General features: G+C 51.2%; 75 protein-coding genes, 3 tRNA genes and 1 riboswitch. Of the genes, 27 read left to right on the forward strand and 51 right to left on the reverse strand.

All coding sequences use genetic code 11. The features are described from left to right. Positions 1 to 445 precede the first annotated feature (445 nt). Positions 446 to 1,198, forward strand: coding sequence for a metalloprotease LoiP (loiP, locus tag A0G03_RS18355; protein WP_048262508.1), 753 nt, complete (start codon positions 446 to 448; stop codon positions 1,196 to 1,198). Between the two features lie 678 nt (positions 1,199 to 1,876). After that, positions 1,877 to 2,422, forward strand: coding sequence for a helix-turn-helix transcriptional regulator (locus A0G03_RS18360; RefSeq protein ID WP_048262510.1), 546 nt, complete (start codon positions 1,877 to 1,879; stop codon positions 2,420 to 2,422). Positions 2,423 to 2,476: 54 nt separating this feature from the next. Here the strand turns inward: A0G03_RS18360 and speA are convergent, their stop codons facing one another. Then, positions 2,477 to 4,459 carry a biosynthetic arginine decarboxylase gene (gene speA / locus A0G03_RS18365; RefSeq protein ID WP_048262512.1) on the reverse strand — a complete coding sequence of 661 codons (1,983 nt, stop codon included), beginning with the start codon at positions 4,457 to 4,459 and terminating at the stop codon, positions 2,477 to 2,479. Positions 4,460 to 5,176: 717 nt separating this feature from the next. Between speA and metK the strand changes: the two genes are divergently transcribed. From metK to ruvX, 7 genes are all read left to right on the forward strand, one after another. After that, a complete protein-coding gene (gene metK / locus A0G03_RS18370) occupies positions 5,177 to 6,328 on the forward strand; it encodes a methionine adenosyltransferase (protein WP_048262514.1) in 1,152 nt (383 codons plus the stop codon). Between the two features lie 112 nt (positions 6,329 to 6,440). Beyond that, positions 6,441 to 6,953, forward strand: coding sequence for a SprT family zinc-dependent metalloprotease (locus A0G03_RS18375; protein WP_048262517.1), 513 nt, complete (start codon positions 6,441 to 6,443; stop codon positions 6,951 to 6,953). Between the two features lie 96 nt (positions 6,954 to 7,049). After that, on the forward strand, positions 7,050 to 7,748 hold the full coding sequence (endA, locus tag A0G03_RS18380) for a deoxyribonuclease I (protein ID WP_048262519.1): 699 nt from the start codon (positions 7,050 to 7,052) through the stop codon (positions 7,746 to 7,748). A gap of 117 nt (positions 7,749 to 7,865) precedes the next feature. Next, on the forward strand, positions 7,866 to 8,600 hold the full coding sequence (gene rsmE, locus A0G03_RS18385; protein WP_048262521.1) for a 16S rRNA (uracil(1498)-N(3))-methyltransferase: 735 nt from the start codon (positions 7,866 to 7,868) through the stop codon (positions 8,598 to 8,600). An 11-nt stretch (positions 8,601 to 8,611) separates the two neighbouring features. Beyond that, the gene (gshB, locus tag A0G03_RS18390) at positions 8,612 to 9,571 is read left to right on the forward strand and encodes a glutathione synthase (protein WP_048262523.1); all 960 of its coding nucleotides are present in this window, start codon (positions 8,612 to 8,614) and stop codon (positions 9,569 to 9,571) included. Between the two features lie 81 nt (positions 9,572 to 9,652). Further along, positions 9,653 to 10,216 carry a YqgE/AlgH family protein gene (locus tag A0G03_RS18395; RefSeq protein ID WP_048262524.1) on the forward strand — a complete coding sequence of 188 codons (564 nt, stop codon included), beginning with the start codon at positions 9,653 to 9,655 and terminating at the stop codon, positions 10,214 to 10,216. Next, complete coding sequence (ruvX, locus tag A0G03_RS18400; protein ID WP_011095422.1) at positions 10,216 to 10,635, forward strand: Holliday junction resolvase RuvX; 420 nt, start codon at positions 10,216 to 10,218, stop codon at positions 10,633 to 10,635. Before A0G03_RS18395 ends, ruvX begins: the two co-directional genes overlap by 1 nt. Before the next feature lie 121 nt (positions 10,636 to 10,756). On the opposite strand, the gene fbp is transcribed toward ruvX, so the two are convergent. Continuing rightward, complete coding sequence (gene fbp, locus A0G03_RS18405) at positions 10,757 to 11,761, reverse strand: class 1 fructose-bisphosphatase (RefSeq protein ID WP_048262526.1); 1,005 nt, start codon at positions 11,759 to 11,761, stop codon at positions 10,757 to 10,759. 169 nt (positions 11,762 to 11,930) lie between these two features. Between fbp and mpl the strand changes: the two genes are divergently transcribed. After that, positions 11,931 to 13,322: a UDP-N-acetylmuramate:L-alanyl-gamma-D-glutamyl-meso-diaminopimelate ligase gene (mpl, locus tag A0G03_RS18410; RefSeq protein ID WP_048262529.1), complete on the forward strand. Its 1,392-nt coding sequence runs from the start codon at positions 11,931 to 11,933 to the stop codon at positions 13,320 to 13,322. 97 nt (positions 13,323 to 13,419) lie between these two features. Here the strand turns inward: mpl and A0G03_RS18415 are convergent, their stop codons facing one another. From A0G03_RS18415 to nnr, 11 genes are all read right to left on the reverse strand, one after another. After that, positions 13,420 to 14,718, reverse strand: coding sequence for an adenylosuccinate synthase (locus A0G03_RS18415; RefSeq protein ID WP_048262531.1), 1,299 nt, complete (start codon positions 14,716 to 14,718; stop codon positions 13,420 to 13,422). Between the two features lie 99 nt (positions 14,719 to 14,817). Next, complete coding sequence (locus A0G03_RS18420; protein ID WP_048262534.1) at positions 14,818 to 15,018, reverse strand: DUF2065 domain-containing protein; 201 nt, start codon at positions 15,016 to 15,018, stop codon at positions 14,818 to 14,820. Between the two features lie 127 nt (positions 15,019 to 15,145). Beyond that, on the reverse strand, positions 15,146 to 16,141 hold the full coding sequence (hflC, locus tag A0G03_RS18425; RefSeq protein WP_048262536.1) for a protease modulator HflC: 996 nt from the start codon (positions 16,139 to 16,141) through the stop codon (positions 15,146 to 15,148). A gap of 3 nt (positions 16,142 to 16,144) precedes the next feature. Continuing rightward, positions 16,145 to 17,398, reverse strand: coding sequence for an FtsH protease activity modulator HflK (hflK, locus tag A0G03_RS18430; protein WP_048262539.1), 1,254 nt, complete (start codon positions 17,396 to 17,398; stop codon positions 16,145 to 16,147). 92 nt (positions 17,399 to 17,490) lie between these two features. Then, a complete protein-coding gene (gene hflX / locus A0G03_RS18435; protein ID WP_048262543.1) occupies positions 17,491 to 18,771 on the reverse strand; it encodes a ribosome rescue GTPase HflX in 1,281 nt (426 codons plus the stop codon). Between the two features lie 94 nt (positions 18,772 to 18,865). Then, complete coding sequence (gene hfq / locus A0G03_RS18440; protein ID WP_048262546.1) at positions 18,866 to 19,165, reverse strand: RNA chaperone Hfq; 300 nt, start codon at positions 19,163 to 19,165, stop codon at positions 18,866 to 18,868. Positions 19,166 to 19,408: 243 nt separating this feature from the next. Beyond that, positions 19,409 to 20,344, reverse strand: coding sequence for a tRNA (adenosine(37)-N6)-dimethylallyltransferase MiaA (miaA, locus tag A0G03_RS18445; protein WP_048262548.1), 936 nt, complete (start codon positions 20,342 to 20,344; stop codon positions 19,409 to 19,411). Continuing rightward, positions 20,337 to 22,361, reverse strand: coding sequence for a DNA mismatch repair endonuclease MutL (gene mutL, locus A0G03_RS18450; protein WP_048262551.1), 2,025 nt, complete (start codon positions 22,359 to 22,361; stop codon positions 20,337 to 20,339). The genes miaA and mutL overlap by 8 nt, the downstream gene beginning before the upstream one ends. Positions 22,362 to 22,412: 51 nt before the next feature. Then, the gene (gene amiB, locus A0G03_RS18455) at positions 22,413 to 24,083 is read right to left on the reverse strand and encodes an N-acetylmuramoyl-L-alanine amidase AmiB (protein WP_048262553.1); all 1,671 of its coding nucleotides are present in this window, start codon (positions 24,081 to 24,083) and stop codon (positions 22,413 to 22,415) included. Then, positions 24,080 to 24,562 (reverse strand): tRNA (adenosine(37)-N6)-threonylcarbamoyltransferase complex ATPase subunit type 1 TsaE, encoded by a 483-nt coding sequence (gene tsaE, locus A0G03_RS18460; RefSeq protein WP_048262555.1) that lies wholly within the window; start codon positions 24,560 to 24,562, stop codon positions 24,080 to 24,082. Before tsaE ends, amiB begins: the two co-directional genes overlap by 4 nt. Before the next feature lie 19 nt (positions 24,563 to 24,581). Further along, positions 24,582 to 26,135: a bifunctional ADP-dependent NAD(P)H-hydrate dehydratase/NAD(P)H-hydrate epimerase gene (gene nnr / locus A0G03_RS18465; RefSeq protein ID WP_198528826.1), complete on the reverse strand. Its 1,554-nt coding sequence runs from the start codon at positions 26,133 to 26,135 to the stop codon at positions 24,582 to 24,584. 145 nt (positions 26,136 to 26,280) lie between these two features. Here nnr and queG point away from each other — a divergent pair, with 145 nt between their 5' ends. After that, positions 26,281 to 27,420, forward strand: coding sequence for a tRNA epoxyqueuosine(34) reductase QueG (queG, locus tag A0G03_RS18470; RefSeq protein ID WP_048262560.1), 1,140 nt, complete (start codon positions 26,281 to 26,283; stop codon positions 27,418 to 27,420). Positions 27,421 to 27,943: 523 nt separating this feature from the next. On the opposite strand, the gene ahpF is transcribed toward queG, so the two are convergent. From ahpF to A0G03_RS18540, 14 genes are all read right to left on the reverse strand, one after another. Continuing rightward, on the reverse strand, positions 27,944 to 29,506 hold the full coding sequence (gene ahpF, locus A0G03_RS18475; protein ID WP_048262562.1) for an alkyl hydroperoxide reductase subunit F: 1,563 nt from the start codon (positions 29,504 to 29,506) through the stop codon (positions 27,944 to 27,946). A gap of 146 nt (positions 29,507 to 29,652) precedes the next feature. Next, positions 29,653 to 30,216 (reverse strand): alkyl hydroperoxide reductase subunit C, encoded by a 564-nt coding sequence (ahpC, locus tag A0G03_RS18480; RefSeq protein ID WP_048262565.1) that lies wholly within the window; start codon positions 30,214 to 30,216, stop codon positions 29,653 to 29,655. Between the two features lie 110 nt (positions 30,217 to 30,326). Beyond that, positions 30,327 to 31,976, reverse strand: a complete 1,650-nt coding sequence (locus A0G03_RS18485) for a DUF4153 domain-containing protein (RefSeq protein WP_048262568.1) — start codon at positions 31,974 to 31,976, stop codon at positions 30,327 to 30,329. 170 nt (positions 31,977 to 32,146) lie between these two features. Further along, complete coding sequence (locus tag A0G03_RS18490; protein ID WP_048262571.1) at positions 32,147 to 33,412, reverse strand: HlyD family secretion protein; 1,266 nt, start codon at positions 33,410 to 33,412, stop codon at positions 32,147 to 32,149. Continuing rightward, entirely contained in the window at positions 33,405 to 34,871 is a 1,467-nt protein-coding gene (locus A0G03_RS18495; protein WP_048262574.1) for a TolC family protein, read from the reverse strand. Before A0G03_RS18495 ends, A0G03_RS18490 begins: the two co-directional genes overlap by 8 nt. Next, positions 34,864 to 36,108 (reverse strand): ABC transporter permease, encoded by a 1,245-nt coding sequence (locus A0G03_RS18500; protein WP_048262576.1) that lies wholly within the window; start codon positions 36,106 to 36,108, stop codon positions 34,864 to 34,866. The genes A0G03_RS18495 and A0G03_RS18500 overlap by 8 nt, the downstream gene beginning before the upstream one ends. Further along, on the reverse strand, positions 36,101 to 36,802 hold the full coding sequence (locus A0G03_RS18505; RefSeq protein WP_048262577.1) for an ABC transporter ATP-binding protein: 702 nt from the start codon (positions 36,800 to 36,802) through the stop codon (positions 36,101 to 36,103). The genes A0G03_RS18500 and A0G03_RS18505 overlap by 8 nt, the downstream gene beginning before the upstream one ends. 387 nt (positions 36,803 to 37,189) lie before the next feature. Further along, positions 37,190 to 37,265: transfer RNA gene (locus A0G03_RS18510), tRNA-Gly, on the reverse strand. 302 nt (positions 37,266 to 37,567) lie between these two features. Then, the gene (locus A0G03_RS18515; RefSeq protein WP_048262580.1) at positions 37,568 to 39,046 is read right to left on the reverse strand and encodes a hypothetical protein; all 1,479 of its coding nucleotides are present in this window, start codon (positions 39,044 to 39,046) and stop codon (positions 37,568 to 37,570) included. Between the two features lie 450 nt (positions 39,047 to 39,496). Further along, a complete protein-coding gene (locus A0G03_RS18520; protein ID WP_048262582.1) occupies positions 39,497 to 40,294 on the reverse strand; it encodes a hypothetical protein in 798 nt (265 codons plus the stop codon). Between the two features lie 369 nt (positions 40,295 to 40,663). Then, positions 40,664 to 41,590: a D-2-hydroxyacid dehydrogenase gene (locus A0G03_RS18525; RefSeq protein WP_048262584.1), complete on the reverse strand. Its 927-nt coding sequence runs from the start codon at positions 41,588 to 41,590 to the stop codon at positions 40,664 to 40,666. A gap of 61 nt (positions 41,591 to 41,651) precedes the next feature. Further along, a complete protein-coding gene (locus A0G03_RS18530; protein WP_048262586.1) occupies positions 41,652 to 43,364 on the reverse strand; it encodes a DUF6138 family protein in 1,713 nt (570 codons plus the stop codon). Between the two features lie 384 nt (positions 43,365 to 43,748). Further along, entirely contained in the window at positions 43,749 to 44,798 is a 1,050-nt protein-coding gene (locus A0G03_RS18535; protein ID WP_048262588.1) for an NAD(P)-dependent alcohol dehydrogenase, read from the reverse strand. Between the two features lie 202 nt (positions 44,799 to 45,000). Continuing rightward, positions 45,001 to 45,618, reverse strand: coding sequence for a LysE family translocator (locus A0G03_RS18540; protein ID WP_048262590.1), 618 nt, complete (start codon positions 45,616 to 45,618; stop codon positions 45,001 to 45,003). A 252-nt stretch (positions 45,619 to 45,870) separates the two neighbouring features. Between A0G03_RS18540 and A0G03_RS18545 the strand changes: the two genes are divergently transcribed. Together A0G03_RS18545 and A0G03_RS18550 are read left to right on the forward strand one after the other, a co-directional pair. After that, entirely contained in the window at positions 45,871 to 46,755 is an 885-nt protein-coding gene (locus A0G03_RS18545) for a LysR substrate-binding domain-containing protein (RefSeq protein WP_048262592.1), read from the forward strand. Between the two features lie 19 nt (positions 46,756 to 46,774). Continuing rightward, positions 46,775 to 47,941: an MFS transporter gene (locus A0G03_RS18550; protein WP_048262593.1), complete on the forward strand. Its 1,167-nt coding sequence runs from the start codon at positions 46,775 to 46,777 to the stop codon at positions 47,939 to 47,941. Between the two features lie 64 nt (positions 47,942 to 48,005). Here A0G03_RS18550 and A0G03_RS18555 read toward each other — a convergent pair whose 3' ends face one another. The 5 genes from A0G03_RS18555 to A0G03_RS18575 all read right to left on the reverse strand — a co-directional run bounded on the left by A0G03_RS18555 (position 48,006) and on the right by A0G03_RS18575 (position 52,867). Beyond that, the gene (locus A0G03_RS18555; RefSeq protein ID WP_048262595.1) at positions 48,006 to 48,824 is read right to left on the reverse strand and encodes an ABC transporter ATP-binding protein; all 819 of its coding nucleotides are present in this window, start codon (positions 48,822 to 48,824) and stop codon (positions 48,006 to 48,008) included. Further along, on the reverse strand, positions 48,821 to 49,585 hold the full coding sequence (locus A0G03_RS18560; RefSeq protein WP_039305422.1) for an ABC transporter permease: 765 nt from the start codon (positions 49,583 to 49,585) through the stop codon (positions 48,821 to 48,823). Before A0G03_RS18560 ends, A0G03_RS18555 begins: the two co-directional genes overlap by 4 nt. 15 nt (positions 49,586 to 49,600) lie before the next feature. Continuing rightward, positions 49,601 to 50,620 (reverse strand): ABC transporter substrate-binding protein, encoded by a 1,020-nt coding sequence (locus tag A0G03_RS18565; RefSeq protein ID WP_048262596.1) that lies wholly within the window; start codon positions 50,618 to 50,620, stop codon positions 49,601 to 49,603. Positions 50,621 to 50,978: 358 nt separating this feature from the next. Beyond that, complete coding sequence (locus tag A0G03_RS18570; protein WP_048262598.1) at positions 50,979 to 51,674, reverse strand: YjjG family noncanonical pyrimidine nucleotidase; 696 nt, start codon at positions 51,672 to 51,674, stop codon at positions 50,979 to 50,981. Further along, positions 51,671 to 52,867: an MFS transporter gene (locus tag A0G03_RS18575; protein ID WP_262982884.1), complete on the reverse strand. Its 1,197-nt coding sequence runs from the start codon at positions 52,865 to 52,867 to the stop codon at positions 51,671 to 51,673. The genes A0G03_RS18570 and A0G03_RS18575 overlap by 4 nt, the downstream gene beginning before the upstream one ends. Positions 52,868 to 53,069: 202 nt before the next feature. Here A0G03_RS18575 and A0G03_RS18580 point away from each other — a divergent pair, with 202 nt between their 5' ends. Then, positions 53,070 to 53,669: a hypothetical protein gene (locus A0G03_RS18580; protein WP_048262601.1), complete on the forward strand. Its 600-nt coding sequence runs from the start codon at positions 53,070 to 53,072 to the stop codon at positions 53,667 to 53,669. Between the two features lie 44 nt (positions 53,670 to 53,713). On the opposite strand, the gene A0G03_RS18585 is transcribed toward A0G03_RS18580, so the two are convergent. The 5 genes from A0G03_RS18585 to orn all read right to left on the reverse strand — a co-directional run bounded on the left by A0G03_RS18585 (position 53,714) and on the right by orn (position 56,076). Then, positions 53,714 to 53,965 (reverse strand): ArsR/SmtB family transcription factor, encoded by a 252-nt coding sequence (locus A0G03_RS18585; protein WP_101749537.1) that lies wholly within the window; start codon positions 53,963 to 53,965, stop codon positions 53,714 to 53,716. Between the two features lie 65 nt (positions 53,966 to 54,030). Beyond that, entirely contained in the window at positions 54,031 to 54,576 is a 546-nt protein-coding gene (locus A0G03_RS18590; RefSeq protein WP_048262605.1) for a hypothetical protein, read from the reverse strand. Positions 54,577 to 55,111: 535 nt separating this feature from the next. After that, positions 55,112 to 55,187, reverse strand: a tRNA-Gly gene (locus A0G03_RS18600). A gap of 76 nt (positions 55,188 to 55,263) precedes the next feature. Beyond that, positions 55,264 to 55,339, reverse strand: a tRNA-Gly gene (locus A0G03_RS18605). A gap of 194 nt (positions 55,340 to 55,533) precedes the next feature. Next, positions 55,534 to 56,076: an oligoribonuclease gene (gene orn, locus A0G03_RS18610; RefSeq protein ID WP_039308982.1), complete on the reverse strand. Its 543-nt coding sequence runs from the start codon at positions 56,074 to 56,076 to the stop codon at positions 55,534 to 55,536. Between the two features lie 307 nt (positions 56,077 to 56,383). On the opposite strand from orn, the gene rsgA reads away from it, so the two are divergent. From rsgA to mscM, 3 genes are all read left to right on the forward strand, one after another. Continuing rightward, positions 56,384 to 57,433, forward strand: coding sequence for a small ribosomal subunit biogenesis GTPase RsgA (gene rsgA / locus A0G03_RS18615; protein WP_048262607.1), 1,050 nt, complete (start codon positions 56,384 to 56,386; stop codon positions 57,431 to 57,433). Positions 57,434 to 57,576: 143 nt separating this feature from the next. Continuing rightward, complete coding sequence (gene asd / locus A0G03_RS18620; RefSeq protein ID WP_048262608.1) at positions 57,577 to 58,530, forward strand: archaetidylserine decarboxylase; 954 nt, start codon at positions 57,577 to 57,579, stop codon at positions 58,528 to 58,530. A gap of 54 nt (positions 58,531 to 58,584) precedes the next feature. Then, positions 58,585 to 61,908, forward strand: a complete 3,324-nt coding sequence (gene mscM / locus A0G03_RS18625; protein ID WP_048262609.1) for a miniconductance mechanosensitive channel MscM — start codon at positions 58,585 to 58,587, stop codon at positions 61,906 to 61,908. Between the two features lie 51 nt (positions 61,909 to 61,959). Here mscM and epmA read toward each other — a convergent pair whose 3' ends face one another. Beyond that, entirely contained in the window at positions 61,960 to 62,937 is a 978-nt protein-coding gene (gene epmA, locus A0G03_RS18630) for an elongation factor P--(R)-beta-lysine ligase (RefSeq protein ID WP_048262611.1), read from the reverse strand. 472 nt (positions 62,938 to 63,409) lie between these two features. Between epmA and frdA the strand changes: the two genes are divergently transcribed. From frdA to A0G03_RS18655, 5 genes are all read left to right on the forward strand, one after another. Further along, the gene (gene frdA / locus A0G03_RS18635) at positions 63,410 to 65,206 is read left to right on the forward strand and encodes a fumarate reductase (quinol) flavoprotein subunit (protein ID WP_048262613.1); all 1,797 of its coding nucleotides are present in this window, start codon (positions 63,410 to 63,412) and stop codon (positions 65,204 to 65,206) included. After that, positions 65,199 to 65,936, forward strand: coding sequence for a succinate dehydrogenase/fumarate reductase iron-sulfur subunit (locus A0G03_RS18640; RefSeq protein ID WP_048262615.1), 738 nt, complete (start codon positions 65,199 to 65,201; stop codon positions 65,934 to 65,936). Before frdA ends, A0G03_RS18640 begins: the two co-directional genes overlap by 8 nt. 12 nt (positions 65,937 to 65,948) lie before the next feature. Next, a complete protein-coding gene (frdC, locus tag A0G03_RS18645) occupies positions 65,949 to 66,344 on the forward strand; it encodes a fumarate reductase subunit FrdC (protein ID WP_048262617.1) in 396 nt (131 codons plus the stop codon). Positions 66,345 to 66,358: 14 nt separating this feature from the next. Further along, the gene (frdD, locus tag A0G03_RS18650; protein WP_005972985.1) at positions 66,359 to 66,715 is read left to right on the forward strand and encodes a fumarate reductase subunit FrdD; all 357 of its coding nucleotides are present in this window, start codon (positions 66,359 to 66,361) and stop codon (positions 66,713 to 66,715) included. 122 nt (positions 66,716 to 66,837) lie between these two features. Continuing rightward, the gene (locus A0G03_RS18655; protein WP_048262619.1) at positions 66,838 to 67,422 is read left to right on the forward strand and encodes a lipocalin family protein; all 585 of its coding nucleotides are present in this window, start codon (positions 66,838 to 66,840) and stop codon (positions 67,420 to 67,422) included. A gap of 121 nt (positions 67,423 to 67,543) precedes the next feature. Here A0G03_RS18655 and A0G03_RS18660 read toward each other — a convergent pair whose 3' ends face one another. The 3 genes from A0G03_RS18660 to efp form a co-directional block, all read right to left on the reverse strand. Beyond that, complete coding sequence (locus A0G03_RS18660; RefSeq protein WP_422120987.1) at positions 67,544 to 67,807, reverse strand: DMT family protein; 264 nt, start codon at positions 67,805 to 67,807, stop codon at positions 67,544 to 67,546. Positions 67,808 to 68,045: 238 nt separating this feature from the next. Further along, complete coding sequence (locus tag A0G03_RS18665; protein WP_014916783.1) at positions 68,046 to 68,177, reverse strand: entericidin A/B family lipoprotein; 132 nt, start codon at positions 68,175 to 68,177, stop codon at positions 68,046 to 68,048. A 183-nt stretch (positions 68,178 to 68,360) separates the two neighbouring features. Continuing rightward, positions 68,361 to 68,927: an elongation factor P gene (gene efp / locus A0G03_RS18670; RefSeq protein ID WP_048262621.1), complete on the reverse strand. Its 567-nt coding sequence runs from the start codon at positions 68,925 to 68,927 to the stop codon at positions 68,361 to 68,363. A 42-nt stretch (positions 68,928 to 68,969) separates the two neighbouring features. On the opposite strand from efp, the gene epmB reads away from it, so the two are divergent. After that, positions 68,970 to 70,016, forward strand: a complete 1,047-nt coding sequence (gene epmB, locus A0G03_RS18675) for an EF-P beta-lysylation protein EpmB (RefSeq protein ID WP_048262623.1) — start codon at positions 68,970 to 68,972, stop codon at positions 70,014 to 70,016. A 64-nt stretch (positions 70,017 to 70,080) separates the two neighbouring features. Here epmB and A0G03_RS18680 read toward each other — a convergent pair whose 3' ends face one another. Both A0G03_RS18680 and pgi read right to left on the reverse strand, forming a co-directional pair. After that, positions 70,081 to 70,425: a DUF4156 domain-containing protein gene (locus A0G03_RS18680; RefSeq protein ID WP_048262625.1), complete on the reverse strand. Its 345-nt coding sequence runs from the start codon at positions 70,423 to 70,425 to the stop codon at positions 70,081 to 70,083. Positions 70,426 to 70,468: 43 nt separating this feature from the next. Then, entirely contained in the window at positions 70,469 to 72,118 is a 1,650-nt protein-coding gene (pgi, locus tag A0G03_RS18685; protein ID WP_048262627.1) for a glucose-6-phosphate isomerase, read from the reverse strand. Positions 72,119 to 72,300: 182 nt separating this feature from the next. Then, positions 72,301 to 72,493, forward strand: a riboswitch (Lysine riboswitch). 114 nt (positions 72,494 to 72,607) lie between these two features. Here pgi and lysC point away from each other — a divergent pair. Then, positions 72,608 to 73,984: a lysine-sensitive aspartokinase 3 gene (gene lysC / locus A0G03_RS18690; RefSeq protein ID WP_048262628.1), complete on the forward strand. Its 1,377-nt coding sequence runs from the start codon at positions 72,608 to 72,610 to the stop codon at positions 73,982 to 73,984. Between the two features lie 359 nt (positions 73,985 to 74,343). Here the strand turns inward: lysC and A0G03_RS18695 are convergent, their stop codons facing one another. After that, a complete protein-coding gene (locus A0G03_RS18695; protein WP_048262630.1) occupies positions 74,344 to 75,990 on the reverse strand; it encodes a Na/Pi cotransporter family protein in 1,647 nt (548 codons plus the stop codon). 377 nt (positions 75,991 to 76,367) lie between these two features. On the opposite strand from A0G03_RS18695, the gene A0G03_RS18700 reads away from it, so the two are divergent. Next, entirely contained in the window at positions 76,368 to 77,822 is a 1,455-nt protein-coding gene (locus tag A0G03_RS18700; protein ID WP_048262632.1) for a DASS family sodium-coupled anion symporter, read from the forward strand. 41 nt (positions 77,823 to 77,863) lie between these two features. Next, entirely contained in the window at positions 77,864 to 78,640 is a 777-nt protein-coding gene (locus A0G03_RS18705) for a response regulator (protein ID WP_048262634.1), read from the forward strand. Positions 78,641 to 78,705: 65 nt separating this feature from the next. On the opposite strand, the gene foxA is transcribed toward A0G03_RS18705, so the two are convergent. The 3 genes from foxA to metH all read right to left on the reverse strand — a co-directional run bounded on the left by foxA (position 78,706) and on the right by metH (position 86,194). Beyond that, positions 78,706 to 80,811, reverse strand: coding sequence for a ferrioxamine B receptor FoxA (gene foxA, locus A0G03_RS18710; protein WP_048262636.1), 2,106 nt, complete (start codon positions 80,809 to 80,811; stop codon positions 78,706 to 78,708). Between the two features lie 195 nt (positions 80,812 to 81,006). Further along, a complete protein-coding gene (locus A0G03_RS18715) occupies positions 81,007 to 81,963 on the reverse strand; it encodes a helix-turn-helix transcriptional regulator (RefSeq protein ID WP_048262638.1) in 957 nt (318 codons plus the stop codon). 547 nt (positions 81,964 to 82,510) lie between these two features. Continuing rightward, positions 82,511 to 86,194: a methionine synthase gene (gene metH / locus A0G03_RS18720; RefSeq protein ID WP_048262640.1), complete on the reverse strand. Its 3,684-nt coding sequence runs from the start codon at positions 86,192 to 86,194 to the stop codon at positions 82,511 to 82,513. Positions 86,195 to 86,383: 189 nt separating this feature from the next. On the opposite strand from metH, the gene iclR reads away from it, so the two are divergent. After that, the gene (gene iclR, locus A0G03_RS18725) at positions 86,384 to 87,214 is read left to right on the forward strand and encodes a glyoxylate bypass operon transcriptional repressor IclR (protein WP_048262641.1); all 831 of its coding nucleotides are present in this window, start codon (positions 86,384 to 86,386) and stop codon (positions 87,212 to 87,214) included. 295 nt (positions 87,215 to 87,509) lie between these two features. Here the strand turns inward: iclR and aceK are convergent, their stop codons facing one another. From aceK to metA, 4 genes are all read right to left on the reverse strand, one after another. Then, positions 87,510 to 89,285, reverse strand: a complete 1,776-nt coding sequence (gene aceK / locus A0G03_RS18730; protein ID WP_048262643.1) for a bifunctional isocitrate dehydrogenase kinase/phosphatase — start codon at positions 89,283 to 89,285, stop codon at positions 87,510 to 87,512. A 49-nt stretch (positions 89,286 to 89,334) separates the two neighbouring features. Continuing rightward, the gene (gene aceA, locus A0G03_RS18735) at positions 89,335 to 90,642 is read right to left on the reverse strand and encodes an isocitrate lyase (protein WP_048262644.1); all 1,308 of its coding nucleotides are present in this window, start codon (positions 90,640 to 90,642) and stop codon (positions 89,335 to 89,337) included. A gap of 31 nt (positions 90,643 to 90,673) precedes the next feature. Further along, positions 90,674 to 92,272 carry a malate synthase A gene (aceB, locus tag A0G03_RS18740; RefSeq protein WP_048262646.1) on the reverse strand — a complete coding sequence of 533 codons (1,599 nt, stop codon included), beginning with the start codon at positions 92,270 to 92,272 and terminating at the stop codon, positions 90,674 to 90,676. Between the two features lie 286 nt (positions 92,273 to 92,558). Next, entirely contained in the window at positions 92,559 to 93,488 is a 930-nt protein-coding gene (gene metA, locus A0G03_RS18745; RefSeq protein WP_048262648.1) for a homoserine O-acetyltransferase MetA, read from the reverse strand. Positions 93,489 to 93,850: the final 362 nt, after the last annotated feature.

Consider the following 93,850-nt stretch of genomic DNA (forward strand, 5'->3'; position numbering starts at 1 on the left):
ACGGATAGCATTGGCAAGTTCTTTACGAGAGGACATGCTTGACTCCAGATCGGATTGAACGAATGCCTTCCTGTATAATTTATATAAATCAGCAACTTAAACAGGAATGACAAAATAAATATGATTACAAATGTACATGAAAAACGTAGCGAATGCACATGGAACCGTGAGCAAAAAACAGGGATTTATTGGCTAACGAATCAATGGCGGTTCTTTTATCAATTGTGCAGTTGATTGCAGCACCATACGCCATGTTTTCCAGTGGGTTCGCCTTTATCTATCGTGCCTTTTTGGAACGCACGGAAACAAGATTTATCAACCGTTGGTTATCGAAAAGAAGACAAATCAGATTTTCTGATCTATTTCTCAATGCTATTTTCGGGTAGTTTATGGTCGTTTTTCTTTCATATTAAAAAACAAACACTATCGTAGGGAGATGATTTTTATGGCAATTCGTTCTTCTGTACTGGCGCTGTGTGTCGCAACCTTGCTGACTGGCTGCCAGAATTTAAACACCAACACCTTAATGCAATCCGGTGCACAGGCTTTCCAGGCGGCAACACTCAGTGATGCTCAGGTTAAAGCGCTCAGCGATCAATCCTGTGAGCAAATGGATAAAGAGGCAAAAATTGCCCCTGCAGACAGCAAATACACGCAGCGCCTGAATAAAATTGCGGATGCGCTAGGCCACGATATCAACGGCACACCAGCAAACTACAAGGTGTATTTGACAAAAGATGTTAACGCCTGGGCAATGGCGAACGGCTGTATCCGGGTATACAGCGGTTTGATGGACATGATGAACGACAATGAAGTGGAAGGCGTACTCGGCCACGAAATGGGTCACGTAGCGCTGGGACACACGCGTAAAGCCATGCAGGTTGCTTATGCCGCGACGGCCGCGCGTACTGCAATCGGCTCTGCTGGCGGCATGGCGGCCTCCTTGTCACAATCTCAGTTAGCCGATCTGGGCGAAAAATTAGTGAATTCCCAATTCTCTCAAACCCAAGAAACGCAAGCTGATGACTATTCCTTTGATTTTCTGAAGAAACGCGGCATCAATCGCGACGGTCTGGCGAGCAGCTTTGAGAAACTCGCGAAACTGGATGCTGGCCATGAGAGCAGCATGTTTGATTCCCACCCTTCATCTGAAGGCCGCGCCAAACACATTCGTGAACGCATTGCTGCCGAGAAATAATCTCACACGCTGATTACTCGCAAAAAATGCACACTGGGGCAATTGAAAAAATCTCAATTGCCCGCTAGTCATCCGACCACTATCATCCCCGTCATATTCACTGTAAGCTGTTACATAACAGTGACCCTCAATCACTGCTATCGCTACTATGATAGGATTTAAGAATTAATAGATATAAATAGATAGCTATTTTCAATCATATTTACCTTCCGTTCTCTTTTTAAGAAACGATACTCGCCCGATTTCCAGATGCAAGAAAGCAACTGAGAGAATGAATGCGGCGGCATACGGAAAAACAGGCAACCACGATTAACGAAGACATACACGCCTTAATAACAGGGAGGATGGGATAACCCCATGTATTTAAAGATAGAAATAAACCAGTAAATCAAGCATACTATGTTAAACCAATAAGACTTTTTCCAGTTTAATCATATAGATATATGATAAAACCTGTTGTTTCTCCCGCAGGTTTCTCTAGAGGCTCCATCTTTTAGCGATTTAAAAGCATTTCAAGATCGCGATTTCTTAATAACTGGATAACATCAGCAACGATTATTGGTTTGTGGCCACTTTCAGACAATAAACTCATATGTGTTAAAAATCATGGATGTGAGAATTTTCAGTAAATGCAACTTTACCACGGTAGGATTACGGGAAATCCTATCGAGTATTCCTATGCTCTCGATAAAGCCCGTCAACAGGTTTACGCTGCAGCCAGGAAAGAAAAAATGTATTTTCATCATTGACGGCAGTAGCGAGGGCTTTGAGGAATACTATGAGTCGATAAGAACTCACTTTTATAATATGGCGTCATCGTTCGTTATCATCAATAATTCCCCCAATCATCCCCCTGTGTGCATTGACGAAAAAACGATTCTTATTTCAAAGTCAGCAGCCATAGATTCGTTTTATAAATTACTCGATTTCGTTCACCTACACGACCGCCGTTTATTCAGTCCCGTCAGGTTATCAAAATCTGAATATGCCGTATTCCAGTATTGGTGTGCGGGCTACACAGCGGAAGCGATTGCCGATCTCATCGGGTTAAATAAAAAATCAGTACTGAACAGTAAATCAAGATTACTGAATAAATATGGCGTTCAGGATAAAAACTCTTTACTGCTTATTGCTAAAATTATCTTCAAAGACAGCGTCATTGAAGAATTTGATTCCCTTCCAAAACCAGCAGCCGATATCAATATGAGTCATTCGCTTATCTGATCGATAGACGAAAAAAAGGGATGCTAACTTGCATCCCTTTTTACTCAGTCACGCTTATTCTTCATCTTCCAAATAAGTATAACCGTACAGCCCGCTTTCAAACTCTTCCATAAACTGAGCCTGAAGCTCAGCATCCAGATCGGTTTCTTTGACCTGATCGCGGAAGCGCGTCATCAAGACTTTAGGGTCAAGCTGCACATATTCCAGCATGTCGGCAACCGTATTGCCTTCATCAGACTCTTCAATCTCAACGGTGCCATCCTGGAAGACAAATACGTCAACCGTCGACGTATCGCCGAACAGGTTATGCATGTTCCCGAGGATTTCCTGATAGGCGCCGACCATAAAGAAGCCTAGCAGCGGCGGATTTTCTGGATCGTAAGGCGGCATTGGCATCGTCGTCGCGATTCCGTCACCATCGACATAATGGTCGATCGAGCCATCAGAATCACAGGTGATATCCAGCAGGACAGCACGACGCTCAGGCGGTTTATCCAGCCCTTCCAGCGGCATTACCGGGAACAGCTGATCGATACCCCATGCATCCGGCATGGATTGGAACAGCGAGAAGTTGACATACAGCTTGTCAGCCATCCGTTCCTGTAATTCATCGATCACCGGCCGGTGAGCACGATTACTCGGGTCCAGCTGTTCCTGAATCAACTGACAGATGCTCAGATAAAGCTGCTCCGCTTTCGCACGCTGTGTCAGATCCAACATACCGTGTGTGTACTGGGTATGCACATCGTGCAAGTCCATCTGGCTGTCATGCAGCCACTCGCGCAGCGAACGGCGTTTGCCCGGCTGCTTGATTTCCTTCCAGGTTGACCACAGGCTTTCCAACGCACGCGGAGCGCCGTCTTCCGGCTCAGTAGGTTCGCTGAATTCGTTACGTTCCACCCCGATAATATTGGAAACCAACACGGTATGGTGCGCGGTGACCGCACGGCCAGATTCGGTGATCACCGTTGGGTGTGGCAAACCATTTTCGTTACAGGCATCACCGATGCCCCAAATCACGTTGTTCGCGTACTCGTTCAGGCCATAGTTCACCGAACAATCAGATTGAGAGCGCGTTCCTTCATAATCCACGCCCAAACCGCCGCCGACGTCAAAGCACTGAATATTTACACCCAGTTTATGCAGCTCGACATAGAAGCGCGCGGATTCACGTACGCCCGTTGCGATATCACGGATATTCGCCAACTGCGATCCCAGATGGAAATGCAGCAATTGCAGACTATCCAGCTTTCCAGCTTCACGCAGCATCTCAACCAGTTGCAGCACCTGAACCGCCGCCAGACCAAACTTGGACTTTTCACCACCGCTAGATTGCCACTTGCCCGACCCCTGAGAGGCCAAACGCGCACGAACGCCAAGGCGCGGCACCACATTCAAGCGTTCAGCTTCTTCCAGCACCAGTCGGATTTCGGACATCTTCTCGATGACCAGATAAACTTTGTGGCCCAGCTTTTCGCCGATAAGTGCCAGACGGATGTATTCGCGGTCTTTGTAGCCGTTACACACAATCACAGTACGGGTCATGCCAGCATGGCCCAGTACCGCCATCAGCTCAGCTTTTGAACCGGCTTCCAGACCCAGCGGCTCACCGGAATTAGCCAGTGACTCAATGACGCGGCGATGCTGGTTAACCTTGATCGGATAAACCAGAAAGTAGCCGCCTTCATAGCCAAACGACTCGCGAGCCTGTTTAAACGCAGCGTTAATAGAACGCAGGCGATGCTGAAGAATCTGCGGAAAGCAGAACAGCGCAGGCAAGCGCTGATGGTTCTCTTTCTGCATATCTTTGACCAGTCTGGCCAGATCGACGCGCGCTTCTGGGACGTCTGGATCCGGGCACACGCTAATGTGGCCGAGTTCATTGACGTCATAGTAATTATTGCCCCACCAGGCAATATTGTAGGTACGAAGCATTTCGCTGGCATTACGGTCATTCATGGCAACCTCCTGCATAGAGCGCAAATTTTCATGTTTACCCGTCGCTGACGAGCCGTGATGAATCATGTCGTCAGACATAACGAACCTCTTCTTTTTCTAGACTGCTAATCACATCAGTACCTGAATGAACAGCCCACATGAGCATACCTGCAACATGCGGCATCGACAGTAAAAAAACCGGCGTAGTGAAGTATGCCGTCACTTTATTACTCTTATTAGTGTAAAACACGTTGTCAGGCTCCGTGTTACGGGTCGATAAAACTCGTCGTGAAAATCACCGGGCGAACGTGACCAGAAAGGTGTTAAATGCTTCTGGCAGAAAGAATAACAGGCAGATTAACCAGCCCTAGAGTCCTGTGTCGAATTTAAAGACAGGCAACGTCGAGAAACGGAAAAGAAGGGTTGAGTCGCTGACGCGGTAGCGTCAAAAGGGACATATTGCGAGCGCAATATACTCAGTAAACAACGGATCATTAATCCTACCACCTCCACGTGCGCCGCAGGCTGTGCGGTCAGCTATCAATAAGACATTCACCATGTCGCGGCGTACACCATACCGCCACAGATCGCCGTTTATACCGACATGCTGCTGTAAAAGCAAAATGAAAATTACTGCCAGTCATCTCTTGTAAAAGAAAAAACGGCCGATGATAAAAGGACGATGGTCAGCTAATGCGAAAAACTACTGGCACTGAGGCCAGAAGGTGACCTAGAATAGCCATCCAGATGTTAATCCGTCTATATCGATTAACTGATACACTGCTTAACGGCTTTGATTTGAAGGTAAAGAAACTCATGGCTAAACACCTTTTTACGTCCGAGTCAGTCTCTGAAGGACACCCAGATAAAATTGCTGACCAGATTTCTGATGCGGTTCTCGACGCCATTCTGGAGCAAGACCCAAAAGCGCGTGTCGCTTGTGAGACTTATGTAAAGACCGGGATGGTGTTAGTCGGTGGTGAAATTACTACCAGCGCCTGGGTCGACATTGAAGAAATTACCCGTCGTACCGTACGTGATATTGGTTATGTCAATTCTGAAATGGGCTTTGATGCCAACTCTTGTGCCGTACTGAGCGCAATTGGCAAACAGTCTCCTGATATCAATCAAGGCGTTGACCGCCGCGATCCGCTGGAACAAGGCGCAGGCGACCAAGGCCTGATGTTCGGTTACGCGACCAACGAAACCGACGTACTGATGCCAGCGCCTGTGACTTATGCACACCGTCTGGTTCAGCGCCAGTCAGAAGTCCGCAAGAGCGGTTCTCTGCCGTGGCTGCGTCCAGATGCGAAAAGCCAGGTTACGTTCCTGTACGACGATGGCAAGATTGCCGGTATTGATGCCGTGGTACTGTCTACCCAGCATTCAGAAGACGTTAGCCAGAAAGATCTGCATGAAGCGGTGATGGAAGAGATCATCAAACCGGTTCTGCCTGCAGAGTGGCTGTCTGCCAGCACCAAATATTTCATCAACCCAACTGGACGCTTTGTTATCGGTGGCCCAATGGGTGACTGCGGCCTGACCGGTCGTAAAATCATCGTTGATACCTACGGCGGCGCGGCACGTCACGGTGGCGGTGCATTCTCCGGTAAGGATCCGTCTAAAGTAGACCGTTCTGCCGCTTATGCCGCACGCTATGTTGCCAAGAATATCGTTGCTGCTGGCCTGGCCGATCGCTGCGAAATTCAGGTGTCCTACGCTATCGGCGTTGCAGAGCCAACGTCCATCATGATCGAAACCTTTGGCACAGAGAAAGTGTCCACCGAGCAATTGACCCTGCTGGTGCGCGAATTCTTCGATCTGCGTCCTTACGGCTTAATCCAGATGCTGGATCTGCTGCATCCGATTTATCAGGAAACAGCAGCCTATGGTCACTTTGGCCGTGAGCATTTCCCATGGGAAAAAACGGACAAAGCCGCGCAGTTGCGTGAAGCTGCTGGCCTGTAATCCAGCGATGTAATAAGCACCAAACGGCGAATGAAAATTCGCCGTTTTTCATTCTGATTTCTCTCCGCTTCGCCTATTGCGTCTCCCTGCCACTCAATTTATGCTCACAGAAATGAACACTCCCCGAATTCCCATTGCCAGCCATCAGGCTGTAATGCGCTGCCTGCGTGATAAATTGCAGCAGGCCAACCTCACCTTGCAGACGGACTACACCGAACCGACGGTAAATTACCAACAGCGAGGTTCTACGGCAGGCACAGCCTGGTTACAACACTGGGAAATTCGGCTGAACCCCGTCTTGTTGCAGGAAAACCAGCAAACCTTTATCGATGAAGTCGTTCCTCATGAGTTGGCTCATCTGCTGGTCTACGCGCGTTTTGGTCGTGTCGCCCCCCATGGCAAAGAGTGGCGCTGGATGATGGAAAGCGTCCTGCATGTCCCAGCAAAGCGCACGCATCGGTTTGCAGTGCAATCCGTGCAAGGGCAAACCTTCACCTACCTCTGCGATTGCCAACGGCATGAGCTAACGATCCGCCGACACAATCGGATACTGCGTGGCGAAACAGAATATCGCTGCCGTCGTTGCGGGAAAACCTTACGACATGATGTAAAAAGCTCTATTTAAAAGGGAATTTTCAGTTTTAAAAACTGCTTTTGAATTTGCCTGCCGACGAGACATCCGGTAGTCTGCCAACTTTACCGTCTGTGGATTATTTGGAATATGCTACGCAAAATTATCGCTATCGCCGCCGTTGGCGCGGGTCTGTTTTCGACTGCCGCGCTGAGCCAAAACATCAATAATTTTTCGCAGGCAAAAGCCGCCGCAGTCGACATTAATCGGGACGCACCGGGTTCGTTCTACTGTGGCTGCAAAATTACGTGGCAAGGCAAGAAAGGCACGCCCGACCTTGAATCCTGCGGTTATCAGGTCAGGAAAAATGAACAACGTGCCAGCCGTATCGAGTGGGAGCATGTTGTTCCCGCCTGGCAGTTCGGCCACCAGCGCCAATGCTGGCAGGATGGTGGCCGAAAGAACTGTAACAGCGACCCCGTCTACCGTGAAATAGAAACGGACTTGCATAACCTGCAACCCGCTATCGGCGAAGTTAATGGCGATCGCGGCAATGCCATGTATGGACAATGGAACGGTGGCGCATCCCAATATGGTCAATGCGAGATGAAGGTCGACTTCAAAAACAATCTGGCAGAACCGCCTGCTCGCGCCCGCGGCCAGATCGCTCGTACCTACTTCTACATGCGCGACCGCTATCAGTTACGCCTTTCCAGCCAGCAGACTCAGCTGTTTGAAGCCTGGGATAAGCAATATCCCGTCACGCAGTGGGAATGTACGCGCAATCAGCGCATCGCCGCAAAACAGGGAAACCCTAATCCCTACGTTCAACAGGCTTGCCAGCGCTAATTCGTCTACCTACTATAGCGAATCAGTTTCCAGCGCAACCACCGTCAAATTACGGTGGTTTTACCTATTTATGGCGTTCCTGCGTCGATTAATTTCATTCAAAGGTCTTAATTCAGTATGCGAGTACCACGCATTTTTCATCCCGAGACGCTCCCCCTTAACGGTGGTGAAGCCGAACTAAGCGACGATGCCACCAACCATGTTGGTCGTGTATTACGCATGAATACGGGCCAGTCATTGCAGCTGTTTGATGGCAGCAATCATGTCTTTGATGCAGAAATCATCGCGGCTGGAAAAAAGAGTGTGCGCGTTAGCTTCACAGCAGGTAAGTTGGAAGATAAAGAATCGCCCCTACATTTACATCTGGGACAGGTGATGTCGCGCGGCGAAAAGATGGAGTTTACCATTCAGAAATCCATCGAGCTGGGCGTCAATGTTATTACGCCGCTGCTGTCTGAACGCTGTGGCGTAAAACTGGATGCAGAGCGTATGGAGAAGAAAATTAGCCAGTGGCAAAAAATTGCGGTTGCCGCCTGTGAACAGTCTGGTCGCAATTGTGTGCCGCTGGTTCGGCCAGCGATGACGCTGGAAGCCTGGTGTGCGGAGCAAGACAACGCGCTGAAATTAAATCTGCACCCGCGCGCTACACAAAGTATCAATACGCTGCCGCTGCCAGTAGATCGAGTCAGGCTGCTGATCGGCCCGGAAGGCGGACTCACCGCCACCGAAATTACCATGACCTCAGAACACGGATTCACTGATATCCTGTTGGGGCCACGCGTCTTGCGCACAGAAACCACTGCACTCACCGCCATGACCGCCTTACAGGTACGTTTCGGCGATTTGGGGTAAAGGAGAAAAGAATGATCAAACTCGGTATCGTGATGGACCCGATTGACACCATCAATATCAAGAAAGACACCAGCTTTGCCATGCTGCTGGAAGCACAGCGCCGTGGTTGGGAACTGCATTATATGGAGATGAACGATCTCTATATGCATGCTGGCGTCGCACGTGCAACAACGCGCCGCCTGAGCGTCCAGTACGATTACGACGGCTGGTACGATTTCTCCGGCGAGCAGGATATCGCGCTGGAAGAGTTGGATGTCGTGTTAATGCGTAAAGATCCACCGTTCGATACGGAGTTCATCTACGCCACCTATATCCTGGAACGCGCAGAAGAGAAAGGCACGCTGATCGTCAACAAGCCGCAAAGCCTGCGCGATTGCAATGAGAAGCTCTTCACCGCCTGGTTCCCACACCTGACTCCCGATACGCTCGTCACGCGTCGCGCAGACAAACTGCGTCAGTTCCATGAAAAACACGGCGACGTTATTCTCAAACCACTGGACGGCATGGGCGGTGCCTCTATTTTCCGTTTGAAGCAGGATGACGCCAACGTATCGGTTATTATCGAAACCCTGACCGAACACGCCAGCCGCTACTGCATGGCGCAAAACTATCTGCCTGCGATTAAAGATGGCGACAAGCGCGTGCTGGTCGTCGATGGCGAACCCGTCCCTTATTGCCTGGCGCGTATCCCGAAAAGCGGTGAAACACGTGGCAATCTGGCCGCCGGTGGTCGCGGCGAAGCGCGTCCGCTGACCGAAAGCGACTGGAAAATCGCTCGCGACGTCGCCCCGACGTTAAAAGCCAAAGGTCTGATTTTCGTCGGTCTGGACATCATCGGTGACCGTCTGACAGAAATTAACGTCACCAGCCCGACCTGCGTGCGTGAAATCGAAGCAGCCTACCCGGATGTTTCTATCACCGGCATGCTGATGGACGCGATTGAAACACGTCTGGCTGCACGCACCCGCTAATCAGGGACACTTGACACGCCACTCGGCCCGCGCAACACGGGCCGTTTCTCCAACGCTGACGGATATCGATAAAAATACACAATGAATTTACAGCATCACTTCCTCATTGCTATGCCAGCACTACAGGACTCTGTATTTAAACGTTCGGTGGTCTATATCTGCGAACATAATGAAGACGGAGCCATGGGGCTGATCATCAACAAACCGATGGATCAATTTTCCGTGGAAAATGTGCTGAAAAAGCTAAAAATAGATCCAACACCACGCGATCCTGCCATCCGATTAGATAAACCCGTGTTTATCGGTGGCCCATTGGCAGACGACCGTGGCTTTATCCTGCATACGCCCAGTTCCGGCTTTGGTTCGAGCATCAGTATTTCTGAGGACACCATGATCACCACCTCAAAAGACGTACTGGAAACGTTAGGCACGTCCAAGCAGCCGAAAAATACGCTGGTTGCCTTAGGTTATTCCGCCTGGGAGAACGGCCAACTGGAAGAGGAACTGCTGGATAATGCCTGGCTGACGACGCCAGCCGATAAAGAGATTCTGTTCCACACGCCCATTGCCGAACGCTGGCGAGCAGCGGCCAGAAAGTTGGGCATCGATATTCATAATATCTCCACTGAAGCAGGACATGCCTGATGAGCAACAGAACCCTCCTTGCCTTTGATTTTGGGACAAAAAGTATCGGCGTTGCAATCGGTCAGGAAATTACCGGTACGGCACGCGCACTGACATCGTTCAAGGCGCAGGAAGGGATACCCGACTGGCAAAAAGTGGAGAAGCTGTTGTCAGAATGGCAGCCAGATTTGGTCGTTGTCGGCCTGCCACTCAACATGGATGGCACCGAGCAGCCGCTGACGGCACGGGCGCGGAAATTTGCTAACCGACTGCACGGTCGTTTTGGTGTCGCTATTGAACTACATGATGAACGATTGAGTACGGTGGAAGCTCGCGCCGATCTCTTTGAACGCGGTGGTTTTAAAGCGTTGGATAAAGGTAGTGTAGACGCGGCTTCTGCGGTGATTATTCTGGAAAGCTGGTTCGAAGCACAACATTAAAAAACGCGGAGAGCGTTTTCAACGTCTCTTGCGGTAGCCCGCCAATAATGGCGTGCCGGACAGCACGCCATAAAAACAATCCCGCATTGGCAGAGAACCCGACAACACGGAATAGTGCTAATTAAGCATCGGGAAATTCACGGATGAAACGTTCAACGTCATCAACCATGGATTCTGTTCCCACAAAGAACGGTGAGCGCTGATGCAGTTTCTCTGGCGCGATATCCAGAATACGGTTTTTGCCGTCGCTAGCCTTACCACCCGCCTGCTCCGCCAAAAACGCCATCGGGTTGCATTCGTACAGCAAACGCAGTTTGCCTTTCGGATAGCTCGCCGTGCTCGGGTACAGGTAAATCCCGCCTTTCAGCAGGTTACGATGGAAATCCGCTACCAGTGAACCGATATAACGCGACGTATAAGGACGCTGCGTCTCTTCATCTTGCTCCTGACAGTATTTGATGTATTTCTTCACGCCGGCAGGAAACTTGATGTAGTTCCCTTCGTTGATGGAATACATATTCCCTTTTTCTGGGAAGCAAACTTTTTCATGCGAGAGGCAGAATACACCGAGCGATGGATCGTAGGTAAAAGCGTGAACGCCGTGACCCGTGGTGTACACCAGCATGGTAGAAGAACCGTAAACGATGTAACCCGCAGCAACCTGCTGGCTACCCGGCTGCAAGAAGTCAGCTTCCGTGACTGAGGTTCCCAGCGGCGTAATACGGCGATAAATAGAAAAAATCGTACCGACAGAGACGTTCACATCAATATTTGACGAGCCGTCCAGTGGATCCATCAGGACCACATATTTAGCGTTTTCCGCCTTGTCGCCTTCAAAGATGACAATTTCGTCTTCTTCTTCAGAGGCGATACCTGCCACTTCACCACGCGCTTTTAATGCAGCTTTCAGTTTCTCATTGGCATACAGATCGAGCTTCATCTGCACTTCGCCTTGAACATTAGAAATACCGCTGGCACCCAAGATATCAACCAAACCGGCTTTATTGATATCACGGTGAATAATCTTGGCGCCCAGTTTAATAGCAGACAGCAGCGCGGTAAGCTCACCTGTGGCGTGAGAGAAATCGTGCTGTTTTTCGACGATAAATTCGCCTAACGTTTTCATAACACTATTCCAAAATCTACGGATGAAAAGCGGTTTCATTTCTGCACCGCCAACGTTTGCGCATGCAGTGTAGCCCAAAGAGAAAGTGAGTACCTAGTCAAATCCATTTCTTATGGCGGATTCATAGCGTTAGAATGTGACGCAGACTCACAGTGAAGATGGAAAATGTATGCGTATTCATATTTTAGGTATCTGCGGCACCTTTATGGGTGGCCTTGCCCTACTCGCTCGCTCGCTGGGGCATGACGTCACGGGCTCAGATGCGAATGTTTATCCTCCCATGAGTACCTTACTTGAAGAGCAGGGAATCACGCTGATCCAGGGATACGATCCGGCACAGCTTGCTCACGCCCCCGATCTGGTCATCATCGGTAATGCGATGTCACGCGGAAACCCGTGCGTCGAAGCTGTACTGGAACAAGGATTACCCTATGTTTCCGGTCCACAGTGGCTGCATGACTATGTACTGCGCGATCGCTGGGTGATTGCCGTTGCGGGAACGCATGGTAAAACCACTACGGCGGGGATGGTCACCTGGATTCTGGAAGACTGCGGCTACCAACCGGGCTTTGTGATCGGTGGCGTTCCCGGCAACTTCACCGTTTCCGCACGGTTGGGTGACAGCCCGTTCATGGTGCTTGAAGCCGATGAATACGACTGCGCGTTTTTCGACAAACGCTCCAAATTCGTACATTACTGCCCAAGAACGTTGGTACTCAACAACCTTGAGTTCGATCACGCCGACATCTTTGACGATCTGAAAGCCATTCAGAAACAGTTCCACCACCTTGTTCGACTGGTGCCCGGCAGCGGGAAGATCATCCTGCCAACCAACGATCTTAATCTCAAACAGGTGATGGGGATGGGATGCTGGAGTGAACAGGAATTGGTCGGTGAAGAAGGCGTTTGGCGGGCACAGAAAGTGGCCATTGATGCCAGCCAATATCAGGTTTACCTGAACAATGAGCTTGTCGGTGAAGTCCACTGGAAACTGGTGGGTGAACACAACATGCACAACGGATTGATGGCGATTGCTGCCGCACATCACGTCGGCGTGCTACCCGCAGATGCTTGCCGCGCGCTGGGCGGATTTATCAACGCGCGCCGTCGCCTTGAGTTACGCGGTACGGAGCATGGCGTCACAGTTTATGACGATTTTGCACATCACCCTACTGCAATTCTAGCGACACTGTCGGCACTACGCAGCAAGGTAGGAGGTACAGCCCGTATTTTGGCCGTACTGGAGCCCCGTTCGAACACCATGAAATTGGGGATGTGCAAAAACGAACTGGCTCCGTCATTAGGCCGCGCTGATGAAGTATTCCTCTTCCAGCCGACGCATATTCCGTGGCAGGTTGTAGAAGTTGCAGAAGCCTGTGTACAGCCCGCTCACTGGAGCGCGGATATTGATACGCTGGTAGAAAACATCGTCAAGACTGCACAGCCAGGCGACCATATTCTGGTCATGAGCAACGGTGGGTTCAGTAACATCCATAATAAGCTGCTGGATAGCCTGAAGAAGAAAGCGCAGAAGGCGAAAGACGCACAAGAATCACTGTAGGAAGCCGTGCTGTTCTGCAACAGCTAAACGCTAGATAGCAAAAAGGACGGGAATCCCGTCCTTTTTCATATTGCATCACTCGTTAAGCGTGGTGCAATCAAGCATCGAACGGATCGCGCAACACCATGGTTTCGCTGCGATCTGGGCCGGTGGAAATAATATCAATCGGCACACCAGTGACTTCTTCGATACGTTTGATGTAGTTAAGCGCAGCCTGCGGCAGCTTGCTGTGATCTTTCACGCCAAATGTGCTTTCAGACCAACCCGGCACAGTTTCGTAAATCGGCTCAAGACCTTCCCAGCCTTCAGCAGCCAGCGGAGTAGTATCTACTTCGGTGCCATTCGGCAAACGATAGCCTACGCAGATCTTAATCTCTTTCAGACCATCCAGAACATCCAGCTTGGTCAGGCAGAAACCTGACAGCGAGTTGATCTGTACCGCACGACGCACGGCAACCGCATCCAGCCAGCCAGTACGACGACGACGACCCGTAGTCGCACCAAACTCGTTACCTTTCTGAGACAGATGCTCACCCACTTCTTCAAACAGCTCAGTCGGGAATGGACCTGCACCCACACGGGTAGAGTAGGCTTTAACGATACCCAGCACATAATCGACATAACGTGGACCCAAGCCAGAGCCGGTGGCAACGCCGCCCGCAGTGGTATTTGAGGAGGTCACGTACGGATAGGTACCGTGGTCGATATCCAGCAGCGTACCCTGCGCGCCTTCAAACATGACGAAATCGCCACGCAGGTGCGCCTTGTACAGCAAATCAGAAACATCAACGACCATAGCCGTCAGGATGTCGGCGATCGCCAGCACATCGTCCAACACTTTCTGGTAGTCGACAGCATCAACTTTGTAGTAGTTAACCAGTTGGAAGTTATGGTATTCGACGATTTCTTTCAGTTTGACAGCAAAGGTTTCTTTATCAAACAGATCGCCAACACGCAGACCACGGCGAGCAACTTTATCTTCATACGCAGGACCGATACCGCGACCCGTCGTACCAATTGCTTTCGCGCCACGCGCTTTTTCACGCGCGTTATCCAATGCGACGTGATAAGGCAGGATTAACGGACAGGCTTCAGAAAGCAGCAGGCGTTCGCGTACCGGGACGCCACGCGCTTCAAGCTCCGTCATTTCTTTCATGAATGCGTCAGGCGCCAGCACAACACCGTTACCGATGATGCTGACAACATTTTCACGCAGAATGCCAGAAGGAATTAAATGAAGGACGGTTTTTTCACCGTTGATAACCAGCGTATGGCCAGCGTTGTGACCACCCTGATAGCGCACAACATATTTAGCCCGTTCAGTCAGCAGGTCAACGACCTTGCCTTTACCTTCGTCACCCCATTGGGTGCCCAGTACGACGACGTTCTTACCCATTTCAAGAATCACCAGGTTGCTTAAAAAAGGATTCTACCATCTCATTTGGATGCTTTCAGTACTTTTAGCACACGGTTGCGCACATTTTTCCGCTTAATTTTAGCCACCCATCCGGCTACGCAACATGTAGTAGATCACGCACCCTGCAACGACTATTCCGCCACCAAAACGCCGCAAAATATTATCCGGTAACTGTGCCATTCCCAAAATCATCCGCCGCCAAAGGCGAGGAAACAGCAACGGACCCAGCCCTTCAAGTACCAAAACCAGCCCGAGCGCCAGCCAAATCGTTGAATTCATAACAGCCCCTTTTTCCTGCTCCGAGTAAGAACAGGACCAAACCCTTTGAGTTATCTCTGCCAGAAAATGACAAAAAAAAGCCCGGTGCAATAACCCGGGCTTGATGAAAGACGTCAGTTAATGACTATCAGCGGCGTGGTGCCATGCTGCTTTCCGGTGACTTCATGTAGCGGAAGAAGTCGCTATCCGGGCTGAGAACCATTACGTCCTGATTATTACTGAAGCTACTTTCATACGCACGCAGGCTACGGATGAAAGAGTAGAAGTCAGGATCTTCGCTGAATGCGTTCGCAAACAGTTTCGCCGCTTCGGCATCCCCTTCACCGCGGGTGATACGCCCTTGGCGCTCGGCTTCAGCCAGCGTACGGGTAACTTCATAGTCTGCCGTCGCTTTCAACTTTTCAGCTTCTTCCTGACCTTGTGAACGGTGGCGACGTGCTACCGCTTCACGCTCTGCACGCATACGTTGGTAAATTGCGTCAGACACTTCAGTTGGCAGGTTGATTTGCTTAATACGCACATCGATAACCTCAATACCCAGCGCAGCCATGCTGTTAGGGTTGATATGAGGTTCGTTGCTCGTCGTCTCTTTCTCAACACGCGCAGCAGCTGAAGCAATCGCATTATCGGCTTCAGTGGTTTCACCGGTACCGGTGTTCAGCGCTTCACGCACGTCAGACATCAGTTGACCACGTGAGTCGGTAACAATGCCTTTCACATCCAGACGACCAATCTCAGAACGCAGACGGTCACTGAATTTACGTTTCAGCAGTACTTCAGCTTGAGAGATGTCACCACCGCCCGTTGCCAGATAGTAACGGCTGAAATCGCTGATACGCCATTTGAGGTAAGAATCGACAATCAGGTCTTTCTGCTCTTTAGTGATGAAGCGGTCAGCCTGGTTTTCCATGGTTTGGATACGAGCATCCAGCATTTTCACTGAGTCGATAAACGGAACCTTGAACTGCAATCCCGGTACATAAATCAGCGGCTTGTTTTCGTCATCACGCAATACTTTGCCAAAACGCATCACAATGCCGCGCTGGCCTTCCTGCACCACAAATAGTGACGCATAGACCACCATCAGTACCAGGATCAGGATAAATAGTAAGGGCTTACGCATCGATTATTCTCTCCCTACTCGAGTGAAGTCATCACGCTGCGCATTTGCTTTGCGCTGATCCATGATATTTCCATTGTTACTGCTGCGCGTTTGGTTGCTATTCGCCGCACCGCTGCTGTTGCTAGGCAAACGCAGTGGATTAGCGCTGCTGTTGCTTTGCGTATTTTCACCACCTTGCCCACGCAGCATCTGATCCAACGGCAGCACCATCAGGTTACTCCCCTTGTCATTGACCAGAACCTTACGAGTATGGCTCAGCACGCGTTCCATCGTTTCGATATACAAACGCTCGCGGGTGATTTCTGGCGCCGCTTTATATTCCGGTAATACTCTGGCAAAACGGGCAACTTCACCCTGAGCTTCCAGAACGGTACGGGTTTTATAAGCGCGAGACTCTTCCAGAATACGTTGCGCCTGACCGTTAGCACGCGGCTGCACTTCGTTCGCATACGCTTCCGCTTCACGAATATATTGCTGTTCGTTTTCACGTGCGGCAATCGCATCATCAAACGCGGCCTTCACTTCTTCCGGCGGACGTGCGGTCTGGAAGTTGACGTCAAGCAGCGTGATACCCATGTTGTACGGACGAACAGTCTCTTCCAGTACACGCTGGGTATCCGTACGCACAATGGTACGGCCTTCAGTCAAAATTTTGTCCATCGTGTACTTACCAATAACGCCACGCAGCGCACTGTCAGTTGCCTGACGCAGGCTGTCATCCGCATTGGTTACGCTGAACAGATATTGCTCAGGCTGTGTGACACGATACTGTACGTTCATTTCAACGCGCACGACGTTTTCATCCGATGTCAACATCACACCCGAGGTCGCCAGTTCGCGCACCGACTCAACGTTCACCGCGCGAACAGAGTCGATAAAGGTTGGTTTCCAGTTAAGACCAGGCCCCACCAAATGGCTGAACTTACCAAAGCGCGTTACGACACCGCGTTCCGCTTCTTTAATGGTATAGAAACCAGTAGCAGCCCAGATGACAACCGCAGCGACGGCAGCGATACCGACGATCCGACCACCCAGTGCTGGGCCGCCAGAATTTCCGCTGTTGCTTGAGCCAGAACCTTTTCCGCCACCCAGATCGCTGAGTTTTTTGCTCAGTTTACGGAAGATGTCGTCCAGATCCGGCGGCCCCTGATCTCGGCCACCTTTATTATTATTTCCGCCAGAGTTGCCGCCATTATTGCTGCTGCTCCCCCACGGGTCGCGGTCTTGTCCGTTATTACCGGGCTGATTCCACGCCATGTTTTAGCTCCATTCTTTATGATAGGTGTTCTTCAGGTTCAATATCCCAGAGTCCGTCAGACTATTTCGCCGTGCAGACTGTTTTTTGCCTGTCAGACAATATAGTCCATCAGTTCCTGCTCTTTTTTGCAGAGGCGGCGCCAGTCAGCAATCGGCATACGAATAACCAGACCAATTTGCCCATCCTCTTCAATCCATTCTTTTTCTATTGCCTGAAGCTGGTAAAAACGACTACGCAAGCGTCCTGCCTGCGGGGGAAGGTGCAAAGTATATTGTGCGATTTCCCCGGAAAGCCGCTCAGTCAATGCCTGAAATAGCAACGCAATACCGTCACCAGTCTGTGCTGAAAGCCAGACTCGTATCGGTAGATTCTCTTCGTTGCGATCGATACGCGGAACGAAATCATCCAGCATATCAATCTTGTTCATTACCAACAGCGCAGGTATTTCATCCGCCTCGATTTCCGCCAGTACGTCATTAACCGCGTCGATATTCTCGTCAAGACGAGGATCGGCGGCATCAACAACATGCAGTAACAGTGAGGCCTGACGTGTTTCCTGTAATGTAGCCTTAAACGCAGCCACCAAATCGTGGGGTAACTGCCGGATAAAACCTACGGTATCCGCCAACACTGTATCACCGACATCATCCACTTGAATGCGGCGCAATGTTGGATCCAGTGTGGCAAATAACTGATCGGCGACATAGACGCCCGCCGATGTAATCTTGTTAAACAGCGTGGATTTACCCGCGTTGGTATAGCCCACCAGCGAAACGGTGGGAACATCGGCGCGAACTCGTGACCGACGCCCCTGTTCACGCTGTTTTTCTACCCGTTCGAGACGCGACAGTATCTGACTGATACGGTTACGCAATAAACGACGGTCGGTTTCAAGCTGGGTTTCACCTGGGCCGCGTAAACCGATACCGCCCTTCTGGCGTTCAAGGTGCGTCCAACCGCGAACCAGTCGGGTCGCAAGATGGCGCAGTTGTGCCAGTTCCACCTGTAATTTCCCCTCGTGAGTACGCGCACGCTGGGCAAAAATATCTAAAATCAATCCGGTACGGTCGATCACCCGGCACTCGCACAAACGCTCTAGATTACGTTCCTGAGCAGGCGTCAGCGCGTGATCAAACAGCACGACAAACGCGCCAGTTTCTTTTACTGCCTGAGCAATTTCTTCGGCTTTACCTTCCCCGACAAAATACTTGGGGTGAGGCGCCTTGCGGCTACCGGTCACAACCTGCAAGGATTCAATACCGGCAGAAGAAACCAGAGATTCAAACTCCAGCAGATCTTCAGTATCTCTATCTTGCGAGAAAAAAACATGAACTAATATGGCCCGTTCACCTGATTCATAACGGTCAAACAAGCGAGTAACCTCTCAAACGAGCAAAAAACACCACAGCGAAGGAGCCGAGCGATGCGTCCAGCTCTCCCGCGCCGTGGTGAATTGACAATACGCCTTATTCGGCGTCATCAGCATCCTGCGACGACTGCTGAGCAGTCGTGTTACTACCGTGATAGTTGTTGCTGCCGCCTGGATTGTTGCTATGGTGAGAAACTGGGCGAGAAGGAACAACTGTAGAGATGGCGTGCTTATAAACCATCTGGCTGACCGTGTTTTTCAACAAAATCACGAACTGATCGAAAGATTCGATCTGACCTTGCAACTTAATACCGTTCACCAAATAAATCGAAACCGGAACACGTTCACGACGCAAAGCGTTCAAGAACGGATCTTGCAAAGATTGCCCCTTAGCCATTCTATATTTTCCTTATTTGTATGTTGTTTGTAACAAAGAGCCCAACGGCTCTAAAATAACGGTGTAAAAAACTTGCACGCTGAGACTCACCGATTGTACACAATCACTCAACCTATGCACTAACAACCTGAACACTCGTCATACTTCAAGTTGCATGTGCGTTGGCTGCGTTCACTCACCCGAATCACTTACCTGAGTAAGCTCATCGGGACTCATTCCCTTGCCGCCTGCCTGAAACTTGAATTATTTAAAGTGTATTACCTTGTCCAGTGCCTCAGTCGGTTTTTCGCTATCCAGCCAGCACACATCATCCCAACCGCGCAGCCAGGTCATTTGCCGCTTCGCTAACTGGCGCGTCGCACAAATTCCCCGATAAACCATCTCATCGTAATCAATTTCACCGGATAAATATGACCACATCTGGCGATAACCAACGCAACGAATAGAGGGCATATCCGTATGAAGGTCTTGCCGGGCAAACAATGTCCGAGCTTCTGTCTCAAAACCCGCCGCCAACATCTGGTGAAAACGCTGTTCAATCCGCTGATGCAACAATTCACGCGTCGCCGGGGCGATAGCAAACTGATGAACCTGATAGGGCAGCGCGTCGCCAGACGTTTTTGTCAGTTCAGTTAAAGTGTTACCTGAAACGAAAAAAACTTCCAGTGCTCGCGAGAGTCTCTGCGGATCATTTGGATGAATCCGAATTGCTGCAACCGGATCGATCTCACTAAGCTGCCGATGCATCGCTTCCCAGCCGATTTCTTTTGCCTGTTCTTCAATGCGTTGACGCACTGCGGCATCGGCTGACGGCAAAGGAGAAAGCCCCTCTAACAGCGCCTTGAAATACAGCATCGTCCCCCCCACTAGTAGAGGGATGCGACCGGCAGCGGTAATGTCCGCCATTTCACGTAGCGCATCGCGGCGAAAATCGGCCGCAGAATAGGACTCCGTCGGATCGAGAATGTCGATTAACCGATGCGGCGCCAGTGCCAGCTCTTCCGCACTCGGCTTCGCCGTCCCAATATCCATATCTTTATAGATGAGGGCGGAATCTACGCTAATCAACTCTACCGGCAAATATTCTCGTAACGTCATCGCCAATGCCGTTTTTCCTGACGCCGTCGGCCCCATGATAAAAATAGCGGGCGGCAACGACGCGTTTTCTACATCATTCATGCTTTAAAGCCTGGATGGCATCATGGATGTCCATCATATATAAAAGTTCAGACGGCGGCGTTTTCGCTAGTTGCGGACAAAGCCGCTCGACATCCGCCAGTAATTGTATGGCCTGAGAGTGGCTCCAGTTTTCCTGATCACTCTGCAATCGCGTTGCCATCCACGACGCCAATGCGCCAGCATCCACCTGCTGTGTCTCAACCGTCTGATAGTCGGCCAGATAGCCTATCAGTTCAGAGATCAAGTTTTGTAAATTTTGTTGGCGCAATGGTAAAGGTACGGCACGCAATGTGGCACGTTGTGACTCAACCAATACATCAATACCAAAACGCGTCAGCAAAGCGTGGTGGGTAGACAAGACGTTCAATTCAGATTTACTCAGCGTCAGCCGCTGAGGAATCAGTAACGGCTGTGCTCGCAGCCCCTCGTCGGAGGGCGTCAACTGCACGACTTTCAGATAACGTTCGGCAACGGGAAGCGACAGCATCGCTAATCCCTTATGGTACTCCAACAGCGCATAGCACGGAGGATAAACCGTGAGAACCCGTCCAAAGCCGCTCGATTGGCTTTCAAGCGGTGACTCAACTGGCGCGCGCTGTTTGTTATTACTGGTTGCGGTGTTCGATGCGGTTCGAGTCGCGGATACGTCATGCAATACCGTGGATGGCACAACCACGTCCGACGACATAACGCTATTCGACGGTACAACTCTACTCGCTGGTACAGAAGTGCGCTCGCCGGACAGCGGTGTATTTGCTCCGTTATCCGTTGGTTGCAGCAGCGCCTTATACAGATCGCCCTGCTGTTTCTGATACGGATTCTCTGGCTGATAGCCGGAATAAGCAGATTCTCGCGCCTGACCGGAATGGCCTGTGCGGGGTGTTTTCCCGCCATACGATGGAGAATTATCGGTACGCGGCGGCTGGGCAAAATGGTTTTCGCCTGCGGCAGGACGATTTTCCTGCTGCCATTGCACGGGCTTCCCTGTCTCTGGCTCGGTCATGCCAAGCCCCGGTGCAGAGGCCTGCTGTAGAACGGACATCACGGCCTGATAGATGAAATCATGTACCAACCGCGCCTGATGGAACCGCACCTCATGCTTGGCGGGATGAACGTTGACATCCACCTGATGCGGGTCGATCTCCAGATACAAAACATAGGCAGGCTGCTGCTCGTCGCTAAGCTGATCCTGATAAGCCTGCCGGATAGCATGATTAATGAGCCGATCGCGCATCATGCGCTGATTCACATAGCAATACTGCATATCCGGCAGCTGTTTCGCACCAACCGGATCGGCGACCCAGCCATGGATAGTGAGATCGCCATGTTGCCATGACACCGCGAGCGCATGTTGTAAGAAGGTCGCACCACAGATACTGCCTAAACGGCGTTCATACTGATTTTTATCCGGTGCTGCACGATACTGCCGCATCAGCTTACCGTTATGATGCAGCGTGATGGCGACATCGAAACGTGCCAGTGCAATACGGCGCACGACCTCATCAATATGAGTGAATTCGGTTTTTTCCGTGCGCATAAATTTACGACGGGCGGGTGTGTTGTAAAACAGATCCAGCACTTCCAGCGTGGTGCCCACAGGATGGGCGGCTGGCTTGACCGTCACCGCCATATCGCGCCCTTCGGCGTAGGCCTGCCAGGCCTCAGATTGTTCGGCAGTGCGCGATGTCAGCGTTAAACGGGAGACGGAACTGATACTCGCCAGCGCTTCGCCGCGAAACCCCATGCTAACGATCGCTTCCAGATCGTCGAGCGTGGCAATTTTACTGGTCGCATGACGCGCCAGCGCCAGCGTTAATTCATCCTTTCCGATGCCTGAGCCATTGTCACGAATGCGGATCAGCTTCGCACCGCCGCGTTCTATGTCGATATCAATTCGGGTCGCCCCTGCATCCAGACTGTTTTCCACCAGCTCCTTCACGACCGAAGCCGGACGCTCAACCACTTCTCCGGCGGCAATCTGGTTAGCCAACTGCGGTGGCAGCACCTGAATCGGCATGGCGTATCCCTCTTACTATCCTCAATCTATCGACATCGTCAGCATGAAGCATCAGGCGGACGGTATAATCAGCGTTTGCCCCAGTTGTACCGAACCAGAACGCATATTATTCGCCTGTTGGATCTCTTTCATACTGACACCGTAACGCGCAGCAATCGCACTCAGGCTATCACCCTTTACGACCTTATGCTTCACCGGTACAGCCTTTTTGGGCGCAGGCGTTGATGCAGCCTGCTTCATCCCTGTCGCCGGAATATTCAAACGCTGTCCAACCCAGACGATGTCTTTATTCAGCTTATTTACGTCACGCATAGCCGCGAGGCTGACACCATAACGTCGAGCAATGGAAGAAAGTGTTTCGCCACGTGCGACGGTATGACGCGTGCTGCCCGCACTCGCTTTCGCCGTCGTTACATCGCTGCCCGATGTCGCTGTATCATTTGCCGCCGACTGTAGTGGGCGGCTTTCCTGCTTTGGGAGGGATTGCATCGGGTGCGTCTGGAAGTACCCCCTCAGCCCCTGATAAATCGCATTGGCGATTTTTTCCTGATAGTCGTTACTCCCCAACAGCCGCTCTTCCGAGACATTGGTGATAAACCCGGTTTCCACCAGCAGAGAAGGAATATCTGGCGAGCGTAATACGCCTAGGCTTGCGTGCTCAGGGCGTCGTTTATGCAGCCCCCCGACGCGCTGAAGCTCACGCAGTACCTTAGTCGCAACGTCATACCCGACACGCTGGGAGTGGCCAAATTGCAGATCCAAAACCGCCTGACTGAGATAAGGATCCGCGCTGCTGTTCGCTAACAGATCGCCTGCTCCCCCCAACAGTTCAGACTGTTTTTCATGCTGTTCCAGCCAGGTTGCCATCTCGCTATTCGCACGACGGTTGGACAGCACCCAAACAGAGGCACCTTTGGCATTACGGTTCGGTGCAGCATCCGCGTGAATCGACACTAACAGGTTCGCGCCCTGCTTACGCGCCACATCCGAACGCCCCATGACGGAGATAAAGTAGTCGCCATCGCGCGTTAATACGCCTTTAAAGGCCGGATCGTTATTCAGTAAGGTTTGTAACTTACGAGCGATAGAGATAGTGACATTTTTCTCCCGCAGCCCGTTCGTGCCAATCGCCCCAGGATCTTGCCCCCCGTGACCAGCATCAATCGCCACAACAACCCGTTCATTACCCTGTCGGGCTGGTACTCGGGTAGATGAAGAACTGCTATTTACGACAACAGTCGGTTTGTTGGTAAACGGATTCTTTGCCGGTTCTGCTGGCGCACTATTTTGCTGCCGTGCAACAGGAGGCGCTGAGGCTTGTACCGTTTTTGCTTTATCACCGGTGATGGTGAAAACAACAACGTATCCAGCCCCTTCTTTTTGCGTAACCGCTCGCGTCTTGGCTGCCTGAGTCAAATCCAGCACCAGACGCAGGCTTTGTGCGTCCTGAGCGTTGCTGGTGCGCACACGCTTAATCAGATTTTGTCCGCTGAAATCCAACGGTAATCCCTGAATGACACCAGTCTGACGAATATCGATGACCACTCTGGCAGGGTTGCTGAGAGGGAAGAAAGCATAAATAGGCTGACCGCTAAAGCTCAGACGCACCGTGGCCTGGCCTGACGCGTTGTCCACTTTGATATCCGACAGATTAGCCGCCCACGCCGATCCTGCCAGCAACAGCCATACGCCGATGAACAGTTTAACCATACGACTCATCATGATTCTGTTGTTCCTGGCTGAAGAGAAAAACGTTGTAACATCGCGTCTCCCGTCGCGGAGACAGCAAACAGTTCAGCCTGTCGACCCTCATCCTGATAGCGCAAATGCAGCTCGATATCCGCATCGGGCAGCACACCAGCCCCCTGCTGCGGCCATTCAATCAGACAAATGGCATCTTGCGTCAGATAATCGCGGATCCCCATGAACTCCAACTCTTCCGGGTCGGCCAGTCGATAGAGATCAAAGTGATAGACAGCCAGTGGGGATAATGCATAAGGCTCTACCAGCGTATAAGTGGGGCTTTTGACATTGCCCTGATGACCACGCGCCTGTAGGAATCCACGACTAAACGTCGTTTTCCCTGCACCGAGATCGCCATAAAGGTGGATAACACAAGCACCGTCGCAGGCTTTCGCCAGCGCCGTGCCTAATGAAATGGTTGCTGCCTCATCCGGCAGAAGTAAGACTATTTTTTTCATTCTATTGTTCTAAGAATATCTACTGTTCTAAAAATATCGGCTCTGGAAACATCCGCTCAGGATTCACATAGCGGAACAACACAGGCAATAAATCGGTTGCCAGCATACCTCGGGTGCCGCGTCGCGTCGCCAGCCAGTCGGCCGCCGCACCGTGTACGACACACCCTGCACAAGCAGCATCATACAGCGAGAGCTTTTGCGCCAGCAAACCACCAACGATACCTGACAGCACATCCCCCATGCCACCTGTCGCCATGCCAGGGTTTCCCACATCAGCAATCGCGATCTCTGCTTGCTCGCTGGCAATCACCGTTCCCGCACCTTTTAATACGACAACACCGCCATAGCGTTTTACCAGCTTTGTGGCCGCAAGTAAGCGATCACTTTCAATATCAGACACGCGGCAATTCAGTAAACGAGCAGCCTCGCCGAGGTGAGGTGTCAGCACGCGATTCTGCCGCTTATGTGGATTGATTGCCAGCAGGTTGAGTGCATCCGCATCCCATAACATGGGTTTGTTACAATTTTCTGCCAAACGCAGCGCGTTTTTAGCCCATTCATCCTGCCCTAAACCCGGCCCAATCACCACGACATCAGCCCATTCCAGCCCCTGTCGCAGCGTATCTGTCGTTAACTCTTGCACCATCAACTCCGGTCGAACCGTCAGAAACGCCGATTGATACTGTTTGTGAGTAAGTACTCGCACCAAGCCTGCACCGCTGTGTAGCGCCGCATCAGCAGCCATCAATACCGCACCGCCTAAGCCAGCGTTGCCACCTACCACCAGCAGCCTGCCGTTATCGCCTTTATGTTGTCCGGCTGAACGAGGCGTCAGCCATTCGGGAAGTTGCGCCGCAGTCAGTCGCCGTATCGGCGCGGTTTGGCCGTCCAGCCATGCTTCCAATCCTAGCGAGTGATAATGGAGTTTCCCAACCTGCTCACGGGCGCGGCCAGTCAGTAGCCCCGGTTTCAGCGCGATAAACGTCACCGTCTGCGCCGCACAGATCGCGATGCCAGCGCAGGTGCCAGTTTCAGCATGTAAGCCAGAGGGAATATCCAGTGAAATAATCGGAGCGGGATAGGCATTCGCCTGTGTAATTAACGTGGCATAGGGTACGCGTGGCGCAGCGGAAAGGCCGGTTCCCAGTAAGCCATCAATAATGAGATCGATTCCTTCAGGCCACAGCACATCAACATCATCTTGCGCACTCACCTCTTCAACACGGCCGCCTTGATCCAGCCAGCGCTGCCGAGCAAGATTAGCATCAGCAGGCAGCGGCTTATCGCTGGTGCAGGCAACAACATCCACCTCCACACCCGCCGCCAACGCCAAACTGGCGACCACATATCCATCGCCACCGTTATTGCCGTGTCCAGCGAGCACCCGCCAGCGTCGGGCAGACGGGTAGCATTGGCGAGCCACCTGAAATACGGCTTCTCCCGCACGCTGCATGAGTTCCCACAGCGAAAGCCCCGACTCGCTGGCCGCTCTGGCTTCTTCACGCCGCACCCACTCGGCGTAAAACACCGAATAAGGCAAATCATCCTCTCGTTTCCGATCGTGACTCGTCATTATTTGCTCTTAGTTTTCATGACAATGACTTAAAATTAGCAAGCAACTTAAACGACCGCCAGCATTCCGCACATCTCAGCAAACATCGGCTCTGCAGCGCAGATATGGTAACATCAGCACGTCTTGTTTATTTCTGTGGCTCATCATGTCATACCCCTACGATCTCAACGAATTAGCGCAATACATCAAACAATGGGGACAGGCATTGGGATTCCAGCAGGTCGGCATCTGCGACACCGATTTGTCCGCAGAAGAGCCTCGACTTCAGGACTGGTTGGATAAGCAATACCACGGAGAAATGGACTGGATGGCACGTCATGGCATGCTGCGGGCGCGTCCGCACGAACTGCTGCTAGGCACACTCCGCGTCATCAGCGTTCGTATGAATTATCTTCCCGCCAAAGCGGCATTTGCGAGTACTCTAAAGAATCCAGAACTCGGCTACGTTAGCCGTTATGCGCTGGGTCGTGATTACCACAAGCTATTACGTCAGCGTCTGAAAAAACTCGGCGACCAAATTCAGGAATACTGCGGTGAATTGAATTTTCGCCCATTCGTCGATTCTGCTCCCATTATGGAGCGTCCTTTAGCTGCAAAAGCCGGGCTTGGCTGGGTTGGTAAACACTCACTAATTCTTAATCGAGAAGCAGGTTCCTGGTTCTTTCTCGGTGAGCTGCTGATCGATTTACCTCTGCCCGTTGATCGACCTCAAGAAGAGCAGTGTGGTCGCTGTGTCGCCTGTATGACAACCTGCCCAACCGGCGCAATTGTCGCCCCTTACACCGTCGATGCCCGCCGCTGCATTTCCTACCTGACTATCGAATTGGAAGGTCCGATACCCGAAGAATTCCGTCCGCTGATGGGCAACCGCATCTATGGTTGCGATGACTGCCAGCTGATTTGTCCGTGGAATCGGTTTTCACAGCTCACCGACGAGGCTGATTTCAGTCCGCGTGCTGCGCTGCATACGCCGGAGCTGCTGGTATTGTTCGGCTGGAATGAAGAGAAATTTCTGCGGATTACGGAAGGATCGCCGATCCGGCGCATCGGGCATCTCCGCTGGCTACGCAATATTGCTGTCGCACTGGGAAACGCACCCTATCAGGATAGCATCGTGCTGGCACTGCAAACCCGTCTGGGTGAAAGCGAATTGTTGGATGAACATATCCACTGGGCAATTCACCAGCAGTTGGAACGCCGCGCGTCACTGGAAATTGATGTCCAATCCACGCAGAAAAAACGACTTGTTCGTGCAGTAGAGAAAGGATTACCGCGCGATGCGTGAGCCGCTCAAATGGTTGTCATCAGTTTGTCGCACGCGCTGTGAATAAATAAAAAAAACCGTTGCCAATCAACTGTCACAAAAAGTACAAGCGATCGTTATGGCATTTTATAAGTAAAATTTATGAATAGATATCAATAAGATACTCTACAGCGTTTTATCAATAACATAGCGTGATTAATAAATAACCAACAGACAGCCTGTGGATAAGTCTGTTAAGAAGAATATGATGTTTTGTATTAACTGATAAAAAATGATGTGAATTGAGGTAACGCTAGCGCTCGAAATACGGTGCTGTGTAGAGAGTAAAAAACGAGCCACAACACAAAGCGGACGGCATTATGAATTTCTTATTGTCTCTTGGCAAGGGCTGAGCTCTAATTTTTACGATCAAAAGAAAAGTTTTACGATAAAAAGCAAAAAACGCGGCGATGCCTCTTTTATGAGACACCGCCGCGCGGAAAGTAAAGATCGTCGTCAGAGTCACAGGAGAGAGACGAATTTTCCCCTCTCCTATAGACCGATATTACGCACGAGTTCTGATTAGATAATCAAATGCGCTCAAAGACGCTTTTGCTCCTTCACCTGTCGCGATAATGATCTGTTTGTACGGCACCGTCGTACAGTCGCCAGCAGCAAAGACACCTTTCACGCTAGTTTCACACTTGGCATCAATCTCAATTTCACCGATGCGGTTTCTGGCGACGGTACCTTCCAGCCAGTGGGTGTTAGGCAACAGGCCAATTTGCACGAAGATCCCTTCCAGCGGTAAATCGTGTACCGTGTCGGTAATACGATCTTTGTAGCTCAGCCCCGTGACTTTCTGCCCATCGCCTTTCACTTCTGTGGTTTGCGCATTCAGAATGACGTCAACATTCGGCAGGCTGCGTACCTTCTCCTGCAATACCGAATCCGCTTTCAGTTCTGGTGCAAACTCAAGCAGCGTGACATGTTTCACTACGCCAGCCAGATCGATAGCCGCTTCTACACCGGAGTTTCCCCCACCAATCACCGCAACGTGCTTACCTTTAAACAGCGGACCATCACAGTGTGGGCAGTACGTTACGCCACGCGTACGATACTGATCTTCACCGGGTACATTCATGTTTCTCCAGCGCGCGCCTGTCGCAATGATCACGCTACGTGCTTTCAGCGTTGCGCCGGATACAGTAATCACCTGATGCGGTTTACCCGGTTCGCCGCCGGGAATTAAGGCTTCTGCACTCTGTGCGTCGATAACGTCGACATCATAGTCGTCAACATGGCTTTTCAACGCGGTCGCCAGTTTGGCACCTTCCGTTTTTGGGACGGAAATATAGTTTTCAATATCAACGGTATCCAGCACCTGACCGCCAAAGCGTTCACCGACCAACCCAGTGCGGATCCCTTTGCGCGCCGAATAGACCGCTGCTGCCGCACCTGCTGGGCCGCTGCCGATGATTAACACATCATAGACGTCACGCTGGTTCAGCTTTTCAACCTGTTTAGCCCCCGCACCAGTATCAATTTTAGTCACAATCTCAGCGAGGCTCGTCCGCCCCTGACTGAAGTGTTCGCCGTTCAGGAAAATGGTGGGAACGCCCATAACATTACGGCTTTGAATCTCATCCTGAAACACACCGCCGTCAATCGCGGTATGGGTGATATTTGGATTCAGAACCGCCATTAAATTCAGCGCCTGCACCACGTCCGGACAGTTGTGGCAGGACAGCGAGTAATACGTTTCAAAGTGGAACGAGCCGTCAAGATTGCGGATTTGATCGAGTAATTCTTTCGCTTCTTTCGACGGATGACCGCCCACCTGCAATAACGCCAGAATCAGGGAGGTAAATTCGTGTCCCATCGGCGCGCCAGCAAAACGCGGGCCGCTTTGGGAATCTGGATTGGTAATCAGGAACGAAGGCTTACGTACTGAGAGATCGTTCCTTTCAATAAAGCTTACCTGATTAGACAACTCGGCGATCTCGGCCAGCAAGGTTCTGACTTCAGCAGATTTAGCGGAATCATCCAGAGTCGCAATTAACTCAACAGGTTTGGTCAATTTTTCCAGATAGGCTTTCAACTGGACTTTCATCGTATTGTCGAGCATCGGTCGTCCTTAATTAGGCAAGTTGGTACAAAGGCAAAATCGTGTAGCATGCTGGCCCGAAAAGAAGCCGGGCCATAAAAATCGGGTGCATTGCACCCGACAAAAATAGCCATGTTTTCCACAGCTATGTTTTCCGTGGTGTTAGCTTAGATTTTGCCAACCAGATCCAGAGACGGAGCCAGCGTAGCCTCGCCTTCTTTCCACTTGGCTGGGCACACTTCGCCTGGGTGAGAAGCAACGTACTGAGCTGCTTTCACTTTGCGCAGCAGGTCAGAGGCATCGCGGCCAATACCTTCAGCCGTGATTTCTACTGCCTGGATGATGCCCTGTGGGTCAACGATGAACGTACCGCGATCGGCCAGACCTTCTGCTTCACGCATGTTTTCAAAGTTACGCGTCAGTTGACCCGTTGGGTCACCGATCATGGTGTATTTGATTTTGCCAATGGTTTCAGAGGTGCTGTGCCACGCTTTGTGCGTGAAGTGGGTGTCGGTGGAAACAGAGTAAATTTCCACGCCACGCTGTTGGAATTCGTCGTAGTAGTCAGCGACATCACCCAGTTCGGTCGGGCAGACAAACGTAAAGTCAGCCGGATAGAAGAAGAACACGCTCCATTTGCCTTCGATGTTCTTCTCAGTCACTTCGATGAATTGACCGTCTTTGAAAGCCATGTTTTTGAATGGTTTAACTTGGGTATTAATTACTGACATCACTTTATCCTCATGTGTTTTCGCATGTGGCTAAAGTACAGAAATGTGATCGCTATCACCAATCCGTTGTCTTTATCGAATCAATAAGTAATACCTAACTTGACACCGAATCAGGGATACGTGATTTCCATATTCTGGTCGCCGATTCTGACGGTCTTGAAGCGCGGCGTAACAACCTCAACTTCACCGTCCTTAATCAGCTCAATCAGGTGCTGCGTACTTATAGTGCCAAACAGGTTGGCTGCAATCTGCCAATGTCCTTTTTCATCGCGAGCAAGGATCTTGCCACCGCCCCCCCAGCCAGCCCGAGGAAAAATGAGCACTTCGTTATGGCCATCACCTGTCAAATCAATCGCAAAGAGCAGGCAAGCCTCCTCTCGGCATCGGTTACCCAGATTGTTGCCCTGCAACATGCTTTCGACCCCGTCTTCCAACGGCCCCACCCATTCAACCTGAACAGGTCGCACTTTTGCCGCTCGCCCCTGCAACCGATCTCGCAGTGCCTGACGCCCTGCCGCATCCAGTATTTGGTCTTGCTCCACTTCTTTAGTCAGCCAGGTTAACTGCTTCCTGCCTGCCGTTCCCAGCCCATCGCGCAGCGCCCACAGATCGAACTCATCGACCGGCGTTTTTCCACTAAGCAAGCGCTGAACCTGATTTCTCGCGCTAAACGCCTCTGGGTTTAACAACGGCGTATGCAGCAATATCGCCAGAACGCAAATGACGGCAGCGAGCAGCGGATTGCTCATGCGCAAGTGCCCCAACCAAACATCTGAGCGACGAATGACGGCCCATACCATCGCCAGACTGTAAAGCATCACGACTGCCACCACGAAGATCGACTGAAAGCGGAAAGGGGTCAGACCATACTGTTCGATGCGCAGCCAGCTGGAATAGCCCGCCAACGCGACCAAAACAGGCAGACACAGCACGCTGACACTAACCAGCACGCGCAGCATCGTCGGATAAATGCGCCCTTCGTTATCATCCTGGGACGTGCAGTTGATCAAAAAGAGATTCACACCCACCAGACACAGCAGAATGACGGTGGAACGACCGGTATTCCATATTGGCTCAAGGCCGCTAAAAGGCAGCGTTAAGGTGAAAACTACCGTAATCAGCGCACTAAACGGCAACAGGAAACGGCACGCCGATAACAGGATCCCACGCAGCAACCCAATCACCGCTTCCTTGGTCATTCCGATATACATGCCGATAGAAAACACCACCGGCAAGAGCAGCATATAGAATCGATAATGACCGAAGACTTTATTAACCTGCGGGAAACCCAACATGTTAAACAGCATGCCGCACAGTACGAGCAGCAGCACGACTACCAGCACTAATAGCCAGGCCAATAGCACAGTAAAAATAGCGATCCAGGCATGTTTACAGAGTGCTTCATAGGACGGCCATCGCCCTTCCTGAGTTGGCCAACAGCAAATAAACGTACAGCCGATATAACCGAGAAGGATGCCACACAATATCCAGGAATCCAGCAGCCGGAATAACCCATTTTCATAAAGAACCCAACCGCTGATTGCAGTCATCAGCACGGTTAGCACGCTGGCCAATAGCCACGTCTTTTTCAAGAGGAGAGTACGTTCCAGTAATTGCAGACTGATTCCGCCAACCGTCGCCATCGTGATCAACATTGCCTGAAGAACGCCTTCCTTCATTTCCAGCGCGGCAACAAGCAAAAGCCCCTGAAGCAGGCCAATAACCAGATAAAACGTTAACGATGGGGAACGGACAGGCATGGCAAATCCTTTTGTCGATAGCAGCAAATGAACGACCTACTTTAGCATCGAATTTATGTAACTTGAGTGAATAGGTCTCTCTTCAACTCATTCACGTGCCCTTCCGCTCTATCCCCATTTTCAATGTTCATACCAACGTCACCGTTTAGTCATTTGCAATCAACAGATAATTAGAGAATCAGCACTTCACCCGCTTCCAGCCCATAGATTTCCACGCCCTGTGCCACCGATTTCCCCAGCGTCACATTGATTCTCTTTGGCGGGACATCAGCAACCGGACGATAAATTACATAGGTATCGCCCTTCTCACTGGTATGTACAGCCTGTGCAGGTACAGCGATACCTTGCTCATTACGATAGACAATAATAGCCAGCCGTGCGCTCATGCCCAGCCTAATGTTTTGCTTTAAGCCCGCCAACGGTGTATCAAGCGACACCACCACATCATAGTAAGCACCTCTGCCTGATATATCAGTTGCATTGGCCTGCATATCAATCGCGGCAACCTTTCCTGTGAGCGTTTGTCCGGCAAAACCATCCCCGCTCACGTTAACCGCCATTCCTTCTTGCAATTGATGCAGGTCAGTCTCTTCTATCCGAGTCGCCACCTGAAAATGGTCCTGCGCAATGACACCAAACAGCGGCGCACCTTGGCTAACCAGCAAGCCGGGCTGGATGACCACAGGCTTGCCGTTATCAGGTGTCGCCGGACGCACCACAAAACCGCTAAACGGCGCCTTGACGGTCTGTCGTTCAACCTGAGCAGCCAGCGTCTGATAGCGTACCTGTGCGTTGGTCAACTCCATCTCCGCAATCTTGCGATCTTCACCGTTCCCGCGCGCCAGCACCGTTCGCAGATCCTCTTGTGCCGCGGCTAAGTCCTGTTCCTGCGAGCGAATTTGCTGCTTTAAGGTATCAACTTCCATACGCGCGACGATGCCACGTTCAAACAGCGCCTGTGTATCCCGCAGATTGGCTTGCGTATTGCTAAAAGTAGATTGCGCTGAGCTTACCGCACGTCGTGCACGTGATACCTCAGCGCTTTGCTCCCACTGCCTAAGCGATTGCACCTCACGCTGCGTCTTGAGCACTTCAGCCTGCGACTGACGTAGCTGAATCTCAATTTGCCCAGGATCCAGAACCAGTAACGTTTGCCCTTGCTCGACGCGTTGTCCCTCACGCACCAACACTTCACGGATAACGCCTTCAAAAGGAGCCGCCAGCGTTGTCTGCGTCGCGGCCTGGATTCGGCCAACCAACCCTAATTGATTCTCCAGTAACTGCTTCTGGACGGGCAGCCATTGCCCCTGAGGAACGTTTTTCTGCTCACCCAAAAGCCCAGTCAACAGCCAAATGAGTACACTAAACGACGCGATCAGCGACAATATAATAAGGTGACGCCGACGCAAGCGAGACAGAAAGTCATACCTAATCATTGAGTGCAATATCCCAGCTTTGTAATGTGGTGCCCAGCGTCTCATCCAATTCAGCCTGCGCATTGAGATAGCTGATAAGCGCATTAAGACGAGCGTTTTCAGCGTTGCGTAAATCGTTCTCGAAGCTCAGCACTTGAAAGTTACTGGAACGCCCAACAGTGAGCTTTTCTCGTTCAATTTCCAGCTTACGGCGTGATAAATCGCGCGCACGCTGGGAGATCTCAAACTGCCGCCAGCGCGTACCAATATCACGCACTGCATTGGTAACATCACGCTCAAGCTGCTGCCTGACTTCATCCAACTGAATGTGCTGGTTACGCACATTGACTCGCGCTTGTACCTCAGCCTGACGCGTACTCAAATCACCGATAGGGATCTCCACCTGAACGCCGACATAATTTTCCCAAGTTCGCGAGGTGTTGCTCTGTGCTGCGCGGTCGCGCACCTGACTCGCGCCCCCAATCAACGACACATCCCACAGGCGATCATTACGAGCCACCGCCAGCCCGAGTGCCGCCTGTTCGTTAGCGATGACTTGCGCCAGATAGGCAGGTCGCGATGATTCAGCTTGTTGTAACGCCTGTGCAGCGTTGACATCAACGCGCTGTGCTTGCATGGATTCCGTTGCCACAATCAGAGAGTTTAAATCCAACGCCAGTAGTTGCAGCAACGCAAGGCGCGCCATGTCCAACTGGTTTCTGGCTTCTTCATACGCCAGCTCCTGCGTGGCAACTTCAGCCTCTGTCTGCACAATTTCAAATTCAGCCATACGGCCTGCGTCAATCATCGCACGGTTGACGTCGACCAGTTGTCGCGCACGCGCTAATGCATCACGAGCGATTTGCAGCTGTTCTTGCGATCGGAGCAGTTCCCGATAGGCGGCAATAGTCTGCGTAATGGTCTGCGAAACGGTGGATTTTAGCGCAAGGCGATTCAGTTGCTCAGTCAGCTGTGCAATACGAACCGGCGCGGTAGTGACGTCTTTACCAGCACCGCGTAGCAAGGGTTGAATCACAGAGAGGTTGGCACCATCGTTGCGCGACAATCCGGCGCTATCAGCCTGCGTGTGGCGGTAGGTCCAGCCAAGGCTAAAACGGGTGCCATAAGACGTGAGCAATGTCGATGTCGGCGTCAAATTGCCCTGCCGATAACGATCGCTTTGATTACGATTGGAAAGATAGCTGCCCGTCAGCGACAGTTTGGGAGTAAAACGATCTTCCGCAACCCGAAGATCAAATTTCTGCGCGATACGATCCAGATAGGCGCTACGGATCGCTCGATTGTTACGTAAGCCTAGATAAATGGCATCGCTCAGCGTGAGGTCGATAGTTTGTGCATTCAGCGATGTGACAACCGCTGGCTGCCCCTGTCGCGTCGCCTGAGAAGGATTCAAAGACGTTTCTGCATATCCTTCACGAGCAGAAAACAAAATGAGTAAACACAGGATAGATTTACGCATCGCGCAGCGCCTGTACAGGTTCGAGCCTAGCCGCCGTCATCGCAGGATTAAGCCCAAAAAACAGGCCGATCGCCAGTGAGCTGCCAATACCAAGGGGAAGTGACAATGCCGAGAGCGAAAACGCTGACCAATCTGAAAAAAAGACAAACAGCCATGCCGCTACGACACCACACACCGCCCCAATCATGGCTCCACAAGCGGACAGCACAACAGCCTCCAGTAAGAACAGCCCGGCAATATCGCGCGGTCGCGCGCCCAGCGCCATACGAACACCGATTTCACAACGCCGCTCAGACACATTCATGACCATGACGTTCATTACCCCGACTCCACCTACCAGCAGAGAAATCCCTCCCAGCCCGGCCAACAACCATGAAAACATCCGCGACTGCTGCGCCATTCCTTCCAGCAACTGCTGTGGGATTTGCACATCGATATCCAGCTTCGGCATAAGAGGCGCCAAATAATCCTTTAACCGTGAGCCGGTTTGCATCAGCGTGCCACTGCCGCTGCGTGCAATCACACTGACGATCTGTGGCGTTGGCATGATACGGCGCATACCTGAGATAGGCATCAGGATAGAGTCATCAACCGAGACAGGAACCAAAGGATTGTGTCCCTGCGGTTGCAGAGTTCCCACAATCTCAAACAAATATTCCCCCACCTGCACGCGCTCGCCTAAAGTAGCCATGCCCCCTTGCGATGCCCATTGCGCTGCAACATTCGCACCCAGCACGATGTAAGTACTTTGCTCATCGAAATCACTCAGGTAGCGACCTTGCGCTAGCTTCAACCCTAATACTTCAGACAATTCAGCCCTACTGCCCACAACCATGGTACTCAGTGAACGGCCACGCAATCGCGCCTCAGTGGAAGTAACAATTAACGCAGTTGCTGCCTTAATATCAGGCAGATTTCGTCGCAAAGCGGGGATATCCAGGTCAGTGGGAGCCAAACTGGTAATATGACTTCCTACTCGATTCTGAATAGTGGCGACCAGAAGGTCGCTGCCCATGCCCCTGAATACCCCCAAGGCTTCAGCTTCCGCGTTATGCCCAATGTTGAGTAAAGCGACAACAGAACCGCACCCCACGGCGATCCCCAGCAGAGCCAGAACCGCCCGCCGCCCTAGAAGAATGAGGCTGTTCAACGGCTCAAGCAGACGCTGTTGCAGTGAAGGACCATAGTCGGATTGCTGGGTCTGACGCGCTTGTATTCGTAAACGAGGGTCAGACATGCTTCACCTCATGGACTCGACCATCTTGCACCTGAATACGCCGAGCCATACGACAAGCCATACCTTCGTCATGCGTCACCATCACGAGCGTCGTACCCTGTTCACGGTTCAGTGCCAGCAATAGCATGATGATGTCATCAGCCGTTTGGCTATCAAGGTTGCCGGTCGGTTCATCCGCGAGAATAAGTGCAGGTTCGCCAATCAGTGCGCGTGCAATCGCGACCCGCTGACGTTGGCCGCCAGACAAGTCGGCTGGCCGATGGTGGCTTCGCTCAGCAAGGCCGACACGAGCCAGCTGTACTTGAGCGGCTTGGCGAGCGGCCTGCCGAGACACGCCACGATAGGTCAAGGGAAGTGCGACGTTATCCAACGCATCCAGACGCGGCAGCAAATTAAAACTTTGGAAGACGAAACCAATAACCTGGTTGCGCAGAATGGCGCGCTCATCGGCATTTGCCTGAGACATATCTTTCCCGGCAAGCAGTAAACGCCCGGAAACGGGCTGATCGAGTAAACCGATAATATTGAGCAAGGTACTTTTGCCAGAACCCGATGCACCAACGATAGCGCAGCTTTGCCCAGCAGGAATGGACAGTGAAATATCATGAAGCACCGATTGAGAAGAAGCACCGGTACTGTAGGTGTGTGAAATGCTTTGTAAACAGATCAGATCCGTTACTCTTTCATCAGACATCCTTGCCTCTTATTGATCCCCTAGAGCATCACATGAACCGAATTATCCTACTGTTTGTGCTTTAGGAAAAGCCGCCTAAGGCGCTTTCTCCGTCATTGCCCGATTTTCAGACCATAACGGCATCGTCAATCGATACAAGCGCCAAGTAAAGATGACAATGCCTCTAGTGACTTAACGACCATGACAGCAGAAGACTTTAATAGTTTTAATGTGACGATAGCCAAAGTGTTAGCACACAGGTTTCAGAAGGTTAATGGTGATGTTTAACAGAAGTACCATTTAGCGCGGGGAAATATCGACGTTAATGAGGTTAAACGAAATAGCAGACAGTGATAAAGCCGGATGTCAGATTAAGAAAGGGAGAGTAATGAAGACGATGAAGAATTTTGGAGCGGGAAACGAGACTCGAACTCGCGACCCCGACCTTGGCAAGGTCGTGCTCTACCAACTGAGCTATTCCCGCATAGAATCGGATTTATTATCTTTTACTTTCAGCAAAAAACAAACCATGCTGAAACTAAAACTAATTTAACCCTGTTAAATCGCATGTAACCTAATGAATTGTATCACTATTTACCAAGTAACGATTCAACGGTCAGCATTATGTACCAATCAACCTAACGTAGCAAGCCCTTTTCACTGAAAAAGATTGCCGTACACGTGCAGTGTCGATCGGCTCCAGAGCTATGAAGGCGAAGCCATAAGCCCGCCCCCGCAACCAGACCGCCTGAAGTCAGGCGGTCCGATCTTTCATTTGCTTGCGTATCAGGATTTTACGCTCTTCAACAAGTTCTGCTTACAAATGTGTCCGAAGGTGACATGAGTGACATTATCCCCACCAACACCGGACCCTATCTGAGCAGGGATTTCAACACGCCATGCTCCGACATCATAGGTTGTGCTCCACGTATTGATATAACCTTGACTGTGCTCTTGGAACTGCGTCGTATAATCAGCATGGCAGGTATCCAACTTCACAACCCCTGAAGCATCACCGTTTGCATTGGTCGTTATGCTATGAAGATTGCTTTCATCAAACACCAATTCACCATTGCTTTCTCGCTGATCGAGATAAAGATTCGCTTTAATATTGGCAATACCCACTCCCGTTGAATCGGCAGCACGTACACGCCAGGTAACATCGCGATAGGCTTGTGTCGTCATAAATCCAAAAGCTGTTGGTGCCGCATTTGGGATACGCAAAACATTACTTTCTCCCTCAACAGAGATAGAACCTGCAGCAATTCGGGAGCCTAGCGACAAGCGGTAAACCTGAGAGACTGTTGGTAATTTTGATGGATTCGGCAACACTCGCACCAAAATTTTATCATTGGGCTGAGAGGGAACAATGCTATATCCCTGTGCTGTATTACGCGTTGTCCAGTTATTTCCGCCGTCAGTAGAAGACGCCAGTAACCAATTATTATTCGTTCCGCTATCTACGCCATCAAGACGCAGAAAAACCTGTTGGCCACGTATTGCGGTAAATGCGTAGTAATCCGCATCAGAATCGCTATCAGAATTACCGCCAATTAGATTTAAACCATCCGGTAAAGGATAGGCCAGCGAAGGAATATCATTTAACTCATAAGCATCTATATTCGTATTAACGATAGCGCCAAAATTAAAACCAGAACCATCCGCTGTCTTGGCTTCCATAAACCAATAGTAGTGTCCCGGTTGTGTTAAATTCAGCGTAGCCTCATCAGCATTCCCCGCTTGATCAGAATAATTAATTGCCGTCACATTATTCTGGCCATCGTCCCGCATCAAACTGAGAGCAATATCGGTTTCAGGACTCATTCCTACGGCGAAAGCGGTTGTTTTAGAACGCTGGGTGATTTCGAAATGATAGCAGGCGCTCCCCCCACTTTGCAGCCCATCTAGCGTATAAATTGAGTTTACTGCAAGCGTTGGACACAGCGGGGTAAATGAACTGTCATTGGCTATAGCCTGACTGCTGGATAACGACTTTTTTTGTGCATTTTTGTCATCAGCCTGCGCCGTTGATGTATTAGGGGCAATAACGACAACCCCCTCATTTTCGGCTTTGTGGAATTTATAATAACTCCCGGCATCCGCTTGAATATTATTTGGTGCATTAAAGAGAGAAACCGTACCTTTTTTTTGCAGTTTCCCGATATCTTTCACTTCAACAGAAACGCTGGTTTCTGCAAGCGCAGAGCCCATGCAGAACATCAATCCGGCTGCTGCGAGGTATAAATTTAAACGATGATATCTCATCCCAATATTTCCTTATTTTTGAGCATTCTCAAATAAAAAGCAGACTTATTATTTATAAATTAACAGATACTGAATTTTGAGCGAGAGTAGTATTACATCGACACACTACATAATCTCAATGAATTTTTACAAAACATTTAAAATGAAATCACTCCAAATGATCGAATTGCAACAATCATTAATAGCAATTAATTCACTCATTTTAATTTCATAAATAATAATTTAATACTCGCGATTAAAATTGACCTCTCCACAGAGCGGATTATCAGCATGAAAGCTGAGAGACATTATAAAGCGGAGAGACATTATCCAGAAATAATCGCTTGGCACTATCTGGTGCCAACAACGTGAAGAGTTCCACGCTTTGGAGTGAACGGCTCTCATTGCTCGTACTGTAGAGGTCTACGATGAGTCGACCTCTACATTTAGCATCACTGGAGATGCGATAACCTATTTATAGAGTTGACTATCCCACGTGCTATCCATCGCTTTTTTATGGATCCCACCAGCATCTCCATCATGAGTCGCGAAGCTAGATAAGTATCTGGTTAAGAACTCGAGTCCCATATCGATGGTTTGCCCATAGGTATCTCGATTAAGCGTTACGTTGGGTTTTAGTCCAAGGCGACTATTAAATTCCGCAATCTGGGCATCCGCCAGTTGATTGGCTAATGTAACCATTCCCTCAGAATCATTCAGTGCCTTTTCCAAGCGATTCATTTGTTCCCGGTTCAACCCATCAGCTTGCGTCACGAATAACGTTCCATCTTTATTTACACTAAAGCCGAAAAATGCCCCCTGTAAATCAGGATGCTCTTCAGCAAGCTGATCAAGAAAGGATACATACGTTTTATTCATTTGATCTTGTACAGCGATACGATGGAGAATTGCCTCATCGGATTCACGAATACGATGATGTCCAGCAATATACTCCTCGATATTAATATCCGCAGAGGCTAATTGACTGCGTCTGGCCAGTTCTTCTTCACCAGGTTGAACAACACTCGCCCCTTCAGTCGTTCTACGCTGCTCAGGTGTCACACCATCCAACTTCTGTTTTGCGACTTCAGCCTGAAATTTAGAGAGCGCTTCCGGACTTATCTCTACAACCTGACGCTCACTGGTTTCTCCCGTTAATACGGCTTTATTATTCACGACATTCTGTTGTTGAGTCTGGCTATTCATCGCTAGATTACTTTGCCCTGAATGCGCCACTGTGTGCGGTCCAAATGTAGAAATACTATCCATAATACCATTTGCTCCTGTGTGTCATAATTTTATGCTGTGCGACAAGGTTTCCCTGCAAATGTACTCAATGTGACATGAGTAATATTTTTTCTCCTGCACCAACATCTTTCTGAACTGGGCCACCAGCACACCGTAAAATATGCTAACCACCGAATATAGATATATCGCGATAGGTTATTCTCAATATTCACTTATCTGTGAGTCAGCCTAATAAGGGCGTTTCCCCTGAACGCAGCACTTGGAACCCGCTACATTAGGACTGCATTATGCAATCCCAATATAGTCTTAACGGTTATTTTTCAGAATTCTTTAGAATAGAGTCATTGCGAAATAATTATCAATAAAATTAATTCAACACTAATAATATATTTAATACTCGCGACTAAAATCCACCTCTCCACGCAGCGCATCATCAGCATGAAAGCGAGCGTGATTATCCAGGAATAATCTTCCCATCAGCCCCGGGACCATCGGTCCGGCAATGTGTGCCGTCAGCGTCAGGTTCGGTGTTTTCCAGAACGGGTGGCTATACGGCAACGGCTCTTGCCTGAAGACATCCAGCACCGCTCCCGCAATCTGCGCATCACGCAGCGCAGCTTGCAAATCATCATCAACCACGGCGCTACCGCGCCCGACATTGATAAACAGTGCAGAAGGCTTCATGGCCGCAAACAGATCAGCATCATAGATATCGGTAGTTGCCGCGGTATCTGGCAGAAGATTGATGACATAATCAGCTTCGGGTACTGCGGCTGGTAACTCCGCCAGGCTCATGATCCGTTTAAAATCAGGCCGATGCCTTGGCGTACTGACGATACCGTATAGCTCGACGCCAAAAGGCCGTAGAAAACCGGCGACTTCACAGCCGATCTCTCCCGCACCCACAATCAGCACGTTTTTATCCGCCAGCGACCCCGGCAGGCGATGATCCCAGCGCCGTTCTTCCTGACTGATTTGCCGCTCCCCCAGACGCAGTTCATGTCTGAGCATATAGGCAATCACATATTCGGCTATCGGTTGCCCAAACACGCCAACAGCGCGGCTTAAACGATAATCGCGCGGTAACCCATCAGCCAACAGCGGCTTGAACCCTGCCCAAGTAGACTGTAGCCACTTTGGTTTGGCACCCTGAGCCAGTAATGCTGCTGCGGTGTCAGGTTCGCCCAGCCAAATCGGACAACTCGCGGCCTGCTCTGCCGTACCGTTTGACAGCACCAGTTCAAGCTCCGGTGCTCCATGATTTAAGATGGAGCCGATTTCATCAGCACGCGAGTCCAGCAGCAGAATAGCGGTCATAAGCACGTTCCTTTACGGGGTGAGGCACCTGCGCCTCACTCCAATATTGTCGTCATTACATTTAAGATTCGGCCGAAGCCTGAATAAGCGACGTTAATAACGCGCCGCGCTTCGCTTCCAATTTTTTCGCCAGTGCGGCGAGCTTTTTGGCATTGCCCCAGATGAGATACAAGATATGTTCTATCACCGCAGGTTCTCGCTTCCGCACCTCTTCGACCAGTTGTTCAAACAAGGCATCATCTTCTAATGCGGGCGACATGTTCAACTTTAGGCTTTCCGGCGCGTGGCTCAGACAGGCAACCAGTGTCACCACGTTCTGTGCCGTCACGCTATGCTTATCGAAAAACGCACGGATGAAGCCACCGTGTACCGATTGGTGCTCGTCATCCACGCTTTCCATATAATCTTTTACCAGCGGAAAATATCCTGCATCGGTCAGACCTAGCCCAAACACCGCATAGCTTCCCGGCATGCTGCACTTCTCGCCTTCCGAATCGGCGTACCATTCAAATTTCTCAATCGCAGCACGAGCATAATCCTCAAGAAGCGGATAGGTCGATGCATACTGCAACGCGTTAGCAAAAAAGCGATGGGTATCCGATTTTGCCAGCCCTTTGATGGGAAGGTACTGTCGTGCAGACGATTTCAGGACAATCTTGTAACTCTTTGGAAAACCGAGCGTCAGTAAACGTGTGATGAAAAGCAGCGCCTGCTCGTACGCTTCGGCGCTTTCCTTACGAACACGCACCGTGATGGTAGAAAACACATCATTCGCCACGCATTCCACCCATTCATTCTTCAGGTTGATCTGCTCTTGTTCAAATGTGCCGCTTCCCTCTTCCATCATGCTTACTGCACGCGGGTAGCCCAACTGCTTCGCGATATCCAGATATTCCAGCGCCTGAGACTTACTGTAGGAAGGTTCATAACGCAGAATCATGACTGCCGCATAGAGCACTAACTCAACGGGGTGAAGCGTTTGTGAATCCTGCACATCCAATGCGATTCCGGGCTTGAGGGTATAGATTTCCGGTTCGAAAAAATATTCGGGCTGGGACACGTCGCAATAGCGCAACAAAAACTGCTGATCGACCCATTCTTTTAACGCACTGACGATTCTGCGCCGATGCTCCGACAATTCCGCATGCCCTGCATTTCGCTGCTGAATGTGTTCAAACTGAGTGATGATCCAGTGGATATCCTGCGCGGGAAAAAGCTGTACATCAAGCAGGTGGCGAGCCAGAAAGAAAGTTTGCAGCGTCTCAGTCGGCGCATTGCCGTGGGTAAGATGCTGATCGATATAGGCGTGAATAGACTCAAGTAGCTGCTGTTTTTTCACCTCGTTGGTGAACGTAAATAGCGTGACCAGCAGACGACCTTCGATCGCCGGAAGCACAGCACGGAAGCAAAATCGGTAGTCAATCACCGCAGTATCTGCGAGTTTCTCAACCCGTTGGGCAATAGCCTGAGTCAGCGCAGGAACCACATCTTCCTCGATCTGCGCCACACTCAATTCCCCTTTTCGGCTACCGGGCGACAGCCCGTCAGCGTCACTTTTCGATTCAGAGGATATCGACGTCCGGCCCGGCGCATAATCCAATACTACATCGTTATGGATACCCGCTTGCAGCGTGGTGCGCGATACGATCTTATCAACACCGACTCTTTTCTCCAGCGCGTCAAACCATTCGCTGATGACCTTAAGCGATTCATCCCGCAAAGGCAGTTCGTGTTGTGGTGATACCCCGGTTTCGTTTGCATGCCTATCCGTCATTTTTCTCTTTTTCCTTTTTATCGCAGATGAAACTTTGCCCCAGAAAACAGTATTGATGATGCTTACCAACCGCCAAAGGTAGCACGAAGCGCGCTATTTTTTGCCTTTCTCGCTACTCCATTACGGTGAAATATAGCGAAGATCGCAGGAGAGCTAAACCAAGATAAACGCTCATTTTAAATGGTCTTTTCGTTGTGATAGAGAAGGAAAATCAACGCGTTGATGCAACAATGGAGAGTACTGAAGGATAGTACCGCATCCATGTTTTTTTAATGACAGGACATTACGATGGGTTGGTTTTTCGCGGGTGTAAAGAGAATCAGCTCAATCACGCGGTGACAATCCCACAGCACCGGGAAGTCGGTGCTGTGGGACACAGGCTAATCAGGCACTCAGCGTGGCGTTATCAATGACGAAGCGATATTTCACATCGCCTTTGAGCATCCGCTCGTAGGCTTCATTGATTTCGTCAGCGCGAATCAGCTCAATGTCTGAAACAATTCCGTGTTCGGCGCAGAAATCCAACATCTCCTGCGTTTCAGGAATGCCACCAATCATCGATCCCGCCACCGTACGACGCTTCATGATCAGATTGAACACATTGGGAGAAGGATGCGGCGACGCAGGCGCACCGACCAACGTCAGCGCACCATCTCGTTTCAGCAGAACCAGAAACGCATCCAGATCGTGCGGAGCTGCCACGGTATTCAGGATTAAATCGAAGCTGCCTGCATGCGCCGCCATTTCCTCGGCATTGCGAGACACCACGACCTCGTTTGCCCCCAGCGCTTTTGCATCTTCACGTTTGGATTCAGACGTGGTGAACGCAACAACATAGGCACCCATCGCATGCGCCAGTTTGATCCCCATGTGACCAAGCCCGCCGATCCCTACAACACCAACTTTCTTACCCGGCCCTGCATTCCAGTGCCGCAGCGGTGAATAGGTGGTAATGCCTGCACACAGCAGAGGCGCAACGGCAGCCAGATCCGCCTCAGAATGGCGGACACGCAGCACATAGCGCTCATGCACGACGATTTGCTGAGAGTAGCCGCCAAGCGTCCATCCAGGCTCATCTGCTGTCGGGCCGTTATAGGTGCCAACCATCCCGTCACAGTAGTTCTCTAAACCCTCATCGCATTCTTCGCAATGCCGACAGCTGTCCACGATGCAGCCAATCCCGACCAGATCGCCAGCCTTAAACGCAGAAACATGTGGGCCTACCGCGGACACCCTTCCAACGATTTCATGTCCAGGCACGCAGGGAAACTGTGTGCCAGCCCATTCAGCACGCACCTGATGCAGGTCCGAATGGCAAATACCGCAGTACGCAATCTCAATCTGAACATCGTGAGCGCCCGGCGCACGTCGGACGATCTTCAACGGCTCAAGAGGTTTGTCGCCCGCATGGGCTCCATACGCGTGTACAAGCATGGCTATTTCCTTTTCTGTTGAGAAACCGATCAAGTTGAAAAACAGGTTATGTCGAGAAACAGACTATTTTCCTAAATCCTCTCAGCAAACAGGTATAGCATTCCGACTGTTTTCTTGCCTGATCCTCCATTTCTTTATGCGCAGGCTATCGCACGCAGAAGTCGCGTTTATTGCAGGCCGTTTTATTTCCCGCCGTTATCCCTCAGAGAGTAATTTTGGTAAACACCAGAGAAGCGCCTAAAGCAATAAGGGCAACGCCGATACCCTTATCGACCAGACGCTGGCGGTCAAGCAGCCGACGACGCATAGCCGGTGCGGCAAAAAACAGCGCAACAATACTGAACCAGACCCAGTGCGCCACCGACATGAATAACCCGTAGCCAAAATTATGGCTCATTGGGCTGCCGGGCTGCACGACCTGAGTATAGGTGGCGACGACAAACAGCATCGTTTTCGGGTTAAGTGCATTGGTGAGAAAGTCCATACGGAACGCAGCCAGTGATGACGGTGCATGACCGGATGCCTCCTCTAATTTTATTTTTGTCGTATTGGTTAATGATTGATATCCCAGATAAATCAGATATGACGCCCCCAGAATCTTCATCGCCATAAAAATCATTGGGGAGTTAACAATGAATACCGCGATGCCAAAAACGGTATACATCACATGGATTTGGACGCCGCAGGCAATGCCAAACGCACTGAGTAACCCGGTACGCGAACCAAACGCATAGCTGTTTCTGGTGACCATCGCAAAATCTGGCCCTGGACTGATAACCGCCAAAATAGTGATCGTCGCGACGGCAATTAACTCATTCATTAACGTTTTCCTTGTTCGGCAAGCCATCATCTTTCACGATGATTTTGCACAGATGGGTAGTAGGTGGATTAGAAGAGAAATACAGCGACTACTGTTGCCATTCGGCTATCAACCGCGCTATTCACACAATATCGCCTCACTATTTAGGCCATTACGCGTCTTCTTGCTTGAAGACGGTGTGATTATTCAGCGTTTGCATGTGTCAAAAAAGCGATTTATCTTGGTGTAAATCTGTCAAATTTCATCGTGTATATGAAACTTCCCTCGTTAGCCTCTTTTCGCTTCTTTGAAGCAGCCGCACAAACAGGTAGCTTTGTTAAAGCCGCCGAGTCCCTGCATGTCACGCACGGTGCCGTCAGCAGACAAATTAGATTGCTGGAAGACGCTCTGGGGGTTGAGCTGTTTGAACGACGCAATCGAGCGATCTTTTTGAACGCGGCAGGCCGCTCTTTGCACACGGTCACACAGTCCGTCTTCGAGCAGCTTGAAGGCGCGGTATATCGCCTACAGCAAGGTGCGCAGGATGAGGTACTGACGCTGTCATGCGAACCCACGATTGCCATGAAATGGCTGATTCCGCGACTGCCTGCTTTTAATCAGGCAAATCCCGATATCAAACTTCATCTGGTCGCAGCGGGCGGGCCGATTGATTTCGTGCGTAGCGGCGTGGACCTCGCTCTGCGGCGTGACGATTTTCACTGGGAGCCGCAAACGCATGGGGTAAAGGTATGTGACGAATGGATGGGGCCAGTAAGCCGCAACAAAGCCGAGCGCAAGGACAGTCTGGAGGGGACGCGTTTGCTCTACACCGGAACGCGACCAAGAGCGTGGGCGACGTGGCAGCGACAGACACACGTCTCCCTCAAAGGCAGCACCAGAGCTGACTATGAGCATTTTTATCTGTGCATTCAGGCTGCGGTTTCAGGGTTAGGCATGGCAATGGCGTCTTTCCTTATGGTGCAAGACGAGATTGGGAGCGGACAATTGCATGCACCGTATGGATTCGCGCGGGACGGCTCTGCTTATTACTTGTTATCGCCCGTCCCCCTCGAGCAAAATGAAAAATATGCACGATTTCACACTTGGCTAATGCAGGAGGTTTCCACCTGCCTTTCTGGCGTTGAAGCCCCTTGTTAACACGCGTACTGGAAGCACAATGACTGCACATTCCCGTGAATCCAACTTCACGACACTGAATATGATTATTGCCGCCTCCCTCGTGGGGTTAGTCACTGGATACACACTGCCGCTGATCAGTCTGAAGCTGGCCGAGCACGGGTACAGCACGACGACGCTGGGTATTCTGGCTGCCCTCCCGGCGGCGGGAATGATGCTCTCATCCTTCGTTACGCCGTGGCTCAGCCGTCACCTGCACGCCAGATATCTGTTATGCGGCAGCCTGATTGTCCTGGCAGCATCCACCGTTGCCTCATTCCTGCTGGCGCATCCTGTCTCGCTCATTTTACCCCGTCTGTTAACCGGGCTCGCCTCGGGAATCCTTGTGGTACTGGGAGAAACCTGGGTCACCAGCCGGGCGTCAGACAAACATAAAGCGACGCTGACGGGGCTGTATGCCTCCGTTTTCACGGGGTGTCAGTTGATAGGGCCGCTGCTTATTGCCGCGGGTGAGACTATTCAAACCCATGCGCTATGGCTGATTTGCGGCATATGTGGCGTCTGTGCGCTTATGCTGAGGAATTGCGCCAGCATGGTTCGAGCCGATGAACAGTCCTCGGCGTCTTATCGGGACTTTATCCCTTTTCTACCCGCTATGGCTTCTGGCGTACTCTGCTTCTCCTTCTTTGACGCCAGCATATTGTCGCTCTTTCCGCTCTACGGCATGGCGCAGGGGCTGGACGAAAAATCCGCGATCTTATTGGTCACACTCATCTTTCTCGGTGATGCCTTATTTCAAATGCCGATAGGCTGGCTGGCGGACAAATGCGGCATAATAAAGACCCACATCGGCTGCGGCGTCCTTTTCTGTGTGATGCTGATAAGTACCGCCTTCTCGTTTTCCTCGCCCTCACTGCTGGCACCGGCCTGCATCGCGCTAGGTGCGGCAGCGGGCGGGCTTTACACGTTATCTCTGGTTCGGGCGGGTCAGCGATTTGCTGGTCAGCGGCTGATTGTGATGAATTCCCTGCTGGGGCTGGTGTGGTCTGCGGGCAGTATCACTGGGCCACTGTTCTCCGGCGCAGCGATGACGTTTTACGGTTACGATGGCCTCATCGCTATATTGCTACTCATCGGCGTGTTGTTTGTCGGCATACAAAGCGTATTAAGAAAAGAACACGTACCGCGTTCGCTGAGTGAAGAATGAATGTTCGCGGTCTGTCTCCCAAGCCCATTGCCGTTTGGGAGACAGAAAACCAGCTCGGCGTTCTCTATACGGCCATTTCGCGTTTGAATACTTCCAGCGTATGCGCCTTGACGCGAATAAACTCTGGATCGCTCATCGCCTCCGCCCCGCGTGGACGCACTAAATCGAAAGGAACAATCTCCGACACCGTCGTTGGTCGACGCGTCAGCAGCAGGATTTCGTCCGCCAGAAACACCGCATCCTCCAAATCGTGTGACACGATGACCATCGTCACGCCGGTTGCCAACTGAACCTCTTGCAGCTTGTCGCGGATGAACAGCGTCATTTCAAAATCCAGCGCCGAGAACGGTTCATCCAGAAACATGACCTCCGGCCCCGTCGCTAGCGCCCGCATGATACACACAGTCTGCTGCTGTCCGCCCGACAATTCATACGGGTAGCGCTGAAGGTCGAAACGAATATCAAACATCGCAATCAGTTCATCCATGCGCGTCTGAACATCCTGTTTGCGCATTCCACTGCGCACCAGCGGGTAAGCAATGTTTTTCCAGGCGCTCATCCAAGGGAAAAGCGCATCACGATAGTTTTGAAAGACGTACCCAATTCTGGTTTCCGCCAGCGTTTTGCCGTCAAACAAGATATCGCCGCTATCGACGGGAATCAGCCCGGCAATCATGTTCATCAGCGTCGACTTACCGCAGCCATTCGGCCCGAAAATAGACACGATTTTGCCACGCGGCAAATCCAGATTCAGGTCGGTATAAAGCGGCTGACCCGCAAACGACTTGTTCAAGCCGCGGATGGTCACGTGAGTGTTCGGTGCCGGATAAGGCGGCAGCGGCGTATCCGGCTTTTCCACTTGTGCGGTACGAGGTGTCATCATGCTTTGCCACTCCAGTGAACAATTCGTTTTTCTGCGACTAAAAACAGTACGTTAAGCAGATATCCCAGTGCGCCAGTAATCAGGATAGAAGCGTACATATCCCGAATATTGAACACCTGCTGAGCATCAATGATGCGGTGCCCCAACCCCGTTTCGGAACCGATAAACATCTCCGCGACAATCACGATCACCAACGCCATCGACACACCGGTACGCAGGCCGACAAAGGTTTGTGCCAGACTTTCCAGCAGCATGATGTCTTTAAAAATATGCCAGCGGGAGATCCCCATCACCTGTGCCGCCATCAGACGAGTTTTCTTGGCATTCATCACGCCATAAGCGCTGTTGAACAGAATCACCAGCACGGCTGCAAAAGCTGAAATGGCAATTTTATTCGCGTCAGTTATCCCGAAAATCAGCAAAAATAGCGGAATCAACGCTGACGATGGCGTAGAGCGGAAGAAATCGATCAGAAACTCCAGACTGCGGTAAATCTTTTCATTGCTGCCCAGAATAACGCCCAACGGCACGCCAATCAGTGCAGCAAAACCAAATGCGGCGAGCGTACGGTATAGCGTCGCGCCGATATCCGTACGCATGCTGACATCCGCAAAAGACTGGAACATATAGCTCAACGTATCGACCGGCGAAGGTAATAAAATGGGATTCAACCATTTCGCGCTGACCGCCAATTGCCAGAAGAGAAACAGCAGAATCGGGCCGACAGCGGGTAGTAATTTAGACGTCCAATGCTCACGCATAATCGCGTACCTCCCTTAAGGCTGATAAATCAGGCGGCTAACATCCACCGGCTGCCGGAAGATTTTTCTTTCGGTGAACACGTCATAAAACTTCTGGAACCACGCCAGATTGTCGCCTTTTAGCTCGTCGTACATGACGAACCCTGGCAAAGGCACCTCTTTACTCAGCTCGGCTTCAATACTGGTGTAACCGGTAATATTTTCGCGAGCGGCCTCAGGGTTCTGCTGAATAAACTGCACCGATTTGGCATAAGCCTGCGTGAAGGTCTTCGCCTCAGCAGCACGGCTTTCGATAAAACCGCTATTTAACGCCGCCGCACCGCCAAACCACGGTGCATCTGGGTTACCGAGCACATAGCGTGAGATCACTCCCGTCTCCAACGTACGCGACAGCCCTTTCAGCCGCCCGACCGTCCCCGTGGGTTCCAGAGTATAAACACCGTCAATCTGACCAGCGGCCAGCGCCGCCACATGTTGCCCAACGGGTAATTCCGTCACACGCAGCTCATCCGCCGTAAAACCATTTTTCTCCAGAATGATTTTGGTCATGACCACATTCTGAATACCCGGCCCACAGGCGATACGCTTGCCCCTCAGCTCTGCGATACTTTTTACGTCACTGTTTAGCGGCACCAGAAATTCATCCAACACCATCCGATGGTTAGAAGGGTTTGAGCAAATGATCTTGAACAGGCCGGGGGACGTAATCTCCCCTAATCCCAACGCGCCAGTGGCCGTACCATTGGCGCAACCGTGTATACGCCCCGTAATCATTCCCTCGACAATCTGTTGTGGGCTGGCGAATTTCACGGCGCGAACATTCAATCCCGCCTCTTTGAAAAAGCCGCGTTCAACGCCCACATATAAAGGCAAGCCGCCAACAATCGGCCAGTAACCAATGCGGATCTCCTCACCTTCTGCGGCTAAAGCGATGCCCGGCAGCAAGCTGCTTAGCGTCAACGCCCCTGCGCTAACCGCTGACCACTTCATTAACTGCCTGCGTTTACGATCGATCTTGTCATTGTTATTTTTCATTGTGTTCCCCTTCAACGGTGAGCTAACAACAGCTGATCATCACCAGCCTGAAAAAACCGATCAGGTCGATTGCCTGAGTCGCTCCATCTTGTACACAAGATGGTATATAAGACTAAGCACAGGCCGTGCCATGATTCCCGACACCGTGAAAACGCCGTAAACACGAGCTTCTGACAGGCACACGCGCACCAAAAAAAGGCAAAACGTTACAAAAATGCATTACGAATGATGCAGAGGATGGCGGGAGAAGGTCAGAGAGAAACGAGGCAATATTGATCGGCGAACTGAGTTCATGGAGGAGAGTGACGACAACCGAATACGAATGAATTGATTGTCGTCGGCACAGCTTTATATCGGCTTAAGACTTGGCGCTGAGCTGCGTGAATACATCCGATAGCGTTGCTGCCTCGTAGGTTGGTGCGATATCTGAATCGTTGGCGGCTCCGTTCGCATTGAACCAACAGCTGTCTATGCCGTACAGATTCGCTCCCAGGATATCGGCATCAAGCCTGTCTCCCACGATGATCGCCTTGGTTTTCTCAAACGTGCTGAACTTGCTGGCCGAGAACTCAAAGAAACGCGCGTCCGGCTTCGCGAATCCGCAAGACTCAGAGGTGGCAACAAACGTGAGCCAATCTGCCAATCCCGAGTTCGCTACTCGCTTCGCCTGCACATACTCAATGCCGTTGGTAATAATGCCAACCTCACCGATCTCGGCAAGCGCTTCGCATATCTGAACAGCGCCATCCACCAGCACCACGGTTTCAGGCAAGCATTCCAAATAGAGGCTGCTCGCTTTATTGGGGTCGATATCAATGCCATGAAGGGAGAACGTGCGGCGGAATCGCTCTACTTTCAGCAGATCTTTGGTGATTCCCCCCTTCTCAAACTCGCTCCATAGCTGGGAATTCTCGCGCTGGTAGTCTGCAAACAGGGTCGTATTTTCAATATCGATGCCAAGGCTTGTCAGCGTGCGCACAAACGAAAGACGCTCAGAGGCTTTGAAGTCCAACAGCGTGTCATCAAGGTCAAACAGGAAGTGGCGATATTTCATAAATGCTCGTTACTCGAAATCAAGGAATCGCTTTTGGTGGAGACTGACTGCGCGGGCTTAGCAGCCGTCAGCGCGCGGTTAACGCCCAGAATTACAACGATGAGCGACAGCGTCAATAGCCCGATCATCACCCACGGAAATGCGCCCGGCCCTGCGCTGCTAAGGAGCAATCCGCCGATGACGCCTCCAGCAGCAACAGCGGTGTTCCATGATGTAGTAGACATCGACTGTGCGACGTCCACGGCATCAGACGAGAGATGAGTCATTGCCGTTTGCGTGACGACAGAAAATCCCCCGAAAGACATTCCCCACATAAAGACGGCCAGAACCAAAATGATCGGTACATCGGACCAAAGGCCCAGAAGTAGCGTTGCCGCGGCGAATAACAGCACTTCAGCAGGACCGAGACGCTTGAGGTTCCCATCAACGATGATGCCAGACAGCACCAGGCCAAAAACCGCACCGGCCCCGAAAATGAACAGTACTCCGTTGAGCCAGTCGCCCATGGCAGAAGCCACGAGGAAAGGTTCGATGTAAATATAGAGAATATTGTGCGTGACGATATAAGTGAGGATCAATGCAAGCGTCGCCCCGACGCCACGCTTGGAGGCAACCTGAGGCAGCGATAGCCGCTGATCAGCCGATTCACCCGGAAAATCAGGAGCAAAAATCGCGATCCAGACGACGAGGAGCACCGCGATAACCGACACTAATCCAAATGCGCCCTGCCAGCCGATCGCTGATCCGAGCAAGCCGCCAATCGGTACGCCGAGAACCAACGCAGCCGTAGAACCCGCACCAACAATAGCGATGGCACGCCCAAGTAACCAACGAGGAACCATACGGGATGCGTATCCGGCAAGCATCGACCAGACTACGCCGCCAAACAGGCCAGCAACAAAACGGGCGGCCAGTGATAAAACGTAGTTGTCCGAAAATGCGGTCACCGCATTAACGACGGCAAATCCGCTAATCGCTATAAGCAACAGAGGTTTGCGTCGCATTCCTCGCGTCAGCGCCGTAGCGGGAATCGCGGATAAAAGCGCCCCCAGAGCAAACGCAGTGATGAACTGACCGGCCAAACTTTCGGAAACGTCCAGACCCGTAGCGATCGAACTGAGGAGCCCTGCTGGCATGATCTCAGTCAGTAAGGTCAGAAACGCGGCTGTCGCAAGAGCGAGGAGCTTTAACACGGGGAGAGACGGGGATGGGATTCGATTTGCACTCAAAATGATTATTCACCTGTAACACTGACCTGTCGTGGCACACTAATTTTCAGCCACCTGAATAGAGATGATACCATCACATCCGTATACAAACAGGTAACATGATGATTCCTGAAGGTCATCATGCTGCGGATACGCATTCAGAGGCACAATACGTGGTTGGTCAACAATGTTAAAAATATCTTTCTTTACTCTATTTGCGATGTATTTAAAAGAATCGACCATTCGGGATCCCACTATATTGGGGCTTAAGGATTTTTCGCCGATAGAACTGATTTCTCAAGGGTATGAGTTAGTCGGCGAACCGGCTGATTTTCATTTTTATGAGAAGGATTATGTTGTTGGTCACCATAATAAAAAACTGAATATTGTTTTTAAACACTACTTTTACCTCGATGAAAATGCAGGAAACGGTCTCTCAGTCGGAAGAGGCGCGAGCCTGATTTCCCTTTTGCAAGGCTATAAGGCCTTTTGTTTGGCGGATGGATCCATTGAGCCGATTTTTTATTTTTCGGATGATAAGAAAGACGGAGCCGTTATATTAGGGCACTCGGTCGTCGTTCGCTTCAGCCAATCGAGTAAAAGAGGACAATATTCTGTTGTCACTATTGAAAGTGATTTTAGTGAGTCGGCACAGTTTCAGATGACCTCAACCAATGCGGTTAAAAAAACCATGCACGCCTATGACGCGACATTACCGCTCTCAAAATCAAAGCGTAGGAAGAAATCCAGTGCATTTTGCAGGCTGGCTAAATTTCTGTCAGTTTGAGCGTTTTTTGTGATTGCAGGCAGCCAGAAGCAGAATATTTTTCTTTAGCCCTCGGTTTTCCCACACAGTTCTTCAGACAGCCATTGAATGTAATCCACCAACGCCGCTTCATTTCTCTGGCAGTACGTCCATTTCTGGTAGCGTTTTACCGTAATGAAACCCGCTTGTCGTAACAGATCGACATGTCGGCTGGCAGTAGGCTGGGCGATATGCAACGCATCGGCAATCAGCGTAATACACACACCAAATTCCTGCGGATCGGCTGACGTCTGCCCACTAAAATGTTGTTGCAGCATGGGCGTGTGAATAGCCGTAAATTGCAGGGTATCGCCTGCAATTTACGGTAGAAAATAAAGAGTTATTATTTCTTCATCTCAATGCTTTTCATTTCATCTTTACTTAACCCATGCATTGAGCTGCTAATAACACAATTGTAAGTTTCACCTTTATTAATAACCATGAAAGTACTTACTGGGTTTTTCATTTTTTTATCAAGAGAGAAAAGGATATTGGCATCAGGTAAAACACTGGGGCTAAATGCACCAAATGAATAGCTATCAGATAGACCCAAGGCTGATAAATCCGCCGTTAATTCCATTGGCTGTGTACTGTGAGGTGAAGGGAACATAGACTTCGCTGACATCATCATTGATTGGGTATTAATGTTATATTCTGTTGTCACTTTCATGCCCACATATTTTGATTCAGGCATATTTAGCTGTTTCTCACACATTGCATCATGCTGCGGGCTAGGCGTTCCATTTTGCAGGACGGCATGAACATGTTTTAATTCAAGTTGTTCTTTTCCGGTATGTGCTTTTGCCATGTCATCAGCCTGAGCAAATCCACTCATCACCAAAGCCGCCGTTGCTACAACGTGTAAAATAGAACGATTCATTGCATTCATTTTTTCTATCCTCTTTTATCTACAGGGAAACCATATGATCCATGATAACAATCTGTTAGTTATTAAATAAATCCGTTAGTTATTAAATAACTGGAATGCCTCATGAAATTTAAATGATATTTCCCAGAGAAAATAGAATAGAAAAAACAAAAAAAGATAATAACAACCAGCTTGTTTTTGAATGATGTGTTTTTACAAATGCATTCTGGTTATAAACATAGTCAAATTTCAATATTACGTCAAAATCAAATCGACGCAAAAATAAAATAAAAACAAATATCAGAATAAATATAACCAAGCTAAGCATTTGATGAAATTATTTATCTATAATATCAACGTTCAAGGCGCAACTCGAATGTACAGCCAAGAATGCTCATCGGGTAGAAGATTGGGGATACCACAAGACCGGTATGCGACGTAGCGTACGATCGGTATCTATTTCTGTACAACGGAAGATGCACAACGGAAAAAAGTTGAATAAGCTTTATCGCAGTAAGGAAAGTAGTGATGTAATCAAAAAGAGAGACTAAAAGATTGGAGCGGGAAACGAGACTCGAACTCGCGACCCCGACCTTGGCAAGGTCGTGCTCTACCAACTGAGCTATTCCCGCATATCGGACAGACAGTAACAGGCGTTACGTCTTATTACTGCACACGGCTTGTATGGTGACAAACAGTGAGAAAACTTGGAGCGGGAAACGAGACTCGAACTCGCGACCCCGACCTTGGCAAGGTCGTGCTCTACCAACTGAGCTATTCCCGCTCGGGAAATCTACATACGATGTTGAAGTTCTTTAATTGAAATTCTTCATCGGTATGGGGTGCGCATTATACGAGAAATCCGTTTAACCGCAAGCCCCCGAAAATGAAAAATTGTCTGACTGCTGATAAAACCGACATCATGGCGTAAATAGCAGCAAAATCGCGGCACATCACGCCCTACCCGTCTTGCTTAATCTACAGCCGCAGAAAATTCTCACGGTAATAGGCCAGTTCCGCCAGTGATTCACGAATATCGTCCATCGCCTGATGTGTGCCTTGCTTCTTAAAGCCCGCCATGATTTCCGGCTTCCAGCGTCGCGCCAGCTCTTTGAGCGTGCTGACATCCAGATAGCGGTAATGGAAGTAGGCTTCCAGCTCTGGCATATAGCGGAACAGGAAACGGCGATCCTGACCGATGCTGTTGCCGCAGATCGGCGATTTACCCGCCGGTACCCATTTTTGTAGAAACGCCAGCGTTTCCAGCTCGGCGGCGCGTTCATCCGCGGTGCTGGCTTTGACGCGATCCGTCAAGCCGCTGGCACCGTGCGTGCGCACATTCCAGTCATCCATCAGCGCCAGTTGGCTGTCCGACTGATGCACCGCCAATACCGGTCCTTCGGCCAACACGTTCAGATTTGCATCCGTAACCAAGGTTGCGATCTCAATGATGCGATCGTGATCCGGGTTCAGGCCGGTCATCTCAAGATCGATCCAGATCAGGTTATTTTCATCTACCATCGTGGGAGTTCCTGTTGCATTGTGCCTTGTCGTCGATACAAGGATACCAGTATCAATCTCAATGCTGATACCGACAAGGTGGTATCAGTTAATTAAAATCAAATAGGGTGTATTATACACCCTAAATAATGCGAGTTGCAGGAAGGCGGCGACACAGTAAATCCTCAGGAGCTTACACCAGTAAATGACTGGGGTGAGCGAGGAAGCCAACGCACATGCAGCTTGAAGTATGACGGGTATAGTCTGTTAAAACGCGGCGGGCGATAACGCACTGCCGCGAACGATAAATCGTCTTAAGTGAGGCTCAGTGAGCAAAAAGAAACTGTCGAAAGGTCAGCAGCGTCGGGTTAGCGCCAACCACCAGCGTCGCCTGAAAAAAACGGAAAGCAAAGTTGAATGGGAAGATAGCCAACTGGGCGATGCGCAGGAAGGCATTATCATCAGCCGATTCGGCATGCATGCCGATGTAGAAGCCACCGATGGCGTGGTACACCGCTGCAACATTCGTCGGACCATTTCATCGTTGGTAACGGGCGACCGCGTCGTCTGGCGTCCCGGCCATGAATCGCTCGCAGGCATCAGCGGGATCGTGGAAGCCGTTCACCCTCGTCATTCCGTACTGACACGCCCTGACTATTACGATGGCATTAAACCGATCGCCGCCAATATCGATCAGATCGTGATCGTTTCAGCGATCTTGCCAGAACTGTCGCTGAACATTATCGATCGCTATCTGGTCGCCTGCGAAACGCTGGAGGTCGAACCGCTGATCGTGCTGAACAAAATTGACTTGCTGGATGACAAATCCCGCCAGTTAGTTGATAAATCGATGGATATTTATCGCGCGCTCAAGTATCGCGTGTTGATGGTTTCCAGCCATACCCAACAAGGTATTTCCGAACTGGAGCAGGCGCTCACCGACCGAATCAGTATTTTCGCCGGACAATCAGGCGTAGGGAAATCCAGCCTGCTTAATGCGCTGCTCGCACTGGGTGAAGAACGCATTCTGGTCAATGAGGTTTCTGATAACTCAGGGTTGGGGCAACACACCACCACCGCCTCTCGGCTTTATCACTTCCCGCACGGCGGCGACGTGATCGACTCACCGGGCGTGCGCGAATTTGGTCTGTGGCATCTGGAACCTGAACAAGTTACCAGTGGTTTCATTGAGTTACGTGAATACATCGGCTCATGTAAGTTCCGCGATTGTAAACATGAAAACGATCCGGGCTGTGCGATTAATGCCGCACGTGAGCGCGGAGATATTGCTAAAGAGCGCTTTGATAACTATCACCGGATTCTGGAAAGCATGGCGCAAGTAAAAACGCGTAAAGGCTTTTCGGATACAGATAACTGACATTTATCATGACCATCGTTACAATGCGCCCCCTTTGAGGGTAAGTGAATCCGCTTACTCTCTTTCTGGGTTACCGCTGGCGGCGTCAGCGTGTTCCCCAGACAGCTTGTTTTATGGCGCACTATTAACCCAAGAGGCTCACTGTGCTGGATAATCTCAAAATCAAATTACAGTATTGGCTTCCCAAGATCTGGCTGACCCGCTTAGCGGGCTGGGGAGCAAATAAGCGTGCGGGAAAACTCACCAAACTGGTGATCGATCTGTTTGTCCGTCAATACCACGTCAACATGCAGGAAGCACAGCAACCGGATACTGCATCCTACCGCACGTTTAACGAATTTTTCGTTCGCCCGCTGCGTCCTGGTATTCGCCCTGTCGATCCGCATGCGCATCGTCTGGTGCAGCCCGCAGACGGCGTACTGTCACAGTTTGGTCCGATTACCGACGGCAAGCTGATTCAGGCGAAAAATCACGACTACACGCTGGAAGCGCTGCTGGCTGGCAACTATGTGATGGCCGATCTGTTCCGCGACGGCCTGTTTGCCACCATTTATCTTTCACCGCGTGATTATCACCGCCTCCACATGCCGTGTGACGGTGTGCTGCGTGAAATGATTTATGTCCCGGGCGACCTGTTCTCCGTCAACCTGCTGACGGCAGATAATGTGCCGAATCTGTTTGCTCGTAACGAACGTGTCATTTGCCTGTTTGATACTGAGTTTGGTCCGTTGGCACAGATTCTGGTCGGTGCGACCATTGTCGGCAGTATCGAAACCGTGTGGGCAGGCGTGGTAACGCCACCGCGCGAAGGCATCATCAAGCGTTGGACTTACCCGCAGGCGGGCGAAGAAGGCGCAGTCGTGTTGGCGAAAGGCGAGGAAATGGGTCGCTTCAAGCTGGGCTCAACCGTGATTAACCTGTTTACCGCAGGCGACCTTCAGTTTGCCGCACATCTTAATACCATGAGTGTGACCCGTATGGGTGAACCGTTTGCCGAAGTCCGTCAGGATGAGCAAACGCCCGTTGTCTTCCCGGAAGGAACCGAGCTGGAAGAAAACGGCACCGTGCAGACAGGCCACAAGCCCGACGCACCGTAAATAACGTCCGACTTTAGTCGCTTGTAAAAGTGTTGTTTGTAAAAGGTAGCTAACGTGCGTTTGATTCTGACTTTTCTTCTGGGATGTTTATTATCAACTGCCGCGTTGGCTGCCACTGCGCCCAATGAGTCGCAGTTACGCCAGCAGCTACAGCAGGCAGAAGCCAACAAAGGCGCGGCCGATCAAGCGAAAATTGTCGAGGAATATCAGGCTGCACTGAATACCTTACAGGATCGCAAAGAGGCGCAGGAACGCGCCACACAGTATCAGCGCGTCATTGATGATTTCCCCAAACTGGTTCAAGAGCTGCGTCGCCAGCTTAATGCCGAAGATGGCAAGTCATCGTCGATTTCAGAGAGTCTCTCCAGCAACGATCTCGAACAGCAGTTACTGCAAACAAGCAGTCAGTTGTTGGAACAGGCTCGCCAACTCCAGCAAGAACAGGATCGGCTGCGTGAAATCGGCGATTCACTGAGCCAGCTTCCGCAGCAGCAAACTGAAGCCAGCCGCATGCAAAGCGATGCGGAACGCCGTATTCAGTCTCTCGGTACGCCCGCCACCCCGCTGGGGCAAGCGCAGCTCGTCGCACTTCAGGCCGAATCCGCACTGCGCAAAAGCCGGGTGGATGAACTGGAGCTGGCGCAGCTTTCAGCCAGTAACCGTCAGGAGCTATCCCGGTTACGCGTCGAACTGTATAAAAAGCGTCACGACAGGCTGGATCTGCTGCAACAGGATTTACGCAGCCGACTTAACAACCTACGCCAGCGTGAAGCCGAGCAGGCATTAGAACGCACAGAACTGCTCGCCGAACAAAGTGGCGATTTACCCGCTGTCATCAGCAAGCAGTTACAGATTAACCGTGAGTTATCCGTCGCGCTGAATCAACAAGCCCAGCGGATGGATCTTATCGCCTCTCAGCAACGTCAGGCCGCGACGCACACGATTCAGGTTCGTCAGGCGCTGAGCACCATTCGCGAACAGGCGCAGTGGCTCGGTGTTTCACCGATATTGGGTGAAACGTTGCGGGCACAGATCGCCCGTCTGCCGGAAATGCCCAAACCTCAGTTGCTGGATAGCGATATGGCGCAGCTGCGCGTACAGCGCCTGCACTTCGAAGACCTGATTAATAAACCGCAAGATCTTGAGAACGCCAAACAGGATAACGGCGATCCGTTGACCAGCGCACAGCAGCGTATCCTGACCGATCAGATGCGTACCCAGCGCGATTTGCTGACTTCACTGATCTCCGGCTGTGACTCGCAGATACTCGAACTCACCAAACTCAAAGTCGCCAATAACCAACTGGCGGATGCCTTAACCGAAACGCGCGAAGCAGCCCACCGCGATCTGTTCTGGGTTGCTGATGTTGAGCCTGTGACGTTCGCCTATCCGATCAAGCTGGTGCAGGATCTGACGCGCCTGCTGTCGCTGGATACGCTGACACAGCTGGGTAGCGCACTCGTGATGATGGTGACTAGCCAGGAAACCGTGCTGCCGCTGTTAGGCGCATTACTGCTGGTTGGCTTCAGCATCAGTTCCCGCCGTCATTATCATGCATTTATGGAACGTGCCAGCAGCCGCGTGGGTAAAGTCACGCTCGATCACTTCATGCTGACGTTACGTACCGTGTTCTGGTCCCTCCTTACCGCCCTGCCGCTGCCGGTGCTCTGGGCGGCGCTGGGCTACGGACTGCAAAACACCTGGCCTTACCCAATTGCTGTCGCCATCGGCGACAGCGTCACCGCCACCGTGCCGTTAATGTGGCTGGTGATGATTAGCGCCTCGTTCTCGCACCCACAGGGGCTGTTTATTGTCCACTTCCGCTGGTCGCCAGAGCACGTAGCCAGAGCGATGCGCTATTATCGCCTCTCCATCGCCTTTATCGTGCCGCTGATTATGGCGCTGATTACCTTCGATAAGCTCAACGATCGCGAGTTCTCTAGCACGCTGGGGCGGCTCTGCTTCATCCTTCTCTGTATGGCGTTGAGTCTGGTCACTGCTGGGTTAAAACGCGCCGGTATTCCGCTGTATCTGGATAAAGAAGGGTCGGGAGAGAACTCCGTTAACCGCGCGATGTGGAACATCTTGATCGGCGTGCCGCTCGTTGCCGCGCTGGCCTCCTGCATCGGCTATCTGGCGACCGCACAGGCGCTGTTAGCGCGACTGGAAACCTCTGTCTCTATCTGGTTCTTCCTGTTGGTGATTTACCACATTATTCGCCGTTGGATGCTGATTCAGCGGCGTCGCATCGCCTTCGATCGCGCCAAGCAACGACGTTCGGAAATTCTGGCGCAGCGTGCCAAAGGTGAAGAAGATCCGCAGTCTGCGTCATCCCATGAAAGCAGCTCGGAAGCTGTGGAAGAACCCGTCGTCGATCTGGATGCCATCAGCGCCAAATCCTTGCAACTGGTACGATCCATTCTGACGTTGATCGCACTGGTTTCCGTGATTGCACTGTGGTCAGAGATTCATTCGGCTTTCGCGTTTCTGGAGAATATCAGCCTGTGGGATGTCTCTAGCACGGTCAAAGGCGTGGAGAGCGTGCAGGCGATTACGCTGGGGTCCGTGCTCATCGCCATTCTGATTTTCATTGTTACCGCACAGCTGGTGCGTAACCTGCCCGCCCTGCTGGAGCTGGCGATTCTGCAACATCTGGATCTGTCGCCGGGTAGCGGCTACGCCATTACCACCATCAGCAAATATATTCTGATGCTGATCGGCTGCCTGATGGGATTCTCACTCATCGGGATCGAATGGTCGAAACTGCAATGGCTGGTTGCTGCGCTGGGTGTAGGGCTTGGGTTTGGTTTGCAGGAGATCTTCGCCAACTTTATCTCAGGCCTGATCATCCTGTTCGAGAAACCGATCCGCATCGGCGATACCGTCACAATCCGCGATCTCACGGGTAGCGTCATGCGTATTAATACCCGCGCCACCACCATTTCCGACTGGGACCGCAAAGAGATTATCGTTCCGAACAAGGCGTTTATCACCGAGCAGTTTATCAACTGGTCGCTGTCAGATTCGGTCACCCGTGTCGTCATGACGGTGCCTGCTCCGGCGAATGCGAACAGTCAGGAAGTCACAGAATTGCTCATGGATGCGGTGAAGCGTTGTTCGCTGATTCTGGATACGCCAGAGCCAGAAGCCTTCCTCGTCGACCTCCAACAGGGGATTCAGATTTTCGAGCTGCGCGTTTTCGCCGCCGAAATGGGGCACCGAATGCCGCTGCGCCATGAACTGCATCAGCTGATTCTGGAAAACTACCGCAAGCACAATCTGGAGCTTCCTTTCCCACCGTTCCAAGTGAAAATGGACAATCTGTCGCGCAGTGGAAAAACGCTGACGCCACGGCAGCGAACGCCGGGCAGCTTATAAGAGAGGAAAATGGGCGGCGGCCAGATGTGGCACCGCCCTATATCAGACGGGTTACGCGCGCTCTACGGAGAACGCAATCACGTCACTCAGCTTCTCGGCATTCAGCGCCAGCATGATCAAACGATCCACACCCAGCGCCACACCGGCACACTCAGGCAGACCGAGTTTCAACGCCGCCAGCAGGTTTTCATCAATCGGCTGCTGTGACAGGCCACGCGCGGCACGCTTACGGTTATCCTGCTCGAAACGCTGACGCTGCTCATCGGCATCGGTCAATTCGCGGAAGCCATTCGCCAGCTCAATCCCTTTGAAATAGACTTCAAAACGCTCGGCAACGCGATGGTCTTCCGAGCTGATCTCTGCCAGAGAGGCTTGCGTGGCTGGGAAGTGGTAGACAAATGCTGGCTTGTCGCGCCCGATGTTCGGCTCAACGCCGAAGGTAAACAGCATCTGCACCAGCGAATCGCGGTCGTCTTCACCGCAGGCTATATCGCCCAGCCCGAGTTTTTCTGCCGCTTCGCGCAGTTGCGCTTTATCGACAGAAAGAGGATCAATTTCCAGATGGCGTAAAAATGCCTGCTGATAGGAGAGCATTTCCGCGCTTTCACAATCCAGTACCTGCTGTAACAGGTCATCGACCTCATTCATCAGGCGGTACATATCATAGTGAGGGCGATACCATTCCAGCATGGTGAATTCTGGGTTGTGGTGTCGGCCTGATTCTTCGTTGCGGAAACTGCGACACAGTTGGAAGATCGGCCCGCTGCCAGCAGCCAGCAGACGCTTCATATGGTATTCCGGACTAGTCATCAAATACAGCGTCATGCCATCCGCAGCACCGGGGCCAACGAAGCGGGTTTGGAATGGGTATAAGAAAACATCCGTTACCGTCGCCTGGCTCATCGCTGGCGTTTCGACTTCCAGCACTCCACGATCGGTGAAGAAACGTCGGACAGCGGCAACTATCGACGCTCGTTTCAACAAATTAGCGACAGAAGCACTAGGTTGCCAACTTGTCGTCTCGCTCATGGTTCTTACTCCAAAGTCAAACAGGGGGTGCAGTCTACCCGCATCAGCCCAAATTTCCAGCGGAAAAAAGCCAGATGTGCTTTTCCACAAAGCGTGTCCTATCCTTTCAAAGACGGCGAAAAGAGAGCATCCATAAATTATATCCAGTGAATCATTTTCTTATATCCCTCTCAAAAGGGTTATTAAAGAAATAAAAGCATCGTTTCTCTGTAAATAAGCCTTCCGATCACGTTTTTATCAATAAATACGGTACTTGCTGAAAAAACCACAAAATGCAGGATCACATCAAATTTCGCCTACCTATAATTCGGTATAATCATTCCCACACAAAAATTATAGGTTTATCTATTCTTTATACGTCTATCACACAATTTTAATCGGGTTTGATATTAAGCTCGGATATAAAGACAGAAATGAATAGATATTATTTTTTTATTTTAACTTAATTAACTTAAGTAACTGGAGGAATGCATTGCAAACCTTTAATGCTGATTTGGCCATTATCGGGGCCGGGGGTGCTGGCCTACGAGCAGCAATAGCTGCCGCGGAAGCTAACCCTCAACTGAAAATAGCGCTGATCTCAAAAGTCTACCCAATGCGTAGCCATACCGTGGCGGCAGAAGGTGGATCGGCAGCGGTGACTCAGGAACACGATAGCTTTGATTATCACTTCAACGACACCGTATCTGGTGGCGACTGGCTGTGTGAACAAGACGTTGTTGAGCACTTCGTCAAACACTGTCCGGAAGAGATGATTCAACTGGAACAGTGGGGCTGCCCTTGGAGCCGTAAACCCGATGGTTCTGTCAACGTTCGCCGCTTTGGCGGGATGAAGATCGAACGCACCTGGTTTGCCGCCGATAAGACCGGCTTCCATATGTTACATACGCTGTTCCAAACGTCCCTTAAATATCCACAAATCCAACGTTTTGATGAGCATTTTGTCCTCGACGTTCTGGTCGATGACGGCCAGGCACGCGGTCTCGTTGCCATCAACATGATGGAAGGCTCGCTGATTCAAATCCGTGCTAACGCGGTGGTACTGGCGACTGGCGGTGCAGGACGCGTGTACCGTTATAACACCAATGGCGGTATCGTCACGGGCGACGGTATGGGCATGGCGTTCCGCCACGGCGTTCCGCTGCGTGATATGGAATTCGTTCAATATCACCCGACCGGTTTACCCGGCTCCGGTATCCTGATGACCGAAGGCTGTCGCGGCGAAGGCGGCATCATGGTCAACAAAGACGGCTACCGTTACCTGCAAGACTACGGCATGGGCCCGGAAACACCACTGGGCGAACCGAAAAACAAATACATGGAGCTGGGGCCGCGCGATAAAGTATCGCAAGCATTCTGGCACGAATGGCGCGCAGGCCGCACCGTCTCAACCCCGTTGGGCGATGTGGTTTATCTCGATTTGCGCCACCTCGGCGAGAAGAAGCTTCTGGAACGTCTGCCGTTCATCTGCGAACTGGCAAAAGCCTATGTCGGCGTCGATCCCGTGAAGGAGCCGATTCCTATCCGTCCTACCGCACACTATACGATGGGCGGCATTGAAACCGATCAGAATTGCGAAACCCGCATCAAAGGCCTGTTTGCCGTCGGCGAATGTTCTTCTGTTGGCCTGCACGGTGCGAACCGCCTTGGTTCCAACTCGCTGGCCGAACTGGTGGTCTTCGGGCGCGTCGCAGGTGAGCATGCCGTACAACGTTCACAGGCGGCAGCACCAGCCAACGGTACCGTGCTGGACGCACAAACGCGCGACATCGAACAGCGTCTGCATGACCTGATGAATCAGGAAGGCACCGAGAGCTGGGCGAAAATCCGTGACGAAATGGGCATGTCGATGGAAGAAGGCTGTGGTATTTACCGCACCACCGACCTGATGCAGAAAACCGTCGATAAGATGGCGGAGCTGAAAGAACGCTTTAAACGCGTGAAAATCACCGACCGCTCCAGCGTGTTCAACACCGATCTGTTGTACACCGTTGAACTGGGCCACAGTCTGGATGTTGCAGAATGTATGGCGCACTCGGCAATCAACCGTAAAGAATCCCGCGGTGCGCATCAGCGTCTGGATGATGGCTGCACCGAGCGTGATGACGTTAACTTCCTGAAGCATACGTTGGCGTTCTATAACCCAGAAGGGGCACCTCGTCTGGAGTATAGCGATGTGAAGATTACCAAACTGCCACCGGCCAAACGCGTATACGGTGCAGAAGGCGATGCTCAGGAAGCAAGTAAGAAGGAGCAGGCGAATGGCTGAGATGATCAAAACCCTGAAAATGGAAGTCATGCGCTATAACCCTGAACAGGACAGCGAACCGTATTTTGAGACATTCGACGTCCCGTACAACACGCAGACTTCCCTGCTGGATGCGCTGGGTTATATCAAAGATAACCTGGCACCGGACCTCTCTTACCGCTGGTCCTGCCGTATGGCAATCTGTGGCTCCTGCGGCATGATGGTGAATAAGGTCCCGAAATTGGCCTGTAAAACCTTTCTGCGTGAATACACGAACGGTCTGAAGGTCGAAGCGCTGGGCAACTTCCCTATTGAGCGCGATCTGGTGGTCGACATGACCCACTTCATCGAGAGTCTGGAAGCTATCAAGCCGTATATCATCGGCAACGATCGTAAACCTGCTGACGGCCCGAATAAGCAGACCCCCGCGCAAATGGCGAAGTATCACCAGTTCTCCGGCTGTATTAACTGTGGTCTGTGCTATGCAGCGTGTCCGCAGTTCGGCCTGAACCCTGAGTTCATCGGCCCGGCTGCGATTACGCTGGCGCACCGTTATAACCTGGACAATCGCGATCACGGCAAGAAAGAGCGTATGGCGCAGTTGAACGGTAATAACGGCGTCTGGTCCTGTACGTTTGTGGGCTACTGCTCAGAAGTGTGTCCGAAGCACGTCGACCCTGCCGCTGCCATCCAGCAAGGTAAAGTCGAAAGCGCGAAAGACTTCATGATCGCCATGCTGAAACCACAATAAGGAGGGACAAGGATGACAACTAAACGTAAAGCGTATGTTCGCGGCATGTCACCGACCTGGTGGAAAAAGCTGGGGTTCTACCGCTTTTATATGTTGCGTGAAGGGACTGCTGTTCCTGCCGTCTGGTTTAGCATCGTCTTGATGTGCGGCATTTTCGCACTGAAAAACGGGCCTGAAGGCTGGGCAAACTTCGTCAGCTTCCTGCAAAACCCGCTGGTACTGCTGATTAATATCGTGGCTCTGCTGGCTGCTGCGCTGCACACCAAAACCTGGTTTGAGCTGGCACCGAAGGCAAGCATCATCGTCATTAAAGACGAAAAAATGGGGCCGGAGCCAATTATTAAAGGGCTTTGGGCTGTCACCGTGGTGGTAACCGTAGCCGTTCTGGCGATCGCCTTACTATTCTGAACAGGAGAAATAACGTGATTAACCCAACGCCAAAACGTTCCGACGAACCTCCTTTCTGGGGCCTGTTCGGTGCTGGTGGGATGTGGAGCGCATTCTTCGCTCCGGTAATCATCCTGCTGGTCGGTGTGATGCTGCCTCTGGGGCTGTTCCCAGACGCGTTAACCTATGAGCGCATCGCCGCGTTCAGCCAGAGCTTTATCGGCCGCGTATTTTTACTGCTGATGATTGTGTTACCGCTCTGGTGCGGCCTGCACCGTATTCACCACGCAATGCATGACCTGAAAATCCACGTTCCTGCCGGGAAATGGGTGTTCTATGGTCTGGCGGCAATCCTAACCGTCGTCACCGTCATCGGTGTCGTCACGCTGTAGGCATAACGCTGCAAATGTAACACCGTACTTAACGGCCTGTGTAATACAGGCCGTATATTTCTCCACCTGCTTACGCCCATCGTCTACACTGGAACAGAGATAAAAAACGATGAGACGTCAATATGATGCCCTTTAGCGCTATTCGCTTTAACACCACTTTCCTCAAACCTCTTATCTTCAAAATCAGACGATGCGGGAAAGCATGCATTGCCGCGCTAGTGGCACTCGTTTCCGTCGCCTGTAGCGTAACGCCCCCCGATAACGTCACCGTCGTGGAAAATTTTGACGTCAATCGTTACCTCGGTACATGGTATGAAATCGCCCGCCTCGATCACCGCTTTGAGCGTAATCTGGAGCGCGTTACTGCAACTTACAGCCCGCGGGATGACGGCGGTATCAAGGTTATCAATCGTGGCTTTAACGTCGAAAAACAGGAATGGAAAGAAAGCATCGGGAAGGCATATTTCACGGGGTCACCTCAGAGCGGGGCGCTAAAAGTGTCGTTCTTCGGGCCGTTCTATGGTGGTTATAACATCATTGAACTGGATGACGACTACCGCTACGCCCTGATTTGCGGGCCAAACCGTGACTACCTGTGGATTCTCTCACGCACGCCAACGTTAGATGCCACGACACGCGACAAACTGGTCGCCACAGCCAAACGCTACGGCTTCCCGACAGAGGCGCTCATTTGGGTCAATCAGTAACCTGATCGTAATACGAAAATGAAACGGTGCGTTATCCCATAATCTTATCGCGAAACATAAAGAAAACCGCGCCCAGCAGGCATAACCCCGCCCAAATATAATCGGTGCGGAACGGCTCTTTTTAAATGTATATGGAGAAAGGGATAAATACGGAAAGGCTGAGCACTTCCTGCAATATTTTCAATTGACCGGCGGAGGCTACCTGATAACCAATCCTATTTGCAGGTACCTGTAAGAGGTATTCAAATAATGCGATCCCCCAACTGATCAACGCAGCAATTATCCAGGTTCGGCCGCTGAAATAGCGCAAATGCCCGTACCAAGCGAACGTCATAAATATATTGCTCAACGTCAGCATGCCGACAGTAATGAAAAGAGGCGACATTATTACTTCTCCGAGTGATCCACTTTCACATTATCTCGCCGAGTGGAAGAAAACGCCATCACGGCATTTTCTTCCACTCGGAAAAGTTATTACGACTTATTTCCTAAATCATACCCTAGATAATTCGAGTTGCATGCAGGCGGCGACGCAGAGAATCCCCAGGAGCTTACATCAGTAAGTGACTGGGGTGAGCGAGGAAAGCCAACACACATGCAGCGTGAAGTATAACGGGTATAGGCTATTGGGCGCTGCGCTGAATGGCCTTACCACCCGCCTCAACATCTTCCCCAACACCTCGGGTGGTATTACACCCAACCACTGCAGAGAGAATAACCAGAGAGAAAATGGCAACAAATGCTTTCTTCAACATACTCGGTTCCTTCTTTATGAGAATAGGATTTCAACGGTACGAAAGGACTGCTTTTTAAGCGTAGCCAATTTTGATTCTTGTGGAGGTTTTTTCGGATGAAGAGCAAAGCAACGGGGAACTTTAGAGAGGAAAATATGAATTAAAAAAGCCGCCTTCACAGAAGGTCGGCTTTTTTCGCATTAATTACTTAACGCGTGAAACGTACTCACCAGAACGCGTGTCAACTCTGACAACTTCGCCGATCTGTACAAACAATGGCACTTTAACCACGGCGCCGGTGCTCAGTGTTGCTGGCTTACCACCGGTTCCTGCGGTATCGCCTTTCAGGCCCGGATCGGTATCAGTGATTTCAGCTTCGATGAAGTTCGGCGGCAGAACGGTAATCGGGCGACCATCCCACAGCGTAACGATACATTCTGCGTTGTCTTGTAGCCATTTTGCAGAATCACCAACGGTCTTCTCTTCAACCTGATGCTGTTCAAACGTCTCAGGGTGCATGAAGTGGTAGAACTCACCGTCGTTATACAGGTAGTTCATGTTGGTATCTACTACGTCTGCACCTTCTACTGAGTCGGTAGACTTGAAGGTTTTTTCAACGCGAGAGCCCGTCAACAGGCGACGCATTTTTACACGAGCAAAAGCCTGGCCTTTACCCGGCTTCACAAATTCACTGGATTCGATAGCATACGGCTCGCTTTCGAATATGATTTTAAGACCGGAACGGAAATCGTTGCTAGAATAAGTCGCCATAAAGGCCCTCTACAATTTTAATACTGGTACGAAGCCAAAAAAATGGCACACATTGTAACCCTAAATATACCTTCCAGAGAAGATTGGTTGCAGCAACTTGCAGACGTAATTACCGATCCTGATGAATTACTGCAACTTTTGGCACTGAACGATCACGCAAAACTCCGGCAAGGCAATGATGCACGTAGGCTTTTTGCTCTGCGAATACCACGCGCATTCGCCGCCCGGATGCAAAAAGGTAATCCTGACGATCCGTTATTGCTACAAGTATTGACCGCGCGCGAGGAGTTTATCGTCACTCCGGGCTTCACGCATGATCCACTTGATGAGCAACACAGCGTCGTACCGGGGCTACTGCACAAATATCACAACCGCGCCCTGCTGCTGGTTAAAGGCGGCTGCGCGGTAAACTGCCGCTACTGCTTTCGCCGCCATTTCCCGTATCAGGATAATCAGGGTAACAAGGCAAACTGGCGTCAGGCGCTGGATTATATCCGCCAACACCCTGAGCTGGATGAGATCATTTTTTCCGGCGGCGACCCGCTGATGGCCAAAGACCACGAACTGGACTGGCTGATCACCGAGCTGGAACACATCCCACATCTGAAACGCCTGCGTATTCACAGCCGCTTGCCTGTGGTTATCCCCGCACGCATTACCGACGCGCTGTGCGATCGTCTGTCCCGCAGTTCACTTCAGGTGCTGCTGGTGACGCATATTAACCACGCGCAGGAAATTGATCCTGATTTAACACAAAGTATGGCGCGTTTGCGCCGCGCAGGCGTGACATTGCTCAATCAAAGCGTGCTGCTGCGTGGCGTGAATGACAACGCAGAGACGCTGGCTCGGCTCAGTAATGCATTATTTGATGCGGGTATTCTGCCTTATTACCTGCACGTACTGGATAAAGTCCAGGGTGCTGCCCATTTTCTGGTGGATGACAATGAAGCTCGCGTCTTAGTCAAAGCGCTAATGAAGAAGGTATCCGGCTATCTGGTGCCACGTCTGGCGCGGGAAATCGGGGGCGAAGCCAGCAAAACGCCGCTGGATTTAGGGATGAAGCAGCATCAGGACGACGCTGAGCTATAACACTGGGTGGGTAAAAATAAGGTGAGAGCAGGTTTCCCCCACTCTCACCCGGTTTTTCTTTAGCTTAAGGACATTTGTAAACGCTGCCGTTCATCTTGCTGTCTAGCGGCGCAAAGCTTGACCAGAAGGTTTCACTCGGGCTGGTTGCACCATAAATAGTATTACCGCCCATCGCCGCCGATTTATTACGCAGATCGTTTGCTGCACCGCGCATAGCACTGCCGTCGCTATGGTTACCCGCCAGCCAGTTAGACTGACTACCACTAACTTGCCCCAACAGCTGACATTCGCTTCCTGGCTTGGTATCCGTGAACGTCACGGCCTGCCCAGCCGCGCTAAGTTGACTGCTGCTACTACATCCCGCCAGTAAAACTGCCGCTGATAGACCTAACAAAATACGAACCTGCATGTCTTCCTCCTTGCGATTGAAAAACCAAAGGGCACAGGCCCGATTAGTTACGCCACGCTTTGAAGCGGTTGATCAGCCCGTTGGTGGAACTGTCATGGCTGTCGATCGTACTGTCATTTTCCAGCTCTGGCAGAATACGGTTTGCCAGTTGCTTACCTAACTCCACGCCCCACTGATCGAACGTGAAGATGTTCAGGATCGCGCCCTGAGTAAAGATCTTGTGCTCATACAGTGCGATCAGCGCGCCTAGGCTGTATGGCGTAATGTCGCGCAGCAGGATGGAGTTAGTCGGGCGGTTGCCTTCAAATACTTTAAACGGCGCGACATGTTCCACCTCTTTGGCACTTTTTCCTGCCGCCGCAAACTCGGCTTCAACAACCTCACGGCTCTTACCAAACGCCAGCGCTTCGGTCTGTGCAAAGAAGTTAGACAGCAGCTTGCTGTGGTGATCGCTCAATGGGTTATGGCTAACGGCCGGTGCAATGAAATCACACGGAACCAGTTTGGTGCCCTGATGAATCAACTGGTAGAAGGCGTGCTGGCCATTCGTGCCCGGCTCACCCCAGATAATCGGCCCAGTCTGATAATCTACCGGATTACCGTTGCGATCGGCTGATTTCCCGTTGGATTCCATATTCCCTTGCTGGAAATAGGCAGCAAAGCGGTGCATGTATTGGTCATACGGCAGAATCGCTTCGGTTTCTGCACCGAAGAAATTGTTGTACCAAATGCCGATCAGCGCCAACAGCACGGGCAGGTTTTTCTCCGCAGGGGTGGAAGCAAAATGCTTGTCCATCGCATGCGCGCCGCTGAGCAGCTTTTCAAAATTCTCAAAGCCCAGAGAGAGAATGATCGACAACCCAATCGCCGACCACAGGGAGTAACGTCCGCCGACCCAATCCCAGAACTCGAACATGTTGTTGGTATCGATACCAAATTCGCCGACGGCTTTCGCGTTGGTGGACAACGCAGCAAAGTGCTTGGCAACGTGTTTCTCGTCCTGCGCCGTTTTCAGGAACCAGTCGCGCGCGCTGTGCGCGTTGGTCATAGTTTCCTGCGTGGTGAAGGTTTTAGAGGCAACCAGGAACAACGTGGTTTCTGGGTTCAGCGGCTTCAACGTTTCAGCAATATGCGTGCCGTCAACGTTGGAGACAAAGTGCATATTAAGGTGGTTTTTATAAGGCTTCAGCGCTTCCGTTACCATGAACGGGCCTAAGTCGGAGCCGCCGATACCGATGTTAACCACGTCGGTAATCGTTTTTCCGGTATAGCCTTTCCACTCGCCGCCGATCACGCGTTCGCTGAAATCTTTCATCTTCGCCAACACCGCGTTGACTTCCGGCATCACATCTTTGCCATCTACCAGAATCGGCGTGTTACTGCGGTTACGCAGAGCAACGTGCAGAACGGCGCGATCTTCCGTGCGGTTGATTTTCTCGCCAGCAAACATGGCGTGAATCGCCGCAGACAGGTCAGTTTCCCGCGCCAGCGCGTGCAGTTTTTCCATGGTTTCGGCGGTGATGCGGTTTTTGGAGTAATCCACCAGCATCTGATCGTCGAACGTTGCGGAAAAATGCGCGAAACGGTCGCTATCTTGTGCAAACAGCTCGCTGATTTGCACGTCTTTCAGCGCGTCAAAATGGGTTTGTAATGCCTGCCAGGCGGCAGTTTGGCTTGGATTGATATTTTTCATAATGCGACTTTCTCTCTAAGCATGAGTTCAAAGTGACTGAACCGATTGTATCCCTTAAAATCCCAATTGAGATCCCTTTTCTTGCTAAAAGCGGTTCATGCCCTGTAGTTACTGACAGATTGTTTATTGACAGAAACCGCATAACCCGTTATTTCTAACACCGTACTTGCACACTCGGTGTGCAAGCCAGAAGAGGCGCGTCGCCCAGGTAAGATATCGGAGGAACCGTAATCCGCTGATGATATCCGAGGGGGAGCGACGCCGAGATGCGGTGAAATACGGCTTTCACCCTATCGACTACAGAGGCTGAATCCTCTGGGTTGTCACCGAATTCGTCCTGATGGACGTTCAGCAAGGTGGAGCGCTTCTGGGTGTATCGTAGTCATTTTCTACGCCTGCCCCCTACTTCTGCTCTCCCCCTGTGCCAAGGTTGATTAATGGAATGCTGTTTACTGAAAACAGCCTACCCCTGACACGAGGTTTTTTGACATGTCTGCAACTGAAGTATCCGCAAGCGCGAACTCTACCGTTATTGCTAAATTTGGCGGCACCAGCGTGGCGGACTTTGACGCCATGAACCGCAGCGCCGATGTGGTGTTATCGAATCCAAATGTACGCGTTGTTGTGCTGTCGGCATCGGCTGGCATTACCAATTTATTGGTCGCGCTCGCGGAAGGTCAAACGCCGGAAACGCGCGCCGAACATCTGGCGAAAATTCGCCAAATTCAATACGCCATCATCGATAAGCTGACCAATCAAAGCGTTATTCGCGATGAGATTGATCGCATGCTGGACAATGTTACCACGCTGTCTGAAGCCGCCGCGCTCGCCACGTCTAACGCCCTGACCGACGAATTGGTCAGCCATGGCGAACTGATGTCTACCCTGCTGTTTGTCGAAATTTTGCGTCAGCGTAATGTCGTTGCAGAGTGGTTTGATGTGCGCAAAATCATGCGTACCGACGATCACTTTGGCCGTGCACAGCCGGATTGCAGCGTGCTGGGCGAGCTAACTCGTAGCCAGTTGCAGCCGCGCCTTGAACAAGGCCTGGTGATTACCCAAGGCTTTATCGGCAGCGAGGCAAAAGGCCGCACGACCACACTGGGCCGTGGCGGTAGCGATTATACGGCAGCACTGCTGGGCGAAGCGCTCAACGTCAGCCGGATTGATATCTGGACCGACGTTCCTGGCATCTACACTACCGATCCACGCGTGGTGCCGACGGCAAAACGCATCGATCAAATCATGTTTGAAGAAGCCGCTGAAATGGCAACATTTGGCGCGAAAGTCCTGCACCCAGCCACGCTATTGCCTGCGGTTCGCAGCGACATTCCGGTGTTCGTCGGCTCCAGCAAAGATCCGGCTGCTGGCGGTACGCTGGTGTGCAATAAAACCGAAAACCCGCCGCTGTTCCGCGCGCTGGCGCTACGTCGTAAGCAAACGCTGCTCACGCTATACAGCCTGAACATGCTGCACGCACGCGGCTTTTTGGTCGAAGTTTTCAGCATTTTGGCGCGTCACAATATCTCCGTTGACCTGATCACCACATCAGAAGTCAACGTGGCGCTCACGCTCGATACGACCGGCTCCACCTCAACGGGCGGCAGTCTGCTGTCCAGCGCCTTGCTGACCGAGCTGTCATCGCTATGTCGGGTTGAGGTTGAAGAGAATCTGTCGCTGGTTGCGCTGATCGGCAACAAGCTGTCTCAGGCCTGTGGCGTAGGGAAAGAAGTGTTTGGCGTGCTGGAACCTTTCCGCATTCGCCTGATCTGCTACGGCGCCAGCAGCAACAACCTGTGCTTCCTCGTACCCGGTGACGATGCCGAGCGCGTAGTGCAGACGCTGCACCGCAGCCTGTTCGAGTAAATTCGCTCTCTCCGCGCTGTCTCTTAGTCACATTTTATGTGAGCGCGGATTTTGCCCTTATCCGGCGTCAAAAATTATGCATCGGTGGTCTTGGCCGCCGAGTGAGCGACAGGACGTCGCGAAAGCCAGTGCCGCGTCTGGAACGCGTCACTGGCGGCTCGACTAGCGGTCAGGAGCACCGATGGAACCGCGTCAGCGGCATAATTTCCGCCGAAAGCCAAGGGGTCACGGGGCGAGCGGCGATTGAACCGCCCCGTGTCGGGCGTGTGCTAGGAAGTAGCATGAAAATGGCAGTATTATGGCGCACGAAACGATCTCTTAGTCCGCATAACGATGACTATCACCTTCCACCAAAGGAATCACAATGTTAACGGTGATTCTTCGCGCTCTTCATCTCCATCCTGCTGCACAATCAGAACGTTGTACGCCACCGCACAGAACAGCGAATTCAATCGGTTCATGTCTCCGAGTAAGCTCAAATGGAGCGAACTGGTTTCCAGACTCTGTACGTTGTGCTGATGTAAGCGATCGACATGCGCATGCGCATAACGGCGGTTCATAATGCGGAAGCGGTGTTTGGCACGGCGCAGACGTTTCGCGCTGGTGACGTCCTCCGACAGGAAAACTGACAGCCCCAGACGCAGATTCGCCAGTAGTTGTTCATGCAACTGGTTCAACTCTTCCAGCCCCTGCGCAGAAAACGCCATGCGCACGCCAGATGAATGATTGGCGATGTCATCAGCCATGCGTTCGATAATATCTCCCGCCTGCTCCAGATTCAGCGCCACTTCGATAACTTCTGCCCAGCGTCGAGAATCTCGTTCATCCAACCCGTCTTTCTGAATCTGCGCCAGATAGAGCTTAATTGCGGTATAAAGGATATCGACATCATCATCAAGCCGACGGATCTCCCTCCGCTGCATATGGTCGCCCTGCAAGACTTCACGGTACAAGCGCAGCATCTGCTCCAGCACATCGCCAATTCGCAGCGTTTCTCGCGCGGCATTGGTCAGCGCCAGCGCAGGGGTATCCAGTGAGCTGGTATCCAGATGACGAGGCTTCATCTGGAGATCAACCTGCGGCGAGTCAGCAATCATCGCACAGGACAGACGCGCCACCACGCCGGTAAGCGGAATCAGCAGCAGGCAACGAATCAGGTTGTAGAACAGGTGGAAGTAGATAACCAACTCTTCGGCACTTAACGGAATGCGCGTCAGCCAGCGCGAAAGCGGTTCAACCAGCGGCAGCACAACCAAGCAGCCGATCAGCTTGAACAGCATGCTGCCGAGCGCCACGCGTCGGCCTGCCGCATTCTGCGTCGAGGTGCTCATCATCGTCAGTAATCCGCTACCCAGATTGGCACCGATGACCAGACACATCGCCACTTCCAGCGAGATCACGCCACTTGCCGTCAAGGTTGCCGTCAACAGCACCGCCGCCAGGCTGGAATAGGTAATCACCGCAAACAGCGCGCCAGCCAAGGCGTCCAGCATGACGTCGCCCGTCAATGACGAAAACAGTACCTTCACGCCCGATGTTTGCGTGATCGGAGCCGCAGCAACGACAATCATTTCCAGCGCCAGCAAAATCAGCCCCAGCCCAATCGCCACGCGACCAATCTGGCCGACTCGCATCTGTTTACGGCTGAGGAAAAATACCACGCCAAAAAAAATCAGCAGCGGAGAAAGCCAGGACAGATCGAACGTCAGAATTCGCACCATCAGTGCCGTACCGACATCCGCCCCAAGAATAATCACCAGCGCAGGGGTTAATGCCACCAGCCCCTGTGAGACAAAAGAGGTGGTCAGCAAAGCAGTCGCATTGCTGCTCTGCACCAGCGCGGTTACGCCAATCCCGGCCATAAAAGCCAACGGTTTTTTCTCAACGCTATCGCTGAGAACCCGTCGTAACTGGGTGCCATAAACCCGCATGATACCGGTACGCACAATGTGAGTGCCCCACACCAGTAACGCAATCGCAGAGAGGAGATTCAGCAGTGTTAACAAAAAGTCCGCGCCTCCAGTTAAACCATGTGTTGGGAAATACACGGTATTGGTGAATACGGTGTATTGATGAGGTAATGAACAACCATCTTACCAGATGTTGGCGGGCGGTACTGCGAGGCAACCCGCGTCAGAGAAAAATCACGTAACATCAATTAATGATTAAAGTTAATTAACTCACAATATTTAAAAAACAGAATCCAAATCAATAAGCCGACAATTTCACCTCACGTCTTTTCCGGTTAACGCTATGCTCTTTTTATCTCTATAACTCTTATGGGTTATATGCTTAGAAAACTTTAAGCATGCTTAATATTTAGCAAATTGAGTATGTTAGCGTATGCCCTACAATCCTTCTGACTTTTTAGTAAGGAAAATGGATGAAGACCAAAACCTCGTATGGACTAAACTGGTTCCCACTGATCGTTATTCTTGCCATCGCCGCTTTTTTTTGGCAAATGGAACCCCCAACAGGCTTAAACCCCGCCGCCTGGCACTCTGCCGTCATCTTCGTGGCTACAATCGTTTGTATTGTTGCTAACGTTCTCCCAATTGGCGCAATCGGTATTATCAGTATTACGCTCTTTGCACTGACGTACGCCGCGGGAGATAAAACGGCCAGCGGCGCGATACAAACGGCTCTCAGCGATCTGAACAGCTCGCTGATCTGGCTGATTGTTGTCGCCTTCATGATCGCACGCGGCTTTATCAAAACGGGGCTGGGTCGCCGTATCGCCTTGCAGATGATCCGTCTGCTAGGAAAACGGACTCTCGGACTAGCTTACGGTCTGGCCTTTGCCGATCTGGTGCTTTCCCCCGCGATGCCGAGCAACACCGCTCGCTGCGGCGGGATTATTTATCCGATTGCCGATTCGCTGTCGCGTAGCTTTGATTCCAAGCCGGAAGACGCGTCGCGCAGTAAGATTGGGACCTTCCTGATTACCTGTATCGGTAACGTTAACGACGTGACGGCGGCGCTGTTTATGACTGCCTATACTGGCAACCTGCTGGCAGTGAAGCTCGCGGCCAACGCAGGCGTTACCATTACCTGGGGAAGCTGGTTTCTGGCGGCGCTCGTCCCCTGCCTAATCTCTCTGGCGGTGGTCCCGCTGCTCGTCTATTGGCTGACCAAACCGGAAATTCGCCATACGCCGAATGCGCCAAAGCTGGCCGTCGCAGAGTTGGAAAAGATGGGTAGCATGAGCCGTGGTGAGTGGCTCATGGCCTTCACCGTTATCCTGCTGCTGGTATTGTGGATTTTTGGCGACCGCTTAGGTGTGGATGCGACGACCGCCTCCTTCGTCGGGCTTTCCTTCCTGCTGTTAACCGGCGTACTAAGCTGGGAAGACGTGAAGAGCGAGAAAGGTGCCTGGGATACGCTAATTTGGTTCGCCGCCCTGCTGATGATGGCAAATCAGTTGAAAAAGCTTGGCTTCACCAACTGGTTCGGCGATCTCATCGGCAGCAATATTGGCCATTTGATGCAGGGAACAAGCTGGGTATTGGTACTGCTACTGCTGAATGCGGCCTATTTCTACACCCACTATTTCTTCGCTAGCGGCAATGCGCAGATCGCCGCACTTTTTGCGGTGTTCCTCGGTGTCGGGATCAACCTGAACATTCCAGCTGTGCCGATGGCGTTCATGCTGGCATTTACCAGTAGCCTGTACTGCTCGCTGACGCAATATACTCACGCTCGCGGCCCCATTCTGTTCGGTGCTGGCTACGTGCCTACTGCCGTCTGGTGGCGCACTGGCTTTGTCGTCAGTCTGGTGAATCAGGCGATCTTTATGGGAGCGGGTTTATTGTGGTGGAAAGTGATTGGTCTGTATTGATATATTAGACTTGCGACAAATAACAAAATGAGACTAGCAGCATGGATGTGGATAAGTTTATGGGTTCTGCAATGGGCTTCACCAAAAGCCCATTGGGTATTATTGCATTGTTTATTGTACTAGTGTACGCCATAGCGTCATTTGTTGTTACTTTTGGAAGTAATATACAAGACCATGTTTCTCTATTAATATATTTCATGATTACGTTCCCTTTTGTCGTATTCTTAGGGTTTTTATGGTTGGTCGGATGGCATCATCAAAAGCTATATGGCCCTGCAGATTTTAAAAATGAAGATAATTACCTTAAAACACAGTTAGTTTCGATAGCATCTCTTAGTATTGCGATGACAAAAGATGGGAAAGAAAACACAAATACACCAATATTTCAACTCAATGAGATAGTTGATCTTGTATTACAAAATCCTCAAAAGGAATCATCTACTAGAGCATGGAGAAATCGAATCCTTTGGGTAGATGATCATCCCGAGAACAATGTCTATGAAAGAACGGCCTTTGAAGCACAAGGTATCAAATTTTCATTATCTCTCTCAACTGACGATGCATTATTTGAGTTGGAACATAATAAATTCTCGGTAATTATTTCCGACATGGGAAGAAAAGAAGGCGATAATGAAGGTTATATATTGCTAGAAAAAATAAGACAAAAAAATATTCGAACACCCTTTATAATATACGCAAGCTCTAACTTACCTGAGCATAAATTAATGGCAAGAGAACGCGGGGCCGTTGGTTCAACAAATAGAGCCGACGAGCTTTACCAACTCGTTATGAGTGTAATAGCTTCATCCCACGAATAGAAATATATTTTTTTAGTAAAAATAAGTAGCACAGATAGTAAAGTGACTACCTGTGCTATCAAATATCAAAAAGTGTATAGGACGCTGCCGACTACGCTGCGCTCTGCACCGAAGTAACAGAACTCCAGCGAGTTACAGGCCGCTACATAGCGTTTATCGGTCAGGTTGTTGACGTTAAGCTGCGCACTCAGCCCTTTCAGACCCACTTTCGAGAGGTCGTATCCTACCGCCATATCCACCAGCGTATAGGAAGGCAGCGTATGGGTGTTGGCGCGATCGGAGGTCACACCGTTCACGTAACGCACACCGGAGCCAATGGTCAGGCCATCCAATAGACCGCTTTTCACATCATAGCTGGCCCAGGCGCTGGCCTGATTGCGTGGCGCGTATACGGCACGTTTTCCTTGCTCAGCCACGCTGCTTTTCTTATAGCGAATATCCGTATAGGTATAAGCCGCTTGTAGACGCAGATTATCGGTAATATGGTTCACCGCCTCCAGCTCTACCCCTTCCGATTCGATTTCACCAACGGAGCGGTAAGGATCGTTAGGCTGAACTTTCGTGGCGACATTTTTCTGATTAATACGGAAGACCGACAGACTGTACTGATCCTGAGAGCCTTCCGGCTGATACTTCATCCCCGCTTCCCACTGTTTACCTTTCATCGGCTCCAGCACGTTGCCGTTATCATCAGCGAAGCTGGTCGGCGTAAAGGCCGTAGAATAGCTGATATACGGTGCAAAACCGTTATCAAACAGATAGAGCAAGGCCGCACGCGAGCTAAAGTTGTTTTTATCAAGTTCACTATGTGTGCCATTGGTATGGTTAACGTGGGTTACTTTCACCCGATCGTGGCGACCACCCAGCGTTAAGCGCCAGCGCTCCCAGCTCATTTGATCTTGTAGATAGATCCCCGTCTGTTGCAGTTTATGTTTTTCCAGCGTGTTGGACATTGCAGTTGGACCCGAACCGTAAACAGGGTTAAATGCGTCGATTTCCGGGAAGGAGCCTGAGGGCCAGTCCACATTATTATTACGTTGCTGATAGTCGATCCCCACCAGCAGGCGATGATTTACTGCGCCCGTATCCACACTGCCATCAAGCTGATTATCTAACGTTAACGCAGACAGCGATTCACGGGAACCGGAGTAGTAACGAGTCAGCGTATCCGCGCTCGGCTGCGTCCAGCCATAGGCGTAGACCTGATCTAAATGGACTTTAGTGCGCAGGTAACGCAGCTTTTGACGCACCGCCCAACCGCTATCGAAGCCATGCTCAAAGTTGTATCCCACCATGTTTTGCTTACGGTCGTATTTCTCATAATTCTCTTCCCCTTCATAGAAGGTGTTCGAGATTTTCCGCCCGTTATGCGCCACCACGGTGCCTTCATACGGTAGGCCAGAGTGGCTACCGCCTTCAGGATCACGTTGCAGGTAAGCCATGAATTCCAGACGCGTCTTGTCGGAAATCCGCCACAGCAGACTAGGCGCAATCGCATAGCGCTCTTCTTTGGTCTTTTTGAACTGCGTATCGGCTTCGCGCACAATTCCACCCAGACGGAACGCAAACCGCTCGTCATCGTCCAGCGGACCAGTAACGTCAAATGCTGCGCCACGCTGCGCATTATTGCCCGCAAACAGTTTGATCTGTCCGCTGCGGTCGAACGAAGGCTGACGAGAATTCAGCGCCACAATTCCGCCCGGTGAAGAACGTCCATAGAGTACAGACGCGGGGCCTCTAACCACTTCAATGCTGTCAAGAAACCAAGGATCGACCACCAGCGAGCTATGAGAGTTGGTATCCCCCATCATCTTCAGCCCGTCGAGATAGACGTTATCCAGACTGCCGTCAGAAAAGCCGCGCAGCACCATATAATCAAAGCGGTTAGAAGCACCAATCTGATTATTGAACACGCCCGGTGTATAGCCGACCGCCTGCCGAACGCTGGTCGCCCCTTGTTCCTGAATTTGATCGCGCGTAATGATAGAAACGGCCTGAGGAGTCTCAATATCGGGCGTTTCCAACTTGGTTGCACCGCGTTGTGTTTGAGACGTCACGACTAGCGTATCGCCCTGAGAAGAAGAGGATGGCGTATCCTGCGCGAGTGCCGACACAGTAAATCCACTGGTGAAACAGCCAACCACCAGCGCCAGCCGCGTTTTTCTGAACATGGGAATCTCCACAGACCTTATTATTGTAAATAAGAATTATTACCGTTTTTGGTCTGGCGATAGCTATGCGCAGTGACAGCTTACGTATGCGCAATGACAAAATGGGAACTCAGCGGAAAGACGCCAACCGGGCAGCAAAGTGGCAATGCCTGGCGTAAACAGGGTCAATGCATTGATTAAGAAAGGAAGGAAGGACTAGCTGGCGATGCGCGCATCGCTCGGCGCAATGCCGTAACGTCGCCGGAAAGCCGTAGCAAAGTTGGTGGCGTGCTGGTAGCCCGACATCCAGGCGGCCTGCTGAACGCTATATCCTTGCGCCAGATAGCGTCGGGATAGCTCCAGCCGACAGTCGCGCAGGTAGTCAAAGACAGAATGACCATATGCCTGACGAAACTTGGTACGCAGGCTACTGGTGCTCATCGCAGCCAGTTGCGCCAGTTCATTGAGGGTGTACTCTTTTTCAGGCTGTTGCGCCAGACGTCGCCGAACATTCTCCAGCCGATCCTGTTCGCCGGGCGGAGGCAATATGCGTCGTTCTCCCCCACGTTGGCCAAATGACAAACCATGCCCCAGCAGTTGTAGCATCACCCCTTCCAGCATAAGCTGGCGCGATAATCCCGGAGTGGTGTTTTCAAGCGCATGTTGTAACCCCGATAACAAATAGCCGGGAACCTGCCATAAAAAGGCCGGATTACCGCTCTGTTCCCATTCACTCAGCAGTAGGCCTAAGAGCGGCTCCAGAGCAAACGTTGCGGGAAAAATCCCCAGCGATACGGTACGAAGATGGTGATCCGCAAGGTGGCTGGCGTTCATGACGAGCGGGTCACCCAGTCGGGTGCTAAATGCCATACCAGACCGCACGACAAACTCTTTACCGTTCAGGCGCAGCGCGACACATCCTTCCAGCACCACCAGCGTATAAAACGGGCAGCAGTGCAAAGACGTAGATTCGTAAGGCTGCAACACACGCACGTTAGAGTTCGTCAGACAAATACCGGAGGATAACGTCATCTCTTCGACATCGCCCTGCACAACGATATGCTTTTCTTTCGTGCGATCGCGGCACGATGACAGCTGCGGGAAATGGTAATCAATCCCGTAACGTTCACCGATATCGAAGAAATCCTCGATGGAAAAGAGTCGTTTTAACATGAGCCTGGAAGATACCCTCATCCTGTTTAACGCCCAGAATCAGGCCTGCGGTTATCGGGAATAGCGTGACGCAGCGACGTATGCGCTACGGAAATCGTTATCCACCTTAGCATTGCGCGGCAAGCGCATCAATAAGACTGATAAGTATTCTCATCATGGTAAGTTTCACGTGGTGCTAGGTTAAGAATTAGAAACCACACACGAGCTAATAGGTTTTGTTTTCCAACTGGCGTTAAAAAATTATACTGAGGCGGGCGAGGACGCCGTGTGAGCAGCATGGACGCTGCGAAAGCTAGTGCCGCGCCGGGAGCGCGTCACTAGCGGCACGATTAGCGTTCTCGAATGCCGAAGGAACCGCAAAGCGGTAATAATTTCGCCAGAAAGCCTGGGTTCTCAGGGCAGCGGCGACTGAGCGCCCTGAGCGGGCGTGGCGCTAGTGCCACAGAGAAATAATGTGGTTTATCACGCACGAAACGCCACTTCACTAGCATAGTGAGATGACAACCTCTCCAAGGTTGATGTTGCCATACTCGACTTAGGTCGTAACTTAATCCGCATCATAACCCAGATTTGGCGCGAGCCAGCGTTCGACTTCGCTCACATCCATGCCTGTGCGCACCGCGTAATCCTCTACCTGATCGCGTTGAATTTGCGCGACGGCAAAGTATTTGCTGTCAGGGTGGCTGAAATACCAGCCGGATACCGACGCGCCCGGCCACATGGCGTAGGATTCGGTTAGCTTCATGCCAGTATGTTTTTCCACATCCAGCAACTGCCAGATTTGTACTTTCTCCGTGTGGTCTGGACAAGCCGGATAGCCCGGTGCGGGACGGATGCCCTGATAATTTTCACGAATCAGTAGCTCATTACTCAGGTTCTCATTCGGCGCATAGCCCCAGTAAACCTTACGCACACGCTCATGCAGATATTCTGCAAAAGCTTCCGCCAGACGGTCAGAAATCGCCTTCACCATGATCTTGTTGTAATCATCGTGCTGCGCTTCCCACAGATCCGCCAACGCATCCTCTTCCAGCCCGCCGGTCACCGCAAAGGCACCCAGATAATCAGGCTTGCCGCTGGATTTAGGTGCCACGAAATCAGACAAGCAGTAGTTCGGGAAGTCGGTTTTTTCCGTCTGTTGACGCAGATGATGGCTGACTGACAGCACCGTTTCGCGCCGTTCATCAGTATAAATCACTACGTCATCCCCCACGCGGTTCGCCGGGAATAGGCCAACCACGCCACGAGGGTTCAGCGCACCGCGCGCAGACAAACCGTCCAGCATCGCATTAGCATCGGCAAACAATCGCTTAGCCTCTTCACCCACCACTTCATCTTCCAAAATACGGGGATATTTCCCCGCCAGCGACCAAGTCATAAAGAATGGCGTCCAGTCGATGTAGTTGCGCAGTGTTTCGATGTTAGCCGTTACCGCCTGCACGCCCAGCCGATGCGCAACCGGTGGCGTGTAGTTTTCCCAATCCAGATCCGAGGCATTAGCACGAGCGGTCTCCAGCGTCACGGGCGGCGTTCTTGGCTTTTTACGCGCATGCTGAATACGTACGGTGTCGTATTCTTTGCGGGTACGCGCAACAAAGTCGTCATACTGTGTGCTGGACAGTAAAGCCGATACCACACCGACAGAGCGTGAGGCATTCTGCACGTAGACGGTCGGGCCGCTGTAGTTCTGCTCAATCTTCACGGCGGTATGCGCTTTAGAGGTCGTCGCGCCGCCAATCAACAGAGGCAGCGTAAAGCCCTGACGCTCCATCTCTTTCGCCACGTTGACCATTTCATCCAGCGACGGTGTAATCAGGCCGGACAGCCCGATGATATCGACCTTCTCTTCACGCGCGGTCTTCAGGATTTTATCCGTCGGCACCATCACGCCCAGATCGATAATTTCGTAGTTGTTACATTGCAGCACCACGCCGACAATATTCTTACCGATGTCGTGAACGTCGCCTTTTACCGTCGCCAGCAGGATTTTCCCAGCAGACGAGCCTTTGTCTTTACTGGCATCAATGTAGGGTTCGAGGTAAGCCACCGCCTGCTTCATCACGCGCGCGGATTTCACTACCTGCGGCAAAAACATTTTGCCTGCACCGAATAGGTCGCCGACCACGTTCATGCCGTCCATCAACGGACCCTCGATTACCTCAATCGGTCGTGACGCCTGCTGACGCGCTTCTTCCGTATCCAGCTCGATAAACTCGGTAATGCCTTTAACTAGCGAATACTCCAGACGCTTCTTCACATCCCAGCCGCGCCATTCTGCCTGCGTTTTACTGCCTTCATCTTCTGTTTTGCTACCGCGATATTTTTCCGCCAGTTCGAGCATGCGCTCGGTAGCATCGCTGCGACGGTTAAGGATCACATCCTCAACCGCATCACGCAGCTCAGCAGGAAGATCGTCATAGATCGCCAACTGACTGGCGTTCACGATCCCCATGTCCATACCATTGCGGATCGCGTAATACAGGAAGACGGCGTGGATCGCCTCACGCACCAGATCGTTGCCACGGAATGAAAATGACACGTTGGACACGCCGCCGGAGATCATCGCATGCGGCAACTGCGCCTTAATGTCTGCACAGGCTTCGATGAAATCCACCGCGTAGTTGTTGTGCTCGTCGATCCCCGTTGCCACAGCGAAAATATTCGGGTCGAAAATAATATCTTCTGGCGGGAAGCCGACGTCTTCCGTGAGGATGCGATACGCCCGGCGACAAATTTCAATTTTACGCGCGCGGGTATCCGCCTGCCCGACTTCATCGAAGGCCATCACCACCACGGCGGCGCCATAGCGGCGCACCAGCTTAGCGTGATGGACAAAGGCTTCAACGCCCTCCTTCATGGAGATCGAGTTAACAATGCCTTTGCCCTGAATACATTTAAGCCCTTTCTCAACCACATCCCATTTTGAGGAGTCGATCATAATCGGCACACGGGCAATATCAGGCTCACCGGCGATCAGATTCAGGAAGCGGATCATCGCCGCTTCCGCATCCAGCATGCCTTCATCCATGTTGATGTCGATGATCTGCGCGCCACTTTCCACCTGTTGGCGGGCGACATCCAGCGCTTCGTTATATTTCTCTTCTTTGATCAGACGTTTAAAACGTGCAGAACCGGTAACGTTCGTTCGTTCTCCCACGTTAACAAACAGCGTATTGGCATCGATGGTCAGTGGTTCAAGGCCGGATAAACGGCAAGCCACCGGGATCTCCGGCAGCGTGCGCGGCGGCACACCGTCCACGACTTTCACCATCGCGGCAATATGTGCAGGCGTCGATCCACAGCAGCCGCCGACGATATTCAGGAAACCCGATCGCGCCCATTCGCCGATATGTTTCGCCATATCAGCAGGATCCAGATCGTATTCCCCGAAGGCGTTAGGCAGCCCCGCATTTGGATGCGCGCTCACATAGCATTCTGAAATACGTGATAGTTCGGCGACATACTGGCGCAGCTCATCCGGCCCCAATGCACAGTTCAGACCGAAGGAAAGCGGACGGGAATGACGCAGGGAATTGTAAAAGGCTTCCGTGGTTTGGCCGGATAGCGTACGTCCTGACGCATCCGTGATCGTGCCGGAAATCATCACGGGTAGAACAATCCCTAACGCCTCAAATTCACTTTCGACGGCGAAACTCGCCGCTTTAGCATTCAACGTATCGAAAATGGTTTCGATCATGATCAGATCAACGCCACCGGCGATCAATGCGCGAGTGGATTCACGATACGCTTCGACCAACTGATCAAAACTGACGTTACGAAACGCAGGATCGTTAACATCGGGGGAGATCGATGCGGTGCGGTTCGTCGGGCCAAGCACACCGGCTACATAGCGCGGCTTATCCGGCGTTAATGCTGTCCATCTGTCTGCGCTAGCACGCGCCAGCTGTGCGGCAACGGTATTGATTTCCGCCGACAGCGATTCCATATCATAGTCCGCCATCGCGATGGTGGTGGAGTTGAAGGTGTTGGTTTCGAGAATATCGGCACCAGCTTCCAGATAGGCATCATGGATTTCACTAATCACCTGCGGCCTGGTCAGCACCAGCAGATCGTTATTTCCTTTCACATCGCTCGGCCAGTCAGCAAAGCGCTCGCCGCGATAATCTGCTTCCTGCAGGCGATAACCCTGGATCATGGTACCCATACCACCATCCAGCACCATAATGCGTTGCGCCAACTGACGCCGCAATTCATCTACCCGATTACTCACGCGAACCCCATTCCCGGCCAATAAATACGATATGTTGTGTATCCTAGCATAAGTTATGAGCACGCTAACGCGAGGCAGCATGAGACTTTTTCAGGTAATTTGCCGATGAAAAACACAGAGAAAGAAGAGTTGCATTCTGTGGCAAAAAAACGAAAATCAATTCCATTACCATAAAAAGGAATCGATGCCATGACGCCACCAGAGCCAGCCAAACGCGGAAAAAAACCGAGAGCCAGCGCGGGCACCGCTGCGCAGCCAACCGGGCAGGTTCAATCGCTGACACGTGGTCTGACGCTACTTGAATATATCGCCAAAGCAAACGGCAGCGTGGCGCTAACCGATCTGGCTCAGCAGGCCGGTTTACCGAATTCCACCACTCATCGTCTGCTCACCACAATGCAACAACAGGGCTTTGTGCGTCAGGTGGGCGATCTGGGGTTGTGGACGATCGCATCGCACGCGTTTATCGTCGGCAGTAGCTTTCTGCAAAGCCGCAACCTGTTGGCCATTGTGCATCCGATACTGCGCAAATTAATGGAAGACTCAGGCGAGACGGTCAATCTGGCCGTTCTCGATCAAACAGATAGTCAGGCGATCATCATCGATCAGGTGCAATGTACGGCGCTAATGCGTATGTCTGCCCCGATCGGCGGTAAGTTGCCGATGCATGCTTCCGGTGCTGGAAAAGCATTTCTGGCTCATTTACCTGATGCTCAGGTCACGCAGTTGCTGCACAAGAAAGGACTGCATGGCTACACGCCACACACGTTCAGTTCGCCACAAGCGCTGAAAGAAAATCTCCTGTTGATTCGCAAGCAGGGGTATTCGTTCGATGACGAAGAGCACGCACTGGGGCTACGCTGCATCGCAGCATGTATTCTGGATGAACATCATGAAGCCTTCGCCGCCATCTCCATTTCCGGCCCCGTATCGCGCATCACGGACGACCGCGTCACAGAACTCGGTGCGCTGGTGATCAAAGCGGCGAAGCAGGTCATGCAGGAATACAGTGGGTTATAAACAAGGTGTATTCCTCGTCAGGCCTTTTAGGCGCATGTCTATGCAGACTATGGGAAGGTTTCGTGCGCAATAATACCGTTATTTTCATGCTACCTCGTAGCACGCGCCCGACACAGGGCGCTCAATCGCCGCCGCCCTGTGTACCCAGGCTTTCGGCGGGAATTATGCCGCTACGCGGTTCCATCGGTGTTCGTGACCGCTAGTCGAGCCGCCAGTGACGCGTTCCATACGCGGCACTGGCTTTCGCGACGTCCTGTCGCTCACTCGGCGGTCAAACCCACCGCTGCATAATTTTTCACGCCGGATAACGGCAAAGACCAGAATCATTCTCAGTAGTGAGATATAGCGGCTCAGCACGCTGACTAAAACGCTTCCGGCGTCGGTAAGCGTAAACATCCTCAATATGTCCTTCCCTGATGCGCTGCTGTAATGCCCGCCAGTAGTCCGCACAAAACAGATCGCCATGCATTTCCTCAAACAGCGTCCGAATGTGGCGGTCGCTGCACAGGAAATGCGGAAACTCTTCGGGAAACACATCATTCGGCGCGACGCTGTACCACGGCTCTGCGGCCAATTCGTCCTCCGGGTAACGCGGTGGCGGGATCTTGCGGAAATTCACCTCGGTCATGTAGCAGATCTCATCGTAATCATAAAATACAACTCGCCCGTGACGCGTGACGCCGAAATTCTTAAACAACATATCACCGGGGAAAATATTCGCAGCGGCCAGCTGTTTGATAGCATTGCCATATTCTTCAATCACATCGTGTAGTTGCTGTGCGTTTGCCTGTTCAAGATAGAGATTCAGCGGCGTCATCCGGCGCTCCATATACAAATGTCGGATCACCAGCCGATCGCCCAGATCCTCCAGTTTTTCAGGTACCTCCCGCCAGAGCTCATCCAATAATTCCGAGCTGATGCGGTGCTTATCGATGACGAAGTTTTCATATTCCTGCGTATCCGCCATGCGCCCGACGCGATCGTGTTCTTTCACCAGTTGATAGCACGCCATTACTCGCTCCGCACTCACCTCTTTCTGCGGCGCAAAACGATCTTTGATGACCTTAAATACGCGATCGAACGAAGGCAGCGTAAATACCAGCATCACCATGCCTTTCACGCCGGGGGCGATAATAAACTGCTCTTCTGATTCGGCAATGTAATGCAGATATTCGCGGTAATACTCGGTTTTACTGTGCTTCTGGCAGCCAATAGCCAAATAAAGCTCCGCCGTCGTCTTCCCCGGCAGAATGTCACGAAGCCAGGCCACCAGCGCGAACGGCAACGGGGCGTACACCATGAAGTAAGAGCGAGCGAAACCAAACACAATGCTGGCGTCTGCCTGAGCCGTCAGGCAGGTATCAATAAATAGCGCACCACGTTCGTTGTGGTGAATCGGCAGCAGAAACGGAAAAACACCTTCAGGCAGCGAAAGTTTCCCCACCAGCCAGGCCGCTTTGTTACGATAAAACAGCTCGTTCGCTATCTGTAACGTGGCCTGAGCAAGCTGCTCAGCAGAGAAGGTACTCTGTAAATACGTAACGATGTAATCAATATCACGCGGCAAATCTTCCCACGGTAGACGCAGCGGCACGTCACCCAGCAATTTTTCCAACATGCTTTGCCAGCCGTCAGTTGGCACAAACGTCTTGGCAATTGGTCGGGGAATCTCATGAAAGCGCTTTTCTGGCTGAGAACTGAAAACAAACAGTTTATCGGGAGCGAGTTCCCGATGATTAAATAGTCGACAATAGACGGAATTGAAAAAGCTCTCCGCAATCTCGAAACGCGGATAGTCCGGCAATAAGCCAGTGTAGATATGCTTCACCCGCGCTAAAAACTCCGCATCATCACAGCGGATGCCGGTAATACAGCGCAACTGTGCGACAACCAGACCAACATGGTGATCGTATAAGTGAATACGTTGTTTCATTGCCTGTTGCACAGCGGGCCAGTCAGCCTGTTCAAAACGCTGCTGTGCGCCCGCGGTGACTTCGAGAAAACGACCATATTGCGCATCAAACCCTTGCAGGATCGTCTGCGCCACCAGCTTTTCAAGGTCACGCGTCATCATGATCTCCAGATGAAACCCAGCCAGCCGAACACTAGCCGGGTTAGGATCAGAACTGCTGTTCTTCCGTCGATCCCGTCAGCGCCGTCACTGAAGACTGGCCTCCCTGAATGATGTTCGTCACTTTATCGAAGTAGCCAGTACCGACCTCCTGCTGATGCGATGAGAAGGTATAACCGTCTTTAATCGCTTCAAATTCAGGCTGCTGCACTTTTTCTACGTAGTGCCTCATCCCCTCTCCCTGCGCATAGGCATGCGCCAGATCAAACATGTTGAACCACATACTGTGGATGCCAGCCAGCGTAATAAACTGATACTTGTAGCCCATCGCCGACAGTTCATCTTGAAAACGAGCAATCGTGCTGTCATCTAGGTTCTTCTTCCAGTTAAAGGAAGGCGAACAGTTGTACGCCAACAGCTTGCCGGGGAACTTAGCGTGGATGGCCTCGGCAAAACGACGCGCCAGTGATAAATCCGGCGTTGAGGTTTCGCACCACACCAAATCAGCATAAGGCGCGTAGGCCAGTCCGCGACTGATTGCCTGCTCTATCCCCGCACGCGTGCGATAAAACCCTTCCACCGTGCGTTCTCCGGTGATGAAATCACGGTCATATTCATCGCAGTCGGAGGTCAGCAAATCTGCGGCATCCGCATCGGTTCGCGCAACCACTAAGGTCGGCACGCCCATGACATCCGCTGCCAAACGCGCGGCCACCAACTTCTGAACGGCTTCCTGCGTGGGAACCAGCACCTTGCCGCCCATGTGCCCACATTTCTTCGCCGATGCCAGTTGATCCTCAAAGTGAACCGCCGCTGCACCCGCTTCAATCATTGATTTCATCAGCTCAAACGCATTAAGCACGCCGCCAAATCCCGCCTCCGCATCTGCAACAATCGGCAGGAAGTAGTCGGTATGGCGCTTATCGCCCGGCTCAATGTGGTTCGCCCACTGGATCTGATCGGCACGCCGAAAGGTGTTATTGATGCGTTCGATCACCGCAGGCACGGAATTCGCCGGGTAGAGCGACTGATCGGGATACATGCTGGACGCCAGATTGGCATCCGCCGCCACCTGCCAGCCGGAAAGGTAAATAGCTTCAATACCCGCTTTAGCCTGCTGTAAGGCTTGCCCGCCCGTCAGTGCGCCCAGACAGTTAACATAACCTTTGCGGGCTTCACCATGCAGTAGACCCCATAATCTCGCCGCACCAAGCTGCGCGAGCGTGCATTCTGGGTTCACCGATCCACGTAGGTTAATCACATCTTCTGCGCTGTAGGGGCGCGTAATACCTTCCCAGCGCGCGGTTTTCCACTCTTTTTCGATATGCTGGACTTGTTGGGTACGAGAGGTCGTCATAGCAGAGGTTCCTTTTTATTATTGGTCAGGATTAATCAAGCAATGCGTAGCCGGGTAACGTCAGGAAGTCGATCAGTTCATCTTGCGTAGTGATTTGTTCCATCAGCCGAGCTGCTTCATCAAAGCGCCCTCCGCTAAAACGGGCATCACCTAATTCCTCCTGAATCACAAACATCTCTTCAGCCAGCATCTGGCGGAACAGCGCTTTGGTGATCACACGACCATCACTCAACGTCTTGCCGTGGCGAATCCATTGCCAGATAGAGGTGCGGGAAATTTCAGCTGTCGCGGCGTCTTCCATCAACCCATAAATCGGGACGCAGCCATTGCCGGATATCCACGCTTCGATGTACTGCACGGCAACGCGGATATTCGCACGCATACCGGTTTCCGTGCGTTCTCCCGGGCAGGGTTCCAGCAATTCCTCGGCACGAATGGGTACATCGTGTTCGCGGCTGATATCAAGCTGATTTTTGCGCTCACCTAATGCCCGATCGAACACCTCCATCACGGCATCTGCCAGTCCCGGATGAGCAACCCATGTGCCATCGTGACCATTGTTCGCTTCCAACTGCTTGTCTTTACATACCTTATCCAATACCCAATTATTACGCTCTGCATCCTTACTCGGAATGAACGCTGCCATCCCGCCCATAGCGAACGCGCCACGGCGATGGCAAGTTTTGATCAACAGCCGCGAGTAAGCACTCAGGAAGGGTTTTTCCATCGTCACCGACTGACGATCGGGCAGAACGCGATCGCTGTGGTTCTTTAATGTTTTGATATAGCTGAAAATATAATCCCAACGACCACAGTTCAGTCCAACGATATGATCGCGCAGATGGTAGAGGATCTCATCCATCTGGAAAACGGCTGGCAGCGTTTCAATCAATACCGTGGCTTTGATCGTCCCACGTGGAAGATCAAAGCGATCTTCCGTATAGCAGAAGACATCGTTCCACCAAGCCGCTTCCTGCCATGACTGCATCTTTGGCAAATAGAAATAAGGGCCGCTACCTTTCTTCAGCAGTTCCTGATAGTTGTGGAAAAAATACAGCGCGAAATCAAACAGGCTGCCGGGAATGGCTTCCCCCTTCCAGGACACGTGTTTTTCAGGCAAATGCAACCCGCGCACGCGGCAAATCAACACAGCAGGATTGGGTTGCAACTGGTAGATTTTTCCTGTTTCATTGATGTAGGAAATCGTACCGCGAACGGCATCGCGTAAGTTGATTTGCCCATCAATCACCTTTTCCCATCCCGGTGACAGCGAATCCTCAAAGTCCGCCATGAAAACCTTCACGTTGGCATTCAATGCATTGATCACCATCTTGCGTTCAACCGGGCCAGTAATTTCAACACGGCGATCCTGAAGGTCATCGGGAATGCCGCGAATCGTCCATGCCTTATCTCGAATGGAAGCCGTTTCTGAAATAAAATCAGGTAGCTTGCCCTGATCAATATTGCGCTGCTGCACCTGTCGTTCGGCAAGTAATTGATTACGCGCAGGAGTAAAATGTGCAACCAACTCCGTTAGGAAATCAATCGCCTCTTCCGTAAGAATATGCTTCTCACCTTCGCCAAAACGCTGACTAAACGCCAACTCTCTGTTTATCGTCTGCTGCATCATTCGTGGTTCCTTTTCAAGATTCCGCTTCATTCATCAACAACCGCCGGATCGGCAAACCAGTATGTATATTTCTTAGCCGACAGGATTAAGCGTAATACAAGAAAATACAAAATCAAAAACAATTTCCATTTTTATAAAAAAATCGAATTAACTACATAATAAAATTGAAGATTAAAATTAAAAAAGAAGAGAAATGACTTTCACTAACTAATAAACACGGAATGAGTTGGCACAAAAAAGAAAGGCACCCTTAAAGGTGCCTCAGAGAAAAGGATCAAGATGAGAGTTAGTCCAGCGTAGGATTCATTTTGCGCAAATCGTAAGGCGTAATCTGATAAACGTAGTAATTCAGCCAGTTAACAAAAAGCAGATGCCCATGGCTACGCCAGCTCGCTTTCGGTTCCAGTTCAGGATTGTCGTCTGGGAAATAGTTAACCGGGACAGTCGGATCCAACCCAGCATCACAATCACGGAAAAACTCTCCTGCCAGCGTCAGAACGTCATATTCGGGATGCCCGGTAACGAACGCCAGACGTTTATCTTTACTGGCAAACAGATAGGCACCCGCCTGCTCCGACTCAACCAGAATATCCAAATCCGTATGCTGCCGAATCACATCAGCCGGAAAATCTGCATAGCGAGAATGTGGAGCCAGAAACGTTTCATCAAAGCCGCGGGTCAGCAAAGCGTGGGGTTGTAACGTTTGATGCAAGTAAACACCGGACAGCTTTTCCTTCAGAGTCATCTTGGGGATACCGTAAAGGATATTGAGAGCAGCCTGTACAGCCCAACACACGAATAATGTGGATGTAACATGCTCTTTTGCCCATTCGATGACTCGCGCGATCTGCGGCCAATAAACGACATCACAAAAATCGACTAACCCCAGCGGAGCACCAGTAACAATCAAGCCATCAAAGTTTTCGTCCTGGATGTCATCAAAATTGCAGTAGAAGTTATTCAAATGCTCAGTTGGCGTATTCTTTGATTCACGGCTATCGATACGTAGCAGTTGGATATCGATCTGTAGGGGAGAATTGGACAGCAGACGCAAAAACTGGTTTTCAGTCTCAATCTTCTTAGGCATCAGGTTCAGAACCAGCACTTTGAGTGGACGAATTTCCTGCGTTTTAGCACGCGAGGACGTCATGACAAAGACGTTCTCATTACGCAGAAAATTAACAGCTGGTAACTCATCAGGAACCCGAATTGGCATAACCTTATATCCTCAAAGCATACGTTTAAACGTTTAGACATCCAGATGCCCGAAGATAGCGAGTTTTTGTACTAATGTCGAGTGCTCAACGCATAAGGTGAAAATGTTTCACGAGACACGCTCTACATCATTAGCACTACTTCTGCTGGATACGTTTAAGCGCATCAGGATTATTCAGGGGGTATAACCAGAAATAACAATAAGCCTGGATTTACGACAGCTCATAACCGTTATTTCCTGAAGTATCCGTTCCTCTACTGGAGAAATTCCACATCATTCATTTTCAGAGCGTAGATAAGCAATATCGTGGTGCTACTGAACCAGTTGCACCAATCTAAGCGCTCCAAACATCCCAGATTCCG

It is taken from the genome of Pectobacterium peruviense (genome assembly GCF_002847345.1).
Taxonomy (GTDB): Bacteria; Pseudomonadota; Gammaproteobacteria; order Enterobacterales; family Enterobacteriaceae; genus Pectobacterium; species Pectobacterium peruviense.

Bases quoted from the DNA above. Each gene is read 5' to 3' on its own strand.
- loiP (WP_048262508.1), top strand. From the start codon at position 446: ATGGCAATTCGTTCTTCTGTACTGGCGCTGTGTGTCGCAACCTTGCTG.
- A0G03_RS18360 (WP_048262510.1), top strand. From the start codon at position 1,877: ATGCTCTCGATAAAGCCCGTCAACAGGTTTACGCTGCAGCCAGGAAAG.
- speA (WP_048262512.1), bottom strand. From the start codon at position 4,459: ATGTCTGACGACATGATTCATCACGGCTCGTCAGCGACGGGTAAACAT.
- metK (WP_048262514.1), top strand. From the start codon at position 5,177: ATGGCTAAACACCTTTTTACGTCCGAGTCAGTCTCTGAAGGACACCCA.
- A0G03_RS18375 (WP_048262517.1), top strand. From the start codon at position 6,441: ATGAACACTCCCCGAATTCCCATTGCCAGCCATCAGGCTGTAATGCGC.
- endA (WP_048262519.1), top strand. From the start codon at position 7,050: ATGCTACGCAAAATTATCGCTATCGCCGCCGTTGGCGCGGGTCTGTTT.
- rsmE (WP_048262521.1), top strand. From the start codon at position 7,866: ATGCGAGTACCACGCATTTTTCATCCCGAGACGCTCCCCCTTAACGGT.
- gshB (WP_048262523.1), top strand. From the start codon at position 8,612: ATGATCAAACTCGGTATCGTGATGGACCCGATTGACACCATCAATATC.
- A0G03_RS18395 (WP_048262524.1), top strand. From the start codon at position 9,653: ATGAATTTACAGCATCACTTCCTCATTGCTATGCCAGCACTACAGGAC.
- ruvX (WP_011095422.1), top strand. From the start codon at position 10,216: ATGAGCAACAGAACCCTCCTTGCCTTTGATTTTGGGACAAAAAGTATC.
- fbp (WP_048262526.1), bottom strand. From the start codon at position 11,761: ATGAAAACGTTAGGCGAATTTATCGTCGAAAAACAGCACGATTTCTCT.
- mpl (WP_048262529.1), top strand. From the start codon at position 11,931: ATGCGTATTCATATTTTAGGTATCTGCGGCACCTTTATGGGTGGCCTT.
- A0G03_RS18415 (WP_048262531.1), bottom strand. From the start codon at position 14,718: ATGGGTAAGAACGTCGTCGTACTGGGCACCCAATGGGGTGACGAAGGT.
- A0G03_RS18420 (WP_048262534.1), bottom strand. From the start codon at position 15,018: ATGAATTCAACGATTTGGCTGGCGCTCGGGCTGGTTTTGGTACTTGAA.
- hflC (WP_048262536.1), bottom strand. From the start codon at position 16,141: ATGCGTAAGCCCTTACTATTTATCCTGATCCTGGTACTGATGGTGGTC.
- hflK (WP_048262539.1), bottom strand. From the start codon at position 17,398: ATGGCGTGGAATCAGCCCGGTAATAACGGACAAGACCGCGACCCGTGG.
- hfq (WP_048262546.1), bottom strand. From the start codon at position 19,165: ATGGCTAAGGGGCAATCTTTGCAAGATCCGTTCTTGAACGCTTTGCGT.
- miaA (WP_048262548.1), bottom strand. From the start codon at position 20,344: ATGAATGATGTAGAAAACGCGTCGTTGCCGCCCGCTATTTTTATCATG.
- mutL (WP_048262551.1), bottom strand. From the start codon at position 22,361: ATGCCGATTCAGGTGCTGCCACCGCAGTTGGCTAACCAGATTGCCGCC.
- amiB (WP_048262553.1), bottom strand. From the start codon at position 24,083: ATGATGAGTCGTATGGTTAAACTGTTCATCGGCGTATGGCTGTTGCTG.
- tsaE (WP_048262555.1), bottom strand. From the start codon at position 24,562: ATGAAAAAAATAGTCTTACTTCTGCCGGATGAGGCAGCAACCATTTCA.
- nnr (WP_198528826.1), bottom strand. From the start codon at position 26,135: ATGACGAGTCACGATCGGAAACGAGAGGATGATTTGCCTTATTCGGTG.
- queG (WP_048262560.1), top strand. From the start codon at position 26,281: ATGTCATACCCCTACGATCTCAACGAATTAGCGCAATACATCAAACAA.
- ahpF (WP_048262562.1), bottom strand. From the start codon at position 29,506: ATGCTCGACAATACGATGAAAGTCCAGTTGAAAGCCTATCTGGAAAAA.
- ahpC (WP_048262565.1), bottom strand. From the start codon at position 30,216: ATGTCAGTAATTAATACCCAAGTTAAACCATTCAAAAACATGGCTTTC.
- A0G03_RS18485 (WP_048262568.1), bottom strand. From the start codon at position 31,976: ATGCCTGTCCGTTCCCCATCGTTAACGTTTTATCTGGTTATTGGCCTG.
- A0G03_RS18490 (WP_048262571.1), bottom strand. From the start codon at position 33,412: ATGATTAGGTATGACTTTCTGTCTCGCTTGCGTCGGCGTCACCTTATT.
- A0G03_RS18495 (WP_048262574.1), bottom strand. From the start codon at position 34,871: ATGCGTAAATCTATCCTGTGTTTACTCATTTTGTTTTCTGCTCGTGAA.
- A0G03_RS18500 (WP_048262576.1), bottom strand. From the start codon at position 36,108: ATGTCTGACCCTCGTTTACGAATACAAGCGCGTCAGACCCAGCAATCC.
- A0G03_RS18505 (WP_048262577.1), bottom strand. From the start codon at position 36,802: ATGTCTGATGAAAGAGTAACGGATCTGATCTGTTTACAAAGCATTTCA.
- A0G03_RS18515 (WP_048262580.1), bottom strand. From the start codon at position 39,046: ATGAGATATCATCGTTTAAATTTATACCTCGCAGCAGCCGGATTGATG.
- A0G03_RS18520 (WP_048262582.1), bottom strand. From the start codon at position 40,294: ATGGATAGTATTTCTACATTTGGACCGCACACAGTGGCGCATTCAGGG.
- A0G03_RS18525 (WP_048262584.1), bottom strand. From the start codon at position 41,590: ATGACCGCTATTCTGCTGCTGGACTCGCGTGCTGATGAAATCGGCTCC.
- A0G03_RS18530 (WP_048262586.1), bottom strand. From the start codon at position 43,364: ATGACGGATAGGCATGCAAACGAAACCGGGGTATCACCACAACACGAA.
- A0G03_RS18535 (WP_048262588.1), bottom strand. From the start codon at position 44,798: ATGCTTGTACACGCGTATGGAGCCCATGCGGGCGACAAACCTCTTGAG.
- A0G03_RS18540 (WP_048262590.1), bottom strand. From the start codon at position 45,618: ATGAATGAGTTAATTGCCGTCGCGACGATCACTATTTTGGCGGTTATC.
- A0G03_RS18545 (WP_048262592.1), top strand. From the start codon at position 45,871: ATGAAACTTCCCTCGTTAGCCTCTTTTCGCTTCTTTGAAGCAGCCGCA.
- A0G03_RS18550 (WP_048262593.1), top strand. From the start codon at position 46,775: ATGACTGCACATTCCCGTGAATCCAACTTCACGACACTGAATATGATT.
- A0G03_RS18555 (WP_048262595.1), bottom strand. From the start codon at position 48,824: ATGATGACACCTCGTACCGCACAAGTGGAAAAGCCGGATACGCCGCTG.
- A0G03_RS18560 (WP_039305422.1), bottom strand. From the start codon at position 49,585: ATGCGTGAGCATTGGACGTCTAAATTACTACCCGCTGTCGGCCCGATT.
- A0G03_RS18565 (WP_048262596.1), bottom strand. From the start codon at position 50,620: ATGAAAAATAACAATGACAAGATCGATCGTAAACGCAGGCAGTTAATG.
- A0G03_RS18570 (WP_048262598.1), bottom strand. From the start codon at position 51,674: ATGAAATATCGCCACTTCCTGTTTGACCTTGATGACACGCTGTTGGAC.
- A0G03_RS18580 (WP_048262601.1), top strand. From the start codon at position 53,070: ATGTTAAAAATATCTTTCTTTACTCTATTTGCGATGTATTTAAAAGAA.
- A0G03_RS18585 (WP_101749537.1), bottom strand. From the start codon at position 53,965: ATGCTGCAACAACATTTTAGTGGGCAGACGTCAGCCGATCCGCAGGAA.
- A0G03_RS18590 (WP_048262605.1), bottom strand. From the start codon at position 54,576: ATGAATGCAATGAATCGTTCTATTTTACACGTTGTAGCAACGGCGGCT.
- orn (WP_039308982.1), bottom strand. From the start codon at position 56,076: ATGGTAGATGAAAATAACCTGATCTGGATCGATCTTGAGATGACCGGC.
- epmA (WP_048262611.1), bottom strand. From the start codon at position 62,937: ATGAGCGAGACGACAAGTTGGCAACCTAGTGCTTCTGTCGCTAATTTG.
- A0G03_RS18640 (WP_048262615.1), top strand. From the start codon at position 65,199: ATGGCTGAGATGATCAAAACCCTGAAAATGGAAGTCATGCGCTATAAC.
- frdC (WP_048262617.1), top strand. From the start codon at position 65,949: ATGACAACTAAACGTAAAGCGTATGTTCGCGGCATGTCACCGACCTGG.
- A0G03_RS18655 (WP_048262619.1), top strand. From the start codon at position 66,838: ATGATGCCCTTTAGCGCTATTCGCTTTAACACCACTTTCCTCAAACCT.
- A0G03_RS18660 (WP_422120987.1), bottom strand. From the start codon at position 67,807: ATGTCGCCTCTTTTCATTACTGTCGGCATGCTGACGTTGAGCAATATA.
- A0G03_RS18665 (WP_014916783.1), bottom strand. From the start codon at position 68,177: ATGTTGAAGAAAGCATTTGTTGCCATTTTCTCTCTGGTTATTCTCTCT.
- efp (WP_048262621.1), bottom strand. From the start codon at position 68,927: ATGGCGACTTATTCTAGCAACGATTTCCGTTCCGGTCTTAAAATCATA.
- epmB (WP_048262623.1), top strand. From the start codon at position 68,970: ATGGCACACATTGTAACCCTAAATATACCTTCCAGAGAAGATTGGTTG.
- A0G03_RS18680 (WP_048262625.1), bottom strand. From the start codon at position 70,425: ATGCAGGTTCGTATTTTGTTAGGTCTATCAGCGGCAGTTTTACTGGCG.
- pgi (WP_048262627.1), bottom strand. From the start codon at position 72,118: ATGAAAAATATCAATCCAAGCCAAACTGCCGCCTGGCAGGCATTACAA.
- lysC (WP_048262628.1), top strand. From the start codon at position 72,608: ATGTCTGCAACTGAAGTATCCGCAAGCGCGAACTCTACCGTTATTGCT.
- A0G03_RS18700 (WP_048262632.1), top strand. From the start codon at position 76,368: ATGAAGACCAAAACCTCGTATGGACTAAACTGGTTCCCACTGATCGTT.
- A0G03_RS18705 (WP_048262634.1), top strand. From the start codon at position 77,864: ATGGATGTGGATAAGTTTATGGGTTCTGCAATGGGCTTCACCAAAAGC.
- foxA (WP_048262636.1), bottom strand. From the start codon at position 80,811: ATGTTCAGAAAAACGCGGCTGGCGCTGGTGGTTGGCTGTTTCACCAGT.
- A0G03_RS18715 (WP_048262638.1), bottom strand. From the start codon at position 81,963: ATGTTAAAACGACTCTTTTCCATCGAGGATTTCTTCGATATCGGTGAA.
- iclR (WP_048262641.1), top strand. From the start codon at position 86,384: ATGACGCCACCAGAGCCAGCCAAACGCGGAAAAAAACCGAGAGCCAGC.
- aceK (WP_048262643.1), bottom strand. From the start codon at position 89,285: ATGACGCGTGACCTTGAAAAGCTGGTGGCGCAGACGATCCTGCAAGGG.
- aceA (WP_048262644.1), bottom strand. From the start codon at position 90,642: ATGACGACCTCTCGTACCCAACAAGTCCAGCATATCGAAAAAGAGTGG.
- aceB (WP_048262646.1), bottom strand. From the start codon at position 92,272: ATGATGCAGCAGACGATAAACAGAGAGTTGGCGTTTAGTCAGCGTTTT.
- metA (WP_048262648.1), bottom strand. From the start codon at position 93,488: ATGCCAATTCGGGTTCCTGATGAGTTACCAGCTGTTAATTTTCTGCGT.